Raw genomic sequence first — 96110 nt, 5'->3', positions numbered from 1 at the left:
TTCTCCTCACCATTCGCTCAGGGCTTGCCGTGCCTAGCGGATCCTTCGGTTGTTGAGTCACCATGCGTGCGAGATTCGCCGGCCGGTGATGCCGCACAGACTTGGGCAGTCAGCAATACTTCGTCTAGGCTGCGGGCCGCCAGCTTTAGTCGCCCAATGACCTGTGAATCTCCTGACCGTGCATTATCGGCGCAAGCCCGCGCAGCTCCAGATGAACAGGTTCGTGATTCGATGACTATTTTTGGACCAACTGCGCATCTCGCCACGCGGACATGAGTGAGAACATTGCGTTTCTCCTCACCATTCGCTCAGGGCTTGCCGTGCCTAGTGGATCCGTCGGTCATTGAATCACCAAGTGTGCGAGATTCTCGCACAGGCTGCGGGCCGCCAGCATCATTCGCCCATTGCTTTAGCTTCTCGCAGCAGTTTTGGGCCTACTTGCAAGACAAAACTGCCACTGGCAATTCGTAGACGTACGAGGGCCAGTGTTGCCCGCCCGGTTCATGACAAGGGAGCGCGGGACTTGGACGCAGAATCATGACCTGACGTTCAAGCGCAAGCTAAGGTAAACAAATAACCCGTACCGGCATTAATAATTGCTAGTGCGGGTTATTTGGCGTAGGCTGACGAACCGATTTGGCGGAAGCTACGCCGTCACTCGGCAAACTCACCGGTCAGCACGATTTTCCCCACGGTGTGGCCAGATTTAACGAGCTCACTGGCTCGGGCCAGGTTCTCGCTGGTGATGGCGGTAAATGTTTCGCTGACCCCGGGATCCAGTTGGCCGGCCGCCACCAAGGCCACCAGGCGAGCCAGAATTTCACCCTGACTCGCCATGGCTACCCCAAAATCAGACTTCGTAAACATATACTCCTGGGCGAAGCTCGCCGACTTGGGCTTGAGTGGCGCCAAGTCGAGGGGCTCACTCGGGGTCACAATCGATGCAATGTGACCCAGCGGCGCAATCAACGCACTGGCGGTTGCCAGATAGGCTTCCGGTGCGTACAAAATCGCCACGGCGTTCACGGCGGCGTGCCCGGACGCCGTCACTGCTGCCACCAAGTCTTGATGATAATCGAGTGGATAGGTGACGCCGTGCTGACGCAACCACGCGTGGTGCGTCGGACTCGCCGTGGCGAAGACGGTGATCCCCGCCCATTGAGCCAGTTGCGCGAGCGTGGTGCCGACGCCGCCAGCGCCGTTGATAATCAGCAGCGAGGTGCCAGGGTTGGCATTCGCTGCCGGCGTGAAGCCGAGTTTTTCAAATAATAATTCCCAGGCGGTGAGGCCGACCAGCGGCAAGGCGGCCAAGGTGGCGGTCGGCAAGTCGGCTGGGGCTAAGGCGGCGAGGTGCGCATCGACTAATTGGAATTGTTGATTGCTGCCGGGCCGTTTGGTCGTGCCGGCGTAAATGACGCGGTCGCCGGGGTAAAAATCGGTGACCGCGGCCCCGGTGCTGACCACCTTGCCCACGGCGTCGAAGCCCAAAACGGTGGGTTGCAGCAACCCGGCGCGTAACTTTAAGTCGATGGGATTGACCGCAATTCCGGCGACTGCCACCAATAGGTCGTGCGGTTCTGGGTTCGGCACGTCGCCGCGCGTGGTGGTGAAGCCGGCTGGGGTGGCGAAAAATTGTAAGTTTTCCATCAGGTGCCTCCTGTGATGCGATTAGTTATCGTCAAGTGTGCACTTTTTCGGTATAATGGTCAAAACTAGCAAAGGAGCCGGCCATGTCACACGTCAAGAAACCACAGTTACATTGGGGAATGCTGATTGTCCTGATTATTTCGTTTGCCATCTTTACTTGGTTTGGCTGGTTCGTGTTGCATCCAACCACCGTCGTGGCAATCATCAGCACCTTGAGCTTCGGGCTCGGCCTCACGTTAGGCATTTATTGGTTGGCGTATGCAGACGGCCGCGCCCGCACGCGCTTGAGCCGGTTCGGCATCGATTTAGGCATCGGCTGGCTGCTGATGGCGTTCATCTACTTGTACATGCTCGGCTTTGTCTTTGAACCGTTTTTCATCATGGCCGGTGCAGCCGTGGTGCTCGTCTTGGCCGCACTGTTCGCCTTACGCAAGCATCCGCAATACCAGCGCATTTCCCGCTAAAAAAGCTCGCAAATTTGCGAGCTTTTTTGATGCTATTGAACTTTTTGAATAGTAATCGTAATTGCTTCTGGGACGCGCGGCCGGAGAATGGTGAGTAATTCTTCGAGGCCGGCGCTGAAGGTCATACGCACGAAGCGGTGTGGCCCGAGGCTGAACACGGCGACAATCACGGAGCGACCGTTGGGCAGCGAGAGCGGGGTCAGGGTGACGCCGACGAGTTTCGTGTAGGGGATCACCCGGGAAAACATGCCGGTGGCGATGACCCGCGTCGGCGTTAAGCCGCTGGCGCCACCCATGATGGCCAGCGTCATAAAGGCGGCAACAAACACGATATACGGAAAATTTGTGATCCCGGTGGTGATGAACCAGAACCCGAAGATCGCCGCGAACAGGATCTGGAAGGTGCTGTAACCGGCACGGACATCGATTTGGCCGTGCCAGTAAATGAAGAAGGCGCCTAACCCGAGTAACCCGGCGTCGAGGGCAATTAAAAATGCGTTCATAACTTGGACTCCTTTGGCTCGTCGTAAAGTCCCGACACCTGCCGGTACCAGGCAAACAGCCGCGTCACGATAATTTTAATGACGGCGAATCCCGGAATGCCGAGAATCACGCCGACCAACCCAAACAGGTTGCCTGCGGTTAATAATACCACCACAATCGTGATGGGGTGTAATTCGAGCTTGCTGCCCATGACTAGCGGCGAAATGACCTGGGTCTCCAGCAGCCATTCGATGAAGAAGACGATGATCACGCCGATCAACATTTTCGGGCTGGTCATCGCGCCCATCACGAGGCTTGGCACCATCGCCAAGGCCGAACCAAAGTAGGGAATCAGGTTCAGCGGGGTGGCAATTAAGCCGAGAATCAAGGCGTACTTCAAGCCAATGATGCTGTAGCCAGTCATGAACATGATGCCGACCGCAATGGCCACCGTGATTTGGCCTTGCACATAGGAGCCAACCTTGTCGTTCATCTCGGTGAGCATTTCGCGCAAGTCTTGGCGCATGCGCACCGGAAACAGGTTGACGAAGAGTTGCGGGAACCGGGCGCCGTCCTTCAGCATGAAGAACAGGATGATCGGGGCGGTGGCGATGGTGATCACGACGTTGCCGACGATGCCGACCAGATTTTGCAGCTGGCTCACCGTGCCCGTCAGCAGCGAGCCTTTTTTCCCGGCGACCAGGCTGACGAGTTCGTTGCCGAGTTTATTCAAGTCGGCTTGCGAAATCAGCGTCTGGTGTTCATTCAAGCGCATCAGCCAGTTCGTGAATTGGCGCCAAATCGTCGGCCAGCCGGTGACGATGCTGGTGACCTGTGCTTCCACCGCCGGGACGAACCGCGCGATGCCGAAAATCAGTAGCGCCAGCAACCCGAGCAGTAACCCAATTGTGGCGGCCAGGCGCGGGACGTGGTGACGTTCCAGCCAATTGACGATGGGCACCAATAAGTAATAAAGGATGCCGGCGAAAATAAACGGCGGCGCCACGATGCCGAGAAAGGCCCACACCGGCTGGAAGACCCAGGCGATTTTGGTGAAGACAAAAATGGCCAGCAGGACCAACAACAAATCAAACATGATCACCGCAAAGTGGTTATCTAAAAAACGGCGATAAAACCAATTTTGTTTCATGGGCCAGCTCCTTTCGCGTTTACCTTCATGATACCGAATTCACGGCGGGCAAGCGACCTTTAGTCCCTAGAAATGTAAAGATGCGACTTTAGGCTGACGGGCATATCGCGGCGAAGCCCGGCAGCACGGCCTCATTTGTAAAAGTTATGTAAAAGTGGCCTTTACAAACGCGCGAAATTCTGTATACTTAAGCACAGATATTTGCAAAGGAGGCCAGCACATGCGAGAAACGAAAGTGATGCAGTGGGCACTGCGCGTCATGGTCATCGTGACCGCCGGGTTGCTGGTGACGAATTTTGCCGCAATCGGCATCGGCTTGATGGCCGTCGACGTGGTGCTCGGCGTGATTTACGAAATGCGCAAGACGGCGTGCGATCGCCGGCAGATGCACCATATCCCAGTCACACATCGCCTGTAACGGCGATGTGTTTTTATTTTGCCCGACGCGCACCAAATTATTTTGCAAACATGCGTTCGGCTTGGTACAATAAAGCTAAACTTAGTAGAGGCGGTGTGAAAATGGCAATGCAAGCGAACCAAGAACGGTGGCGCCAGATTTTGCAAACCATTTATGATCACATTTCAGACCGAGGCTTTCCGCCTACGGTCCGCGAAATTGGCAAAGCAGTGGGCTTATCGAGTTCAAGCACCGTGGCGGCGTATCTGGATCGGCTGCAGTCGGAAGGCCTGATCGCCAAGGACCCCGCCAAGCCGCGGACGCTGGAGATCACGCCAGCGGGTCGCGACTTCATCGGCGTGGGTCAAGGCGGCATTCCGATTGTCGGCACGGTCGCAGCCGGCGTTCCGATTACCGCGATTGAGAATATTGACGATTACTTCCCGTTGCCCGACGACGTGCCGTATAAAACCGACGAGCTCTTTATGTTGCGCGTGCAAGGGAATTCGATGATTAAGATTGGCATCTTGAATGGGGACGAGATCATCGTCCACAAGCAGTCAGATGCTGAAAATGGCGCGGTCGTGGTGGCGATGACCGAAGACGATGAAGCCACCGTCAAGCGCTTCTACCGGGAACAAAACGGGGTGCGCCTGCATCCCGAAAACGACGATATGGCGGATATGTATTTTGATAGTGTCGTCATCCTCGGCGAGGTCGTGTCTTTGTACCGGCCGTCGCTGGCCTAACGCAAAAGCGTCGGTGAACAAGTCATTGTTCACCGGCGCTTTTTAGTGCAAGCCTTGGCCGATCACCATGATGATCGGGATGACAATCATGCTGAACAACGTGGTGGCGGCGACGGTAATCGCGGCGTTACCAGCGTCGGCCCCATATAGCTTGGCGACCACCGGCGCGTTGGTCATGACCGGCATCGCCGACTGCAGGAAGAAGACCTGCTTCATGATGGCCGGTACCGGCGCGGCGAAGACCAAGAGCCACATCACAATCGGGCCAAATAAGAAGCGGCCGCTGAAGATTCCAAGCATTTCGCGATCGACGTGCAGGTGCGCCAGGCCCGCCTGGTGCATGGCGATGCCGATGAAAAACATCGACCCGGGAATCGTCAGGTCGCCGACATAGGTTAGGTCGCTGAGCAGGAAGTTCGGCAACTTAATGCGCAATAAGACGAGAATGACCCCGACGATGAAACCGAGCAGCGGCGGCGAGAAGATTTTTCCTAACGTTTGCCGCAGGTTAAACTTCGCCGCGCGTGGGCCGTCGTTTTGAATCAGGTAGACGCCGATGGTCCAGAAAACCGTCGTGTTGGCCATGTAATACACCAAGACATACGGCAGGCTCTTGGGGCCGAACAAGGCCATGTTCACCGGCAGGCCGATGAACACCGTATTGGAGTTGAAAAACATCGACTTGAACAAGCCACGCCGGCCCTTGGGCACTTGTAAGGCCGCGCACATGGCAAACGAAATGGCGAACAGAATCACCATCAACAGCAAGGGAAAGCGCAGGTCCGGCAAGAGCGTCAACAGCTGCTTGGCGGTGAACTTTTCGCCGATGGTGACAATCATGTAGGCGGGCAAGGCGACTTGCGTGACCACCTTGGCGATGATTTTGCTGGAGCGGTCGGTAAACCAGCCGCGGGCGGTGAGCCAATAGCCAATGGCAATGAGAATCAAGATTTCGGTGACGCCGGCGACACTAGAGGTAAACGCAGTGAACAAAAGTAGGCTTCTTTCTAACAGAAAACCTGCCGCCTCAGCAGCAGGTTCACATCATTTATGGTTAGTGTAGCGCAAGTTTGGGCTTGGCTCCAAGCAATTTTCAGAAAATCAGCTGGCCAATCAGCATATCGTGCTTGAACACGGGCCACTGCGCCGTGGCAAAAGTCATCACCGGCGGCACCAAGGCCACGGTGGGGCCGGGGTAGTGAGCCAAGAAGCGGTCGTAATACCCGCCGCCAAACCCGACGCGGGCGCCGGTATCTTGGGCAAAGGCCAGCCCGGGCACGATGATGAGATCCGGCACTGGCACCACGGCACTAGCCACATATGGCGGCTCCGGAATCCCGAAGGCGCTGATTTCGCGGTGTGTGGGGCCCGGGTCGGGGAGAAACGCCAGCCGATGCTCAGGCATGGTGCGCGGCAACAGCACTGTTTTCCCGGCGGCGTGAGCGGCGGCCATCAGCGCCGCCGTTGGCACCTCGCCGGGGCCGCTGACGGTTGTGGCCACGGTGTGCGCGGCTTGCCAAACTGCGGTGGCTTGCAAGCGGGCAATTAACGCCGGGGCCGCCGCGGTAGTGGCGGCTGCGGCAGCTTTCACACGGCTGAGCTGGGCGCGGCGGAAGGCGGCTTTTGTCATGCGTTCACCTTAGCAGCCAAATACGGCGCGAGAATCACGGCGTTGTTGTGGGTTTCATCTTTGGCGCCATACAGCACCAAGACGCGTGCCGGAGCCGCCTGGCGGAGCTCGGTGACGACCGTCGCCACCGCCGGATTGGCGTCAAGTTCAGCCAAGTAGCGCTGCTGAAACTCGGTAAACTTTGCCGGATCATGGCCGAACCATTTGCGTAATTCGGTGGTTGGCGCCAGCGCCTTGGCCCAGTCATCTAACGCGGCGTGTTCCTTGCTGATGCCGCGCGGCCACACGCGGTCGACCAACAGGCGATAGCCGCTTGGGGCGTCATGCGCATAAATACGAACAGGCAGAAATTCCATGAGATCACCTCCAAGTGATAGGCCTATTGTAAGGCTTGCGGGTTGGTCATGGCTAGCGGATCGACCCACTTGGCGAAGTCGGCGGCACTGACCCACCCAGACGCTAACGCCGTTTCTTTCAGGCTGGCGCCGCTGGCCTGGGCTTGTTGCGCCAGCTGCGCGGCTTTTTCGTAGCCGATGTGTGGCGCTAGCGCCGTCACCAGCATCAACGAATTGGCGACGACAGCTTGCATGTGGTCAACGTTGGCGGTGAAGCCGGCGACCAACAGCTGCGTGAATTGCGTGATGCCGCTGGCGAGTAGCGTACACGAGTCGAGAAAGGCGCTGATGATGATGGGCTTGTAGACATTGAGCTCGAAGTTGCCTTGGCTGTTTGCAAACCCGATGGTGGCATCGTTGCCGATGACGCGCGCGCCAATCATGGTGAGGGCCTCGGCTTGCGTGGGATTCACCTTGCCCGGCATGATCGAGCTGCCGGGTTCGTTCGCGGGAATCGTCAGCTCGCCATAGCCGCCCCGCGGTCCGCTGGCCAAAAAGCGCAGGTCGTTGGCGATTTTAATTAAGTCCGTGGCCAAGGTGCGCACGGCGCCGTGCACCGTGGTGAGCTCGCTGTGCGCGGTGAGGCCGTGGAACTTGTTGGGCATTTCGACATATGGGGTGCCAGTGATGGCGGCGATGTTGGCGATGATGGTCGCCGTGCGGGCCGGCGTGGTGTTCAAGCCGGTGCCCACGGCCGTGCCGCCCAGCGGTAACGCCAACAATTGTGACTGCAAACTGGTGAGGGTGGCGGCGTCACCGGCCAGCGTGGCCTGCCAGCCACTGATTTCTTGGCCAAGCGTGAGCGGGGTGGCGTCTTGCAGATGGGTCCGCCCCAGCTTCACCACCTGCGCGTAGTCGGCAGCTTTTTGGGCCAGCGTGGCGGTGAGCCGGGTGACCGCCGTGATCAGCGCGGAGACGGCGGGGTAGGCGGCGAGGTTCATCGCGGTGGGGAAGTCGTCGTTGGAGCTCTGGCCGGCGTTGACGTCGTCGTTGGGGTGCACCGCCACGCCCGCCAGTTGACTGGCGCGGTGGGCGATGACCTCGTTGACGTTCATGTTGGTTTGCGTGCCGGACCCGGTTTGGTACACGTGCAAGGGAAAATGCTGGGCCAGCTCGGCGTCGGGACTCTCGAGTAAGGCCTGCGCCGCCGCCACGATGGCGTCGCGCTTGGGCGCAGCCGGGGCGGCTTGGGCAGCGGCAAGCTTAATGGTAATTAAGCCACGCACTACCGCCAGCGGCATCCGCGGGCCAACCGGAAAATGGTGGCGGGAGCGTTCGGTTTGGGCGCCCCAGTCCACGTCATCGGGGACCGAAACTGCCCCGAGTGCATCATGTTCAGTATGCATACAGCACCTCCTGCTGCATTCAGTTTAGCCGATTTTCAGAAAAAAGTGAACGCAAAATGTTGACACGGTGTCACCCTGGCGGTATGCTAACCGCATGCTTAATTTTGGTGACACCGTGTCACCCACCTGAAGGAGATCTCATCATGGTCCTGCCGACATTTGAACACTTACCCGAAGCCAAGCAGGCGCGGGTGACGGCCGCGTTATTGGCCGAGTTTAGCCACTACCCCTTGGCCCAGGCGCAAGTCGCCCGCATCGTCACGGCCGCCGACATCGCGCGCGGCGCGTTTTATAAGTATTTTCAAGACCTGACCGATGCGTATCAATACGTGTTTCAGCAGGCCATGCGCGAGATCCACAGCCAGTTGCCGCAGCGCCCCACCCCCCACAACACCGCGGTGTACATCGATGCGATTCGGCAATTTGTCGGCGCCGCCGATGCTTGCGGCTACCAGGCGCTGATTGTGATGCACTACCGCTATAACGAAGGGTTCCTCGGCGTGCAGCCGTCGCGCATCGCGGCGCCGAAGACCTGGGCGTTCACGACGCTGTATCACCAAACCTTGCGGGACGTGTTGTTGGCGCCGGACACCTTGGACGCGCGCCTCGCGCAGCTTGAAGCCGCCTTAGCGGAGTAGGAGGGCACCATGTTTTTAGCCTTAAAAGAAATTAAGAAAGAAAAATTACGCTCGGGGTTAATCATCGCCATGATTGCCTTGATTGGCTACCTGATTTTTATTCTGACCGGGTTGGCCCTCGGGCTCGCCCATGAAAACACCGACGCCATTAACTCCTGGCACGTGCAGCGCATCACGTTGAACGCGACGGCAAATACGGACATGCGGCAATCCACGCTGACCAGCGCCCAAATCGCGGACTTAACCAGCAAAGAGGCCGCGCTGAATGAGGTGTCGGTGGTGGCCAAGGCCAGCGGGAAGAAGCAGCAGTCCGCCGTCTTCATCGGCATCCGCAAAGGGGAGTTTATCTACCAGAACCTCAAGCTCACCAGCGGCCGGCGTGCGCAGGCGGCCCACGAGGTGGTGGCCGATATGGCGTTTCAGCAGGGCGGCTACAAGCTGGGCAGCACCGTGAAGCTCGGCAGTGCCAAGCAGGCCTACACCATCGTCGGCTTCACCGACCACGCCAAGTTAAACATCGCGCCGGTGCTGTACGGCCAGTTCGCCACCGCCCAACAGATTCGCGGCGCGGTGGGCACGGTGGCCAGCGCCGTGGTGTCTAAGCGCGCCGGCTACACCAACCCGGCTAGCGGTACCAAGACCTACGACACCCAGCAAGTGATCGAGAAATTGCCGGGATACTCCGCGCAAAACCTGACGTTTGGCATGATGATCGGCTTTTTGATGGTGATTTCACTGGTGATCATCGCCGTGTTCTTGTATATTCTCACCATGCAAAAGCTGCCGAATTACGCCGTGTTGCGCGCACAAGGCATTCCCAGCGGCGTCTTGGTGCGCGCCACCATTGGCCAATCGTTGTTGCTAGTGGTGGCCGGGTTGGTGATTGCGGCGCTCTTCACCATCGGTACTGCCGCCATTTTACCTGCCGCCGTGCCGATGGCGTTTGACCTGCCGCTGCTGACCGCCGTGGCGGCCGGGCTGCTGGTGATGGCGTTGTTAGGTAGTTTGATTCCGGTGCGGGCCGTCTTACACGTCGATCCCGTTTCAGTCATAGGAGGTTAACCATGAGTGCATTTGAAATTGAACACGTCAATCAGGTGTTTGGCACGGGCACCGCGCGCGTCCAGGTGCTTCACGATGTCAACTTCGCGGCCGAACCCGGCACGTTGAGCCTGATCATGGGTCCCTCTGGTTCCGGCAAAAGCACGTTCTTGACGATTGCCGGCGGCTTGTTGACGCCAACCAGCGGCACCGTGACCGTCGGGGGCAAAAGTTACGCGCAGCGCACCGCCAAGCAACGTGATGCCTTGCGCCTCGACGCCATCGGGTTTGTCTTGCAGGCGTACCATTTGTTGCCGTATCTAACGGTGGCCGATCAGTTTAAGCTGGTCGACCGGGTCAAGCGCGGCGGCAACCTGCCGCCGGAGACCTTGCATGAGGTCCTGACGCAACTGGGCATCGCGGACTTGCTGGACAAGTATCCGGCGGAATTATCCGGCGGCCAACAACAACGCGTGGCCATTGCCCGTGCGTTGTACCCGGACCCGACGATCATCCTCGCCGACGAACCCACCGCGGCGTTAGACAGCGACCGGGTCAAAATCGTCGGCCAGCTGTTCAAGGACTTGGCCACGACGCATGACAAAGCCGTGGTGATTGTCACCCATGACGCGCGCCTCACCGCCTTTGCCGATGAGCTGTACCGCATGGAAGACGGCGTGCTGACCAAGCAAAGTGCTTAACACAAAATACCGGCACTCGCAATTTGCGGGTGCCGGTATTTTGCTAGTGAAGCAATTTATTTTTCTGTTGGGTGAGCTCTTGCTTACTGATCACACCGGCTTGGCGCAGCTGCTCGTACTTGAGCAGTTCGTCGGCGGGGGTGGTGACCGTCGGCGGCGTGGCGGTGAAGTAGGCCGTGATGGAACTGGTCAACGTACCAATCAACCCAATCCCAGTGAACATCAAGACGACGGCGACGGTGCGGCCCAGCAAGGTGTGCGGGGCGATGTCGCCGTAGCCCACGGTGGTCGCCGTGACGATGGCCCACCACAAGCCGTTAGCAAAATCGGTGTGCTCGGCATAGGCATAAATGGCCGACGCGATGAGAATCAACGTGGCCGACAGCCCCAAGTAATAAATTAACCCGCCGCCACGCAAAAAGCGCATCAAGCGACCGCGAAACTTTGCCGTGGCGTGGTGCCACCGCGCGTGTAGCCGGCGCTGCTGGGCGCGCACGTCACGCCAGATGCCGCGGACGTGCTCGGGGGAAATCACGCTATCGGTTGGCACCAGCGCCGATAAGCGGAAGGTGTTGGTTGCCAGCATCCGCGCCTTGCCATGCGCCATGATCAGGCGCATCAGGTAGTCGGCGGCGAACACCACCAGGAGAATGGAAACCATCAGTCGGCCGACTAATGTGTTGAGGCTAATCAGGTTCAGCCAATCGAGGCCGACCGTCACGATGGCCAGCACCGAGACGATAGTTAACACTAGGTTGTAATACCGGAAAAACCGTTCTAGTTTCGGGTTCATTGCCCACACCTCACCATTGCTGCCTTTAATTTAGTCCAATTGGGCCCAGCAGCGGCAGTTTTGCCGGTGCCTTAACGAAAAAGAAAAAAGGCCGCGCAGGCGGCCAATTCGTTAGTCCTCGTCGACGCCGTGTGGTTGGTGGGCCTCAAGGTAGGCCAAGGCACTGGCGTAATCCGGTTCATCGGTTTGCTCGAGAATCAATTCGCGGTAAACGATTTTGCCGGTCGGCGACAGGATCCAGACGCTACGGGCGTCGGTGTTGTTATCGGCGACAAACAAGCCCATGGCCGTGCCGAACTGACCGTCGGGGTCGGCGAGCAACTGCATGTGGGTCACGCCTTCTGCGGCGCACCAGTCTTGTTGCTGGGCAATCGTGTTGGTCGAAATGGTATAGAAGTTGATGCCTTGGAATTGATCCATGGCTTGGTTAAACGTCTTGGTGGACAGGCTGCACACCCGGGTGTTGATGTCTGGGACCACGCTGATGAGCGTGAGTTTGCCAGTCATTTGCGCCGGCGTCAGTTGGCTGCCAGAGGCGGTCAAAACGGTGAAGTCCGGCAGGGAATGCTCGAGCTTTGGCGGCTCGCCATTCGTGTGCAAAACCGTGCCGTGTCGTGTGATTTCCATCTGAAAGACCTCCCTTTCGCGTGTAGGTTTAGTTTACCACATCGCCGCGTGCCAAGCTTGAGTCCGCCGTTGCCGCCTTGCTACAATTGAGTTAGGACTAGAAAGGCGGGAGCAAAATGGCAGATGCCGTCGTGGTATATACGTCGCAAACGGGCTTCACGCAGCGCTTTGCCATGCAAATCGCCAAGCGCATGCATTGCCCAGTGTTGGATATTAAATTCGTGACGCCAAGGGATCTCACCGAGGCGCAGCTAGTGGTGTACGGCGGGCACATGTGGGCCGGCCGCGTCGGCGGGTTTCGCGCGTTTTATCGCCAGTTTAAGGCCGTCTTGCCCAGCCGGTTATTGGTGTTTGGCACCGGGGTGGAGGCCAGTGGCCAAATCGATTACAACGCGGTGCGCCGCCGCTGCTTCGTGGATTGCCAAGGCAAGCCGCAGTTCTTTTATTTTCACGGGCACATCGATCCGCGGACGCTGCCGCTGCGGCTGAAGCTCGTCGCCGCCTGGCAAAGTCGCCGCAACCACCAGCCGGCTTGCTCGGAAACCGGCGAAATTGCGCCGCTGCTGGCCGCGGTGCGGATGTATGTGGACGAAGCCGACATGGCCTAGCCCAGTGGCGTGAACCACCCGAGCTGGGTGCCGATGGCCGCGGTTAGTAGGCAGGCGACCAGCCACCCCAAGGCGAGCCAATCCAGCCGTTCGAGGCGAATCAGCACCGGCGTTGGGGTCCAGTACAAATCCGTGGGCGTTTCGCCGGCGGTTTGGTTCGCGGCGATTAAGGTGCGGGTGCGCCAGCCCACCAGATAGGCTTGAATCAAGGCGGCGGGCAGGCCGGTGACCACAGCCCCCCACCAGCCAATTGATGCCGCATCGGCGCTGCCGGTGCCAAAGGTCAGAGGAAGCAACCCGCTGGTTTGATTGGCCTGTTCCAGAAGCCCCATGGCCCCGTAAAACGCCAGCAAACCGGCCAAGACCCACAAGGCCATGGCCGCATAGCGCCAGTGGTTGACCCGCGGCGTTTGGCGGTACAAGCCGCGCACGTAAACGCGGCGCGCCCCGCGAATCTGCACGGGCAACATCATTTTATGCGTGGCCAATTGGGCGTGAATTTGGTGTTGGTCGAGCCACCAGCGCACGCCGCAGGTGATGAGTAAGGCAAGCAACAATAGCGTTAACGTGAGCATGTCACAACCTCCAGTTTAGCGTGATTCTCGCATAAATTTACCTTGGGCGCAAGCAAACCGGGCACTGCCTCGCAGTGCCCGGTTGGTGGGTTATTGAATTGCCGCGCTGAGTGCCTCGATTTGCTGCTCGGTGTCAGCGAGAAACGCGATCATTTGCTTCAATGCGGCGTCGGTGGTGATGTCCACGCCGGCCACGGCGGCGGATTCGATTGGCGGCAGGCTGTCGCCCAGCGCCAGGAACTTCTGCCAGTCGGCGATGGCGGGTTGGCCCTCATCACGCACGCGCAGGTAGGCGCCGGTAGACACGACCATCGAGGCCGAATACGTGTAGGAATACAGGCCCATGTAGTAGTGGCTTTGGCGCATCCAGGTCAATTCCGGCCGGCCGTCGTCGAGGTCGACGGCATCGCCCCAGAACTTGTGCAAGACGCCGCGCTTGAGTTCGTTGAGCTTGGCGGCGTCAAAGGACTCCCCGGCGTCAATCAGCGTGTACACCTCCCGCTGAAACGCGGCTTCCAGCAGGTGGGTCACACAGTTGTGGAAGTAGGTGTCAGACAGCAGGCGGCTTAAGGCGAAGCGCTGCAGACGCTTGGAATCGGCGGTTTCGATCAGGCTGTGAGTCAACAACAGCTCGTGGAACGTGGACGGACCTTCGACGATGTAAGTCGACGGTTCGTTGGCGAGAATCGAGTGGTGCTCGTTAGCGATACTCATTTGGCCGGTGTGCCCCAGCTCGTGCACCAAGGTGTAAATCGCCGGCAAGGTGTTGCTCCAGCTCATCATGACATAGGGGTGCGTGCCGTAAGGACAATCGGCATAGGCGCCGGAGTCCTTCCCGGCGTTGGCGGCAAAATCGACCCACCGCTCAGGAAAGGCGCGCATGATGCGGTCGTGGTAGGCCTGACCCATCGGCGCAATGGCGCGGCTGATGTATTCTGAAGCCTGATCCAAGGTGACCTTAGGCGAAAATTCGGGATCCAAATCGATTTGCAAGTCGGTGTAGCCGATGTGATCCAGCCCCCACAGGTTTTTGATGTGGGTGACGTAGCGGCGCATCACTGGCGCCAGCTCGTTCATGATCAAATCGATTTGCCGGTTGAACAAGGTGCGGTTAGATTCTTGCGGGGCCAACAGGTAGTCGATGACGGAATCATACCCACGCATCGTCGCCATGGTTTTTTCTTTGGCAACTTGGTTATAGTACCCGGCGGCCATGGTTTCTTGGTACTTGGCCAAGGTGTCGCAGAACTGGTGGTAAGCGGCGCGACGAATCTCGGTGTCCGGGTGCTTCTGGTATTCCTCTTCGTACAACACGAAGGACAAGGGGTATTCCTTGCCATGTGCGGTGAAGGTGCCGAAGTCCATGTCGCCGAAAATGGTGTGGTCGCGGATGTTACTTGGGGCATCGAGCGCCGGGCCGAGCTCGGCGATGGCTTTTTCTGCGGCCAGCGGCAAGGCCTGCGCCTTGCGCGCCTTCACGTGGCGAATGTAGGCCGCGTGGTCGGCGTCAGTCGCCGCGACCGCCGCCAAGGTCTCATCGCTGCAAGCCTGCAACTCCGCGTCGACGAAGCTCAGCTGCGCATCGGTTTTGGCCAACACGGTCGACACGGTGTTCAGCTGCGCGGTGCTGGCGGTGTCGGTGGTGTCAACCGAATAGCTGAAGTAGGCGTAGCTCGAGAGGTGATTGGCCCGAGTGAGGATATTCTCCAAGTCGCTTAAGGCGTCGAGAATCACCGGCACCTCATGCAGGCGGCCGGTGTACATGCGGGCAAAATCGCGCGTGAGGTCGGCCACCTCCGTTTGGTCGCGCCGAAAGTCGGCGGGAGTGGGATAAATGGCGGTCAGGTCCCAGGTGGTGGCGGGATCAACCGTTGACCGTGGTGGTAAGGCAGTTGGCATGGCAAAATCCTCTTTTCTTTCTCATGATGGGCTCATTGTACCATGCCAGGCCAAGCCGGCGAGCGGAAAATGTGGCCAGCGGGTGAGGGGCGGCCGACCGGGGCTGGAATCGGTTTCCGGCAAAGGTTAAAATAGAGCTTGTACCCTAACAATTTGCATGGAGGTGCATGATGAAAACAACTCAAATCGGAACCAGTGCGTTTGTGGGCAGTCAAATCGCCCTGGGCATTATGCGTGCTGATTCGCATCCGGTCAGTGAAATTGCCAAGCTGTTGCAGTTTGCGGTTGACCGAGGCATTAACTTTTTTGATAACGCCGATATTTATGGCGGCGGCAAGTGCGAAGAAATCTTCGGCGCCGCGCTGCGCGAAGCCGGCATTGCGCGGGACAAGGTGATTGTCCAAACCAAGGTTGGCATTCGCAACGACGAAGAGAATCATCGCTATGACTTTTCCAAGGCGCACCTGATTGCGGCCGTGGACGCCAGCCTCAAGCGCCTGGACATGGATTACGCGGATATCGTGCTGGTGCACCGGCCGGATCCGCTGATGGACGCAGCAGAGGTCGGTGACGCGTTCAACACGCTGCGCGCTGCTGGCAAGGTGCGCGAGTTCGGGGTGTCCAACTTTAACCCGCTGCAAGTCGAGCTGGTGCAACAGGCATACGGCGCACCGCTGGTCGCGAACCAGTTGCAACTGGGCTTGATGCACACGGGGATGATCGACCGCGGCATTCACGTCAACATGACCGACCCCGCCAGCGTCAGCCACGACGGCGGTATCTATGAATATTCGCAGCTACACCACATGACGATTCAAGCTTGGAGTCCATACCAAGCCGGGTTCTTCGAAGGCGTCTTCCTCGACAACCCGAAGTATCCAGAAGTTAACGCCAAGTTGCAGGAAATGGCCGACAAGTACCACACCAGCAAGAGTGCCATCGCGGCGGCGTGGATTTTGCGGTTGCCGGTCAGCACCCAGGTGATTGCGGGGACGATGAATCAGGCTCACTTGCAGGAAACCATCGACGGCGCCGACATCGACCTGGCTGCGCAGGATTGGTACGATTTGTACTATTCTGCCGGTCACGACCTGCCTTGATGCAAAGGAGACACGATTGAAATATAGAACGTTTGGCAATACTGGCTACACCATTTCTGAAGTGTCGCTGGGCACTTGGCAGCTCGGGGGCAAGTGGGGCGCGCCTTATGACCCCGCCACCGCCCGCGAGACGCTGGCCGAAGCTTACGACCAAGGCGTGAACTTCTTTGACACCGCCGATGGTTACCAAAACGGCGCCAGCGAACGCGCGGTGGGGGAATTCGTGAAGGCCCACCCCGACGTGCACTTCACCACGAAAATTGGCCGCAAGGAACCCGAGCTGTCGGCTGAACACTTCAACCCGGCGCACCTGCGGCGGTACGTCGACGAGTCGCTGGCCAACATGGGCGTGGACGCCTTGGATTGCGTGTTGCTGCACTGCCCACCGATGGCCACCTATTATCAGCCCGAAATGTTTTGGACGCTGGACGAACTGAAAAAAGCCGGCAAGATTCGCCATTACGGCGTGTCGGTGGAGCGTGTGGAAGAGGCGATTAAGGCGCTGGATTACGACATCAGCGCTGTGGAAATCATCTTCAACATGTTCCGGTTGCGTCCGGCCGAGCTATTTTTCCCGTTAGCCAAGCAGCGCAACGTTGGCATCTTGGCCCGCGTGCCGCTGGCCAGTGGGTTGTTAACCGGGAAGTTCACGGCGGACACCACCTTTGCCCCAACGGATCAGCGCAGCAACAACCGCCACGGCGAGCTGTTCGACAAAGGCGAAACCTTCTCCGGCGTCGATTACCTCACCGGCGTTAAAGCCGCGCAGGCGTTGACCAAGCGCCTGGGCACTAGCGACTTAGCCGGCTTGGCGCTGCGCTACATTCTGATGTACGACGCGGTGTCGGCGGTGATTCCCGGCGCCAGCAACCCGCAACAAATCGCGCGCAACACCCGCGCCAGCGACTTGCCGCCGCTGAGCCAGGCGCAGATGCAGATTGTGCAAAATGTCTACGATGAACAGATTAAAAATCCAGTGCACTATCTCTGGTAGCAAAAACTCCCGACGTTAACGCGTCGGGAGTTTTTCAGTTGGGGCCGGCAGGTGCAAGAGGCGGCGAAAGAGCCAGGCGATGCCGACACCGAGCAACACCAGTAAGACGAAGGCCAACTGGCTGCCGGCGGCCACATTTTGCGCGGCGGTGGCTCCTGGGGTGTGGATCATGTTCATCATTAACGCCAATACGGTGGTGCCCACCGCACCGGCGACTTGCTGGCCGGTGTTGTACAAGGCGTTAGCGTCTTGTTGGTAGCTCGCAGGCAACAGCTTTAACCCATACGCCACCGTGTTGCCAAAGGCCATCGAGCGGCCGATGGCAAACACGAGGTACACCACCGTGACGCCGACCACCCCGAGCCGATTACCGAAGCCGGCCAGCACCAGCACGGCAACAGTGAACAGCAAGTCGCCGAGGTACAAGGGCAGGCGGCCCCCAAACTTGTCGAGTAGCCAGCCGTACACCGGCTGGCCGAAGCCGTTGAACAGGCTGCCTGGCAAGAGGATCAACCCGCCGGCCAGACTCGAGGCGGCAAATACCGTTTGCACATAATTCGGCAACAGAAAGTTGATGCCAACGTTGGCGAATTGCAGCATGATGTACGGCAGGAAGCTCAGCAAAAACGCCGGCTGGCGAAACACGGCCAAAGAAAACAGGTGCCGCGTCGCGTGACGCGACAGCCACACGAAGCTGACCAGGCCGATTACCGTGACGACGAGAAGGCCAAGAATCAGGCCCCAGTGACCGCTACTCAACGTGTTCAAGCCGACGATGAAGGCAATCAGGCTGGCGGCCAGCACGCCGTAGCGCAACCAGTCAAAGGCGTATGGCGTGGTGGGGGTATATTGGCGAATCGTGGTGGCGCCGAGCACCAGCAACACCACCGCCACCGGCAGCGTCGACCAGAAAATCATCCGCCAGCTGGCCACCGCCACCACCGCGCCGCCGAAAGTCGGGCCAAGCGCCGGGGCAATCATCACGATCATGTTGGCGATGCCGATGTAAAAGCCGAGTTTCGCCCGCGGCACGACATCCAAGATGATGTTCACCATCAGCGGCGTGCACAGGCCCACGCACCCGGCTTGAATCAAGCGCCCAATCAGCAACTGGGGAAAACTCAGCGCCGTGGCGCAAACGACGTCGCCGAGGATGAATAAGGCCGCGCCGCTCATGAATAGGGCGCGGTTGGTGAAGCGATGTTTCATATAAGCGCTGGTCAGCATCACCAAGGCGGCGGCCAGCAAGTACCCGGCGGTCACCCATTGGATGGTGCTCATGCTGACGTGAAAGGTACGCATTAACGTGGGAAAGGTGACGTTCATCGAGGTTTCGGTGGTGACGCCGAGAAAGGACATGAGCCCGACGGTGGCGACGACCAGCATGGGGTTGGATTTGGTTTTGGACAAACGAGCGACCTGCTTTCACGAATCATTTTACCAATTAAACACGGTAATTCTATGTTAGTTGCTGGCCGGGTCAGGGTCAAATCGAAATTGACGGTTGACTTTACTGAAAATATCCTGGTATACTAACACACGTTGCAATAAATTCGATCGCCTAGCGTCGCGCCAACCAGCGCTAGGCTGAACTCTCACCGGCCAGTGTGCCGGTGTTTTTTTTTGCTAAGAAATGGAGGAATAACATGGAATTATCACAATCAATGCCAAAAGCGCGGGTGCAAATCGCGCACCCCGCCTTGGCCATCTTGGGACTCATGATCGGCAGCTTCGTCGGCATGTTCTCCGAAACCGCGCTGAACATCGCGCTGCCAAGCTTAATGGGGAGCCTCGGCGTCACCCAAGGCACTGTGCAGTGGCTGGTTACCGGCTACATGTTGGTGATCGGTATCTGCATGCCGCTGTCGAGCCTGTTGACGCGCCGCTTCACCACCAAGCCCATCGTTTTGTTCGCCTTGGGGGCCTTCATGGTCGGCGCCATCATTTCTGCCGTCGGGACCGTCTTTCCAGTCGTCTTGATCGGCCGGATGATTCAGGGCATCGGCACCGGGCTCGTTTTGCCGTTAATGTTTTCCGTTGCCATGCAGATTTTCCCGCCGTATCAACTCGGGACCGTCATGGGGATGGCGGCCTTGGTCATCATGTTTGCCCCTGCCATCGGCCCGACGTTAACTGGGCTCGTGCTGGCGGTATCCACGTGGCACACCATTTTCTGGATGTTCGTGCCGGTGTTGGCCATCGCCTTTGTGCTGACGGCGATCGCCATGGAAAACATTTATCCGCAAACCGGTCAGAAGATTGACTGGTTATCGATTCTCGAATCGACCGTGGGCTTTGGCGGCATCGTCATCGGGACCTCGATGGCCTCCGATGCCGGCTGGTTGGCCTTACCTGTCTTGTTCGCCTTGATCGTTGGGATCATCGGCTTGGTGGCTTACGCCTTGCGTCAGCTGCACACCGAAACGCCGATGCTCAACCTGCGCGTGTTCAATAATCGCGCCTTTACCACCGGGACCTTGCTGGTCATGCTGGACTTCGGCGTCATTTTGGCGGCGATGTACCTGTTGCCAAGTTATCTGCAACGCACCATGGGGCTGCCGGTGGCGATGACTGGGCTAATCATGTTGCCCGGCGGCGTCGTGAATGCGGCCGTCTCCGCCATCGCCGGTCGCTCGTATGACCGTTACGGCGCCAAATGGCTGACGCGCATTGGCTTCATCATTGCCATGGTCGGCGTCGTGTTGCTGTTGGCCACCAATGCGCACAGCTCTTTGGTCCAAGTCATCGCCGGCCACGTCATCTTGATGATTGGTGCGCCGCTGGCCATGTCGCCAGCCCAGACTTACGCGTTGAATAGCCTCAGTGGGGCCGAAAGCGCGGATGGGTCCGCGATTTTGAACACTTTGCAACAAATCGTCGGGGCCGTGGCGACTGCCATTGCCACCAGCATGGTCGCCGTTGGTACCGCGCAGCAAAGCGGCGTGGCTGGCCAGACGCTGGGTTCCCACTTCGGGTTCGCCTTCGTGCTCATCCTTGCCTTAGTTGCGTTTGGCATTAGCTGGGCGGTTCAAGGCAAAGTCGTCAGTCGTGACGAACAGCTTTAACTAAAAAAAGGCCGCTTGATGTGAACCCCCAGGATTGGACAACAATCTTGGGGGTTCACATCAGCTTGGCCTTTTTTTATCGCGTCACGAGGGTGAGGCCCGCGCCATGCGGACCGGCTGGGCGCAACGTAAAGCCCAGCGACTGGTAGAAGCCTTCCTTGCCCGCGGCGCTAAAGACGTCAATCGCCAGCCCCCAACTCGGGGCCTTGGCGGCGCGCGCCGCATCAATCAGCTGCTGACACATGTGCTTGCCGATGCCTTGGCCTTGGTAATCCGGCCGGGTGATGACATCGACGAGTTCGTAACAAAACGCGCCATCGCCAATCAAGCGCGCCATGCCCACGGCCCCGGCACCGGCGCGCACCGTGATGGCGTAAGCCGTGTGCGCCAAGGCGTGGGCCACTTGCGCCTCGGGTAAGCGGCCCCAGCCGACGGCCGCATACAAATCGTTGAATTCCGCCACGGTTGGTGCAGTTAAGGAATATTTCATTTTGACCCCTCGCCAGATTTGACATTGGCCTCAGCATACCACACTCAGATTCAGACTAAAGCTTGAGGCAAGTGCCGCCAATTTGCGGCATGATGAAGCCATGAGGAGGCGGTGTAATGAAACAATTGGTGAAGTGGGGACTGGCCGTGCTCGGCGCGGCATTGATCGGCATCGGGTTGGCGTGGCTCGCCGGTGGACAGCCCGTGGCCGCGGCGTGCTGGGCGAACCAGGCGCATTCAGTCGTTGTTGGCCGCCCGACTCGCGTGGCATTTTCGCAACTGCCCGCGCCGGTGCAACAGGCGTTAACCACAAAACAGCCAACTGTTGGCCAGACCGATGTGACTCGGTGATGGCGACAGTTGGCTGTTTTTAGTGCGGGTGGCGCATGATGAAGCGGGTGCCGGCCACCATCGCCTGGTGGTACAAGGTGGGGTGGGCGCGAGCAACGTGCGTCAGGAATTGATCCAGCGGTGAGTGGTAGTACCGCCGGCGGGGATGCGGGGCGGTGGCGGCGCGATAAAAAACCGTCGCCAAGTCGGCGCTGGTCGCGCCGCTGACGCGCTCGCCGGTGGTTAACACGCCTTGCATCGCCGTCAACAAGCCGCGGTACGGCGAATCGGTGGTGAGATTGGCGGCGGCGTGCTGCAAGGCGATGGCCGACCAGCTCGAGGCGGTATCGCCAGGGGCGACCACCACCGAGCGCAGGCCGAATTGGCGAAGCTCGACGTCAAGTGTGTCTGACCACACGTTTAAGGCGTGCTTGGAGACGTAATACCAGCCGCCTAGCGGAGTGTAAATATCCCCGGCAATCGACGAGATGTTGACGATGCGCCCGCTGCGCTGCCGGCGCATGATGGGGATGACCAGCTGCGTCAAATCGGCGGCCCCGAGCAGGTTGGTCGCCAGCTGTTGGTGAACGGCGCTGAGCGGTACCTCTTCCAGGGGCCCGAACTCGCCGTAGCCGGCATTATTGATCAACACATCGATGCGCGGCTGGTCGGTCATCACCTGGCTGACGAAGCGCACGTTGTCGCTGTGCACCGTCACGTCGAGGTGCAGCGCCGTGATGTTAGGCGCGGTGGGAATCAGCGTTTCGCGGCGCGCGCCGCCGTACACGCGCCACCCGCGGGCGGCAAACAGGCGCGCGGCCGCCGCACCCATGCCACTAGAAGCACCAGTAATCAAAACGGTTCGTTGGGTCATGGCAATTCCTCCTTTTGGCCTCAGTGTAGCACAGAAAAACCCTCGCCGGCTGGGCGAGGGTTAAGTTACGCGGTAAAGGTGCCGGCGGCCAAAAAGCGCCGGATGCGGTCGGTCGGCTGGGCGAAGAATGTGTGCGGATCGCCGTCGTAGCCGATGGTGCCGTCTTCGACAAAGACGATGTGATCGGCGACGCTTTCGGCAAACGCCATGTTGTGCGTGACGATAATCAGCGAATTATGCGCCGTGGCCAGCTGCTGAATCACGCGCAGCACCTCGACTTCCAACTCGGGGTCTAGCGCGCTGGTGGGCTCGTCGAACAGCATGTACTCCGGCTGCATCGCCATCATGCGCGCGATGGCGATGCGCTGTTGCTGGCCGCCGGAGAGTTCATCCGGATAGGCGCTTGCCTTGTCGGCCAAGCCGACTTGTGCGAGCAACGTGGTGGCCTGAGTGACAGCCTCTGCCTTGGCCATGTGGCGCACGTGCACCGGGCCTTCGATAATGTTGCCCAGCACCGTGAGATGCGGGAACAGGTTATAGCTTTGAAACACGATGCCAAGCTTTTGCCGGGCGGCCAAGACCTCTTGTTTGGTGAGCGGCTGGCTCAAGTCGTAGTCCAAGTCGTCGAACCGGTAGCGGCCGGCGTCGGCGGTTTCGAGAAAATCGAGGTGGCGCAGCAGCGTCGTTTTCCCGGAGCCGCTGGGGCCGACGATCACCGTGGTTTGTTCGGCAGGAAACTGCACCGACACGTCATGCAGGCCGCGGCCGTTGCCGAAGTCTTTGGTTAAATGGTCAACAGATAACATCGCGGCCTCCTTAGAATTGCTGCCCGACCCGGACGTAGCGACTGGTGCGCCGCTCCAGGTAGGACTGTAACACGGTCAACAGCGTCGAGAGCATCAGGTACAAGAACGCCACTAGGCTGTAGCTCACCAGTGGGTTGTAATACAGCGCGGCGAATTGCTGACTGACCTGAAACATCTCGATGATCGTGATGCCACTGGCCAGGCTGGTGTCCTTCACCAAGCTGATGAAGCTGTTGGACAGCGGCGGCAGTGAGACGCGGGCAGCTTGCGGCAAGATGATGCGCCACAGCACCTTCGGCCGGGTCATGCCCAGCGCGTACGCGGCTTCCCACTGCGGTTGCGGAATCGATTGAATCGACGCGCGAATCGTTTCGGAGGCATACGCGCCGGTGTTCAGCGAAAAGGTCAAGATGCCGGCGGTCCAGGCGTTGAGTTCAATCAAGGCGTGGCCGTTGACCTTTAAGGCAGGCAGGCCGAAGAACACAATGAATAACTGGACCAACAGCGGGGTGCCGCGGAAGATCCACACGTAAAACCAGGCCAGCCCCTTCAGTCCGCGCATCAGCGGGTTGTGACTCTCCGAGATGCGGATCAAGGCGACCAGCACAGCCAGAATCAGCCCGAGCGCAAACGAAATCAGCGTTAACGGAATGGTGTATTTCAGCATCGCCACCAGCAGGCTCGGTAGCGACTTTTCGATGATGGTCCAAGTACTCAAGATATCCTCCTCGTGCGGGCGAACCGCGGTGGTGTATGATGACCAATTATACAGCAAAAGAGTCCGGCCGCAGCCGCACTCTTCCGGTTATTTGGTGACGTCGCCGCCGAAGAACTGCTTGGACAACTTCGATAGCGTACCATCGGCGCGCAACTTGGCCAGCGCCTTGTCGACACCTTGTTGCAAGGCCGTGTCGTCTTTGCGCAGCAGGCCGCGGGCCGGGGTTGGCGTGATGGCGTTGCCCACCGCGATGAGCTTGATTGGCGCGTCGGGTTTTTGTTGCAGGTAGCTGTAAAACGACGCCGCATCGTTGACGGTGCCATCCGCGCGTCCTTGCTCGATGAGCGAAATCGACTGGGCGAAGCCGTCGACCGGAACGATGGTGCCGCCGAGCTTTTTCACGTTGGCGGCGTTGTTCGAGGTTACGGATTGGGCCATTTTCTTGCCCTTGATGTCCTTGATCGACTTGATGGTCTTGTTGGTTTTCAACACGGCCAGCTGAGACTTGCCCGAGGTGTAGGCGGTGGTGAAGCGATACTTCGCGGCGCGCTCCGGGGTCTTGGCGACGTTGTTCAAGATCACGTCGTATTTGTTGACGTCGATGCCGGCAATCAGGGAATCCCATTTCGTCTCGACAAACTTCGGCTTCAACTTCATTTCCTTAGCGATGGCGCGGCCGAGTTCGACCTCGTAGCCGGTCAGCTTGCCGTCGTTGTGGTAGCTGTACGGCTGGTACGTGCCTTCCAGGCCAATCGTCAGCGTGCCCTTGGTGGACAGCTCGCTATTGATGGAATCGGTTTTGCTCGTTTTGCTGGACTGCCCGCAAGCCGCGAGGACCCCGACGAGTACAAGTGAAACAAACGCAATGGCAAATTTTTTCATGTGAATCCTCCTTGGGGCGTAGCTCGGGAGTCCCGGCAAAAAACGTCCGAGTTCAATTATACACAACTTACTTTTGGTGTGCGAGTTTTTTTCACGGGCACATGGTACAATTGTCCAAACACCAACAAGGAGGCACTTCATGGGGATCAACAACAATCAATTGGTGACGCGGTATTACGACCTGCAAGCCAAGAACAACAAGTACTTTAAGGCCGTCGAAGCCTATGTTTACGGGCGGGTGGACGACTTATACGCGCAACTGAAAACCACCTTCGTCGACAGCGTCACGTTTGCGCTAGACGACGCGATGGCCGCCGGGGCCGCCTCGGGGGTCACCCTCGACCCGGCCGAAGCAGAAGTCGCCACGTTAAACTACGTGCTGAAAACCATCGACTCGCTAGGCTTGTGGATCCAACCGCTCGAAGAAAGCGACCCGAACACCGTCGTCGCCCGGTTGAACTTCCATAACCACAGCCGGTACTACTAAGCCAATAACTGCCGAGCAACCTTGCTCGGCAGTTTTTTTGGCTCGAAAGTTCCGGCAGGAAGGCGGCACGGCAGGTTAGGTCCGCCAGCGAATCCGCGCCAAGATGCGTTTGCCCAGAAATTCCTGCAAGAACGCGTAGACCACCGGCGTGGAGGCGACCAGCGGCCCGTACACCAACAGTAGCGGCCAGCGCCACAGGTTGGCCAGCGAAAACGGTCGGCCGACCAGGAAGAACAGGTAGAATACGGCCCCCAAAAGCGCCACCAGCATGGCGAGTTTGTAGCGGTTGAACGGCCGCGCCACGATGAACAGCACGTGCCATTCGATGACGGCAATCAGCAACACCACCATCGTCGACGTCACGGCAAACGACCAGTGGAACACCGCCTCAAACGCGGTCAGCACCATCGTGTAACCAATGATGGCCACCGCCGCCGGGGCGGCGATCGTCATGACTTTTTGCAAGAAGCGCCCGGTCACCCGCTGGAAGTTTGGCTCCAGCGTCAACAGAAACCCCGGCACGGCCACCATCAAGGCCGACACCGGCGTGAGGTTAATCGGCACGATGGGGTAATCGAAGGGCAAGAAGACAAAAATCGCGGTTAAGACGACGGAGAAAATCGTTTTGACTAGAAACAGCGAGGCCACGCGTTCGATGTTGTTGATGACGCGGCGCCCTTCGTTTAACACGCCGGTCATCGCGGCGAAGTTGCTGTCGAGCAAGACAAAGTCCGAAATCGACTTCGCCGCCTCGCTGCCGGTGGCCATCGCGATGCTGCAGTCGGATTGGCGGAGCGCCAACACGTCGTTGACGCCGTCGCCGGTCATCGCCACGGTATGGTCACGGGCTTGGAGCCCGCTGATCAGCTGTTTTTTTTGGGCCGGGGTGACGCGGCCGAAGACGGTGTAACGTTCCGCCAAGGCGGCGAAATCGGCATCCGGGGCGACCGTGGTCATGTCGATGGCGCGCTCAGCCCCGGGCAGGCCGGCTTGCTTGGCCACGTTGGCGACGGTGATGGGATTGTCCCCAGAAATCACCTTCAGCGCGACGTCTTGCGTGCCGAAGAAGGCAAAGGTGGCCTTGGCTGTCGGCCGTACCGTATCGGCAATCAGAATTAGACCCAGCATGGTCAAGTCGTGCAGCGGTAGGGCCAGACTCGGCGCGGTGCCCACGGCCAAGACGCGGTAGCCGGCGCCGGTGGCTTGCGCAATGGTTTGTTGTTGCGCCGCGGTCAATTGTGCTCCGAAGGTGAATTCCGGCGCCCCCATGATGTAAGTTTGGCCGTTGCCGAAGCTCGCCCCGGACCATTTACGCGCCGAGGAAAACGGCATCGTGGCGGTGGCCACCAAGCTCGGCGGCGTTGAGCCATGCGCCTTGATGGCCCGGGCGGTTTCGTTGTCGTCATTTAACGCGGCCACCACTGCCGCGGCGGCCTGGGTGACTGCGGCTTCAGTATGGCCTGGTTCGGGTTGGACGGCCGCCACGCGCAGTTCGCCGCTGGTGATCGTCCCGGTTTTATCCAGACATATGACATCGACGCGGGCCAACGCCTCGATGGCCGGCAACGCCCGCACCAAGACTTTCTTTGCGGCGAGGTGGCGGGCTGATACGGCTAAGGCCACGTTGGTCAGCAACACCAGGCCCTCGGGAATCATGCCAATCACCGCGGCACTGGTGGTGAGAATGGCGCGATTGTAATTGCCGCGGCGCACCATCGACACGGTGAACAAGGCGAGGCCCAAGGGAATCAGCACCCAAGTCAGCACCTGAATGATCCGATTAATCGTGTTGAGCAGCTGCGACGGCGCCGCTTTTTCCGCCTTGGCCTCGAGGGCGAGGCCGGCGGCGAAGGTTTCGCTGCCGATTTTCGTCACGTGCACGCTGGCGCTGCCGGCGACGATGAAGCTACCGGACAACACGGTGCTGCCAATCGGCTTGGCAATCGCGTTGGCCTCGCCGGTGAGCGGGCTTTCATCGGCTTCTAGGCCGGGGCCGGCGACGACTTCACCGTCGACGGGCACTTGGTCGCCGCGCCGCAACTGCAAGATATCATCGCGAACGATGCCTTCTTGGGGAATCTGCTGGTCGGACCCGGCACGGCGTACCGTCACCGGCGTGGCCGCCAGAATGCTGAGGTGATCGATTTGGCGTTTGGCCCGGATTTCTTGGAAGGTGCCGATGGCGGTATTGACGATGGCCACGCCGAGAAACAGGAGATTGCGGTAGGAACCGGTGGTGAAAATCAACGCGCCAAGCGCCAAGTTGACGGCGTTAAACAGCGTGAAGGTATTGCCCGCAATAATCTGGCCGATGCTGCGCGTCAGCGGCTTAAGTGGTTCGTTATGTTCGCCGGCGGCAATTTTTGCCGCGACGTCGGCCTGCGATAGGCCAGTGGTGGGATCGGGTTGTGCCACACGCATGCCCTCCTTTGCTGCATTTAGTCATATTATACGAGAAAACTGCCGAGAATGGCTCAGGCTAGGGGTGGACTTAGTAAATTTGTCAGGGTTTGGGGTTTGTCGCATAATAGACGAAAATGGAGGGCGACTCATATGGCAAAAACGGCACCAAATGGCACACATTTTATCACCTTGAAGAATGGCTATCACCTGTGGACTCAAACGGTCGGCGACGGCCCGATTCAACTGTTGACCTTACACGGTGGCCCCGGCGGCACCAACGAGGTGTTTGAAAACTTCGCGGCGCGCTTGGCCCCGTACCACGTGCAGGTGGCGCGTTACGACCAGCTGGGTTCGTGGTATTCCGACCAACCGGACTTCACCGATCCGCAAAATCGCGAGCGGTTTTTGACCATTGACTACTACGTCAGCGAAGTTGAAGAGGTGCGGCAGCAACTCGGCTTGGACCACTTCTATTTACTGGGGCAGTCCTGGGGCGGCGTGTTGGCGATTGAATACGCGTTGCGCTACCCGGAGCACCTAGCCGGCGTCGTGTTATCCAGCATGATCGACAACTTGGCCGAATACATCACCAACATCAACGCGATTCGCGAGTCGATGTTCACGCCGGCAGAAGTCGCGTACATGAAAGACGTTGAGGCGCGACACGACTTTCGTGATGCACATTACCAGGCCTTGGTCGCCGAGCTTGGTGAACACTACCTGCATCACCAAAGCGATCCACAGGTGCGACACTTGATCAACACGATGGCGACGCCGGTATACAACTATTTCCAAGGGGACAACGAGTTTGTCATGGTCGGCGCGTTGAAGGACTGGGACCGCCGCGCCGACATCGGCAAGATTCAGGTGCCGACTTATCTGACCTTCGGCGCCCACGAAACGATGCCGCTCACGGCGGCCAAGCGCATGGCGGCCACGATTCCAGACGCAACGCTACACATCACCCCAGGCGCCGGCCATGGCCAGATGCTCGATAACCCGGCGGATTACTTCGCCGCGCTGGGCGAGTGGCTGACGCAGCAAGCGGCGCGCTAGCTTTAATAGAAGAAACCGGTTACACTTAACGTGATGCGTGGTCGTGTGCGGCGACTGCGACTGGAAAGGAAGGGTCGGCAATGTTCAAAGATGTGAAAACAATTGTGAATAAGGTGGTCGATACCGCCGCTGGACCGATTGAAACCTTTGATCAGTCCCTGCGTGAACACCCCGAAGAGCTCATCCCGTTGGCGGTGATTCACCTGATCCCCGTGGCCTTAACGATTGTCGGCACCGTGGTCGTGATTCGCGGTGGCCAGCAGGTGCGCATTGAAAAAGAGCGCACCAAGCAAGCCAAGTTGCGGGCGGCTCACGGCTGCCATCACGGGCACCATGGCCCGCGCGGCCCGCATGGTCACCACCCTAAGTTTGTGCATCACGATGAATTGCCACTGGCGTAAGCGGGCGGCGCTTGGCGACAGATTGCGACAACCAGGTTGTCGCAATCTTTTTTTCTGGTCGGGTCGAGAGGATTGAGTTTTTGCCCATTTTGCGGCAAGATAGACGCAATACATTTTTTGTCGGAGGCAAGGTATGACCAAGATTTTTGTACGACCAGGACAAATGGCGGACGTGCCCGCGATTATGGAAATTATCGAAGCGGCCCGCGCGTTTCTCGGTGCCCAGCACATCGACCAGTGGCAAGGGACCTACCCGGATCAAGCGGCAGTGGAGGCCGATATCAAGGCTGGCACCAATCGCCTGTTAATTGTCGACGGCCAAGTGGCGGGCAACGCCAACCTCTTGCCTGGCCCGGATCCGTTTTACCACCGGATCGACGGCGCCGGTTGGATCGGGGAGCGGCCGTATGTGGCGATTCATCGCTTTGCCATGAGTGCTACGGTGCGCGGCCACGGGTTAACCCGGGTGTTTTTGAGTAATCTATTTAGTGAGGTTTACGCGCAAGGCTACCGCGACGTGCGCATCGATACGCACGCCGAGAACAAGATCATGCAGCACGTGGCCGAAAGCAATGGCTTCACGTACCGGGGCATCGTCTACCTCGACGAACCGGTGCCGGAACGAATGGCGTATCAACTGCTACTCGACTAAGGAGGGCGCGATGGGATACTTGGGGACGCTGGCGTTAATTCTTGTGACCACGTTACTGCTCAGCCACTTTAGCCAGCAGCTGGGGATCCCCGCGGTGATTGGGCAACTGCTGGCCGGGGTGTTGCTCGGACCGACCTTGTTGAACTGGGTGCAGCCGACGCATATGATCAGCGAATTCGCCGAAATTGGCGTCATCGCCTTGATGTTTATCGCCGGCTTGGAAAGCGACTTGGTGATGCTTAAGCGCTATTTTCGCCCCGGCGTGTTGGTGGCTGTCATCGGGGTCATCGTGCCGGTGGTGACGATTTGGGCCTTTGCCACTTGGTGGGGCTTCAACTTTACCGCGGCCAGTTTTCTGGGCATCACCTTTGCGGCGACGTCCGTGTCGATTTCAGTCGAGGTGCTCAAGGAACTCGACGCGCTGGACACCAGCGGCGGCGCCACGATTCTCGGCGCCGCGGTGGTGGATGATATTCTGACGGTGATCATCTTAAGCGTGGCAGTGGGAATGTTTGGCACCGGGGAAGCGGCGGGCAATCTCCCGTTGTGGCTGACGCTGGTGGAACAAGTCGCCTACTTTGTCGTCATCTACCTGGTGGTGCGGTTTGCCGCGCCTTACTTGATGCACCTAGCCGAGCGGCTGTACCCGGCCAGTGCCGTGACCATCATGTCGCTGCTTGTCTGCTTGGGCATGGCGTATTTGGCCGATGTGCTGGGACTGTCGGCGGTGATCGGCGCGTTTTTCGCCGGCGTCGCCATTGCCCAGACGCCGTATCGCCGCGAGGTCGATGCGAGCCTCGAGGCGATCGGTTATGCCGTATTCATTCCGGTGTTCTTCGTGAGCATCGGGTTAAACATGCGCTTTACCGGCTTGTTGCAGGACTTTTGGTTTATCGTCATTATGACGGTGCTGGCCTTGGCCACCAAGTGGATCGGCTGTGGCGGTGGGGCGATGTTGGCCGGATTATCGCGCCACGAAGGCAACGTGGTCGGCGCAGGTATGGTGTCTCGCGGCGAAATGGCGCTGATTGTTGCCCAAATCGGGTTTGACGCGCACCTGTTGCACCGCGACTTCTACTCGTCGGTCATCGTGGTCATCATCTTGACCACCTTGATTGCCCCATTCATGTTAAAAGCGGCCCTACGCACAACGACACAACCAACGGAGACGGATGCATGACCAAAACGATTTTCTTTGATTTCGATGGCACCTTGGCAGACTCGGCCGCCGGCATTATTGGTGGCTTACACGTGGCGGCCAAGAAGATGGGATTACCCGACCTTGGCGATGCGGTGTACCGCCGCTTTATCGGCCCGGTGATGACCACGAGCCTGCATGAGTATTACCCGACACTGTCGGCTGCGGCGGTGCAACAAACCGTGCTGGCGTTTCAAGATTACTACGGCCGCGAAGGGTGGCAGCACACGACGATTTATCCCGGGATTCCGGCGGCCTTGGCGCAACTGCAAGCGGCGGGGTATTCGCTGAACGTCGCCTCGGCCAAGCCGGAGGTGATGCTGCACAAGTTGCTGCCGCATTTTCAGCTGGATCAGTACTTTTCGGGCGTGTACGGCGCGACGCTAGATGAATCGATTCGCAGCAGTAAGACCCAGGTGCTGGCTTATGGGTTGACGCAAAGCCAAGCCGACCCGGCACAAAGCGTGATGGTCGGCGACCGCGCCAGCGACATGGTTGGCGGCAGCGCCAATCACGTTACGACGCTGGGCGTATTGTATGGCTTCGGCGATCGTGCCGAGCTCGCCGCCGCTCACGCCGATGCCATCGTGGCGACGCCCAAGGAGCTCATGGCCGGCATCCAGCAATTGCTGGGCTAACAAAAGCGCCTCTAGTCAACCCAGTAGGTTGACCAGAGGCGCTTGCCTGTTTCATTCGTCGGCTTCGACTTTGGCCTGTTGGCGTAATTCGCCCACTTGGCGGAGCAAGTCCAACAGGTTGGTGAACGAGGCGTGGCCCAGGGCCGTCGCCCAGTGCTCCAACTCTGTGCCTAATGCCTCAGTGGCGGCACGCTCGGTTTGTTTGCCGAGTGGCGTCAGCAACAAAATGTGGCGGCGCTTGTCTGCCTGCACGGTTTTCTGGCTGACGTAGCCGAGTTGGCGCAAGACGGCAAGCTGCCGTGAAATTGCCGGTTTGGACACCCCGCGCGCCTCCATGATGCCGGTGAGCGTGACCTCAGGGAGCGCGCAATGTCATAAAGAATTTGATATTGGGCAAATGATAGGCGATAAATTGTTAGCGGTTTCGTAATCACTGCGTCAATGTTGCGAATCGCGGCAAAGTAAACGTCGATAAACGCCGGTAATAAGCGGTTTTCAGGCATACCCAACGCCTCCTCCAGGCTTTCTAACCTCATTTTAGGCTAATTGGCTGGACGCGACAAGTAAAATATGGGATGATGTTCTGACATTGTTAAGGGGGTAACATAAATGCAAAAAAAGCGGTCGCACCGGCGCCTGTGGAGAGCCTTGGTGATTATTGGGGGGCTCCTGATCGTTAGCTTACTCGGGATTAGCCTTTATTTTTATCAATACGCCTTCGTTCCAAGTAAAAAAACATTCTTAAGTAGTCACGAGCCACAGGTGCAGCAACGCGCCCGGCAGTGGCTCAGCACCGTCCCTAAAGAAACCTGGCACGAAACGGCGGCTGGCGCCAAGCTGCGCCTGGTGGCGGATTATGTCCCGGCCGCCAAGCCGACCACCCGCACCGTGGTGATTGCCCATGGTTACATGAACACCAAAGAGTCGCAGGCTGACAAGATTCGTCTGTTCCACCAACTGGGCTACAACGTGTTGGCGCCAGACGACCGCGGCCATGGCCAGTCGCAAGGCAACTACATCGGCTACGGCTGGCCGGATCGACTCGACTACGTGAAGTGGATTAAGCAACTACTGAAGCGCGAAGGCAGCCATCAGCAAATCGCGTTGTACGGTGTGTCGATGGGTGGGGCCACCGTGATGTACATGAGTGGGGAGCGCCTCCCCAAGCAGGTCCGGGCCATCATCGAAGACTGCGGCTACACGAATATTGTGGACGAGTTAGCCTACCAGGCCAAGGCCCAGTTCGGCATTCCGAAGTATCCGTTGGTGCCGGTGGTGGCCGCCGTGGCCACGGTCCGCACGGGATATAACGTGTTTGCCGCCAGCGCCCCGAAGCAACTGGCCAAGAACCACCTGCCGATTCTCTTCATCCACGGCGCCAAGGACAAGTTCGTGCCGACCAAGATGGCCTATGAGAACTACCGGGCCACGTCGGCACCAAAAAAGCTTTGGATCGTGCCGAATGCCGGCCACGCCCAAAGCTATGAGAAAAATCAGGTCAAATATACGAAACTGGTCAAGGCTTGGCTGAAGCGTTACTTGTAGCGGCCAACAACAGGCCGTAGATGCGCTCGGCGTCGCGGGCCGTGCCGCGTAACTCGTAATCGCCGAGAAACGGCGCGTTGAATTCCTTGGCGTAGCGCTTGGCCGTCAAACAGTACTGTTCATTGAAGTTGCGGTTGCCGCTGCCGATAATGCCGCGACAGAGCTCGGCGTTGCCGGGTTCGGCGAGGTAGTCTCCCATGGCGTTAGTCATCAGCTCCTTGACCCCGTTATCGATGCCGTTGCCTCCGTCGAGATAAGTTGGCACCATGACGAAAAACGGCGCGGTTTCGCCAGTATCAAGGCTGGCGTCGCTGATTTCCTTCAAGGTGATCAGTGGCTTGGTGGGATCCTGCGCCTGCGCCGCGGCGGCATAGGCCTGCAGGCGCTTGGCAAACGCGCGCGTATTGCCAGAAATCGAGATGAATAAGACATTGATGGGAGCCATGGTGAGCCTTCTTTCGCTTGAATGAGTCTAATGTACCACGAAGCGACCACCAGCGGTAGTGGTTGGTCGGCGTGGCCCTACGAGATAGGCGATTGCGGTATACTACAGTTATGGAAAAACAAACACAAGCATCACGCCCCAGCCACGGCTGGTTGGCATTTTTCAGTTTAATCTACGTTGTGTTGTTGGTGATGTTCGCCAGTGCCTTGGGACTCACGTTAACCGTGGGCACCCCCAACCGCGTGGCCGAAACCGCTACGACACCTGCCAATCTGAAGCGCATCACTGCGGCGGCAAACCGGACCGTGCTCGTGACGGCTAATCGCGCCGGGATTGTGTACGCGCCGACCACCTCACTGGTGCCACCAGCCGCGGTGAAGCAGCTGGTGACTACCGGCGTGAAGGCCGCCGGTGACTTTCAGCACCAACTCGACGTGGCGCCGTTGCAACGTGCGGTGACCCACTGGCTAACCCAGGCCAATGCGGCCCAACACGTCAGTGCCGATGCCACCGTGCGCGCGGCAGTGGCCCAAGCGGTGCGCCAGCGCCTAGCCCGCAGCGTGAACACCGAATTGATGCGCGACGGCTGGGGTGCCGCTTACCCGATGATTGTCTTGGTCTTACAAACGGCGACCATTGTCAGCGGGATTCTCGGTCTACTGGTGGTGGTATTGATGCGCCTAAGCAGTCACAGCTGGCGGCGGTGGCTACGGGTCACCGGGCGGCTGACTTATGCCTGCGGCTTCCTCGGCGGTATCGCGGCCATTGTCCTCGGCCAGCCTAGCATTTTGCGCGGGTTTCACATTGGCGGGTTACCGCCAGCCGTGTTCGTGTCGGTGCTGCAACAATTTTCGCCGACTTGGCAACGCGTTGCCGGGATCACGGTGGTGGTGGGCTTGGTGTTGGCGTTAGTAGCGGATGTTCTGCGGCCGCCAGCCCTGCCCACGCGACCCGAAGCGCCATCAACTTCAGCCGAGCATGATCAAGCGTGAGGTGACTCACGCTTTTTTTGTGTGGCACAACATGGTTTTTTCACAGTTTCACCCAGTTTTCACCATTTGGCGACAGCAAAATAGACATGCTTTTTCATTAATCTAATTTTAACCAATTATGGTGAATCTCTTATGGATGGATGTGATCCACGTGAACTTTATCAAACGCGCCGGATTGACCTTGGTGGCGAAAAAGGGGCGCACCGCATTACTGGTCTTGGTGACGACTGCCATTATGTTATTCGTACTCGCCGGGCTCTTGATTCGCAATGCGGCGAATACGGCCACCGCCACAGCAAAGGCGAATGTTGGGGCCACCTTGACCCTGAGCCAGAACCGCGCCGCTGCATTTAAAACCATGCGTAGCAGCAGTCAGTCTGGCAGCAAGCCGACGTTGACGCAGACCCCGGTGAAACTAAGTCTGGCCAAGCAAATTGCGCGCATTCAGCACGTCGCTAGCTACGCGGTGACGGTCACCACTAGCGCCAATGCGAGTGGTTTTGACGCCATCACCACCAGAGGCACCACCGGCGGCTTCGGTGGCCGGGGCCCGGCCACGACCAGCGGTGACATCACCATCAGCGGCGTCACCAGCACCGCCAGTGCCACCGCGTTTAACCAAAAAACGGCCTCGATCACACAGGGCCGCGGCTTGACGAAAGCCGATGCCAACTCGCACAACGTCGTCATCGAAAGCGAACTGGCCAAGCAGAATTCGCTGAGCGTCGGCGACACCATCAAGCTGAAGGCCACGACGGGCAGCAAAGCCACCACGACCTTGACCATCGTGGGGATTTACAAGGCAAAATCGACCAGTACTGGCATGCCGGGGGAAAGTGATCCGGCAAACACGGTGTACACCGGATATGGCCTGGCCAATCAGGTTAAGGGCAGCAAGTACGTCAACACTGCCGATAACGTCACGTTCACGGTGAGCGCGCCGAGTCAGGTGGCTGCCGTGAAAAAAGCGGCCAAGCAGTTGATTAACACGAGCAAGTACAGCATCACCAGCGACGACCAGAATTATCAGCTGGTGAAATCCTCGATGGCCACCGTCAGCGGTTTTGCCAACAAAATCGTGTGGTTAGTCGCGATTGCCGGGACGATTATCTTGGCGTTAATCGTCATTTTGATGATTCGCGAGCGGCGGCATGAAATCGGCGTCTTGTTAGCCTTAGGTGAAGCCCGGTGGAAAATTATCGGCCAGTTCTTGACAGAATTATTCGTGGTGTTGCTGGTGGGCATTGGCCTCGCTGCTGCCGGCGGCAAGGTCGTCGGGGATCAGCTGGCCCAGCAGGTGGTGGCGACCCAAACGACGCAGTCGGCGACGACTGGTCAATTCGGCCGGCCAGGTGGCCCAAGCGGTCAAGGCAAGCAGTTGCCTGGCGGTGGACAGCAAACCGCCAAGACTAACCAGGCGGCTAAGCAAACGAAACTGGCGACGCACGTCACCGTGCAGGCCTTAGCCTTACTCTTTGCGTTAGGCCTAGGCATTATCCTAGTGGCGATTCTCATTGCCGCGGCGGGCATTTTGCGCTTGCAACCGAAGAACGTACTCATCGAATAGGAGGAACGCCATGTTAACCACGAAGGGACTCGGGTATTGGTACGCCAATCCCGAAGACTATTTGTTCAAGGATGTGAACTTGCACTTTGATGCCGGCGTCATGACCGCCATTGTTGGCCAAAGCGGCGCGGGAAAAACCACCATGCTGTCCCTGTTGGCCGGGTTGGATAAGCCGCGCGCCGGGACCATCGCGTTTCGGGACGAAGATATTGCCAAGCTGGGGCTGACCAATTTTCGACGCCACCACGTGTCCACCATTTTCCAGGCGTATAACTTGTTCACCTACATGTCGGCCAGGCAGAATCTCCTCACCGCCATGGCGATCACGCAAAGTGCGCACCGCGGCGACGCGGACTACGCCAACCAGATGCTGGGTAAGCTGGGGCTTACTGCCGCGCAGATGCGCCAAACTGTTGCCCGCCTGTCAGGGGGTCAGCAGCAACGCGTCGCCATTGCGCGAAGCATGGTGTGTGATGCCGAGCTTGTGGTGGCAGACGAACCCACCGGCAATCTCGATGAAGCCAACACGCAAGCGGTCGTCGACTTGTTCCGCCAGTTGGCCCAAGACCTTGGCAAAGCGGTCATCATCGTCACCCACGAAGAGGCGGTAGCCGCCCAGTGCGATGCCGTCTTGCGCTTGGCTAGCCGCACCGTCAGCTGGGAACGCCAACCCAGCCGTTAATCGAGCACTGAATGTGCCTGCTCACGGTGAGCAGGCGCTTTTTGTGCGCTTGGCTGGTATCGCATTCACAATTCTGGGGATTTCCCGTATACTGGACTGCAGACGATAAGGAGGTGGGTCTGTGACCCCGCAATTACTCGACATTCACCACGGCTTTAATTTTCGTGACCTCGGCGGCTACCCAACCATGGCTGGCAAAACGGTGCGCTCACACCGCGTGCTGCGTTCCGGGCGCATGAACGACCTGTCCGAGCGCGACCAGGATTATTTGGCGCGCTATGGGCTGCGGCTTGATCTCGATTTTCGCTCGCAAGCCGAAACCGTCACCGCGCCAGACCGGCTGCCCGCTGGCGTGACCTATGATCACACCCCGGTGTTTGTGGACGATGAAACCAAGATCAGCGCCAACATCGTCGAGCTGCGCAAGCACTACTCGACCGATCCGCTCGCCGGGTTTAAGAATATGATCAACACGTATCACAACCTCGTGCAGGAACCCACCGCCCAGCAGGCGTACCGCCATTTCTTCGACCAGCTGTTGGCTAACGAAACCGGCGCCTTGTTGTTTCACTGCGCCGCCGGCAAGGATCGCACGGGCATGGGGGCGGTGTACCTGCTGACGGTGCTTGGGGTGGATCCGGTCACGATTCGCCAAGACTACCTGGCCTCGAATAACTACCTCACCGGCGAGATCTTACGGATGACCAACGAAGCCAAGGCCGCCGGCGGCACGCCGGAGCTCGTGGCGACGACGCGGTCGCTGTGCAGTGTGACCAACGAATACCTCGACGCGGCGATGTTGTTGATCAACCACGACTACGGGTCACTGCCGCATTATTTGGCCACGGTGATTGGGGTGACGCCGGCGCAACAACGCGACTTGCAGGCGTTATACCTCGAGTAAGATTCGTCACGCGTCGATAACGGCGGTATAATGGAGTTAAGCTCACAAGAGGAAGTGAAGAAGATGAAGCTCTACCAAGGATTGACCCAAGTGCAAGTCGACGATGAAATGGCCGACGATACGACGTTTACGATTACGACGGAGCTGAGCAAGCCACTGAACTTCAGCCCTTCCGATTTGTATCGGTACGTCGATAGCGTGTTGAAGCCTGGTTCGCGCCACGACCAGAATAACTTGAAATTCGTGACCGACCCGGCGTTTATCGGCGAGAATTACGATTACACCAGCACACCGCTGACGGCCAAACTCACCGATTTTGAACAGAAAATGAACTTTGCCCGGGCGGTGGTGGCGGACTTGAACCGGCACGTGTCGGTGAATATCGATACGGCGCACCACGAGTTCCAACTGTTGTTTGTTGACTAGAAAGGATGCCCCATGGACGAACCTTATCCCACAATGAAACCAGACACCGCCCACCCGTTGCCGACCAATACCGGCAACCGCCAGCCGCTGTGGCAAGCCATCGCAAAAAAAGCCCCGGAGCTGCGCGGCAAGCGGGTGCTTGCCTTGCGGGCCGGGGATGGGTGGTTTTGTCGCTACGCGGTGAATCATGGTGCCGTGGCGGTGCTCGGCGTCGATGCCGATGGTGAAGCCGTCAGTGCCGCCCGCGCCACGGCCAGCTCCGATCGCCTGCGCTACCGCATCATGCCGGATAATCAGCTGAAGCTGCTGACGGGGCCGTATGATGTGATTGCCGCTACCTTCGACACTAACGCCGACGATGTGGCCGGCATTGTGTCGCTCTTGGGCAAACGGTTGCGGCCAGGCGGCACGTTGTTAGCCACCTTGAGTTCGCCGGTGGTGCCGGCTAGCGCCGACACGCACCTGGCCTTCACGCAACTCATTCCCGCTGCGCTGACGCTGCAGGCCCTGGATCAAATCGCCGATCCGCGCTTGCCAAGCCAATCGGTGCACTTTTTCCTCAGTGCCACCGCGGGCGAACCGAGCAAACCCCGCCGTCGCCACTGACTTACCGTCAGCTGGCGGCTTTTTTTATAAAATCGTGGCCGTGAGGAGCTGATTCAATAGCGCGGCGGCTGCTTCGGTTTCGGCGGCACTTAACGCGGCCGTGCCTGGGCGCGTGGCGGCTAGTGCCGCCTGGTCGGCTCGGGACCACTCCAAGTGAAACTGGAGGCCAAGGGTGCGCTTGTGGTAGGTGAAGCCTTGGTTGGCTTGCGCGGCGTTGTGGAATAAAGGCGTGCTGCCGGGCAGGCTGGCCATGCCTTCGCCGTGCCACTGGAAGACTGGGATTGAGTTGCCGGCTTCATCTGCGACCAAGGTCCGCCCGTATTCACCGGCAGCCAGCGGGGTGACCGCGGCGCCCAGCGCGCGGACGATTTGTTGGGCGCCGAGGCAAATTCCCACCACTGGCCGGCCCAGTTTGATCAGGCTGCGAATGATGATGCGCTCCGCGGCCAGCCAGGCGTCATCATCATTGACGCTTTGCGGGCCGCCGAGAACGATGACGCCGTCTAAGTCGGCGGGGTTCAGGAGCTGAATTCGAGCGCCAAGGTCGGGGCGATGCAGGCGCAAGGTCACGTCATTGGCCTCGGCCCAGGCGGTGATGCTACCGGGGCCTTCTGAATCTGCGTGTTGAAATACGTCAAGGGTGAGCATGGTGTGCCTCCTGAAAACCAGCGGTGAGCCCTGCCTGAAATGGCGGCAAGGTTTCGCCACGAGGGTCATAAACAGCGAAGATAATTGTGGTAAAGGCGCCGGCAAACTCAGGCGCCGCGATTGCCTGGCCAAACAACCGGCCGACTGGTTGCGGTGGGTTTTTGAAGACCCCGGTGCCGAATGCCCCGAGTACGAGGTGGCGGCAGGCATGAGCCTTAAAGGCGCGCAATGTCTGGCTGATCTTGGCTTGAATGTCGGCGAGGGCCACGCTATCGGTGATGGTGCCGCGCGTGCGGTTCGGCGCTGCCACCGTGACAATGTCTAAGTACCGGTTCGCCAGGCGCTCTTGGTGTTCGTCGAAGAGCTGCCGCACATGAGCGGAATAGATCAAGCGGCGCGAGTACAGGCCGTGGTTGGGGTTGGCGCGATTCGGCTGGTAATAACTAGCCTCGAACTCGCGCAGTGCCGGGACCAGGTAGGTGCCCTTGGCAATGCTTTCTTCTTGGGCTTTGATCCCCGCTTCGACGCTGCCGCCTGGCACCACTGGGCTGGCAAAATTCATGACGCCTACGGGTAGCGGTAGGTGGCTCATGGCAGCGACGACATCGATGTTTTCGACCCGCCAGGCCGGGGGTTGCTGGCCGACTGGTGGCGTGGCCGGTAACGGGTGGTTCAGTAACTCGCTGACTGGCGGTTCGGGGTGGGCAGCATATGCCGCCATCGTTGCGGCGAAGAGTTGAGATTGCGTGAGCATGGTTGGACCTTTCGTGATTGCTGACCGGGTTGCGGGGTGAACTGTTATTCACCTGGTGATAATGATAAACTAGTTCATATCTCAATAGTTGTGAAATGGGGAATAAAATATGAATAGTGGCCAAGTCGCCGGCAATCTTTTGGTGATGGTCATCACGTTTTTGTTTGCTGCCTTCTTTGTGGCCAGCGAATTTGCGCTGGTGCAAAGCCGGCCGAGTGCGCTTGAGGAGCTCCTCAAGCAAAGCACCGGCAAGCAAGTGAAGTTGAAGCGCGCCTTGAAAATGGTGCATAACCTGAATGAATACCTGTCGACCACCCAGGTTGGCGTGTCCGTCGCGGGGATCGTCTTAGGCTGGATTGGGGAAGAAACGGTCGAGTTTCTGCTGGTCGATTTGCTCAAGCTGACCCACCTGCAACTAGCTGGCGGCGGTTTGCACATCGTCGGTGCCATTGCCGGGGTGATTTTGCTGACTTACCTGGAAGTGGTCCTCACCGAAATCGTCCCGAAGAATATCGCCATCGATTTTCCCGTGAAGGTGCTGATGTTCGTCGTCACGCCGCTACATTATTTCCACATCGTCTTCTTCCCGTTCGTGTGGTTGCTGAACCACTCGGCCACTGGTCTGGTGCGCCTGATGGGGATGAAGCCGGCCGATGAAGGCAACGAGGCCTTCACCCAAGCCGAGATCTTGAACCTCAGCAAGGCCGCCATTACCACCGGCGAAATGGACCAAAACGATGTCACCTACATGCAGCGCGCCTTTGACCTCAACGACAAGACGGCGCACGACATCATGGTCGACCGCACCAGCCTGGTGGTGGTCGATATCACTGCCACCGTTAAGGAAGTCATTCGCGATTACCTGCAAGAAGGTTACAGCCGCTTCCCGGTGGTGGCCGATGGGGACAAGGACAAGATTCTCGGCTACGTCTACATCTATGACTTGGTCCGCCAGTCTCGCATCGATGATTCCGTGCGGGTGTCCAAGCTGTTGCGCGCGATGATCACCGTGCCGGAAGTGACGCCGATTCATACAATTCTACAACGCATGATCCAAAAACAAACCCCAATCGTCACCGTCGTCGATGAATACGGCGGGACGAGTGGGATCGTCACCGATAAAGATATTTATGAGGAACTCTTCGGGACCGTCAAGGATGAAATCGACGACGTGTCCGACGAGTACATCATCAAAACCCATGACCCGAAAGTCTTCAAGGTCAGCGGCAAGACGACGCTGTATGATTTCGAGCGGTTCTTCCGCACCAAGTTGGCCGAGTTTCAGGAGTCCGATATTGTCACGATTGCCGGCTTCTTGATGGAAGACCACCCGGACCTACAAAAAGGTGACAGCGTCAGTTTGGAGCGGTACAAGTTTACCGTCACCGACTTTGAGCGGGGCTTTCCCACTTGGTTCGAGGTGACAGTCGGCGAAAAGCCGGCGGCGCCGACTGAAGCAGAGGCTGAGGCCTAGCCAATAGCGGCAAACATCTGGCGGTTGCACGCAACGTGTGACCGTTTTTGTGTTGGGCGGATTTACAATTCAAGTGCAACACTTTATGAATACGAAGAAACCCATGACGAGTACAATGTTTAACGACCAAGAAAAACATTAAGGCGTACTCGTCATGAGCCATCACGATCTTACCCTAGCTGAACGAGAAAGTATCTTAGTTTTGCACAGGTGAATACAAAGCCTGTGAAGCACAAGCCGATTATTAAGCTGCGAGGTTGCGTTCACACAAGCCTAGTATTCTTTCGAATGCACCGGCCTTGCGAACTAAAATGGTCAACTTAATCATTGAGCATCATTGGTCGCCAGAACAAATCGTTGCTCGTTTGAAAAGTGAGCATATTGCGAATATCAGCTTCAATACCATCTATCGAGATATTGAGCACAATAACTTAGGCTTGCCGTTTACATCTAAAGGAGATACGGGTATTAGGCGCTCCTCGCGACGCAAGGGACACAAGAAGTATCCCAAAGGGGTTCGTAAACATGCGACGCCACAAGTTCCTTATATTCCAACATCTGAGCGACCCAATTTCATTAATAATCGCTCACGAATTGGAGATTGGGCACTAGATACGGTTTTAGGTAAGGTCAATGAGGAAGTACTTGTAACCCTGGTAGAACGCAAAACCAGGTATTCATTGATTGCGGAAGCTAAGCACAAAGACGCGGAGTCAATCAATACTACCGTATTAATACTCCTACGTTCGATGCCAAAAGTATTTGTGCATTCCATTACACCAGATCACGGAGTCGAATTTCTTTATTTTGAGGAAGTCGCAGATGAGTTGGCGATCACAGTTTATTGGCCAAAACCGTATTCACCACACGAACGCGACACCAACGAGAATACAAATGGACTAATTCGAGATTATTTTCCGCGAAATATATTGATACGAGGCCATTCCGATGAAGAAGTCCACAAGTGTCAAGTTGATCTAAATCGACGTCCTAGAAGGGTTTTAGACTATCAAACCCCGTCCGAGGTGTTCTTTGATAAAGTGTTGCACTTAGTTTGACAGTCCGCCAAACATGAAAAGGCCGATGACAGTATCTGTCATCGGCCCTTTCATGTGTAATCAAGTTAGTTGAAATCAGTGAGCGTTGAGGTTAATTGCTTTGCTTGCTGCGCAGGAATAACCCGGCGGTAAAGGCGGCAATCAACTGCTTGCGATCATCTGGCAAGGCATGACCGTCATAGGTGAGGACGGTGTCTGAGCTGAAGAGGTCTTCGGCCCGAATCAGCGTCTTGCCGGCCATACTGAGCTGCTCAGTGGGGGTCGCGTACTTCGTGGGATACGCGAGGGCCAACAAGCTGGTTGGCGCCATGTCATAATAATCGGCGAGCTTGCGAATGCTGCGTTCACTCGGGACGGTTTGGTCGTTTTCCCACTTCGTAAAGCTGGCTGGGGAGGTATGGGTCGCCTTGGCGACGGCCACGATTGATTCGCCACGCCCCTTGCGAATGTGGCGCAGGGCACTACCAACTGTTTCTGTCATTAATATTCACCACGTTTCTCTGGATTCTCACTATTGTATGAGTTTACAACTAGACTTATGTCTAACTAATAATCTAGCGTTTTAATGCGATAATTGCAACATGATTCAACAAATATATTAGAACTTAATATCTTTTTAGGCGGGGACACCCGTTCAAAATTAATGAACAAATTCTAGACGTTTACGAATATTAATCATAAGAGATGTGTCGAGCCTTTGACCAAGACCAATCGGGTTCAGACTTGTTTTCACCGGTGGAATGGCTTACGCTTAAGGTACTTAGAAAAGGATGTGATCAACATGGATCAAGAGTATAACCAACTCCTTGTGCCAGTGGATGGTTCGGATGAAGCAGAGCTTGCGTTTCAAAAGGCGGTCAAGGTGGCCGGGGCCAACCACGCGCACCTCGACATCCTGAATGTGCTGGATACCAAACAATTTATTGGTGGCTACGGTGGCATGATTTCTGGTGATGCTGTGTACCAATTGACCCAAGACGCTGAGGAATATTTGAATGGCTTGGCGGACCGGGCGAAGGCAGCCGGCTTGACCGACGTGGACATTCACGTGCGGTTCGGTAACCCAAAGACGGTCATCGCCACCGATTTTCCGCATGATCACCACACCGACTTGATTATGATTGGCGCGACGGGCTTGAACGCCATGGAGCGCATGCTGGTGGGGTCAGTGACCGAATACGTCAACCGCACGGCACCTTGCGACGTGTTGATCGTCAAGACGAAGTAACCACTCGTGAGAATTGTTTGGACACGATGCCGATCGTGTCCATTTTTTTGGGCTCCCGACCGCACTTGGCGTAATCTAGTGAGGAAAGAAGGGATAGTCATGACTGAATGGTGGCAAAGCGATCCGTTGTTACAGGCGTATCATGATCACGAGTGGGGCCGACCGCAGCACGCCGACCAGCAGTTGTTCGAGCTGTTAAGTCTGGAAACCTTGCAGGCGGGGCTGAGCTGGGTGACGGTGTTGAAAAAACGCGCGGCGTTTCGCGCGCAGTTTGCCGATTTTGCCATCGACGTGGTGGCGGCAATGCCGGACCCGGCCCTCGAAGCGGCGATGCAAAATCCCGCCATCATCCGCAACCGCCGCAAGTTATGGGCGATTCGCAATAACGCCCAGGCGGTGCAGCGCGTCCAAGCGGCAATCGGCTCGTTTGATGCGTACATCTGGGGGTTCACGGGCGGCCGGCAAATCGTAACCCGGCCGCGCACCAGCGCCGAGATTCCCGCGCAAAGCGACTTGTCGCAGCGCGTGGCCAAGGACATGAAGACACGCGGGTTTCAATTTGTCGGCCCGACGACGATTTATAGTTTCTTGCAAGGCGCAGGCATCATCGACGATCACTTAGCCGGCTGGCAACAGCCGGAGGCATAACGGAGGCAACATGCAAGGCAAGCGCATGGCAGGCATCGCAATGGCGATCCTAGGATCATTATTATGGGGGATTTCGGGTCCGGCGAGTGATTACCTCTTCGGCCTCGGGGTGACGGTGTCGTGGCTAATTAGCTCGAAGATGCTGATTGCCGGGGTCGTCACGCTGGCCATTGCGCTGGTGACGCAACGGCGCGCGGTGCTGGCGCCTTGGCGGCAGGCCCACAGCGCGGGGCAGATGATTGCCTTCATCTTATTTGGCATGATTGCCATGCAGTACATCTACTTCAAGGCCGTGGCGGTGGCCGGCGCGCCGACTGCGACCATCTTGCAATACTTGTCGCCGGTGCTGGTCTTGGTGTGGCTTGCCTTCCGCGCTCGGGAATTGCCGCGTCGGCTCGACGTGGTCATCATCGCCTTGGCCATGGTGGGGACGGCAATGGTGGTCACCAAGGGGCATTTTACCCAGCTGGCGATTACCCCTCAGGCCTTGCTGTGGGGCATTCTCGCCGCTGTGGCCGCGGCCGTGTACACGCTGTTGCCGGCCAGCCTGCTGGCGGTGTACTCGCCGCTAGTCGTGACCGGCTGGGCGCAGTTATTAGGCGGCTTGGTGATGACGGTGGTGCACCCGTTTTGGGTGGGCGTCCCGCACCTCCCCGCGTCAGGCTGGGCGGCATATGCTTTTGTCGTGATTTTCGGCACAATCGTCGCGTACCTGGTGTATCTCGCCAGTTTGCAGTACATCTCGCCGACCGCGGCGAGCCTGCTGGATGCCTTCGAGCCGCTGGGGGCAACCGTGACCTCGGTGGTGTTCTTGGGCTTTGCCGTCAGCGGGGCCGAGCTGGCCGGTGGGGCGCTGATCATCGCCTGCGTGGGCTTAATGGCGCTAGCCGGCCCGCAGGCACCGGAGTAACAAAGGGGAGTGCGAGATTCGTCGCACTCCCTGCTTGATTTTTAAATGTTCCAGTCAGGTGCCGGTTCGCTTGCTCAGCGCCTGATTCCACGGCGCTGACTACGCCGAACGGTTCAACGTCAACAAATTCGGTAAGCGGTATTGCTCCTGATTGGGCCGCAAGACAAGAATATAGCCGTTTTTTACGCGCAACTTGTACGTGACTTGCGGTTGTAATGTTGTGACCCGGCCAAAAGCGTCAACCATTGGTAGTGTCTGTGCCATATTCTCCCTCCTTTTCATCATGAGCAGCGGGGAAAGTAAGCTCTTACTTTTTCCCTACTCTTATTATAAGGCGGGTTCGGTTACGGTGACGTTACAGTTGAGTGTCCACTGTGTTAAAGCCACCAGCGGCACGGCCAGGGGAAAAATGATACAATAGCCAGGTACTGCGACAATTGTTGACGGAGGATATCATGGATCAATTTGAAATCAGTGAACTGGCCGACTGGCTTGAAGCGAATCACGATGCATTGTTAGCCAAAACGACCCTGCTCCCAGAAGCCAAGGTCGCCGCTGCGGTTGATTACCTCAAGGTGTTGGCGCACCCGGCGGCAGATTATCTGAACATGTTACAAGGCAACTACTTCCGCGAAGAATCGGACCACAAGTTGAACCTGTTGGATGACAAGGCACCGGTGGCCAAGCTGGAAGACCGCATCATGGTCAACCACGTGGACGGCTCGATTACCGAAGACAAGCTGAACTTCACGTATAATCACGAGCCTGTGTTTGACGGGGAGTACGCTGCGGCCGTCGACTTGAACATCGTCAAGTATGGCCTGGAAGTCATTGGCGCCGTGGCCACCACCGGGCACCTGCAAACGGTGACGGCGGCGTTGTCGCCGGACGCCGTGCTGACGTTACTGGTGGCGGCGCACACCTTTGCGCAATGGCAAAAGGCTTAACCTAGCCGTAACTGCGGCGCTGGCGTTTGCACGGCCAGCCAGTCGCTGTCGAGCAGCTGGTGCAGGCGTTTGGACACCGGTACCCATAATTTCGCTTTCAAAATCGCACTGACGGACGCCCAAAAGGCGGGGTCAGTGCGTTGTTTTTCGTTGGTTTCAATGGTCAACGGCGCGCCGGTTTCGGTGCGGGCCGTGATGTTGGGGTAAGCAATCATTTCCAGTTGCGCGGTGAAGACGGCTTGATCGTTCATCATAGGGGTCATCCTTTCTGAATGATTCAAGCATAATCGGCGCCGGTGATGAGACCGTGCGGAATGTGTGATGATTTTGTGCCATTTAGACGAGTGGCCAGCCGGTTACACGTATGGCGCGTACTCCGTGGCCAGTCGCTGCACCAGCGCGGCTTGGTCGGCCTGGCTGATGAAGGCGGCGCGCGCGGCATCTTGATTGAAGGTTAAGAAGTCGGCCGCGGTGACGCCAAACGCGCGGACGAATTCGCCGTACTCGTGGGTCAAATCGACGTTAGAAACGGTGCGGTTGTCCGTGTTGATGGTCAGCTTGGCCCCGGCTGCGCGTAACTGCGCGTAGGGGTACTCGCTGAGGTCTGCGGCGGCGCGGGTTTGCAGGTTGCTGGTGAGGCACAGCTCAGCCGTGGCGCCAGCGGTGACGAATTGCTGGATTAAGTCGGGGTGGTTTTGGATCGCGGTGGCGTGGCCAATCCGGGTGACGCCGGCCGCCAAGGTTTCGGCGATGTTTTGCGCGCAGTGGCACTCCCCGGCGTGCAACGTCAGCGGCACGTGCCGTGACTGCGCGTAAGCAATGGTGGCCGTGAACGTACTCGGCGGGAAGTCGGCTTCGTTGCCGGCAAAGTCGCCGCCAACCACCCCGCGACCAAGCAATGGCACCGCGGCGGCGAAGACCTGCTGGTTCATGGCGCCGGCGCTTTGCCGCATGGCGCACACCAAGACGTTGGCGGTCAGGTCAAAATCGGCTTGCGCCTGGGCCAAGCCGTCCACGACGGCTTCAATCGCCTGCGTTGCCGTCAACCCCCGGTCCATGGAGAATTCCGGGGCAAACCGAAGCTCGATGTAGCGCACGTTTTCCGCGGCGGCTTGAGCGGCGACGTCGTGGGCCGCCATGGCTAACGCATCATGGTCTTGCAACAACGGGCGAATGAAGTCGAAGGGGCGCAGGTAATCCATCAGGTTCGTGGCGGTTGCCGGGGCCTGCACGAGCTTGGCCAAATCGGCGTCGGCGGCCGGCAGGGGCTGGCCAATGCGCGCGGCGAGCCGGCGAATCATGGGCAGTGACAGCGAGCCATCGAGGTGGCAGTGCAGTTCGACTTTGGCGAGGTGGTGCAGCAACGTAGCGTTCACAATTGGCCTCCTGAGGTGAGTTTGATTCGTAGTATAGCACGCTGCGCGAAGCCGCCGTGTTAAAATGAGATTAATCTTGAGAAAGTAGGCGACGACGATGCGCATGGTGGATCTGCTGACGAAAAAACGGGACAACCAGGAACTGACGCCAGCCGAGCTCGACTGGCTGATTCAGGCCTATGTGGCAGGCGACGTCCCCGATTACCAAATGAGCGCGTGGCTGATGGCGACTTATTTCACCGGCATGACCGCCGCGGAGCAATCCGCCTTGGCCATGGCGATGCTGCATTCCGGCGACGTGTTGGACCTCAGCGACATTCCCGGCATCAAGGTCGATAAGCACTCGACCGGCGGGGTGGGGGATAAGGTCAGCTTGCCCCTAGCGCCGCTGGTGGCTAGCCTGGGTGTGCCGGTGCCGATGATTTCCGGCCGCGGGCTCGGCCACACCGGCGGCACCTTGGACAAACTCGAAAGTATCCCAGGGTTTCGCGTCGACCTTAGCGAGGCCGAGTTCCGTGCCCAGGTGAAGGAGATTCACCAGGCCATTGTCAGCGCTAGTGGCGACTTGGCGCCGGCGGACCGTAAGTTATACGCCTTGCGCGACGTCACCGGTACCGTCGAGTCGATTCCCTTGATTGCCAGCTCCATCATGAGTAAAAAACTGGCTAGCGGCACCAACGCCTTGGTGTTTGACGTCAAGGTGGGCAATGGGGCCTTTATGCAGACGCAGGCGCAAGCCAGCAAGTTGGCCCAGGCGTTACTGGCAATCAGCCAGGCGGCCGGGGTGCGGGCCGTGGCCTTGTTGACCGGTATGGATCAGCCGCTGGGCATTACCATCGGCAACAGCCTCGAGGTCGCCGAAGCTATTGCCATTTTGCACAACCGCGGGCCGCAAGACGTGCGCCAGCTGACCATTGCCGAAGCCGCGCACATGCTGGTGTTAGGCGGCAAAACCAATTCGTTGGAAGTGGCCACCGGCATGGCGGAAGACGCCTTGCGCGATGGCCGCGCTTGGCGCGCCTTTAAGCAACTGGTCGCCGCTCAAGGGGGCGACGTGCGGGTGCTGGACGCGCCACAAACCTTACCCAAAGCCGCATACCAGATTCCGGTGCGCGCCAAGTCGGCCGGCGTGGTCACGGCCATCGATACCCGCGCGCTGGGTGTCGCCGTGATGCAACTCGGCGGCGGGCGCGCCAAGCAAGGCGATGCCCTTGATCACGCGGTGGGCCTGGTGATGCACAAGAAGCTTGGCACCCCGGTGGCGGTGGGGGACACCTTAGCCACGTTGCACGCGAATCAACCCGATCCGGCGGCACAGGTGGCGCAGGTAGCAGCCGCGTTCACCATCGGTGCCACGGCCCCAACGCCGCAACCGCTGATTCGACAGGTGTTACGGCAAGATTAATAGTGAGGCGAAGGGGTGACCCTTCGCCTTTTTTGCGCGTGACTTACCGGCGACGGGGTGCGTAACCAGCCCAATCGTTGAGAAAATCTATCAGTTTATAATGTTTCTATTCTAGATGGGGCTCAGTTGCGCTATAATGAAAGCGTATCAATGGATGAGGAGGGAAAAGCTATGGCTTTACTGCAAGGGTTTGACGTCTTGTCACTCGCGCGGTTCCAATTCGCCATGACCACCGTGTTCCATTTCTTCTTCGTGCCGTTTTCTATCGGCATGGCGCTGGTCACCGCAATTATGGAAACTTGTTACGTGCGGACGCACAAAGACGTGTACAAACGGATGACGAAGTTCTGGGGAAAAATCTTCCTGCTGAGCTTCGCCGTCGGGGTCGTCACCGGTATTATTCAGGAATTCCAATTTGGGATGAACTGGTCTAATTATTCTCGCTTCATGGGTGACATTTTCGGCGCGCCGCTGGCCGTCGAAGCCTTACTGGCATTTTTCATGGAGTCCACGTTCATCGGCCTGTGGATGTTTACCTGGAATCGCTTCAAGCCGGCGCTGCACGCGGCCATGATTTGGCTGGTGTGGCTTGGCACGACGCTGTCGGCGATTTGGATCTTAAGCGCCAATTCCTTCATGCAGCACCCGACTGGTTTCGCCATTAACCAGGCGACTGGCCGCGTGAAGTTGGTCGACTTCGCCCAGGTCATCACCAACCCGCAACTTTGGGTCGAGTTTCCGCATGTCGTTTTCGGCGCCTTTACCACCGCCGGGTTCGCCGTGGCGGGGATGGCGGCGTGGCAGCTGTGGAAGCACCGCGAGCCGGAGTTCTTTAAGAAGTCGCTGCGCATCGGCTTATTAGTCGGCACGATTTCTGTCGTCGGGGCGATTTTCGTCGGCGACTTGCAGACGCGCTACATCATCAATGAACAACCGATGAAGTTTGCTGCGACTGAAGGGATTTACAAGGACACCAAGGACCCGGCGCCATGGACGTTGGTCGAATTGATCAACACCAAGGACCACACCGTGTCCGGCAACATCGAGATTCCGTACTTGCTGAGTATCATGTCCTTCCACCAAACCCACGGGGCGGTCAAAGGCATGGATACCGTCAACAAGGAGATGGAAGCCAAGTACGGCAAAGACAAGAACTATTACGTGCCGGTGAAGACCTTGTTCTGGTCGTTCCGGATCATGTCCGGCGGCGGGGTCTTCTTAGCCTTGCTGGGAATTCTCGGCTTGTGGTTCTCCCGGGCCAAGCACGATACGATTGAAAACAAACGTTGGTTGTTGTGGCTGTTGGGGCTGTGCCTATGGCTGCCATTCATCCTCAACACTGCCGGCTGGTTCGTCACCGAACTGGGCCGCTACCCATGGGTCGTTTACGGCTTGTACACTATCGCCGATGCCGTGTCGCCAACCACGACGGCGGGGCAGTTGCTGTTTACCAACATCGCTTACTTCTTGATCTTCACGCTGCTGGGTGGCGTCATGGTTTACTACTCACACCGGGTGCTCAAGAAGGGACCAGTCGACTTAGACCAAAGCAATTACGGCCTGGCCGGCGATCCGTTTGCGAAGGAGGCGTTTAAGTCATGAGTTTCCTGCAAATTCTTTGGTTCTTACTGTTAGCCGTGTTGTTCATCGGCTTCTTCTTCCTGGAAGGCTTCGACTTCGGCGTCGGCATGGCCACGCGCCTGCTCGCTCATAACGAGGACGAACGCGACCAGCTGGTGGCCACGATTGGCCCGCACTGGGATGCCAATGAAGTCTGGTTGATCACCGCCGGCGGGGCGATGTTCGCCTCTTACCCACTGTGGTATGCCAGCCTGTTTTCCGGGTTCTACATCATGTTCTTCATCGTGTTGATGGGCCTGATTCTGCGCGGCGTGTCGTTTGAGTTTGCGGCGCATGCCGAGACGCCAGGCGGCCGCAGCATTTGGCGCTGGGCCCTGTTTATCGGCAGCGTCTTGCCGCCATTCGTGCTGGGGATGATTTTTACCGCAATCATTCAGCCGCTGCCAATCGATAAAAACATGGATATCTACGCGACGCTAGGCGACCAAATCAACCTGCTGACGATTGTGGGTGGGGTGGCCGTGACCTTGATGTGCTTCATGCACGGGCTGAACTTCATTCGGCTCAAGACGGTGGGCCCGCTGCGCGAACGGGCGCGGCAATGGAATGCCATTTTGTCCTGGGTGTTGTATGCTGGTGAAGTAGTCTTTGCCATCTTGGTCTTCGTCTACACCGACTTCTTCAAGGAACGCCCGGTGTCAACGACGCTGATTATCGCACTGATTGTTTGCGCCGCCGTGATCAACCAGGTAGGCACGTTGAAGAACAACGAGCTGATGTCGTTTATCGGCAGCGGGCTCGGGTTGACCTTAGTGGTGGCCTTGATCTTCAATGGCTTGTTCCCGCGGGTATTGATTGCCGACAATCCGGCGCATTCGCTGCTGATCAAGACGGCCTCGGCCAGCCCGCTGACCTTGACTATCATGACCGTGGTCGCCTGCATTCTGTTGCCGATTGCGTTGGCCTACTTCATCTGGTCCTACACGGTATTCCACAAGCGGATTCCGGCCAAGGCTTAGGAATCTGCAAGTTTCCGCCTCTAATTCGAGGCAATTGAGGAGAGAGTTCGTATGATCGATAAACGCTTAATGCGTTTACCCGGAATGAACCGCGTCTTGACAATGCTTGCCGGGCTGGCGCTCGTGCAAGCATTTGTTATTTTGTTCCAGGGTAAATTTCTGGCCCAAGCCATCGTCCACGCCTGGGCGCGCAAACCGATGGCCGGGTTGTGGCCATTCATCTGGGCCTTCGCGGCGGCTTTCGCGTTGCGCCAAGCGATTACTTGGCTGCGCAACGCCATGGCTGAGCACGCCGCGCGACGCACTGCCGGCGACATGCAGCAACAATTGTTGCAGCATCTATTTGCGTTAGGGCCGGCGACCGTCGCCGATGAAGGCACCGGCAACCTCGTCACCATGGCGCTGGACGGCATTCCTGAGACGCAAAACTATATCGAGCTGATCCTCAACAAGATTTTGAACATGGCCATCATTCCCTGGGTGTTGCTGATCTACATTGCCATGCAGCACTGGTTGGCCGGCTTGATGTTGCTGCTGATGTTCCCGGTCATCATCTTGTTCATGATCATCTTGGGGTACGCGGCACGCGATCAGTCCGAGCAGCAATACGCCGGCTTCCAGCTGATGAGCAACCACTTCATCGACTCGTTGCGCGGCTTGAAAACCCTGCAGTTAATGGGCGTGTCCAAGCAATACGCCGATAACGTCTATGCCGTCTCGGAGAACTACCGCAAGCAAACCATGAGCGTCTTGCGCATCGCGATGTTGTCGAGTTTTGCCATGGACTTCTTTGCGACGTTGTCGATTGCCGTCGTCGCCGTGTTCTTGGGCATCGACTTGCTCAACGGCAAGGTGCCGCTGTACCCGGCGATGGTCAGTTTGATCTTGGCGCCGGAATACTTCATGCCCATTCGTGAATTCGGCAGCGACTACCACGCTACCTTGAACGGGAAAAATGCGTTAAGCGCGATTTTGGCCGTGTTGGCCAAGCCGGTGGCGCAGCCGAGTCAAACCGGGTTGACGGTGGGGCCGTGGACGGCGGAGAGTACGCTGAGCGTTAACCAGTTGGACTTTCGCTACGGCGACCGCCAAGCCATCAGTGACGTGAGCTTGACGCTGCATGGTCCGCAGAAAGTGGCGATCATTGGCGCCAGCGGGTCCGGTAAGTCGACGTTGTTAAACCTGCTGGGGGGCTTTCTGCAGCCTGAGGCCGGCACGCCGTTTACGCTTAATGGGACGGCGTTGCCGCACCTGGCGGAGCCGGCGTGGCAGGCGCACCTAAGTTACATTCCGCAGACGCCGTACATCTTTGCGGCCAGCATTGATGCCAACGTGCGTTTCTATCAGCCGACAGCATCGGCGGCAGCCGTTACGCGCGCCGTGGCCGCGGCGGGCTTAGCCGATTGGGTGGCGGAGCTGCCGGACGGCTTGGCCACGCGCATTGGTGAAGGCGGGCGCGGCATCAGTGGCGGCCAGGCCCAGCGGATTGCGCTGGCCCGGACGCTATTGGATGAAAAGCGCGACGTTTGGTTATTCGACGAGCCGACTGCCCACCTGGACATCGAAACCGAGGCGGCGTTGAAGGAAACGCTGGTACCGCTGTTTGCCAACCGGCTGGTGTTGTTTGCCACCCACCGGCTGCATTGGCTCAACGAAATGGACTGGGTGATCGTCGTGCAAGCCGGGCGCATCGTGGCGCAAGGCACGCCAACCGACCTGGCGGCCAATTCGGCGGCCTACCAGGAACTGGTTCACAAAATGCGAGGTGAATTCGATGAAGTGGCGGAATGAACAATGGTTACGTCCCGACCTCAAGCGCTATAAGGGCCTGCTGTTTTGGTCACTGGTGTTGGGGATGTTGACGTTCATCTGCGCCGGCGCGTTGATGTTCACCTCAGGGTATCTGATCGACTTTTCGGCCACGCAGCCGCTGTTTGCCGCGATTTATGTGCCGGTGGTGCTGACGCGGGCCTTCGGGATCGGCCGGCCGGTGTTCCAATACCTGGAACGCCTGACCAGCCACAACTGGGTGCTGCGCATCACGAGTCACATGCGGCGCAAGCTGTACCGGGTGCTTGAAAGCGACGCCGCGTTTGTCTCGGAACATCACCAAACCGGCGACGTGCTGGGCATGTTGGCCGACGATATTGGCCACATTCAAAACCTGTACCTGCGCACCATTTTTCCTACGGTGGTGGCCGGGGGCTTGACCCTCATTGCCACGTTACTGTTGGGGTGGTTCGACTGGGGCTTTGCCTTGTGGCTATGCGTGTTGTTGCTGGCGCAAATCGTGTTGGTGCCGGCCTGGAGCCTGGTGGTCGACAAGCGGCGCAAGTTGCAGCAAAAGCAACTTAACCAAACCGCCTATGTCGACCTCACCGACAGCGTCTTGGGGTTAAGCGACTGGGTGATCACCCACCGCGAAGCCGACTTTGTGGCGCAGGCCACTGCCGCGCCGCACGCGCTAAGCCAGTCGCTGCACGCCTCTGCCCGGTTTGAATGGGTGCGAAACTTCGTCGCCCAGCTCCTGTTCGGCTTGATTCCCGTCAGCCTGATGGTGTGGGTGGGGCAGTACTGGACGCAAACGGCCGGCATGGCCAATTGGGTTGGCGCCTTCGTCCTGGTGATTTTCCCGTTAGACATGGCGTTTTCCGGGGTGGCGCAAGGCATCGGCGAGTGGCCGACGTACAAAGGCGCCGTCATGCGCTTGAATCAGCTGCAACCAACGACGCGGACGCTGCCCAAGCAGCTGCCGACGCCGCAGGAGTTTCAGACGTTGACGCTGGATCACGTGAGCTTTGCCTATTCGGCGAGCGCGCCGGAATTGATTCACGACACCAGCCTGACGCTACACCGCGGCGACAAGGTGGCGCTGTTGGGGCCCAGCGGCATGGGCAAAACCACGTTGCTGCAGCTGGTGCTGGGTGACTTGACGCCAACCACCGGTCAGGTCCTGGTGGATGACACGCCGGTGCTGGCGTATCAGGAGCAGCGCAACAATCTCTTCGCCGTGCTGGACCAAAGCCCATTTCTATTCAACACGTCGGTGAAAAACAATGTGCGGCTGGGGAACGAAGCGGCCAGCGACGCCGCGGTGGCCAAGGCCATTGACGCCGTGCAGCTGACCGATTTAATTGCCCAGCTGCCGCAAGGGCTCGACACGCCGGTGGCCGAAGCTGGCTTCGATTTTTCCGGCGGCGAGCGCCAACGCCTGGCGCTGGCCCGGGTGCTGTTGCAAGATGCGCCCATCGTGCTGCTCGATGAACCAACCGTTGGCCTCGATCCCATTACCGAAGCCGCGCTAATCAATACGATGTTCACCGTGCTGGCGGATAAAACCGTGCTGTGGGTCACGCATCACCTGCAAGGCGTGCACCGCACCGACCGCGTCTTGTTCCTCGAAGCCGGCCGGTTGACGATGGATGGCGCGCCGCAGGAATTGGCTAAAACCGACGCCCGCTATCGGCGGCTCTATGCGCTGGATGCCGGGATGAAGGGTTAGATACAACCAAAAAAATCCCGCTCGAGTGAGCGGGATTTTGCGTCAATTATTGGTGGCGATTCAAAAGCGCGTGCGTCAGGTGCACCAAGTCGGCGCGCTCCGGGCTGGCCGGAAACGCCTGCAACGCCGCTTCGGCCTTTTGGGTGTAGCGCGTGGCCAGCTGTAAGGCCTGCGGGACGCCTAGTGCGCGAATCTCGCGGGCGGCCGTGGCTTTGGCCGCGGGGTCATGTTGCGCCGCGGCGAAGGTGGTGGCCAATGCCGGCTTGGCCTGCAACGCATACAGCACCGGCAGGGTGTAGATGCCATTTTCGAGGTCCTCGAGGCGCGGCTTGGCCAGGCGGTGATCGCCGGTGAAGTCCAACAAGTCGTCTTGGAGCTGAAAGGCCATGCCCAACAGGCGACCATAGCGGTAGCTGGCGACCAGCTCGGCTTCGGTGCCATCAGCCAGCCGCATGCCTTGATATGTGGCCAAGGCGAAGAGCGCCGCGGTTTTGCCGGCGATTTGCCGCAGGTATTGGTGAATCGTTAACGCCGCGCCGCGCGGGGCTGAGTTTTGGTCGAGCTCGCCGAGAAAAATCCGGCGCATGGCGCGGGCGTTGACGCCGACGTCGGCGACATCCGGCGCGGCATCGGCCAAGAGGTCGAAGTACACCGAAAAGAGAAAGTCGCCGGCATAGATGGCGCTGCGGTTGCCGGCACTCGGGTGCACCGTCGCTTGGCCCCGCCGCGTGGCCGCGCCGTCGAGCACGTCGTCGTGCACCAAGGTCGCCAAATGCAGCGCCTCGATGGCCGCCGCGGCGTGGATCAACTGGCGATTGTCAACGTGATGCAAACGCGCTAGCATGAACATAAGGCCGCTGCGCAGCATCTTACCACCGGCGGTGACTTGCGCCTGCACCAAGGCGTTGATTTGCGGATCACGCAACTGGGTGCGCGCCTGCAACAAGGCCTGGGTGGCCTCGAGCTGGCGGTGCACGTCTGGATAGCGTTGCCATAACGGATGAATCATGCCGATGCCCTCACTTTCCCACTCAACCAACCTTACTTGAATGAAAAACGCGTGTCAACGCGCAGGAGATGAACTTTCGTGAAGCCCTCAGTGTTTTTTGAACTCGTCGAAATCAAAGCCAAAACCGCATCCGTGTTTCCTTTTCTCATGGGGACCTTGTATGCGTGGTATCATTGGCATCAGCTGCACTGGCTGGAGCTGGTGGTGTTTTTTGTGGCGATGCTGCTGTTCAACATGGCCGTCGACGCCAACGATAACTACCAAGACTACCGGCGCGCCACGCGCACCACGGCGCTGCAGTTTCGCGAGCAAACCAACATCATCGGGCGCGAGCACCTGAACCCCAGCCTGATTGGGTGGCTCATCGTGGGGATGATGACGGTCAGTGGCGCCTTGGGGCTGTGGATGGTCAGTCGCACCGGCTGGCCGTTGCTGGTGATGGGGCTGTTCAGCTTTGCTGTCGGGTATTGTTACGCCGGTGGGCCGCGGCCGATTTCCACGACGCCGGTGGGAGAGTTCTTCTCGGGCTTCACGATGGGCTTTGTGATTTGGCTGATTGCCGTTTACGTCAACGTCTTTGACGTCGCCGCCTTCGACTGGGCGCTAGTGGGCCGCGTGTTTGTCGCCAGCGGCCTGGCTCAAGGCGCCATCGCGGCGTTACTCTTGGCCAACAACATCGCCGATGAGGCAGAAGACAAGCAACTCAAGCGGCGCACAATTGTTTACTACCTGGGCCGCCAGCGGTCGTTGCGCTTCTTCGCCGCGCTGTACACCGTTGGCTTCCTCGCGTTGATTGTGGCGGCGGTGGTGGGCTGGTTGCCGCGCCTGAGCCTGTTGACGCTGGTGACGGTGCCGCTGGTGTGGCGCAACGTGCGCGGCTTTGCGGCTAAGCCGGTGAAGCGGCTGACGTTTAAACTCGCCATTCAGAATCTGTTCGTCACGACCTTGGCGCAAGTGGTATTCATGGCGCTCGGCGTCGCACTTCATGTTTGATCCCGTGGTGGGAGAAGGGAAAAACGATGACACGACATTCGCGTAACATCACGATTCGGCGGTTTGCCAAGCAGGATTTGGGCCGCTTTGCCGCTTGGGTGCGGCCGCAAATCGTCGCCGCCGACTTGAACCTGGCGGTGATCACCGACACCCACGACCGTACGCAATGGTCCCGGACCTTTTACGGGCCAAACGGGTTGTGGCACACTCAAGAGCAGCACTGGCTGGCCGGCGAGTTGCCCATCGATTGGCGCGTCCACCTCGGCGATTTAGTCGACGGCTCGGAGCCCAATTTCTTGACGATGTGGCGGCTGCGCAACCTGGTCAACGACTATGTGGCGGACAGCGTGCCGTTTGTCATCGCCAAGGGGAACCACGACGACAACGACAAGTTTGCCGAGCGCAACGCGCGCTTTTCCGGCAGTTTTCACCCTTGGGTGTTTAACGACCTCGTGTATCAGCCCGTGGCGGCGCAGCCGGCCGGGCCGCACATCACGCGCCACGGCTTGCAGTGGTTCGACACGCCAACTGTGCGGGTCATCACGCTCAACACTAGCGACGTGCCGGTGCGCTGGCAGCATGGCCGCAAGAATTACGACGTGAAAAAAACGCTGGCCGTCACCGCCGGTCAGCTGCAAGAACTGGCCGATATTTTGGCGACGGCGGCGACGCGCGAGGTCTTGATCATGGCGCACGCCCCGGCGATGGTGCATCAAAATCGCAGCGGGTTGCGCTTTAATGGCCAGCAGCTCCACGAGTTGCTGCGGGCGTTTAATGCCCACACCGCCGGGACGTTGACTGCGGCAGGCGGTACGGATTTTGGTGGCTTGGTGCAGTTTGATTTTACTGCGGCGCAAGGCGGCATTATCGCGTATTTGGCCGGCCACTGGCACGAAGAGGTCAACTACCGCGTCAACGGCATCTTGTACGCCATGCTGAATTGCTCGGCGCTCATGGGCCGGTACCACGCGCTGACCAGTAATTACAACCGGCGGCAGGACCGCCTGTTGAACACGCCGAGCGAATACGCGGGTTACATCGTTAGCATTGACGCGCAGCGGCGGCGGTTGCACCTGTTTGGTTACGGCGCCGCCAGTCGGCATCGGCAGTTCGAATATTAAGAAATGTTTAAGGCTGGCGCGGGGAGTCGATTGAGGCGAGAAATCGCCTTTTTTTGTATGCGTAGCACCGCAATAGAATAACAAATGCGGTTTAAATTTTGTTATTTAGTAAGCGCTTGCAAAACTGGGGAGGCCATGCTATACTTTAATCAAAGTTAAGGAAGCGCTACTCGGTGAGAACAAAGCAACACGCACCACGATTCAAGATCAACCCGCTCGAAAGTGCATGTGAGTTCAACACATTTGGTACCCGCAGAAACGACTAGAGACCGGTGACAGCAGTATCAATACTGTGCCACCACAGCATCACAGAGTAAGCAACCTAGATGAACAACTGGAGGTATGAGTCTAATAACAAGACTTCAGCATCCAAACGGGACAATGAGTTTCGAATAGATGTTTATCGGGTGAGATTACCACCACACAACGCCAAGTTATCTGGCAACATCAATGTAACCAACACTCGTTGAACCCGTACAAGTGAATAAAGTAGTAGAGGTGTCGCAGTATTACCAACAAACAATTAGTAGTAAACGCAACACCGAGTGCTACCTTAACTTAGGGATTCGCCGCGGAACATAACCGGCGGGTCCTGTTTTTTTGCGGCCGCAGTGGCTGTGGTATAATGGCTCCAGTGCTTTGCCCGGCTTGCGGGCAATGGTAGAGGAGAGTTAATTGATGACAGCAATACCTGACTTTAAACCAATCGTTTTGGGGAGCGATATCAACGCGTACGGCATGGCCCGCTCGTTTCATGAGCTGACTGGTGGCGTCGTTGATCTATACGCCCGGGCTCCGCTGGCACCGACCCGGTTTTCGAAAATTGTCAACGTACATTTGATTCCTGATTTTGATTCCGACCCGGCATTTATCAACGGCATGAACCAGGTGGCCGAGGCCAACCGCGATTATCCCGGCAAGTTGTTGATCATCGCCTGCGGGGACACCTACGCCGAGCTGGTGTCCAAGCACAAGCCGGAGTTATCCGCGCATTTCATCTGTCCCTATGTCGATTACGACTTGTTGCGGCGCTTGAACAACAAGGAAAGCTTCTATCAGGTCTGCGACGAGTATGACTTGCCGTACCCGGCGACCAAGATTGTCACCAAGGCGATGTATGAAAGTGGCGTGGCGATTTCTGCGCCGTTTGAATTTCCAATTGCCTTGAAGCCGACGAACTCCGTCGAGTGGCTGAACATTCACTTCGAAGGTCGCAAGAAGGCCTTCACGATTCACTCGCAGGTGGAACTCAACGACGTCATCGGCAAGATTTACGATAATGGCTACACCAGCGACATTATCTTGCAGGACTTCATTCCCGGCGACGACAGCAACATGCGCGTGCTCAACGCCTATGTTGACCAGCATCACCACGTCAAGATGATGTGCCTGGGTCACCCCTTACTGGAAGACCCGACGCCGGCGGCCATCGGCAACTATGTGGCGATTTTGCCAGAGTATAACGCCGGGTTGTACCAACGCATGCAAAAGTTCCTGGAGGACATCAAGTTCACCGGGTTTGCCAACTTCGACATGAAATACGACCGGCGCGACGATACCTTCAAGCTGTTTGAAATCAACATTCGCCAGGGCCGCAGCAGCTTCTTCGTCACCTTGAACGGCTACAACCTGGCGCAGTGGCCGATGCGCGACTACATCGTCGGCGACTTGGCCGACGCTGAGCCGGTGTATGGCAACAAAGACGACAGCCAGCACAAGTTGTGGCTCGGCGTCCCGAAGCGTGTGTTCAAGCAATACGCCCGCGAAAACGCCGAGAAGCAAACGGCTTTGGAGCTGATTCGCCAGCACCGTACCGGCACCACCGTGTTTTACGACCAGGACATGAACCTCAAGCGCTGGGCGCTGATGCAATACGCGTTCTTCGGCTACATTGGGCGCTACAAGCAGTACTTCGCAGAGAACAAAGGCGACACCGAAAACTAGGAGGCAGCCATCATGGTGACAGAAAACGACTTTGAAGTTGAATCCATGCATTACAACCGCCTGTTGTTGGCGGTCGATGACGATGACGACGAATCATCCCAAAAAGCGTTTAACTACGCGACGACCTTGGCCAAGGTGTACGGCATCCCGCTGGGCATCGTGTCCGTGTTGGAAACCGGGGACCTCAACATCTATCAATCCTTATCGCCGGATCTATTGAGCACGCGTCGCGCCCAGATGTCCGAGCACCTCAACACCTATGTCGACAAGGCGGAGGCGTTTGGCGCCACCGACGTCCAGCCGTTGATCGGCGAAGGTAAGCCGGCGCGGGTGATTCTCGAAGATATCGCGCCAGAGTTTCGGCCGGATCTCATCATCATTGGCTCCCACACGAAACACGGGCGCAATCGGCTGGGCCACGTCGCCGCGGAAATTGTCCGCGAGGCGGAGTGCTCGGTGATTGTCGTCAGGTAGGCAGCAAAGGGCGGGAACGCCCTTTTTCTTTTGGAGGCAGACATGGATTATGGTCAGTGCGAAATCGGTTCGGTCGTGGCGCGCGTCAGTCGCTTCACGGTGACCGTGTTGCGGCAAGACGGCACCGCGGTCGCCGCTCACCTCAGCAACACCGGGCGGAACAAGGAGTTGTTGGTGGCGGGCAACCCCATTAGTATTCGTCGGGCGGCCAACCCCGAGCGGAAGACGCCTTTCGATGTGCTAGCGGTGCAACGCGACGGCCGCTGGATCAATATCGATAGTCTGGCGCCGAACCGCGTCGTGCGGGCGGCGCTTCAAGACGGCAGCCTGCAGTTGCCGGGCTGCCGCGAACCGTATGTCGTGCATCCGGAAACGACCTATGGCGATTCGCGGCTGGATTTTGCCGGCAGCGACGCCGGGGGCACCAAGTGGTTTGCCGAAACCAAAGGCGTGACCTTGGCCAACGGGACGCTGGCGGCGTTTCCTGACGCGCCGACCACCCGCGGGCTCAAGCATGTGCACACGCTGACGCTCGCGCAGCAGGCGGGCTATCAGGCCTATCTGTTATTTATCGTGCAACTGCCAGGCATCACCCGCATGACCATTTATCATGAGCGCTTTCCGGAATTGGCTCCGGCGATCACCCAGGCCAAAGCGGCCGGGGTGCGGGTGTTGGCGCTAGGCTGTGCCACCGGTCCCGACTTTATCGACTTAGCGGCGCCATTGGGGTTTGATGAGACCCTGCCGTTCACCGAGGTAGACGTGGTATAATCGACAAAACAGGTATGGAGGTAAGACATGGCGAAGCAAAAGGGCACCAAGTCACCGCATCGCGGGCGCGTCTGGGCCTGGCGGATTTTTCTCACGCTGGGGTTATTAATTGGCCTAGCGCTGGTGTTCAACGAGCCCATCAAGCTGTGGGTTGTCGATTTATTAGGTAATCGCGCCAGCCAACACCTCGATGCGGACACCATTAAGCAAAACGAAAAGGTCAAGGGTAGCTTCGACTTCGATGCCGTCAACGCCTTGGACCTGACCACCGTGGGCAAGGCCGCCGGGGCTAACCTGAAGCCCATCGGCATGATTGCCGTGCCCAGCGTCAAGATGAAGCTGCCGATTTTCAAGGGCTTGGCCAACAGCAATCTGTCTGCCGGCGCCGGGACGATGAAGCCGGATCAGAAAATGGGTGAAGGCAACTACGCGCTGGCCGGGCACTACATGACCAACAAGGGGATTCTCTTTTCCCCGCTGAAAGGCGTCACGCGCGGCGATAACGTCTACATCACCGACTTGACCAAGGTGTACACATACAAGGTCACCAGTAAGGCCGTGATTTACGAAAGTCACGTCGAGGTCATCGACGACGTGCCAGGCAAAAAGCTGATTACGCTGATCACCTGCGCGTCGGCTACCGAGGGCGAAACCAATCGCATCTTCATCCGCGGTGCGCTGACTAGCGCCAAGCCGATTACGGCGCAAACGGAGAAGCTGTTCAAGTAACCGGATTGGGCAACAGGCAAACGAAACAGGGCGCGATTTAAAATCGCGCCCTTTTCTTGGGCAACGGGCCGCAACCGTTGTCATGTGTTAAAATAACTCCGAAGTCCGCGGAGGAGGAAACCATGTCTCGTTACGAAAAATTTGTCGCCAATGTGCCCATTCGCCGCTGGTGCGTGTTGGCCAGCGTGGTGCTGGTGTTATGGCTGGCGCGCAGCATCATGAGCTCAATTCTGTTGACCTTCATCTTTGCGTTTTTGGTGACGCGGGTCATCAAACTGGTGCGTCGGCATTTTCACGTCCCGGCTGTCGCGGTGGTTGCGCCGCTGTATTTGTTAGTGTTGTTGGGCATGTTCTACGTGGTCGTCCATTACGTGCCGGCCATCGTCAAGGGCACCACCAACCTGTTCAACTCGGTATTGCGGTTCTATAACAGCCAGGAATTCGCGCACAACCAAATCATGCAGTGGGCGCTCACCCAGTTCAACCAGATGAACCTCAAGGAGCAGATTCAAAGCGGCGTGTCGACCATCCTCGCCTATGCGGGGAGCATCGGGGCCATGGGCGTCACGCTGGTCATTTCGCTGATTCTCAGCTTCTTCTTCTCGCTGGAAATCGATTCGCTGAAAACCTTCGGCCAAAGCTTCCTTGATTCGCCGTTTGGCTGGTACTTCGCCGACCTCAAATACTTCGCCGATAAATTCATCAATACTTTTGGGGTGGTCATCGAGGCGCAGATCTTCATCGCCTTAGTCAACACGGCCATCACGACCATTACCTTGATCATCTTGAAGATGCCGAACCTGCCGTCACTGGCGGTTATGGTGTTCATCCTGTCGCTCATTCCGGTGGCTGGCGCCATCATTTCCGTGGTGCCGTTGACCCTGATCGGGTATACCGTCGGCGGCTGGCAAAACGTGGCGGTGTTGATCATCATGATTATCGTCATTCATATTCTTGAGGCGTATGTCCTGAACCCCAAGTTTATGAGCAGCCGCACCCAGCTGCCCGTGTTCTTCACCTTTGTGGTGTTGATGCTGAGCGAGGAGCTGTTTGGGATTTGGGGGCTGATCGTCGGGATCCCGATTTTTACGTTCCTGTTGGATGTGCTGGGTGTGAAAAAGATTGCCAAGCCGAAGGACTAATGCACGACGGCACCGCTTCCGGTGCCGTTTTTGTTTGGCCAGCATTCGCGGGCTATCCCCGCGGGTGCCGAATCCGGTCGATGAGGTGCAGAATTAGCGCCAAGGCGCCGCCGAATAGCACGAGATCCATGATGCCGTGCACGATCGACCAAGCACCAGAGCCGTTGACGGTGGCGCGCAGGGCCGGGGAGTTGGCGTAAATCAGAAAATAGGCGATGCTGGCAAGCCACAGCACCGTGATGGTGGGCCAAATTTTTTTCATGGGGGTCCTCTTTTCCGCTTTGCGTCCATTATAACGAAGTGGCTGAAAGCAGTCGCGTTTTTTCTGAAAGTATAGTAGACTGAGGAGTTGTAAAAACTGTCACTAGCTGGCAAATTATAAAAGTGAGGTAATTCTCGAATGGCAAAATTAGTGCTGATCCGTCACGGTCAAAGTGAATGGAACTTGTCCAACCAGTTCACTGGTTGGGTGGATGTCGACCTGAGCGAAAAAGGGGTTGAAGAGGCCAAGGCGGCTGGGCGCAAGCTCAAAGAAGCCGGTTTGGAATTCGACCAGGCATACACTTCCGTTTTGACCCGCGCGATCAAGACGCTGCACTACGCGCTTGAAGAATCCGGCCAGCTCTGGATTCCTGAAACGAAGACTTGGCGCCTGAACGAACGCCACTATGGCGCATTGCAGGGCCAAAACAAGGCTGAAGCAGCGAAGAAGTGGGGCGACGAACAGGTGCACATCTGGCGTCGGTCTTACGACACGTTGCCACCCCTTTTGGACGCTAACGACGAAGGCTCTGCGGCCCAAGATCGGCGTTACGCCAACCTGGACCCACGCATCGTGCCAGGTGGTGAAAACCTCAAGGTCACCTTGGAACGGGTTATCCCATTCTGGGAAGACCACATTGCCCCAGACCTGCTGGCCGGCAAGAACGTCATCATCGCGGCGCATGGTAACTCTCTGCGCGCCTTGACGAAGTACATCGAGAACATTTCCGACGAAGACATCATCAACTTGGAAATGGCGACCGGCGAACCTGTCGTTTACACGTTTGACGACAAGCTGGCAGTCACGGACAAGACTAAGCTGGGCAAGTAATTGCCTGCAGACACCAACCGCTGACCGGTTGGTGTTTTTTTGTGCCGGTTTTTGGCCGGGGTAGCGTATACTAACATCACAGGGGGAGTGATGACATGACTGATAACGACGTGGCCTTGATTGGGGATGTCTTGACGCGCATTTGTGGGCAACTCAAGATTCATTCGAGTTCGCTGGCGTTTTTGAACCACCAATTCACTGCGGCAGAAATCGATCAGATTAATCAGTTCATGATGCGGCAAATGCTGGCGGATACCGCGGTGTCCCCGGCCACCTTGGCGCGCCTGTTGCAGGCCGTGCACCCGCAGCTGCCCGACGCGGATTCGGAGAATATGGCGGCGGAGCTCATTCAGTCGTGGCTGGATGAAGGCACATTTAAGGGCATCCTCGCTTAAGCGAACCACCGGAGACGGTGGCTTTTTTTCTGCGCGATTTTGCCGCAACCGCTTACTTTAACTGCTTGTTTGCGTTATACTCACATTAGAATGAATATCAAACCGTCATTATTCTAATCTGGAGGATAAGCCAATGAAAGTGGTTATTTTTTCCACCTGCGTGGTCGACCTCGTCTTTCCAAACGTTGGCAAGGCGATGGTAGAGGTGTTGGAGCGCTTCGGCTGCGACACCGAATTGCCCAGCCGGCAGATTTGTTGTAGCCAAATTACCAATAATTCCGGCTACGTGCGCGAAAGCCAGAAGGTCATGCGCAACGAAGTCGATTCGCTGCTCAGCATCGACGCCGATTATATCGTCGGGCCGGCCGGCTCCTGCGTCAACATGTTGAAGGAATACGTGGTGCGCCTGAGAGACGACCCGGTGTACCTGGAAAAGGCCAAGGTGCTGGCGGCCAAGACCTACGAGTTCTCCCAGTTTCTCTATTATGTGCTGGGCGTCTCCAATGCCGGCGCTGAGCTCGACGCGACGGCGACGTATCACCGCTCCTGCCACATGACGCGCCTGTTGGGTGAGCGCCACAGCCCGTATGCCTTGTTGGCGCGGGTGAAGGGCCTGAAGCTTTTGCCGTTGCCGAATCTGGAGAATTGTTGCGGCTTCGGCGGCATGTTTTCGATGAAGGAGCCCGAGATTTCTAAGCAAATGGTCGACGAAAAAGTCGATTCCGTCTTGGCCACCAACGCGCAGGTCCTGATTTCCTGCGATCCGGCGTGCCTGATGAACATCGGCGGGCGCTTCAACCGGCGCGGCGAAAAGATCACCATCATGCATCTGGCCGAGGTGTTGAACCACAACGTTGACATGAGCCGTGTGACCTACGTCAAAGACGACCCGCTGACGCTTGCCGAGTGGCCGCATGACGCGGGGATGACCGCAGAATTGATCAAGGAGGCGTAACATGGCAATCGCATATTCCGATAAACCGTTCAAGGTGCGCCTCGCCGAATCCGAACAGGACACCTTCATGCAAAAAGCGGTGGCCAAGGCCCAAGACGCGCAGTGGACGAAACGGACCGCCTCGCGCAACGAGCTTGGCCACTGGGAGCAGTGGCGTGAGCTCGGCCAGCAGATTCGCCAACACGTGGTGCGCTACTTGCCCGATTACCTCGAAGAATTCGCCGACAACGCGGAAAAGCGCGGCGCGCATGTCTATTTTGCCCGCACCGACAAAGAAGCCGCGGCCTACATTCGCGAGTTGGCCGAGCGCAAGCACGTGCAGCATGTCGTCAAAAGCAAGTCGATGGTCACCACCGAAATCGACCTCGACCAGGAATTGCTGAAGATTCCGGGGCTGTCGCTGCTGGAAACCGACCTCGCCGAGTTCATCCTGCAAGAAGACGACTGGGACGAGCCGACGCACATCGTGTTCCCGACCTTGCACAAGAACCGCGACCAGATTCACGAGATTTTCGCCAAGATTGGCTACAAAGGCGATAATGATCCGCAACACATGGCCCGGTTTGCCCGGGAATATCTGCGCGCGTCGTTCCTCAAGGCCGACATGGGCATCACCGGCTGCAACTTCGCCGTCGCCGACACTGGCATGGTGAACCTCGTGACCAACGAAGGCAACGGCGATTTGACGATGGCCATTCCGCCGACGCAGGTGGTGGTCATGGGGATGGAACGCCTCGTGCCTAGCCTGAAAGAGGCCGAGGTGCTCGACAACATGCTGGCGCGCTCGGCGGTGGGCCAAAAACTCACCAGTTATTGCTCGTTTAGTAGCGTGGCCGCGACGGGGGAAAGCGACGGGCCGACGGAGTATCACATCGTCATCGTCGACAACGGGCGCATGAACGCGCTCGGCGGGCCATTCGAGGAAGTCCTGCAGTGCATTCGCTGCGGTGCCTGCCTCAATGTCTGCCCGGTGTATCGCCACATCGGCGGCCATGGCTACGGTTCGATTTATCCAGGGCCAATCGGGGCGGTGCTGTCGCCGGTGCTGCGGGGCTACAAGCAATTCGGCGACTTGCCGTTTGCTTCTAGCCTGTGTGGTGCCTGCACGGAAACCTGTCCGGTGAAAATCCCGCTTCATTCGCTGTTGATCAAACACCGCGAAGTGATGATGAATGAGCTGCACATGGACACCGGGCTGAACAAGGTGACCTACAAGGCGCTCGGGCTGGCGACGGGGACGCCGGCGATTTTCCACATGGGCATCAGCGTCGACCACAGCATGACCGCGCTGTTGAGCCACCATCAGGAGCCAACCGCGCAGAATTACTTCATGGGCGACGGCATCATGTCCAAGCTGCCGTTTATTCTCGGTGGCTGGACGGTGATTCGCGACATGCCGCGGCCGCCGCGGGCCAAGGATAACTTCCGCAGCTGGTTCAAGCAGCACAAGCAATTGCAGGAGGCGGGCCGATGAATGACAATCGAGAGGCGTTTTTAAACGCCATTGCCGAAAAATCTGGGCGGCCGCGGCACCAGTTGCAGGACCACCCGTTTCAGCCGTTAAATGATTTGCCGGAAACCACGCTGGCGGGGAAGTCGCCGGCGGAGCTCTTGGCGTTGGCCAAGCAAAACAGCGAAGCCGTGCACGTGACGTTTCTCACCAGTGCGCAGGCGGACTTACCGGCGGCGCTGTCTGCCTACTTAGCCAATCAACAGCCCAAGACCTTATTGTTACCCACCGATGAGCGGCTGGCGCAATACGGCTTAAGCGACTGGGTGAAACAGGTGACGCCTACGCCGCAATACTGGGTGCCAGGGGCGAGCCGCGAGGATAATCTCAACGCCGCGGCAACGGCGGATGTGGCGATCGGCTGCGCCGATATGTTGCTGGCGGAATCCGGGACGATCACCGTTGCCACCACGCCGGGGCAGGGCCGGGCGTTTCACTTCCTGCCGACGCATTACCTGGCGCTGGTGCCGGCCAGTCGCATCGTGCCGCGGTCGCGCCAGGCGATGGATTATTACGACGCCGAGCTCAAGGCCGGCCGGTTGACCACGTCGAACATCAACTTCATCACCGGGCCGTCGAATTCCGGTGATATCGAAATGGTGCTGGTCGTCGGCGTGCACGGGCCGTTAGACATGACATATCTGGTGGTCACCGACGCGTAAGCGCGGTGCCCTACCGACAAACGGGATTGGCCTGCGGCCAGTCCCGTTTGTTTGTCCGCCTTTTTCCGCCGGCTGTTTCGTGTATACTAGGATGCAGAAACGGAGGACATCATGACGACTTTTTACTTTGTGCGACACGGGCAAACACTGGTGAATGTGAATAATGGCTTTAATGGTGGCATCATCGATAAGCCCTTGACGGCGCTGGGGGTCAGCGGCGCCAAGGCGGTGGGTCACGCGTTAAGCCAGGTGCGCTTTACGCAGGTCTTAACCAGCAACATGCCGCGGACGTTGACCACGACGGCGCTCATCATGCAGGAGAATCACTATGCAACGCAGACGCCGGTGCAACCGGTCAACGCCCTGCGGGAAATGGTGCTCGGCAGCTGGGAAGGCAAAACCGCCGAGGAAAACAACGATCCGGCCGGGTTAGACCTGTTCTTCAATGATTTTCCGCGATTTGATGCCGAGGTCGCGCCGCGCATCGGGGCCGAACCTTTCCAACACGTCGCCGAGCGGACGCTACCGGTAATCCAAACGGCGGTGGCGGCGCATCCCACCGGGACGATTCTCGTGGTCGCCCACGGCTTGGTGTTCCGCATGTTGCTCAACGCCTTGCAAGGCCGCACTTGGCCCGAGGCGAAGGTCGGGGACATCATGCGCAACGCGACGATTACCACCTTCACCACGCGCGACGGTCAGCATTTTGCCAAGGGAGCCTGGGATGTCGACCCAGCGGACTTCACCGTGCCCGCTGCGAAATAATTTGAAATTAAGCTTGACATGAGAAAACACTAACGGTATTCTCATCACATACCAGTTCAACTGGTCAGTGCAAACAAAAGGAGTGTTGACGATGTTACGATTCCGCCAAACCCATTTGAATAACGCCTATTACTACGGCTATTACGGATAGCTGGTTTGCTTGGATGCAAACCAGCGCAGGTTTGCATCCATGATAGGCGTAGCACTTTAAGCTGACATTAACCGCCACATGGATGAACGTAGATTCCTCCATGTGGCGTTTTTCTTTTCCGGAAAAGAAATTGCCGGCCACTGGAGCAATCTAGTGGCCGGCTTTTGTTTTGGGGCAACCGCGGACGGCCAACCGCGCAAGCCGAAACCAACGACAACCAATCATCGCGCAATCGCGCAACCACCAGGAGGGTATTACCATGAAAATGAAAAAATTGAGCACTTTGTTAATCGCTACTGCCGCCGTTTTAAGCCTCGCCGCCTGCGGTAAGAAAACCGCCGCCAAGTCCGACACCGTTAAGGTCGGCATCCTGCAACTCATCGACCAAAGCGCCTTGAAAGACGCCAAGAACGGCTTCATGAGCGAACTTAAGGCAGAAGGGTACACCGGCAAGAAAATTAAGATTGATTTTCTCAATGCCAACGGCGACCAAAGTAACCTCAAGTCGATGAGCGACCGCCTCAAGTCGGACAAAAACGACTTGAACCTGGCCATCGCCACCCCGGCCGCCCAGGCGCTGCAAAACGCGGACAAGGACACGCCGATGGTCTTCACCGCCATCACCGACCCGAAGTCGGCCGGCCTCACCAGCAACGTCACCAAGCCGGATAAAAATGCCACCGGGGTCACCGACATGGTCGACGTCAAAGGCCAAATCGACTTCACCCACAAGCTGTTCCCCAAGGCCAAGACGATTGGGCTCTTGTACAACGCTGCCGAAGCCAACTCTGTGTTCCAAATCAAGATTGCGAAGGCCGAAATCAAGAAGCTGGGCCTGAAGGTGGTTGAAAAGACTGCCGCCACCACCAACGACGTGCAACAAGCAACCGAAGCCTTAGCCGCCAAGAGTGACGCCATTTACATCCCAACCGATAACACCGCGGCCGCGGCGATGGCCACAGTCGGCAAGGTCTCCGAGAAAACCAAGACGCCGGTTGTGAACGCCGACGCCACGATGATCAAACTCGCCGGTGTCGCCACCGTCGGCATCAACTACCACGACCTCGGCAAGCAAACCGCCAAGATGGCCGTCAAGATTCTCAAGGGCAAGAAGGTCAGCAGCATGGCTATCGAGAAGCCAGCCAAGACTCGCCTGGTCACCGACGCTTCCCGGATGAAATTATTTGGCCTGACCCAAGCCCAAGTGGAAGCCGCAGCAAAGGCGGTGCAATAGGCTTTTAGTGCTCCCAGAAGTGAAGAATCGCCGGTCGTGCGACCAAGTTTTCTCAAACTGTGCTTGACATGAGAAATAGGTGAGTGTAATCTCAGAGACAATCAGAACCGCTTAGTTTGTCGAAGGAGTGTTGAACATGAATCGAACTCAGCCAACACAACTAAATCGCACCTTTTTCGCCGGCTTTTTCTTCGGATAGCGGTTCGCATCATGGATGTGGACCGCGGGTCTACATCCATGATGGCCGGCACCACTTAACGTGCAATCACGCCACATGGACAGGGATTTTCTCCATGTGGCTTTTCTTTTCCCGGGAATTGACAAGCCAGTCACGTGGAGGCATCCAGTGACTGGCTTTTCTGTTGGCCATTGATTAGACAATTTCTGGGAGTAAAAAAATGAAACTATCTCGTGTACTTGTTGCCGTCGCCGCCGTTGCCGCCTTGGGGCTGGCCGGCTGTGCCAAGCAGGCCGCCGCCAAAGACGATACCGTCAAGGTCGGCATTCTGCAGTTGATCAACCAAACCGCGCTGGATGATGCGCGCAAGGGCTTCACCCAAGAACTGGCGCGCCAAGGCTACAAGGGCAACAAGATCAAAATCGATTACGTGAATGCCAACGGGGATCAGGCCAACTTAAGCACCATGGCCCAGCGCCTTGCCAAAGACGACAACGATGTCAACTTAGCCATCGCGACGCCGGCGGCTCAGGCCATGCAAAAGGCTGACGCCAAGACGCCACTGGTCTTTACCGCCGTCACCGATCCGGTGGCCGCCGGCGTCGTCAAGTCCATGAGCCACACCCGCACCAATGCCACCGGCGTCGTCGATCTGGTCAACATCGCTAAGCAAGTCAAGTACATGCACCGCGTTTTCCCCAAGGCCAAGACCATCGGCATGGTGTATAACGCCTCCGAGCAAAACTCCATCGTGCAAATCAAGGACGCCAAGAAAGCCTGCAAGCAACTTGGGCTCAAGGTCGTGACGCGCACGGTGAGCTCGACCAACGACGTCGAGCAAGCCACGCTGTCGGTCGCGCGGGCAAGCGACGCGATTTACCTGCCGACGGATAACACCATGGCCGCGGCGATGAGCACCGTCGGCAAGGTGTCTAAGCAAACCAAGGTGCCAGTCGTGGCCGGCGCCGGCACGATGGTCGAAGCCGGCGGGGTCGTCACCCAAGGGATTAACTACAAGGACCTCGGGGTGCAAACCGCCAAGCTGGCCATCAAGATTCTCAAAGGTAAAAAGGTCAGCAACCTGCCGGTCGAAACCCCGGCCAAGGTCACGGTGATCAAGAACGAAAAAATGATGCAGTTGTTTGGGCTCTCTGACGCAGACGTCGAGTAACCCGCAAACCAATAGTTGGAGGACATGATGAGTATTATCACCTCGAGTGTGTCACAAGGATTCTTATGGTCAATCATGGCGATTGGCGTGTACCTGACGTTTCGGATTTTGGACATCGCCGACATGACGGCTGAAGGGAGTTTTCCTCTCGGCGCTGCGGTGACGGCCCGCGCCTTAACCACCGGTCACGGCCCGATTGCCGCCACGCTTTACGGCTTTATCGCCGGGGCGCTGGCGGGGTTAGTCTCCGGGTTGTTGCACACCAAGCTGAAAATTCCAGATCTGTTAACTGGGATTTTGACCATGACCGGGTTATATTCCATTAACCTCTGGGTCATGGGCCTGACGTCGAACCTGTCGTTGACCACCGACCCGAAGCTCAAGACGATTTTCTCGCGCTTCCCAGTGGGGGATGACACCACGACGGTGATCGTCATCGGCGCCATCATTGTGGTGATCGTCATCGCCTTGCTGGTCATGTTCTTCAACACCGAAATGGGGCTGGCCGCTCGCGCCGTCGGCAACAACCAGGCGATGAGCGCCGCCAACGGCATCAACAACGACAACATGAAAATCATCGTCTACATGGTGTCGAACGGCTTGATTGCCTTGGCCGGCAGCCTCATGGCCCAGTCCAATGGCTACGCCGACGTCAGCATGGGGATCGGCACCTTGGTCATCGCCTTGTCTGCCATCATCATCGCCGAAATCTTCCTGCACAACTTGAGCTTCGGGATGCGCCTCGTCACCATTATCGGCGGCGCGATTATTTACCGCCTGATCATCGCGCTGGTGCTGGAACTGGGAGTCGACCCGAACTACCTGCGCCTGTTCTACGCGTTGATGCTCGTGTTGTTCCTGGCTATTCCAACCGTGCAGAATCGCTTCCGCCAGTGGGAACAGCGCCAGGCCAATCGCAAACGGATGTCGGAGGATTAACATGCCAGCCTTAGAAATCAAAGCACTGCATCAGTATTTTGAACAAGGAACCGTCAACGAAAACCACGCGCTGCAAGGCATCGACCTGACGCTTGAGCCCGGCGAATTCCTGACCATCATCGGTGGGAACGGCGCCGGCAAGTCGACGCTGCTTAACAGCATCGCCGGGTCGCTGCCGGTGACCCACGGCCAAATCAAAATCGCCGACCACGACGTCACCTACCAAACCGTCGCCAAGCGCGCCAAGCTAATTTCCCGGGTGTTCCAGGATCCCAAATCCGGCACCGCCCCGTTGCTGACGGTAGAAGAAAATCTGAGTCTCGCGCTGCGGCGCGGGGCTTGGCGCAACTTCTGGCGGCCCGGCGTGAAGAAAAGCGACCGCGCCTTGTTCAAGGAAAAACTCGCCAGCCTCAACCTCGGTTTGGAAGACCGGTTGAGCGCGGAAATCGGCCTCTTGTCCGGCGGCCAGCGCCAAGCCATTACCCTCCTGATGGCGACGCTACAAATGCCCGAATTATTGCTGCTGGACGAACATACCGCGGCGCTTGACCCGCAAACCAGTGCCACGGTGATGCAGCTGACCGACCAACTGGTGCGTGCGCAGTCCATCACCACGCTGATGATTACCCACAACATGCAAGACGCGATCAAGTACGGCACCCGGCTGATCATGCTGGACCACGGCCGCATCGTCGTCGACGTCGGCGGGGCCGAGAAGCAAGGCCTCACCGTACCGGATCTGATGCGGATGTTTAAGGAACAAAGTGGCAGCGAGCTGACCGATGATGCGGTGCTGCTGAGTTAAACGATAAATGAGGTGAGCCAACGCGAAGTTGGCTCACCTCATTTTTTGATTAGTGAAAAATGCGCTGAGCGCAGGCGATGAATTGCTTCAGCACCGGATCGTCGATGGGCTTCAACACCGCCATGCCATAGGTGTAAGGGCGCCAACCTGGGTAATCCAGCGGAATCACACGAAAGTCCGGCGCATCGGCGCGGCTGGCGGCCGTCACCATGATGGCGATGCCTAAGCCGCCTTTCACCAGCGTATGATCCAACATGATGGAGTCCGAGTACAGATAGTTGGCGTTAGGGCAGGCTTTTTGCAGGAGTTGCTGAATGGCAAACTGGCGTGGCGGGCATTGGTTGGCGTTGAGAAAAATCAGTGTCTGGTCAGCCAGTTCAGTGATGTCGATGGTGGTGTGGTTGGCCAGGGGATTGCTGGTGGGCACGATGCAGGCAAACCGGCCGGTAATCAAGGGGATGAAGGCAATATTTTGGTCGTCTTGAATGCTGTCCTGCATCGGAAAAGTCACATCGCACTCCTGATTAAGCAGATGTTGCCGCAATAAATTGTGATCAAAGTTCTCGAGGTACACATGCGAAGCAGGATGCAACTTATTGAATTCCTTGATAAGTTTAGGAAATTGCTGCAACTCGTAATAGGTCTCCGTGTAGCCGATGGATAAGGTGGCGACGTCACGCTCCTGGGCGACCCGCGCGGTTTCCACGGCGGTGGTAAACTTGATCAGCAATGGCTGAACGTTGGTGTAGAGGACGTGGCCACCTTTCGTCAGGGAGACTTGGCGTTTCGTGCGTTTAAAGAGTTTGAACCCGACTTCTTGCTCCAGTGAGTTGATGGCTTGGGTGACGGCCGGTTGGGTGAGGTGCAAGTTCTTGGCGGTTTGCGAAAAATTCAGTGTCTCCGCCAAATTCGTGAAGAGTTTCAAATGATCCATGTTCATCGTGAACGCCTTCTTCTCATAAGCTTCCGTTATTAATCATAACATTATTCAATTATATTGAAAGCGGTTTATGTGCTACGCTGTTCATAGATTCACAGGTACCCCATACCTGTTCAGTATAGGAGGAAAACTTTATGGCTAATTTGAAGTCTGGTACGTATCACGTTGTGGCGCAAGGCTACGAGAACAATTCGACCAAGTTACGTGTCGACATTGATCATAACCGCATTGAAAAAATTACAGCGGAAAAAGAGATTGTGCCGAATACGCTAGAAGACGCCGTGTTCACGCAGATTCCCGAGAAGATTATCAAGGACCAAACGTTAGATATCGATGCGCTGACTGGCGCGTCATATTCCAGCAAGGGCCTCTTGAACGCGGTTGGTGAGGCGGTTAAACAAGCCGGCGGAAATGTTGCGGACTATCATCAGCGGACCGCAGCGCCGAAGACGGCATCGACCACCACGACCGTAGCAGCGACTGCTAACGATGATTATCAAAATTGGCGGCAGGCTCCGGCGAAAGTCGACAAGGTCATCGACACTGAATTTTTGATTATCGGTGCTGGTATCGCCGGGTTAGCCGCTGCCGTGCAGGCGGCACAAGATGGCGTCAAAGTTACCGTCCTCGAGAAGAACGCCTTTGTTGCCGGGAATGGCGGCGGTGTTGAAGGCATCTTCGGGATTAATACCGACATGCAAAAAGCGGCCGGCATCCACGCCGAAAAAGAAGACATTATCTCTCGGGAAATGGAACTAGGCCAATACCGGGCTGATGGCTCATTTTGGGTCGACCTGGTCAACAACTCGGCTGAAAACATCGACTGGCTGGTTAAGCAGGGCGTACAACTGACGCATGTGGATCGTTATCACGACACCTGCATGTTCCCAACGTTCCACTGGTTCAAGGGTGGCTTTGCCTCTATCGGCTACGTGCCTTATATGAAGGCGCGCGCTGATGAACTTGGGGTCAAATTTATCCTCGACACCAGTGCTACGAGCATTATTCGCGACGGCGAGCGTGTCGCTGGCGTTTACGCCGATAGTCCAGATGGAACGCTGCAGATTAACGCTAAGGCGACGTTGCTGGCCACTGGTGGGGTCGGCCACAATGCTGAACTGATTGCCAAGCAAGGCTGGCAAACTAAGAACCTGCATTACTGCTCGATGCCAAGTAATACTGGCGATGGCTATCAAATGGCCATGTCGTTAGGGGCCAAGGATATGTTGCTGGAATCGCCAGAGTTCATGATGAACTACATTCAGGCCTTGCCGCATGAAGGCGTGCACCTGTACATCGATCCGATTAATGGCTTCATGTCATTGCCAAGCGGTGGCCCAGTGGTCTTCGTCAACCAGGACGGCGCGCGGTTCGTCAATGAAAACGTCAAGAAGGACAACTTGTTGTATCAGCGGATGGCGATCAAGTCGACCAAAGTCACCTATGAAATCTTCAGCCAGAAGATTTATGACCAAATCACGGCTGGGGTCGATGGGGCCGATGAGGTCCTGGCCAAGGCGGTCGAAACTAACGAAGGCAACTCGCTGTTCAAGGCGGATAACTTTGCGGACCTCGCCAAGGCAGTCGATTTACCAGTTGATGCCGTGGTCGACACCTTGAAGCAATACAACCGGTTTGCCGCCAACGGGAAAGATGAGGAATTCAACAAGGATGCCGATATGCTGGTGGCCTTGGATGAAGGCCCATTCTACATTGCACGGTTGGATCCGTCGAACCTGATTGGCATCGGCGGGGTCGGCTCTAACCGGAAGTTTGAAGTCATCACTGACGACTTCGAGAAAATTCCTGGTTTGTATGTCGCTGGTATGGACAGCACCATGCAGTATCGTGACGTTTATACCATCACGCTTGGTGGTTCTGCCTGTGCGCATGACGTCAACTCTGGCCGGCACGCCGCAATGAACGCCAAGGCGTATATTGCGAGTCAAGCGGTAACGGCTTAACCGGGCTAAGTCGTACATTTTGTTATATAAGGTGATCGCAGAATGCGATCACTTTTTTTGAATTCGATCAGATTGTACTTTAGCAGTTTAATAGTTTTCGTTAATTTGATGAGGTGGCCATGGATCATTATAAAAAAGCCAGAAAGAACTCTAATCATGAGTTCTTTCTGGTTAGTCTATGTTGTGATGATAGGTTTCTGTATTGGGTATATCTGAGCAGTTGGTTACTGAATACTTTAAACTGCAGTTTCGCCGTTCAACAGCTGTTTACCTAAAGCACCTCCAGGGTGAAATCCTGCAAAGTCTCGTCGAGTAAAGCCTTCTTGGCGAGCTATTGTTAAGGCGATTGCATCTCCAAGAACCAGTGCTTCAGTTGAGCTACTCGTTGGCGCCAAACCGAGATCATCTGCTTCATCAGTGACGGGAAGCACGATTGCGATATCGCTTAATTTTGCAAGGCTAGAGTTTGATGAGCGTGATATGGAAACGATTGTCGCGCCAATCCGGCGGATACTGGGAATAGGTGCCAGTGACTCTTTCGTTTCGCCAGAATTACTGATCAAAATTACAACGTCTTCTCGTTTAATCATTCCCATGTCGCCATGCATTGCTTCTGTTGCGTGTACGAAGAAGGCAGGAGTGCCAAGGCTTGCAAAAGTTGCAGCTAATTTAGCCCCTATATGACCAGTTTTGCCGACACCTGAGAAGATTACTCTACCCTGGCACTGTTCAATTACTTTAACAACTTCTTCAACGTTCGGATCCACATTTTCTACGGCGTATTTGACAGCAGAAAGTTCACGGGTCATGAATTCTTGAACGTCATCCCGAGTTGATGTATGTGCTTCTTTCATATTATTTCGCCCGGAATGCGTCAATCTTTGCTCGGATCTCAGACGCACTCTTTGCAATGTCCTCAGGGGTCCCCTTCGAAAGAGCACCGCCAATGCCGACAACCTCAACACCTGCTTCGAACCAAGCTGTGATATTGCTGGCATTAACGCCGCCCGACTCCAGCATTGGCAAATCAGGAATTGGAGTTTTAATTGTTTTAATAATTTCTGGACCGAGAAGCCCACCATATGGGAAGTACTTAATAAATGTAGCACCAGCACGAAGCGCATGCATTGCCTCAGTTACTGTACTGCATCCGGGTGCGTACGGAATCTGGTATTCGTTAGCAAGCGACATAACATCTTGATCAAAAATTGGCGAATAGATAAATCCAGCGCCATGGGAAATTGCATCCTTAGCTGTAGCTCCATTATTCACAGTACCAGCACCGACCAGCAATTTGTCTCCAAATTTTTGATGTACAGCATCAATCGCCATAGGTGCGTCAGAGTTAGTATAGCTAATTTCCATTACTGGGACGCCGCCCTTTAGGATGCCTTCTGCAATTTCTAGTACTCGTTCAGGTTTTGCCCTGACAACTGCCAATGCTCCACTATCAAGAATACGTTTTGTGTTTTCAAATTTTTTCATACTACTTTCACCTCCACTAGTATCATCCCACCTGCGCATTTTTGCCACCATGGTCATTTGGAACAAAAGATAAGCAGATTATTGTATGTTTGAATACAGCGCTTACACAGATGGACATTCCGTTTAGTATTCTTTCAAAAATTTTCTGAACTTTACAACGGATTTTGGGCCTTATGCCTGATGCGACAAGTGTTTCACATGTGCAAAATCCTGGGGATATTATGAAATGAAAAAGTGATAATTTGCTCAATACTTCAAACCGTACAAATTTGGAAGCGCTTTTTGTTCTCTTGTACTATGGCTAAAAAATGAAAGCGATGTCAGAATGAAGTCGTTGTTGAAAGCAGAAAGGGGAGATACATATGTCAATTGAATTAACACGTGTCGACTTTCGACTAATCCACGGTCAGGTTATCACGCGTTGGGTTAAACAGTGTGACATCAATGAAATCGTGACGATTGATGATGTTACAGCGAAGGATGAATTCATGGTCGATGTCTTTAAGATGGCAGCACCTAAAGGTGTTAAAATCAAAATTTTAACTGTTGAGCAAGGAATCGCCGCTCAGAAAAATGGAGACTTCGATAAGGCTCACGTAATGTTACTGTTCAAGAGTGTGGAGCAGATTCATAAAGCTGTGATGGGTGGTCTTTCGTTGCAGGAAGTACAAATTGGTGGATTGGGAGGTGGACCAGGTCGCAAGGCGGTTAACAATGCAATTACGCTTGACAGAAAGGATGCAGATGATCTTTTGGAAATTGAATCCAAAGGAATAAAAGTCTATCTGCAGACTACTCCTGATTATCCATCTGAGTCGTTGGCAAATGCTGTTGCAAAGTTAGATTAATAATTGGAGGATGAGCCATGCTATTCAAAGCATTTTTAGTCGGCATCATTTATTGGTTGTCGATGGGTCGGACTGCGTATTTCGTTTCTTTCGCGTTCCGTAAGCCTGTTGTTCTAGGGGTGTTCATCGGATTGGTGTTTGGGGATGTACAAAAAGGGCTGCTTTACGGAGCGACAATCCAGTTGCTATATATGGGCGGGATTGAAGCCGGGGGGAATATTCCAAGTGACCAAGGATTGGCTGCCTGTATTGCGATTCCCGCTGCGTTAATGAGCAATTTGAATCCCTCTGCAGCTGTTGCATTAGCTGTTCCATTCGGTGTATTGGGCGTCATGCTGAATAATGTACGTCGCACATTTAATTCTTTCTATACAACGTATTCGGACAAGTTGGTAAAGGAACATAAATATCGCACTTTATCGTATTTCTCATTCCTTATTCCTTGGGCAACGAACTTCGTACTTTATTTTACGCCTGTTTTCGTCGCAACCTACTTCGGTTCCGGATTAGTTAAGGCATTCATTAATGCGATCCCGACCTGGGCGATGGATGGTCTGGCAAACGCTGGTAATATGTTGCCAGCGTTAGGGTTTGCTCTCACACTTGTAGTCATGGGGAAAAAGCAGTACATTCCGTTCTTCGCACTTGGCTTCTACATGTATGCAGTAATGGGCTTCTCAATGCTGACTGGGGCGGTGTTCGCTGTCTGCTTCGCAATGATTTCGTCGCTGTTTAAGCAACATGATGATGATGAGGAGGATTACGCATGAGTGAAGAAGTAATGACACCAGAAACGTCACAAAAGGTAACGAAGGCTCCAACTAAAAAGGTGACCAAGCGTGACTTGTTCTGGGCATGGTTGAAATGGACAACTGCCGTTGAAGTTCCCGTTAGTTTTGATCGGATGCAAGCGCTTGCTTTTAGCTTTTCATTGAATAAGATTCTACGCAAGGTTTATAAGGATCAGCCAGAAGAACTTGAAGCTGCCATGGCGCGTCATGTGCAAATGTTTAACACCAATTGCGACTGGGGGAGTATCATCCACGGTATTACTATTTCGTTGGAAGAGCAACGGGCTATGGGTAATGAGGAGGTAACTCCTGAGATTATTAATTCCTTAAAGATTGGCCTTATGGGACCGTTGGCCGGTATTGGTGACAGTGTCGATCAAGGTATTGTTGCTACGATTCCTCTCGCAATTTTTGTGCCAATGGCACTGAAGGGATCGATTCTCGCAGCTTTCATTCCAGGCTTAATCTATATTGCTTGGTCGTATGGATGGTCATGGTTCCTTTTCAATAAAGGATACTCACTCGGGAAAAGTTCCGTTTTAAGTATTCTGCATTCTGGTGCGATTAAAAAGGTTATCGATATTGCCAGCATTGTTGGATTGTATATGATTGGGTGTCTGTCAGCTGCTTATGTGAAATTTCCAATTGCATTACAGTTCAAGAATAGCAATAGTACCGTAAATGTTCAGAAGATTTTAGATGGAATGTTACCTGACTTATTACCGTTCGCCTTAGTATTAGGAATGTATTTCTTTATCGTTAAGAAGGGTCCTCATTATCTTGGGATCATCATCGCAACGATGGTATTGGCGATTGCGCTGACATTCTTGGGAATTATGTAAAGGAGAATTATGTTGAAAGTATTAATTACCCCTCGAGGGTTTGCTAATAATGGATTGAATCAGGTTGCCAAAATGAAGGCTGCTGGTTTGACCGTTGACTATAATGATACCGGGTTGCCATACAGTCCTGAAGTATTTTTGGAGAAAGCTAAGGATGCCTCCGCCATTATTGTTGGTGTAGATAAGGTTGACAAGGCCCTGATTGATCAGTGTCCTAAGTTAAAAGTCGTATGCAAGTTTGGCGTTGGAACGGATAACATTGACGTTGAATATGCTAACCAGAAGAACATTTACGTTGGCCGTACAGTTGGATCGAACTCGTTGGCAGTAGCTGAACACGTAATGGCATTCATGTATGCCACAGCCAAGAATCTATACGCTACTATTAAGGAAGTAAAAGAAGGCCGTTGGGATAAACCGACAGGTTCTGAATTATTTGGGAAAACTTTAGGGATTATTGGTTTTGGCGCTATTGGGAAGCATCTGGCACGTCAGGCTGTCGGTGTAGGTATGACTGTCAAGGTGAACGATGTGTTCGATATTCCTCAAGATATACTAAATGAATATCATGTTACGAGTACTACTCCTGATGATATCTACCAGACGGCGGACTATGTTTCACTTCATCTTCCTCTCCTGGAGAGCACACGCAATACCGTGGGGAAAAAACAGTTAGAAGAAATGAAGGAAAGTGCAGTTTTGATTAATGCCGCTCGAGGTGGCATTGTGGATGAAGGCGCATTGTATGAAGCTTTGAAGAACCATGAGATAAGTGCGGCATGCTTCGACGTGTTTACAACCGAGCCCCCTGCCGCTAATGAGCCTTTACTTCAGTTAGATAATTTCTTCCTGACGTCACATACTGCTGCACGGACAGTCGAATCTGACGTTCGTACATGTGAGATTTCTACTGGCATTGTGCTCAAACAGTTAGGATTGGCTTAGGGGGTAAAGTATGTCGACAGTAAATATTGTGGTTGCAACACATGGACACTTCGGGGTTGAGCTTGTGAAATCAGCTGAGATGATTGTTGGAAAGACGGAAAATGTATACAACTTATCTCTAATACCCGGAGAATCGTTTGAACAGTTTACTAAAGAAGCTACTGATCTGCTAAGCAGCTTGAAGGGACAGACCTTAGTTTTTGTCGATCTTTTTGGTGGTACGCCATCCAATGTGATGACCGCACTGACGCGAAAATATGATCATAAAGTAATCACTGGATTAAACTTACCAGCTTTCATTGACTTGTATCTTAAAGTCTCGATGGATTCGGATTCAGATATTGACGAGTTGGTTCCTCATGTCATTGAAACCGTGAAAGAAAGTGCAGTGTTTACTAACGACAAGCTGGACGGAGAGTAATGCATTACAAGGAGGTAAATAATAGTGTTTACAGGGATTATTACACCAATCGTGACACCGTTTCATCGAGATAATGCGCAGACCATTAACCTGAATGCCATGCATCTTCTAGTTGATCATTTAATTACACATGGTGTTTCTGGTATTTTCCCTCTTGGCAGCAATGGAGAGTTCCATGTTGTGTCTGATGATGAACGAATTGCATTTGCAAGCGCTGTGATTCAATATGTTGATCATCGGGTGCCTGTTTATGTCGGAACAGGTGCATGTTCAACCGGGGCAGCAGTGTCCATGTCACAACGAGCAGAAGCTGCCGGAGCGGATGCGCTTTCTGTCATCACGCCATACTTTATTAAGCCAACGGATGATGAGCTTGTTGATTATTTCAGTACTGTTGCCGCGAGTGTCCACATTCCAATTATTCTCTACAATATTCCGAAGAGCACCGGGTGTAATATTCCTGCGACGGTTGTCGAGAAGCTTGCAAGGATCGACAATATTCAGGGAATAAAGGATAGCAGCGGTAATCTTGAGAATCTTCAAAGCTATATTGACGTGGCTGAAGCTACAGGCCTTCACGTTCTTATTGGGTCTGATTCGAAGATTTCACAGGCATATGAAATGGGCGCAAGTGGAGCCATCGCCGGTACGAGTAATTTGATAACTGACGTCGTTGTTGGGTTGGATCATGCTTTACGTTCTGGTGATAAAGAGCGCGCAAAGGAACTACAGGCTGAGTTAGAGCCGCTACGTGCAGCATTGAAGCTAGGCACAGTGCCTTCTATTCTGAAGCGGGCAATTGAGTTATCAGGAATTGCTCCCGTAGGCCCTGCACGGTTACCCGCTCATCAGCCAGATGCTGACACAGATAAACAGATTCTGATGATGCTCAAACATTACGGGCTGAAATAACAATAGTAAGATTGGTCGTAATGAGCATAAAACTGGTAAACTGGTCTTTGAGTAGTACTGCAGAGTCTCGGTACGGACTGGGGTGTTAGTATGCGATTAGACCAGATTTTTAATGAATTTGTGCATGTGGTAGAAGAGAATCCAGATTACGTTATTGGACTACTTGATGCGGGAAAAATAATCATATCTTCTAATGACAAATCAATGATTGGGAAACCTGTTGGCGATGATGCTGATGCTAAGAGCAGTCGTGTATATCCGCTGCAAGTGAATGGTAAATTACGGGGTTATCTGTGGGTTAAAAGCGCTGACTCCAGTATTGATATGGTTAGTAAACTGCTTTACGATTCCTTGTCAACGAGAATTCAATATGAAGTTAATCAAGAAAGTGCCCTGGAGCGGTTATCTCGTGATGATCAGTTAATCAAGGAGCTCACTAAGCAAGGCCCAAGTGATGTAAATTATATTCAGGATTTAGTGAAACAATTAAAGCTCGATTCCGAATTACCAAGGGTTGCAGTGTACTTGTTTAGTAATGATGGATTTGATCGTACAGAGGTTACCAACCTTAAGTATAAAATTAACGATCGGAACACATTCTATTCTTTGGTTGATGATCAATCTCTTCTGATTTATAAAAACATCAAGCCAATATTAAAAGAGGAATCCTTTCATTCGGGTGTCTCAGCCTTTATATCCGAACTCGTAGACTGGGGTATTACTAATACCTATTATGCGGTGGGGACCCCGCAGTCTGACCTTAAGTTATATGGTGAAAGTTACTCGAGTTGCTTATGGCTGATGCGAAATGTTGAAATGAAAAAAGACCGGCCTTACTTCTTCACGGATTACTTAGTTAGTTATTATCGGACGAAGTTATCTCGGGAAGACATCAATAATTTGTTTGACTTTTACTTAAAGCGAATGGACAAGATTGACCCCGACGAAATGTCGGAAATTGCAAACGCATTCTTCGCCAATAATTTCAACTTAAAACAAACGGCAGATCACTTGTTTCTTCATAAAAATACGCTATTGTATAAGCTGAAGCGTTATGAGACAAATTTTGGTCTCGATATCCGTGGAAGTTCTCAGGGGAAGTTGATGTTCTATCTCATCGCGGATTTATTTAGCCGTACACTAGCAGAGAAGCGGCAGGTGAAGGATAAATGAGTGTAAAGATTAGGCTTGTGCGAGTGGATAGCAGACTGTTACATGCTACAGTAGCGCTAAATTGGAACAGCTTTGTAAATGCAAACTTTATTGCGGTAGTAGATCCTGCCCACACAGATGATCCGTTTTTTACCAAAGTGATGAAATTAAGTTTCCCTGATAATCACCGTGTTGAGTTTTTCTCGGTGGAAGATCTTATTGAGTTTATCAATACACCCAGAGAGGAGGAGACGCTGAATCTTATGATCGTGTTTGAAAATGTTCATGCATTGCGCCAAGCGATAGATTTGGGATTGAAGGTGAAAGAAGTCCAGTTTCCTTATCCCGCTAGTAGATATCTACTTAAAAGGCTCGATGATTACTTCTCACCTACAGAAGTGCAAGACATTCGCGCGATTCAAAAGAAAAAAGTAAAATTATACTTTCAAACAGCACCCTATGACACTAAAGAATATAGTGTGTTTAAGTAGCATTAGTTGACTAAGTTGTACAATTCATTAATCGCAATCCTTGTGTGGTTGCGATTTTTATTTTGTACTTTAAAATCAATTTGATTCAGGAGCAGCGACTTTCATTAACGTGAGAGCTTGTTGGACAACTTAATATGACGAAGTACATTTCATCACGTATTAGCACTCTACTTGAAATAGTGCTAATAAACGTGGTATAATACATTATGTAAACAAGGAAAGGGCGGTGAGGCACAGCAATGCGGTGCCTTTTTTAGCGCCCATCTGGTTTACAGATGAGGAAGCATTAATACGGAGGAACTTTAACGCAAGACAAAAGAGAATGATGGTTTAGGTTAGACGATAATCGTGCTCGTAAAGGCAGCGGGCTGCACGTAGGTCCACCTGGCACTCGAAAGGCAAAAAGCGCCTTTCAAGCACCAGGCGGCGCCTACGCTCCGCCTGCTAAGCGCCTTTGCTCACAACTTAATCGTGTTCGTGAGCCCAAGGTGCTGCACACAAGTCCACCTGGTCGCCGGGTCGCAAAGTGCGCGACTCAACACCCAGGCGGCGCTTGTGCTCCGCACCTTAAGCGGGCTCGCTCACAACTTACAATAGGAGGGAATGCTGATGGCACAATTTAATGATCCATTCTTCAGTTCCAATATGGATGACTTTTTCTCGCAGCTCATGCGCCGCATGGGCAGTGACGGGTCGACGCGGTATGTGGTCAACGGCCACGAACTGACGCCGGAACAAGTCGCGCAGCTGCAACAATCTGGGCGGCTGGAGGCGTCGAACGCCCGTGAGATTCCGATCGACGGCGAACAGACTCAGCCACAACCAAAAACCGGCGGCATTCTCGCCAAGTTGGGGCGGAATTTAACGGCCGCGGCTGAAAAAGGCGAGCTCGATCCGGTCATCGGCCGCGACGCCGAGATTCAACAAACTGCCGAAATCTTGAGTCGGCGCACGAAGAACAACCCGATTCTCGTCGGGGATGCCGGCGTTGGTAAAACGGCGGTGGTCGAAGGCTTGGCCCAAGCCATTGTCGCTGGTAACGTCCCGGCGGCGGTGAAGGATAAGCAGATTATTTCCATCGACTTGTCCAGCCTGGAAGCCGGCACGCAATACCGCGGCTCCTTTGAACAGAACATTCAGCAACTAGTCGCCGAAGTCAAAAAGGCCGGCAATGTCATCCTGTTCTTCGACGAAATCCAGCAGATTCTCGGCACCGGCAGCACCGGTGGCGAAGACGGCGGCAAGGGCTTAGCCGACATCATCAAGCCGGCGCTGTCGCGTGGTGAAATCACCGTCATCGGCGCCACGACCCAAGATGAATATCGCAATACCATCATGAAGGATGGCGCCTTGGCGCGGCGGTTTAACGATGTCACCGTCAACGAGCCAAGCCCGGAAACGACACTGGAGATTTTGAAGGGCGTGCGCAAGCTGTACGAAGAGCACCATCACGTCACCTTGCCGGACAACGTGTTGAAGGCCGCGGTGGATTACGCGATGCAGTACATTCCGCAGCGCCGGTTGCCAGATAAGGCCATCGACTTGCTGGACATGACCGCGGCGCACTTGGCCGCGCAACATCCAGTGGCCGATAAGGTGGCCTTGGAGAAGCGGCAACAAGCGCTGACGCACGAAAAAGACGAAGCGGCCAAAACCGAAGACTTCGAGCGCGCCGCCAAGTTAAAGGCGGAGCTGGCCAAGGTCGAAGATGATTTGGCGCACGCCGATGATACGCCAGAGGCCAAGCCGGTGGTGGCGACGCCGGATGACGTCGCGCAAGCCGTCGAGCGGCTCACCGGGATTCCGGTGGCCAAACTCGGCGCCAACGATATCGAGCGCCTGCGCGATATCGGTAAGCGCCTGAAGGGCAAGGTAATCGGCCAGGATGAAGCCGTCGACATGGTTGCCCGGGCGATTCGCCGGAACCGCGCCGGCTTTGATGAAGGCAACCGCCCAATTGGCAGCTTCCTATTCGTCGGGCCAACCGGCGTCGGCAAGACGGAGCTGGCTAAGCAGCTGGCGCTGGATCTATTTGGCAGCAAGGACGCGATTATTCGCCTGGATATGTCCGAATACGCCGACCGCACCGCGGTGTCTAAGCTGATTGGCACCAGCGCCGGCTACGTGGGCTATGGCGACAACGGCAACACGCTCACCGAGCAGGTGCGTCGCAATCCGTATGCCATCGTGTTGCTGGATGAAATTGAAAAAGCCGACCCGCAAGTGCTCACGCTGCTGTTGCAGGTGATGGACGACGGGCGGCTGACGGATGGCCAAGGCAACGTGGTTGACTTCAAGAATACCGTGATCATCGCTACCAGTAACGCGGGCTTTGGCAACGAGGCGCTCACCGGCGATTCGGCCAAGGATCACGACTTGATGAGTCGGCTGGCGCCATACTTCCGGCCGGAATTTCTCAACCGGTTCAACGGCATTGTTGAGTTCAGCCATTTGACCAAGGCAGACCTCGGCAAAATCGTCGACTTGATGCTGACGGATGTCAACGCGACGCTGGCCAAGAAGGGCTTGACGCTCACCGTCACCCCTGAGGCCAAGCAGTGGCTGATCACGCAAGGCTTTGACGAGGCGATGGGCGCGCGGCCGTTGCGTCGCGTGATTGAAACCAATATCCGCGACGAGGTGACGGATTACTATCTGGAACACCTCGACGCAAAGCACCTGCAGGCCACCGTTGAAGATGGGCAAATCAAGATTAGCGCGGCGCCGGTTGTCGTCGGGGCGGCCGACTAATCTGCTTAACCACTCGAGTCATTGACTCGGGTGGCTTTTTTGTGTCTGGAAAACTGGTATAGACGTAAATCGAATCATTGGCGTCGCGGGCATCCCTGTGCTACCATGGACGCATGCAACAATTTTACCAAAATTGGTCTATGGGGGATTATCATGGCAGACCCAACAGCAAAGTTTCAAACGATTCCGGCGATTACCACCGAATTGATCAATCTGAATGCGATTATGCACCTGCCCAAGCCCACCGAGGCGTTCATGAGCGACATCCACGGCGAGTACGACGCGTTCCAGCACGTGCTACGCAACGGCAGCGGCAATGTGAAGCAGAAAATCCGCGACTGTTTTGCCGGCGAACTTAACGAGGCGACGCTCCAGCGCTTCGCGTTTCTCGTGTATTACCCAGAGGAGCGATTGGCCTACTTGCATCAGCACGAAACCGGGGACGAGTTGCAGCAGTGGTACCTCGATAACGTCCAGCGGCTTGTGCGGCTATTGGCCTTCACCGCGACGAAGTATTCGCGTTCCAAGGTCCGCAAGGCGATGGCGCCAAATTTTGCCTATATCACCGAAGAATTGCTGTATAACGATGACCGCACTGCCGACAAACAAGCCTATTACTGGGCGATTATTCAGCACTTAATCGGCTTGCGCCAAGTCGACGCCTGGATTGCCGCCACCTGCGACACCATTCAGCGCCTCACCGTCGATCGAATTCACATCGTCGGCGATATTTACGACCGTGGTCCCGCGCCGGATAAAGTCGTCGAGGCGTTGATGGCCCGCGGCGGCGTGGATATCCAGTGGGGCAACCACGACATTCTCTGGCTCGGGGGCGCCGCCGGGTCGGCGTTGTGCATCGCCAACCTCGTACGGATTTCTGCCCGCTATAATAATCTCGATATCCTCGAAGACACTTATGGCATCAACCTGCGCCACCTCGCCCAGCTGGCCGCGCGGTATTACGGTGATAATCCGGCGTTTCGGCCTAAGGTGGCCACTGGGGATGAGCTGGCGGCTGATGAAGCGTTAGACATCACCCGGATTCATCAGGCCATCGCCATCATTCAGTTCAAGCTGGAAGGCCCGGTGATCAAGCGCCGGCCGGAATTTGGCATGGCTCACCGGCTGTTGCTCGACAAGCTGGACGCCGCGCAAACCCACATTACCTTAAATGGCCACACCTATCCGATTCACGATGGCTGTTTTGCCACGGTTGACCCGACCGACCCCTACGCGTTAAACGATGAGGAGCAGGCGGTCATCAGCCAGCTCGTGACCGCGTTCACGCATTCCGAGCGGCTGCACCGGCACATGGATTTTCTCGTCAGTCACGGCAGCATGTATCGCCGGTATAATCACAATCTGCTGATTCACGGCTGCGTGCCAGTGGATACGGCAGGCGAGTTCGTCGGCCTGACCCTGCAGGGCAAAACCTATCGCGGGCCAGCGCTGTTCGACTTGTTGGAGGAAAATCTGCGGACGGCCTACGCGCATCCTGAGCAGCGCGCGGATCTGGCCACCGACCTGTTGTGGTACCTGTGGACCGGCCCGAACTCGCCCTTGTTTGGTAAGCACGACATGACCACCTTCGAGCGCTACTTTATTGATGCACCCGAGACGCACGACGAGCACCCGAATCCGTATTATCAGCTGCGGCACTCGGCGGATTTTGTGCGGCAGTTGTTGACGGCGTTTGGCATGGACCCGGCGACCGATCACGTTATCAATGGCCACACCCCGGTGAAAAAAGGCAAGTCGCCGATTCTCGCCGATGGCAAAATGTTCGTCATCGACGGCGGCTTCTCCCGCCCGTACCAGGCGACCACCGGCATCGGCGGCTACACCTTGTTGGATAATTCCAATGGCATGCAGCTGGTGACGCACCAACCCTTTACCTCCAAGGCGGACGCGCTGGCCCACCTGACAGATATCGTCTCGACGAAGCGCGTGGTGGAAACCGAGGCCAAGCGGCGCACGGTGGCCGAAACGGATGTTGGTAGGCAGCTGGCCGGGCAGATTGCCACGCTGGAGAAGCGGTTGGCGCGGTTGCAAGGGGAATAACCCGCGTCAAGGAGGGGACATTTAAGCGATCGGGTGAGTCGTTGCGAGCTCTCCAAGAGGTATTTATACATTCTGATATGTGATTATTTACTTTTAAAATAAAGGGAGTCGCAAGTTTGTTAAAAAATTATTGATCACATCCCCAATACTCGGTTATAATTCTTTCCACGATGGAGGTGTGGAATGAATAGTAAACATGATGATAGAAATATTCTGGAGCCAATAATTCAAGCAAGTTCCATAGATGGCCAGGAAATAATGCGTGTGTGCCCTCACTGTGGTGAAGAGAAACCAATGTTCGAATTTGGTTATCGTGATATGGGAAATAATGAGTGGCGAAATCAGTCATGGTGCAGAAAGTGTCGATGATGAGGGCATTCTACTCTGAAGATTTTTGTGCCTCCTACTTTCTTCATATCAAGGCGCTAAGTAGACTCTTCGATGAAGGGATTCAATTTAATTAGGCAAAAACACGGCGCAACCGGAGTGAATTACTTCAGGTTGCGCCGTGTTTTGGGCTGTTTCACTCATCAATCAGATTGAAAATCCATCTTACCCAGCTTAGGATTGTGCTAGCCCGCCTCTGACTGGTGACTTCGTTAAGCGGAACTGCTTTATTTGCGTGGTAAACAATTTTCGCAATTTCAGATGACTCTACATTCCCGGCGGTTTTCAGGTAATAGTTTGCAACCTTGTTAATAACTTCGTGTGTAAACATTACCTTCATAATTGCCAAATATCTGAGCTGTAAATTTGGCTCGTTATCAATGCCGATCCCGTATTTGGTGAGCTGATACTTTCGATCGCTAGATCTTTCTGCAATTCCTAAATATTCCAATGATTTAAAATAGTAATCAGATTGACGAATCGCGAATCCATAATGCTCAGCAATATCAAATTTGGTTTGCGGCGTTGCCAGGAGATGAATCATGTCTAACGAACGAGCGAGGGTATCCGCCTGAGGGATTGTAACCTTATCAGGTTTGATTTCCGCATTGTGCAATAAACGCTGAATATCATCAACTGTGATCGTTAGGCGTTCATTCAAAATAAAATCTAGTTGTTTTACTTCGTGAATGGACGAATAGTTATTAGGATCTTTGAACTCATATACGTGGAAAGAAAATAACCCATTAATTATCGTAAAGTAAATAGGAATCAGAGGCTTAGTTATCCCTCTCGCTAAGAAAGCACGGTACGGGTAGTAAAGCTGACGGACCATAAACTGTTCTGGTACATGTCGCTTTGCTTCGATAATCGCTATGTTTTCAGCGCTTTCGTACGTGGCGTCAATTTCAATCTGAGCAGCATTTATAGCCAGTGGTTTTTCAAGACCATCGATTCGAAATTTGAAATTGTCTGACGACATTCGACCAGTTAACGTTGAATAAATCGGGCCACTTTCCCCGAGCACTTGATTAATCATGCCGCTGGCTTCGGCAATATTTAACGCAACTGATTCTGAACTAATATTTCCGGTATCGAAGCTCTGAATGAAGTTTGGAATTGTGGCTGTAATTGGTTTGGGCTTTGCTATTTTTAAAGAACTGTATGGATTGAATGTTCCAAGAATATAAGTACCGCGATTAATTGGCAGAATGGAGATTCCATTTTGTATTAAGATATCCGGACGGCTGTCTGGCCAATCAAACTTTGTCATCAGGCGCGCCTCTCGATGACTAATTTTGTTAATTTGTTCAGCCGTTAATACAAAATATTGGTCTCTCTCTATTGCGGTTAGAATATCTAACTTATCAAATAGAGATTCCCATGCAACCTGATTTTTTGTTTCATTTGCGTTATTTTTTTTACCCATTTCATTCTCCATCACTAGGGTAGGTGCATATAATAACTTCACCAACTTTTCCACGCCCAGCGGCGTTGGCGTTGATGTTCCGGGATGCTTGGACAGAATGAATTCCTGAGGCAAAATCACTATAAAGGTCCCGAATAAAAGGCACGTCAGAATTCGAGACCATGACGTATGCTCCTAGTTTAGCCAAACGTACAACCACATCGTGAAGACGAACTTGTGAGTCTTCATTAAAACCGTTAAGTGTGTAGCTAACAAAGCTCTCGCTATCACTCGTAATGGGAGCATAGGGCGGATCAAAGTAAACAAAATCGTGGCGTTTGACATCCCTTACCGCGTCTTCAAAATCTCCACTTAGAATTTTTATATTTGCCCAATTCAGGTAACTGGAGTCTGCATTAATGACGCTTTCGTTAACAATCGCGGGATGTTTGTAAAACCCATAAGGAACGTTTATCTGATTCTTTGAATTAACTCGAAAGAGTCCGTTAAATCCAGTTTTGTTTAGGTAGATCATTCTAGCTGCGAGTTGGGTCGAAGAAAGGTGATCAATCGTGCCATCTCGGTCATAGGCGCGAACTTCGTAATAGTGCTCCTTGGAGTTCTGTTGTTCATGAAGTGAGAGCTCTGCTAGGAGTTGTTCGGGATTGTTCATGACAGCATTATATGTATTAATCAACTGAGTATTAAAATCGTTAATTACAGCGTGCTTGGGTTTTATGCTAAATAAAACTGCTCCTCCACCAACAAACGGCTCGTAATATGTATTGAAGTGAGCTGGCATTTGCTTTTGAATTTCGCCGATTAACTGGCGTTTGCCGCCAGCCCATTTAACGAACGGACGGATAAACGCATTATTTTTGTTGAACATGACCTCACTCCATTCCTCACGACATTATAGCAAATATTTCTTTGAGCCGTTGCGTTGCGATGAAATGATTTTCGTTCCGTTTGAGGACGTGAAAACGGGGTAATGTATCGCCTCGAAGAACGTCCGGGTAAGTTTGAGGAGATACTGCGAAATCTGTTTTGACATGCTAAAGGAGTGAGAAAGATGAACAGGGAAGATTCTCAGTACATCACTGGAAAAGGGTTTCAGACTTCTATTGTCTCGTACCCGCAACGGGGGCATTGGGGGAGAGCTGATTATCCCGGGAATACTTCTGGATACTTGATATACGATTTCATCAGTCAATATTACCCAGTGGCACCCCCAAACTTGTTTGTGGAACTTTTTTCAGGTGGCGGGACTGGAAGGGATGTTGCTCGTGAGATGGGTATCGTTACGTCAGTGCACTTAGATATAAACAACGGCTGGGATGCACTTAATGATGAAGTTCCTCAAGGTGCGGATTTAGTGTTTGCACACCCGCCGTATTGGAACATGATAGATTACGCCAAATTTCGAGGAAAGAAGTACGTTCATGACATCTCCTCCATTGGCGACTATGACGCCTATGTCTCAGTAATGTCCTCGTTGTTTACGAGAGTATATGAATCGATCGCTGCCGGTGGGCGATATGGTGTTTTGTTGGGACTTATCAGACGAAGAGGAAAATTGTATGATCCTGCACGTGATATTCAATTTCATGGCACTCTTGTCGATGAGGTGATTAAAGTTCAGCATAATACCAGCTCCGGTAGGCAGGATCTGTCCGGAAAGTACGGCAATAGCCGGTTTACTCGAATTGTACATGAGAAATTGCTTATCTACCAAAAGCAGGGATATATTGAACGTTCCGGTTGAATGATGTTCTATATCTTTCATTGTTGTAGGCGGAGTTTTGGCTACACAAAAGTTGTCTTTTATCGCTATATGACAGCTAGATGTAATTATGTCATGAGAAGAAATGGATTAGAGGCCTCGGAATAAGAAAACAGTCATTATTGGAATCTATGCCGCCATGAACCAGCTTTGTATTATTCTTCCTAAGATTCATTAAACCCAACCAAAGTGGATCCCGTTTACGTGGAAGAATTAACACAATGTCTTCATATTGGGAAACTGATCTACTTGACTTCGACATACGAGTTGAAGATGAGATGGTGCTCCTTTCTGAGTAAAAGAATCCACCCAGCTAAGAATTATGGTCTGGGTGATATTGCCGTACAGTCTGCGAGAATCATTTCTCTTCTGCACCATCGCTCTTACCAACTCGGCAACGGCAAGCTTGTCGTTGCGGAAATTTAGTTTTGAGCAAGATACTAGTCAGAAAGGCGTGGCGGTTACACAGATTTTTGCTTGCTTGAATGGCTGCCAGTAAAAGCTGTTCAGTCGGTGTGAAAAAAGCTTCTCATTCAAGTGAGCGTTGATGCTCACCGTGATGGGGGATTGGTTATTTCTTCTGGCAATTCGGAGTTAAGAAGCAGTTTTCAGCATCAATCATGCATGTCCATACTGTTTGTGACCATCTGAACAAAAACTGGCACCAATCCAGCTTGAGTTGCCATCATGAACCGCATACATTAGAACTATAAGCTGGTGTTGGCTTAATTGGAACAGTATGATTTGTGTAGTTGGTTAACGAATTGTTTAATAGAATGGCAAAGCAAGCTATCGTCGTTACGTTAAGCAATCAAACTGAAAGGAAGCAGTGCATTCATGACGCCATTTTCAGGAATATTAGTCGCTATGGTCACGCCGTTTGATGACGATGAAAATGTCAGTTTACCGCGGACTAAACAATTAATTGAGTACTTGCTACAGTTCGATATTGCTGGGTTGTTCATTCTCGGTACCAATGGTGAAGCATATACCATGACGGAAGAAGAGAAGTTTCGCTTTGCCGAATCTGTGATCCAGGTGGTTGCTGGGCGGACCAAGGTGATTGTCGGGACCGGGTTGAACAGTACCAAAGAGACGATAACTTTCTCGCAGCGGATTGCCCAGTTGCAACCGGATGCGATTTCACTGGTTTCGCCGTCGTTTGTCGCACCGAGTCAAACTGAATTAATCGCGCATTATCAGGCCATTGCCGATGTGGTAAGCGTTCCATGCGTCCTGTATAACATGCCGGCAAAAACCGGGATCAATATTGACCCATCGTCAATCAAAATATTGTCACAACATCCAAACATCATTGGAATCAAAGATTCTTCGGGTAGCTGGGATAACTTTGATGGTTATTTGGCTAATCGTAAGGATGACGACTTTACGGTGATTATGGGATCAGATGGGAAAATACTTGAAGCCCTTCAGCACGGCGGGGATGCCGCAATTACTGGGACGGGAAACTTGTTGACGGCTTCGGCAGTCAATATTTACCATGCATTTAAAGCAGGTGATCTTGAAGCTGCAAAGAAGTATCAGGGGCAAGTCGAACCGTTACGTGACGTCTTGCATGAAGCAACCATCCCAGTATCGTTGAAGGCTGCGTTGACAGCCGCCGGTGTAGCTGTTGGTCCGGCGCGGCGGCCTGCGTTAATGCCAGAAGAGGGTTCAAAGTTGGCAGCAGACATTGGTCAGGTGGTCGCGGACTACCGGGCCCAGGGTATAATCTGATTATGTTAGCATGGAAGGAATGGTAAGGCTTCATGGATATTTGGATTGCAAGCGCAAATCAAAAGGTGTTGACTGCGGCGCATGCTTACCCCTTATCGGGTATCATCACTAATCCGACTGTTATCGCTCAGGAACAGCAACCATGGGAAGAAACTTTCAGTACCTTTGCTGCTTATCCGAACGACCGAGTGCACCTCCAGGTGGTTACTACCGATGAAAAGAAGATTTATCAAGAAGTTGCTTGGTTTGAGCAGTACGTTGATAAATCTCGTTTGATTGTCAAAATTCCAATGTCACTGGGAGGCCTCAAAGCAATTCCGCGGTTGAAGGCAGAAGGATTTGCCATTAACGTCACCGCTGTGTGCAACATGCAACAAGCAGTGTTGGCGCTGGAAGCTGGTATCCAATTCGTTTCAATCTACGTGGCGCGACTGAACGACCATGGTCGCGACGGGCTGGGTTTTCTCAAGAAGGTGCTACAGTACATTAAGGACAATGGGCTAGAAACGCAGGTCATGGCGGCAAGTGTTCGCAACTCTGATCAGCTTAACGCGGTGATTGATTTGGGCGTCGATGCAATTGCCATGCCTTATGATTTGTTGACGGGGATGATGGCTGATCAGATCACCACGGACAGCATCGAAAAATTTGCTACTGACTGGGCGAAGGTTAACTAACCTAGACGCAAAGCGGGGTAGTAAATTGATGTGGTAACATGAATTAGTTTTTGGCCACACAAATAGCTTCATTCCCATTTGGAATGAAGCTATTTTGGTATATCACGATTTGTTTAAGCGTGATACTGGTGCTGGCAGCATGATGCACAAATCAGTTTAATGTGCACCAAGATTATTCGCTTAGTGCGTACAATTGCGTTATTCTTTTACCAATCATAGATAACATGAATTTTTGATATGCTGATGAGCTTCCAATCGCACGCCAAGCTATCCTAAGTCACCGCTCAATAGCTAATTGCGGGAAGCTTCGTGCCGTTAAGGTTGGATAAGAGAAATACGCTAGGCAAAAAATACGAATGTCTTCACGTTGTCAGTGTGAAGAAGTTGTATCATTTGTTATTAGTCCTGCGAACTCATTCACGAGGGCAATGCCACAAGCACGCTAGGCTCAAATTGAGTCATCGTGGTGGAGACTGTCAGTAAATTAAAAGTCCAATCATTTACCGCAACTACTGAGTTGCAGGGGAGAGACAATGAAAGAAGAAATGAACAATCGTTATTATGCTGCTCGCGGATTCCGTGCCATTAAGGGCTTTTTCGCCAACTATTTTAATTTTACAGGTCGAAGTACGCGCAGTGAGTATTGGTGGTGGCAGATTATTCCCGGCGTCTGCGGCATCGTGATGAGCATGACAATGGCCTATCGCTCCGCGTTTAACACGGTACGCCTGGTCAACCAAGGTTTGACTCAAGCTGAAATTATTCAACGCACGGCCCACCAAGACATCTTGACGATGTTTTTTGGTGATAGCTTATGGCTCAAAATTCTTGCGGTCGCCATTTTTATCCTGTTGTTAGTGCCAACAGCCAGTCTGAATGTGCGACGCTTCGCTGATGTTGGGATTCACTGGGGCTGGTATGCCGGACTGTTCATCATTAGCTGGGCCGATTATCTGATCCCGCCTCAGTTGCATTCGCTTCGGTTGCTGGTGAGTGGCATTGTGAGCATTTCAATTCTAGTGATTGCGCTGTTGCCCAGTCAGTCAACAAGGCCTGCAGTCCATTAAGGTGATATGGCGATGGTAACCCCATTCAAGCTGGAGTTACTCGTAGCGGGCAGGCTTCGACTCGGTAGGTGATCTGCAACGGGCATGCGCTGAAGTGAATCAGCAATCCGCGTGGCATGTGCTGCACCTCCTTTCGGAATTTGTTAGGGCAACTACCCTACACAGATAAATGTCATTGAGAATCCAAAATGTTAAGTTTTTGGCCAATTAGCCCCGGTGTAACAGCATTTCTATTTTGGCAATATTTTGAATTTCGGCTTTTATCCATTTAAACGGAAAAATGGCGGTCGATTTAATGAGAAGGTACCGTTACAGGGAAAATGAGGAAACTCTCATCAAAATAAGTGCCTGTAACCCTTGGTACAATAGTCTTTTGAAATTTCTTGAATTTGCGACCTTAACATTTGGCGATCTCAATGACATTTATAGGTGTAAGGGTCATCACCGGCCGGCA

100 protein-coding genes and 2 pseudogenes are annotated in these 96110 nt (G+C 55.4%); 69 read left to right on the top strand and 33 right to left on the bottom strand.

Features of this window, described 5'->3' with window-relative positions; genetic code table 11:
- Window positions 1-654: 654 nt before the first annotated feature.
- Window positions 655-1647, bottom strand: a complete 993-nt coding sequence (locus tag FD02_RS08220; protein ID WP_056951633.1) for a zinc-binding alcohol dehydrogenase family protein — start codon at window positions 1645-1647, stop codon at window positions 655-657.
- A gap of 83 nt (window positions 1648-1730) precedes the next feature.
- Here FD02_RS08220 and FD02_RS08215 point away from each other — a divergent pair, with 83 nt between their 5' ends.
- The gene (locus FD02_RS08215) at window positions 1731-2111 is read left to right on the top strand and encodes a hypothetical protein (protein ID WP_054723366.1); all 381 of its coding nucleotides are present in this window, start codon (window positions 1731-1733) and stop codon (window positions 2109-2111) included.
- A 32-nt stretch (window positions 2112-2143) separates the two neighbouring features.
- Here the strand turns inward: FD02_RS08215 and FD02_RS08210 are convergent, their stop codons facing one another.
- Window positions 2144-2614 carry a hypothetical protein gene (locus tag FD02_RS08210; RefSeq protein ID WP_054723365.1) on the bottom strand — a complete coding sequence of 157 codons (471 nt, stop codon included), beginning with the start codon at window positions 2612-2614 and terminating at the stop codon, window positions 2144-2146.
- Entirely contained in the window at window positions 2611-3744 is a 1134-nt protein-coding gene (locus tag FD02_RS08205) for an AI-2E family transporter (protein WP_056951631.1), read from the bottom strand. Before FD02_RS08205 ends, FD02_RS08210 begins: the two co-directional genes overlap by 4 nt.
- Window positions 3745-3964: 220 nt before the next feature.
- Here FD02_RS08205 and FD02_RS08200 point away from each other — a divergent pair, with 220 nt between their 5' ends.
- Both FD02_RS08200 and lexA read left to right on the top strand, forming a co-directional pair.
- The gene (locus FD02_RS08200) at window positions 3965-4162 is read left to right on the top strand and encodes a hypothetical protein (RefSeq protein WP_054723364.1); all 198 of its coding nucleotides are present in this window, start codon (window positions 3965-3967) and stop codon (window positions 4160-4162) included.
- A 101-nt stretch (window positions 4163-4263) separates the two neighbouring features.
- Window positions 4264-4890, top strand: a complete 627-nt coding sequence (gene lexA, locus FD02_RS08195; RefSeq protein WP_056951628.1) for a transcriptional repressor LexA — start codon at window positions 4264-4266, stop codon at window positions 4888-4890.
- Window positions 4891-4932: 42 nt separating this feature from the next.
- Here lexA and FD02_RS08190 read toward each other — a convergent pair whose 3' ends face one another.
- The 4 genes from FD02_RS08190 to FD02_RS08175 all read right to left on the bottom strand — a co-directional run bounded on the left by FD02_RS08190 (window position 4933) and on the right by FD02_RS08175 (window position 8261).
- Window positions 4933-5883 (bottom strand): AEC family transporter, encoded by a 951-nt coding sequence (locus tag FD02_RS08190; protein WP_054723363.1) that lies wholly within the window; start codon window positions 5881-5883, stop codon window positions 4933-4935.
- Window positions 5884-5983: 100 nt separating this feature from the next.
- Entirely contained in the window at window positions 5984-6520 is a 537-nt protein-coding gene (locus FD02_RS08185; RefSeq protein ID WP_056951626.1) for a 5-formyltetrahydrofolate cyclo-ligase, read from the bottom strand.
- Window positions 6517-6876, bottom strand: coding sequence for a DUF488 domain-containing protein (locus FD02_RS08180; protein ID WP_054723299.1), 360 nt, complete (start codon window positions 6874-6876; stop codon window positions 6517-6519). The genes FD02_RS08185 and FD02_RS08180 overlap by 4 nt, the downstream gene beginning before the upstream one ends.
- 23 nt (window positions 6877-6899) lie before the next feature.
- Complete coding sequence (locus FD02_RS08175) at window positions 6900-8261, bottom strand: class II fumarate hydratase (protein ID WP_054723300.1); 1362 nt, start codon at window positions 8259-8261, stop codon at window positions 6900-6902.
- Between the two features lie 143 nt (window positions 8262-8404).
- Here FD02_RS08175 and FD02_RS08170 point away from each other — a divergent pair, with 143 nt between their 5' ends.
- From FD02_RS08170 to FD02_RS08160, 3 genes are read left to right on the top strand one after another with little or no spacing between them, the layout of a single operon-like run.
- On the top strand, window positions 8405-8899 hold the full coding sequence (locus tag FD02_RS08170; RefSeq protein ID WP_054723301.1) for a TetR/AcrR family transcriptional regulator: 495 nt from the start codon (window positions 8405-8407) through the stop codon (window positions 8897-8899).
- A 9-nt stretch (window positions 8900-8908) separates the two neighbouring features.
- Window positions 8909-9961: an ABC transporter permease gene (locus tag FD02_RS08165; RefSeq protein WP_056951623.1), complete on the top strand. Its 1053-nt coding sequence runs from the start codon at window positions 8909-8911 to the stop codon at window positions 9959-9961.
- A gap of 2 nt (window positions 9962-9963) precedes the next feature.
- A complete protein-coding gene (locus FD02_RS08160; RefSeq protein WP_054723302.1) occupies window positions 9964-10641 on the top strand; it encodes an ABC transporter ATP-binding protein in 678 nt (225 codons plus the stop codon).
- Between the two features lie 43 nt (window positions 10642-10684).
- On the opposite strand, the gene FD02_RS08155 is transcribed toward FD02_RS08160, so the two are convergent.
- Window positions 10685-11434: an ion channel gene (locus FD02_RS08155; RefSeq protein WP_054723303.1), complete on the bottom strand. Its 750-nt coding sequence runs from the start codon at window positions 11432-11434 to the stop codon at window positions 10685-10687.
- Between the two features lie 111 nt (window positions 11435-11545).
- Entirely contained in the window at window positions 11546-12061 is a 516-nt protein-coding gene (locus FD02_RS08150) for a thiol peroxidase (protein WP_054723304.1), read from the bottom strand.
- 116 nt (window positions 12062-12177) lie between these two features.
- On the opposite strand from FD02_RS08150, the gene FD02_RS08145 reads away from it, so the two are divergent.
- Entirely contained in the window at window positions 12178-12669 is a 492-nt protein-coding gene (locus tag FD02_RS08145; RefSeq protein ID WP_056951621.1) for a flavodoxin domain-containing protein, read from the top strand.
- Here FD02_RS08145 and FD02_RS08140 read toward each other — a convergent pair.
- Together FD02_RS08140 and FD02_RS08135 are read right to left on the bottom strand one after the other, a co-directional pair.
- Window positions 12666-13244: a hypothetical protein gene (locus tag FD02_RS08140; protein ID WP_054723306.1), complete on the bottom strand. Its 579-nt coding sequence runs from the start codon at window positions 13242-13244 to the stop codon at window positions 12666-12668. The genes FD02_RS08145 and FD02_RS08140 overlap by 4 nt on opposite strands.
- A 90-nt stretch (window positions 13245-13334) precedes the next feature.
- Complete coding sequence (locus FD02_RS08135; protein ID WP_056951619.1) at window positions 13335-15143, bottom strand: M3 family oligoendopeptidase; 1809 nt, start codon at window positions 15141-15143, stop codon at window positions 13335-13337.
- A gap of 170 nt (window positions 15144-15313) precedes the next feature.
- Here FD02_RS08135 and FD02_RS08130 point away from each other — a divergent pair, with 170 nt between their 5' ends.
- Window positions 15314-16243 carry an aldo/keto reductase gene (locus FD02_RS08130; RefSeq protein ID WP_054723307.1) on the top strand — a complete coding sequence of 310 codons (930 nt, stop codon included), beginning with the start codon at window positions 15314-15316 and terminating at the stop codon, window positions 16241-16243.
- A 16-nt stretch (window positions 16244-16259) separates the two neighbouring features.
- A complete protein-coding gene (locus FD02_RS08125; RefSeq protein ID WP_082603359.1) occupies window positions 16260-17237 on the top strand; it encodes an aldo/keto reductase in 978 nt (325 codons plus the stop codon).
- Window positions 17238-17252: 15 nt separating this feature from the next.
- On the opposite strand, the gene FD02_RS08120 is transcribed toward FD02_RS08125, so the two are convergent.
- Window positions 17253-18623, bottom strand: coding sequence for an MFS transporter (locus tag FD02_RS08120; RefSeq protein ID WP_056951899.1), 1371 nt, complete (start codon window positions 18621-18623; stop codon window positions 17253-17255).
- A gap of 260 nt (window positions 18624-18883) precedes the next feature.
- On the opposite strand from FD02_RS08120, the gene FD02_RS08115 reads away from it, so the two are divergent.
- The gene (locus tag FD02_RS08115) at window positions 18884-20302 is read left to right on the top strand and encodes a DHA2 family efflux MFS transporter permease subunit (RefSeq protein ID WP_056951615.1); all 1419 of its coding nucleotides are present in this window, start codon (window positions 18884-18886) and stop codon (window positions 20300-20302) included.
- 76 nt (window positions 20303-20378) lie between these two features.
- Here the strand turns inward: FD02_RS08115 and FD02_RS08110 are convergent, their stop codons facing one another.
- Window positions 20379-20792: a GNAT family N-acetyltransferase gene (locus FD02_RS08110; RefSeq protein WP_056951613.1), complete on the bottom strand. Its 414-nt coding sequence runs from the start codon at window positions 20790-20792 to the stop codon at window positions 20379-20381.
- Between the two features lie 116 nt (window positions 20793-20908).
- Between FD02_RS08110 and FD02_RS08105 the strand changes: the two genes are divergently transcribed.
- Window positions 20909-21142, top strand: a complete 234-nt coding sequence (locus FD02_RS08105) for a hypothetical protein (protein WP_054723773.1) — start codon at window positions 20909-20911, stop codon at window positions 21140-21142.
- A 19-nt stretch (window positions 21143-21161) separates the two neighbouring features.
- Here FD02_RS08105 and FD02_RS08100 read toward each other — a convergent pair whose 3' ends face one another.
- The 4 genes from FD02_RS08100 to FD02_RS08085 all read right to left on the bottom strand — a co-directional run bounded on the left by FD02_RS08100 (window position 21162) and on the right by FD02_RS08085 (window position 24401).
- Window positions 21162-21995, bottom strand: coding sequence for an SDR family NAD(P)-dependent oxidoreductase (locus FD02_RS08100; protein ID WP_056951611.1), 834 nt, complete (start codon window positions 21993-21995; stop codon window positions 21162-21164).
- A gap of 65 nt (window positions 21996-22060) precedes the next feature.
- Entirely contained in the window at window positions 22061-22801 is a 741-nt protein-coding gene (locus FD02_RS08095) for an amino acid ABC transporter ATP-binding protein (RefSeq protein ID WP_054722828.1), read from the bottom strand.
- A gap of 10 nt (window positions 22802-22811) precedes the next feature.
- Window positions 22812-23468: an amino acid ABC transporter permease gene (locus FD02_RS08090; RefSeq protein WP_054722867.1), complete on the bottom strand. Its 657-nt coding sequence runs from the start codon at window positions 23466-23468 to the stop codon at window positions 22812-22814.
- Window positions 23469-23606: 138 nt separating this feature from the next.
- The gene (locus FD02_RS08085; RefSeq protein ID WP_056951609.1) at window positions 23607-24401 is read right to left on the bottom strand and encodes a transporter substrate-binding domain-containing protein; all 795 of its coding nucleotides are present in this window, start codon (window positions 24399-24401) and stop codon (window positions 23607-23609) included.
- Window positions 24402-24540: 139 nt separating this feature from the next.
- Here FD02_RS08085 and FD02_RS08080 point away from each other — a divergent pair, with 139 nt between their 5' ends.
- A complete protein-coding gene (locus FD02_RS08080; protein ID WP_054722832.1) occupies window positions 24541-24888 on the top strand; it encodes a hypothetical protein in 348 nt (115 codons plus the stop codon).
- 75 nt (window positions 24889-24963) lie between these two features.
- On the opposite strand, the gene FD02_RS08075 is transcribed toward FD02_RS08080, so the two are convergent.
- Window positions 24964-27309: a cation-translocating P-type ATPase gene (locus tag FD02_RS08075; RefSeq protein WP_156408280.1), complete on the bottom strand. Its 2346-nt coding sequence runs from the start codon at window positions 27307-27309 to the stop codon at window positions 24964-24966.
- A 132-nt stretch (window positions 27310-27441) separates the two neighbouring features.
- On the opposite strand from FD02_RS08075, the gene FD02_RS08070 reads away from it, so the two are divergent.
- From FD02_RS08070 to FD02_RS08050, 5 genes are all read left to right on the top strand, one after another.
- Complete coding sequence (locus FD02_RS08070; RefSeq protein WP_056951608.1) at window positions 27442-28347, top strand: proline iminopeptidase-family hydrolase; 906 nt, start codon at window positions 27442-27444, stop codon at window positions 28345-28347.
- 80 nt (window positions 28348-28427) lie between these two features.
- A complete protein-coding gene (locus FD02_RS08065; RefSeq protein ID WP_054722836.1) occupies window positions 28428-28748 on the top strand; it encodes a hypothetical protein in 321 nt (106 codons plus the stop codon).
- 133 nt (window positions 28749-28881) lie between these two features.
- A complete protein-coding gene (locus FD02_RS08060) occupies window positions 28882-29400 on the top strand; it encodes a GNAT family N-acetyltransferase (RefSeq protein WP_054722839.1) in 519 nt (172 codons plus the stop codon).
- Window positions 29401-29410: 10 nt separating this feature from the next.
- The gene (locus tag FD02_RS08055) at window positions 29411-30580 is read left to right on the top strand and encodes a cation:proton antiporter (protein ID WP_056951606.1); all 1170 of its coding nucleotides are present in this window, start codon (window positions 29411-29413) and stop codon (window positions 30578-30580) included.
- The gene (locus tag FD02_RS08050; RefSeq protein ID WP_056951604.1) at window positions 30577-31236 is read left to right on the top strand and encodes an HAD hydrolase-like protein; all 660 of its coding nucleotides are present in this window, start codon (window positions 30577-30579) and stop codon (window positions 31234-31236) included. Before FD02_RS08055 ends, FD02_RS08050 begins: the two co-directional genes overlap by 4 nt.
- A gap of 51 nt (window positions 31237-31287) precedes the next feature.
- Here FD02_RS08050 and FD02_RS11090 read toward each other — a convergent pair.
- Window positions 31288-31584, bottom strand: a pseudogene (locus FD02_RS11090) (MarR family transcriptional regulator); the annotation flags it as partial.
- Between the two features lie 261 nt (window positions 31585-31845).
- Here FD02_RS11090 and FD02_RS08040 point away from each other — a divergent pair.
- Window positions 31846-32781: an alpha/beta hydrolase gene (locus tag FD02_RS08040; RefSeq protein ID WP_056951601.1), complete on the top strand. Its 936-nt coding sequence runs from the start codon at window positions 31846-31848 to the stop codon at window positions 32779-32781.
- Here the strand turns inward: FD02_RS08040 and nrdI are convergent.
- Window positions 32753-33226 carry a class Ib ribonucleoside-diphosphate reductase assembly flavoprotein NrdI gene (nrdI, locus tag FD02_RS08035; RefSeq protein WP_054722845.1) on the bottom strand — a complete coding sequence of 158 codons (474 nt, stop codon included), beginning with the start codon at window positions 33224-33226 and terminating at the stop codon, window positions 32753-32755. The two genes, FD02_RS08040 and nrdI, sit on opposite strands and share 29 nt — an antisense overlap.
- Before the next feature lie 110 nt (window positions 33227-33336).
- Here nrdI and FD02_RS08030 point away from each other — a divergent pair, with 110 nt between their 5' ends.
- From FD02_RS08030 to FD02_RS08005, 6 genes are all read left to right on the top strand, one after another.
- Window positions 33337-34218: a hypothetical protein gene (locus FD02_RS08030; protein ID WP_054722847.1), complete on the top strand. Its 882-nt coding sequence runs from the start codon at window positions 33337-33339 to the stop codon at window positions 34216-34218.
- A 151-nt stretch (window positions 34219-34369) separates the two neighbouring features.
- The gene (locus FD02_RS08025; RefSeq protein WP_056951897.1) at window positions 34370-35785 is read left to right on the top strand and encodes an ABC transporter permease; all 1416 of its coding nucleotides are present in this window, start codon (window positions 34370-34372) and stop codon (window positions 35783-35785) included.
- A 10-nt stretch (window positions 35786-35795) separates the two neighbouring features.
- Window positions 35796-36467, top strand: a complete 672-nt coding sequence (locus tag FD02_RS08020) for an ABC transporter ATP-binding protein (RefSeq protein ID WP_054722849.1) — start codon at window positions 35796-35798, stop codon at window positions 36465-36467.
- 121 nt (window positions 36468-36588) lie between these two features.
- A complete protein-coding gene (locus FD02_RS08015) occupies window positions 36589-37371 on the top strand; it encodes a tyrosine-protein phosphatase (protein WP_056951600.1) in 783 nt (260 codons plus the stop codon).
- Window positions 37372-37434: 63 nt separating this feature from the next.
- Window positions 37435-37797 carry a hypothetical protein gene (locus FD02_RS08010; RefSeq protein WP_054722869.1) on the top strand — a complete coding sequence of 121 codons (363 nt, stop codon included), beginning with the start codon at window positions 37435-37437 and terminating at the stop codon, window positions 37795-37797.
- 33 nt (window positions 37798-37830) lie between these two features.
- Entirely contained in the window at window positions 37831-38403 is a 573-nt protein-coding gene (locus tag FD02_RS08005; protein WP_235806703.1) for a class I SAM-dependent methyltransferase, read from the top strand.
- A 24-nt stretch (window positions 38404-38427) separates the two neighbouring features.
- Here the strand turns inward: FD02_RS08005 and FD02_RS08000 are convergent, their stop codons facing one another.
- Together FD02_RS08000 and FD02_RS07995 are read right to left on the bottom strand one after the other, a co-directional pair.
- Window positions 38428-39051: a type 1 glutamine amidotransferase gene (locus tag FD02_RS08000; RefSeq protein ID WP_054722855.1), complete on the bottom strand. Its 624-nt coding sequence runs from the start codon at window positions 39049-39051 to the stop codon at window positions 38428-38430.
- On the bottom strand, window positions 39038-39805 hold the full coding sequence (locus FD02_RS07995; protein ID WP_056951596.1) for a TIGR02452 family protein: 768 nt from the start codon (window positions 39803-39805) through the stop codon (window positions 39038-39040). The genes FD02_RS08000 and FD02_RS07995 overlap by 14 nt, the downstream gene beginning before the upstream one ends.
- A 109-nt stretch (window positions 39806-39914) precedes the next feature.
- On the opposite strand from FD02_RS07995, the gene FD02_RS07990 reads away from it, so the two are divergent.
- Entirely contained in the window at window positions 39915-41279 is a 1365-nt protein-coding gene (locus tag FD02_RS07990) for a hemolysin family protein (protein ID WP_054722857.1), read from the top strand.
- Window positions 41280-41433: 154 nt separating this feature from the next.
- Window positions 41434-42337: pseudogene (locus FD02_RS11085) on the top strand (IS30 family transposase).
- Between the two features lie 91 nt (window positions 42338-42428).
- Here the strand turns inward: FD02_RS11085 and FD02_RS07985 are convergent.
- The gene (locus FD02_RS07985; protein WP_054722859.1) at window positions 42429-42818 is read right to left on the bottom strand and encodes a helix-turn-helix domain-containing protein; all 390 of its coding nucleotides are present in this window, start codon (window positions 42816-42818) and stop codon (window positions 42429-42431) included.
- Window positions 42819-43118: 300 nt separating this feature from the next.
- Between FD02_RS07985 and FD02_RS07980 the strand changes: the two genes are divergently transcribed.
- The 3 genes from FD02_RS07980 to FD02_RS07970 all read left to right on the top strand — a co-directional run bounded on the left by FD02_RS07980 (window position 43119) and on the right by FD02_RS07970 (window position 45123).
- Window positions 43119-43565 (top strand): universal stress protein, encoded by a 447-nt coding sequence (locus FD02_RS07980; protein WP_054722861.1) that lies wholly within the window; start codon window positions 43119-43121, stop codon window positions 43563-43565.
- Between the two features lie 99 nt (window positions 43566-43664).
- Window positions 43665-44213: a DNA-3-methyladenine glycosylase I gene (locus FD02_RS07975; protein WP_082603357.1), complete on the top strand. Its 549-nt coding sequence runs from the start codon at window positions 43665-43667 to the stop codon at window positions 44211-44213.
- 10 nt (window positions 44214-44223) lie between these two features.
- Window positions 44224-45123, top strand: coding sequence for a DMT family transporter (locus tag FD02_RS07970; protein ID WP_056951594.1), 900 nt, complete (start codon window positions 44224-44226; stop codon window positions 45121-45123).
- A gap of 99 nt (window positions 45124-45222) precedes the next feature.
- On the opposite strand, the gene FD02_RS11365 is transcribed toward FD02_RS07970, so the two are convergent.
- The gene (locus FD02_RS11365; RefSeq protein WP_191980325.1) at window positions 45223-45387 is read right to left on the bottom strand and encodes a hypothetical protein; all 165 of its coding nucleotides are present in this window, start codon (window positions 45385-45387) and stop codon (window positions 45223-45225) included.
- 191 nt (window positions 45388-45578) lie between these two features.
- Between FD02_RS11365 and FD02_RS07965 the strand changes: the two genes are divergently transcribed.
- Entirely contained in the window at window positions 45579-46070 is a 492-nt protein-coding gene (locus tag FD02_RS07965) for a hypothetical protein (RefSeq protein WP_056951592.1), read from the top strand.
- On the opposite strand, the gene FD02_RS07960 is transcribed toward FD02_RS07965, so the two are convergent.
- Together FD02_RS07960 and add are read right to left on the bottom strand one after the other, a co-directional pair.
- Complete coding sequence (locus FD02_RS07960) at window positions 46067-46324, bottom strand: hypothetical protein (RefSeq protein WP_054722863.1); 258 nt, start codon at window positions 46322-46324, stop codon at window positions 46067-46069. The genes FD02_RS07965 and FD02_RS07960 overlap by 4 nt on opposite strands.
- Before the next feature lie 102 nt (window positions 46325-46426).
- Window positions 46427-47446, bottom strand: coding sequence for an adenosine deaminase (gene add / locus FD02_RS07955; protein ID WP_056951590.1), 1020 nt, complete (start codon window positions 47444-47446; stop codon window positions 46427-46429).
- A gap of 97 nt (window positions 47447-47543) precedes the next feature.
- Between add and FD02_RS07950 the strand changes: the two genes are divergently transcribed.
- From FD02_RS07950 to cydC, 5 genes are all read left to right on the top strand, one after another.
- On the top strand, window positions 47544-48851 hold the full coding sequence (locus tag FD02_RS07950) for a thymidine phosphorylase (protein WP_056951588.1): 1308 nt from the start codon (window positions 47544-47546) through the stop codon (window positions 48849-48851).
- A 171-nt stretch (window positions 48852-49022) separates the two neighbouring features.
- Window positions 49023-50453 carry a cytochrome ubiquinol oxidase subunit I gene (locus tag FD02_RS07945; RefSeq protein WP_056951586.1) on the top strand — a complete coding sequence of 477 codons (1431 nt, stop codon included), beginning with the start codon at window positions 49023-49025 and terminating at the stop codon, window positions 50451-50453.
- Entirely contained in the window at window positions 50450-51451 is a 1002-nt protein-coding gene (cydB, locus tag FD02_RS07940; RefSeq protein ID WP_054723545.1) for a cytochrome d ubiquinol oxidase subunit II, read from the top strand. Before FD02_RS07945 ends, cydB begins: the two co-directional genes overlap by 4 nt.
- Window positions 51452-51502: 51 nt before the next feature.
- Entirely contained in the window at window positions 51503-53242 is a 1740-nt protein-coding gene (gene cydD / locus FD02_RS07935; RefSeq protein WP_056951584.1) for a thiol reductant ABC exporter subunit CydD, read from the top strand.
- Complete coding sequence (gene cydC / locus FD02_RS07930) at window positions 53226-54953, top strand: thiol reductant ABC exporter subunit CydC (protein ID WP_056951583.1); 1728 nt, start codon at window positions 53226-53228, stop codon at window positions 54951-54953. Before cydD ends, cydC begins: the two co-directional genes overlap by 17 nt.
- A 46-nt stretch (window positions 54954-54999) precedes the next feature.
- Here the strand turns inward: cydC and FD02_RS07925 are convergent, their stop codons facing one another.
- Entirely contained in the window at window positions 55000-55962 is a 963-nt protein-coding gene (locus FD02_RS07925) for a polyprenyl synthetase family protein (protein WP_054721802.1), read from the bottom strand.
- A 78-nt stretch (window positions 55963-56040) separates the two neighbouring features.
- Between FD02_RS07925 and FD02_RS07920 the strand changes: the two genes are divergently transcribed.
- From FD02_RS07920 to FD02_RS07890, 7 genes are all read left to right on the top strand, one after another.
- On the top strand, window positions 56041-56955 hold the full coding sequence (locus FD02_RS07920; protein WP_056951581.1) for a 1,4-dihydroxy-2-naphthoate polyprenyltransferase: 915 nt from the start codon (window positions 56041-56043) through the stop codon (window positions 56953-56955).
- Between the two features lie 26 nt (window positions 56956-56981).
- On the top strand, window positions 56982-58076 hold the full coding sequence (locus FD02_RS07915; protein WP_056951579.1) for a metallophosphoesterase family protein: 1095 nt from the start codon (window positions 56982-56984) through the stop codon (window positions 58074-58076).
- 678 nt (window positions 58077-58754) lie between these two features.
- Window positions 58755-60020: a carboxylate--amine ligase gene (locus FD02_RS07910; protein WP_056951577.1), complete on the top strand. Its 1266-nt coding sequence runs from the start codon at window positions 58755-58757 to the stop codon at window positions 60018-60020.
- 12 nt (window positions 60021-60032) lie between these two features.
- On the top strand, window positions 60033-60494 hold the full coding sequence (locus tag FD02_RS07905) for a universal stress protein (RefSeq protein ID WP_056951574.1): 462 nt from the start codon (window positions 60033-60035) through the stop codon (window positions 60492-60494).
- 42 nt (window positions 60495-60536) lie between these two features.
- The gene (sfsA, locus tag FD02_RS07900) at window positions 60537-61265 is read left to right on the top strand and encodes a DNA/RNA nuclease SfsA (protein ID WP_054721806.1); all 729 of its coding nucleotides are present in this window, start codon (window positions 60537-60539) and stop codon (window positions 61263-61265) included.
- A gap of 27 nt (window positions 61266-61292) precedes the next feature.
- On the top strand, window positions 61293-61994 hold the full coding sequence (locus tag FD02_RS07895; RefSeq protein ID WP_054721808.1) for a class A sortase: 702 nt from the start codon (window positions 61293-61295) through the stop codon (window positions 61992-61994).
- A gap of 122 nt (window positions 61995-62116) precedes the next feature.
- Window positions 62117-63136 carry an AI-2E family transporter gene (locus tag FD02_RS07890; protein ID WP_056951572.1) on the top strand — a complete coding sequence of 340 codons (1020 nt, stop codon included), beginning with the start codon at window positions 62117-62119 and terminating at the stop codon, window positions 63134-63136.
- 52 nt (window positions 63137-63188) lie between these two features.
- Here FD02_RS07890 and FD02_RS07885 read toward each other — a convergent pair whose 3' ends face one another.
- Window positions 63189-63398, bottom strand: a complete 210-nt coding sequence (locus FD02_RS07885; RefSeq protein WP_056951570.1) for a hypothetical protein — start codon at window positions 63396-63398, stop codon at window positions 63189-63191.
- 138 nt (window positions 63399-63536) lie between these two features.
- On the opposite strand from FD02_RS07885, the gene FD02_RS07880 reads away from it, so the two are divergent.
- From FD02_RS07880 to FD02_RS07835, 11 genes are all read left to right on the top strand, one after another.
- Window positions 63537-64229 carry a 2,3-diphosphoglycerate-dependent phosphoglycerate mutase gene (locus tag FD02_RS07880; RefSeq protein ID WP_054721812.1) on the top strand — a complete coding sequence of 231 codons (693 nt, stop codon included), beginning with the start codon at window positions 63537-63539 and terminating at the stop codon, window positions 64227-64229.
- A gap of 95 nt (window positions 64230-64324) precedes the next feature.
- Complete coding sequence (locus tag FD02_RS07875; RefSeq protein WP_056951568.1) at window positions 64325-64624, top strand: hypothetical protein; 300 nt, start codon at window positions 64325-64327, stop codon at window positions 64622-64624.
- Between the two features lie 133 nt (window positions 64625-64757).
- The gene (locus tag FD02_RS07870) at window positions 64758-65579 is read left to right on the top strand and encodes a (Fe-S)-binding protein (protein WP_056951566.1); all 822 of its coding nucleotides are present in this window, start codon (window positions 64758-64760) and stop codon (window positions 65577-65579) included.
- 1 nt (window position 65580) lies between these two features.
- Window positions 65581-67053 (top strand): LutB/LldF family L-lactate oxidation iron-sulfur protein, encoded by a 1473-nt coding sequence (locus FD02_RS07865; RefSeq protein ID WP_056951564.1) that lies wholly within the window; start codon window positions 65581-65583, stop codon window positions 67051-67053.
- Window positions 67050-67751, top strand: coding sequence for a LutC/YkgG family protein (locus tag FD02_RS07860; protein WP_054721818.1), 702 nt, complete (start codon window positions 67050-67052; stop codon window positions 67749-67751). The genes FD02_RS07865 and FD02_RS07860 overlap by 4 nt, the downstream gene beginning before the upstream one ends.
- 111 nt (window positions 67752-67862) lie before the next feature.
- The gene (locus FD02_RS07855; RefSeq protein WP_054721820.1) at window positions 67863-68516 is read left to right on the top strand and encodes a histidine phosphatase family protein; all 654 of its coding nucleotides are present in this window, start codon (window positions 67863-67865) and stop codon (window positions 68514-68516) included.
- Window positions 68517-68745: 229 nt separating this feature from the next.
- Entirely contained in the window at window positions 68746-68997 is a 252-nt protein-coding gene (locus FD02_RS11525) for a hypothetical protein (protein ID WP_235806702.1), read from the top strand.
- Entirely contained in the window at window positions 68927-69901 is a 975-nt protein-coding gene (locus FD02_RS07850) for an ABC transporter substrate-binding protein (protein ID WP_056951562.1), read from the top strand. Before FD02_RS11525 ends, FD02_RS07850 begins: the two co-directional genes overlap by 71 nt.
- Before the next feature lie 398 nt (window positions 69902-70299).
- Complete coding sequence (locus FD02_RS07845) at window positions 70300-71250, top strand: ABC transporter substrate-binding protein (RefSeq protein ID WP_056951559.1); 951 nt, start codon at window positions 70300-70302, stop codon at window positions 71248-71250.
- A 27-nt stretch (window positions 71251-71277) separates the two neighbouring features.
- Window positions 71278-72189, top strand: coding sequence for an ABC transporter permease (locus tag FD02_RS07840; RefSeq protein ID WP_054721827.1), 912 nt, complete (start codon window positions 71278-71280; stop codon window positions 72187-72189).
- A gap of 1 nt (window position 72190) precedes the next feature.
- Window positions 72191-72994 carry an ABC transporter ATP-binding protein gene (locus tag FD02_RS07835; RefSeq protein ID WP_054721830.1) on the top strand — a complete coding sequence of 268 codons (804 nt, stop codon included), beginning with the start codon at window positions 72191-72193 and terminating at the stop codon, window positions 72992-72994.
- A 49-nt stretch (window positions 72995-73043) separates the two neighbouring features.
- On the opposite strand, the gene FD02_RS07830 is transcribed toward FD02_RS07835, so the two are convergent.
- On the bottom strand, window positions 73044-73934 hold the full coding sequence (locus FD02_RS07830; protein WP_054721831.1) for a LysR family transcriptional regulator: 891 nt from the start codon (window positions 73932-73934) through the stop codon (window positions 73044-73046).
- A 134-nt stretch (window positions 73935-74068) separates the two neighbouring features.
- On the opposite strand from FD02_RS07830, the gene FD02_RS07825 reads away from it, so the two are divergent.
- Entirely contained in the window at window positions 74069-75898 is a 1830-nt protein-coding gene (locus FD02_RS07825) for an FAD-dependent oxidoreductase (protein ID WP_056951557.1), read from the top strand.
- 236 nt (window positions 75899-76134) lie between these two features.
- Here the strand turns inward: FD02_RS07825 and FD02_RS07820 are convergent, their stop codons facing one another.
- Window positions 76135-76752, bottom strand: a complete 618-nt coding sequence (locus FD02_RS07820; protein ID WP_054721834.1) for a KpsF/GutQ family sugar-phosphate isomerase — start codon at window positions 76750-76752, stop codon at window positions 76135-76137.
- 1 nt (window position 76753) lies between these two features.
- Complete coding sequence (locus FD02_RS07815; protein ID WP_054721836.1) at window positions 76754-77383, bottom strand: beta/alpha barrel domain-containing protein; 630 nt, start codon at window positions 77381-77383, stop codon at window positions 76754-76756.
- 362 nt (window positions 77384-77745) lie between these two features.
- On the opposite strand from FD02_RS07815, the gene FD02_RS07810 reads away from it, so the two are divergent.
- The 11 genes from FD02_RS07810 (at window position 77746) to FD02_RS11670 (ending at window position 88966) form a co-directional block, all read left to right on the top strand.
- Entirely contained in the window at window positions 77746-78231 is a 486-nt protein-coding gene (locus FD02_RS07810; protein WP_054721838.1) for a PTS sugar transporter subunit IIB, read from the top strand.
- A 17-nt stretch (window positions 78232-78248) separates the two neighbouring features.
- A complete protein-coding gene (locus tag FD02_RS07805) occupies window positions 78249-79001 on the top strand; it encodes a PTS mannose/fructose/sorbose/N-acetylgalactosamine transporter subunit IIC (RefSeq protein ID WP_054721840.1) in 753 nt (250 codons plus the stop codon).
- Window positions 78998-79864, top strand: coding sequence for a PTS system mannose/fructose/sorbose family transporter subunit IID (locus FD02_RS07800; protein ID WP_054721841.1), 867 nt, complete (start codon window positions 78998-79000; stop codon window positions 79862-79864). The genes FD02_RS07805 and FD02_RS07800 overlap by 4 nt, the downstream gene beginning before the upstream one ends.
- 12 nt (window positions 79865-79876) lie before the next feature.
- Window positions 79877-80809 carry a phosphoglycerate dehydrogenase gene (locus tag FD02_RS07795; protein ID WP_054721843.1) on the top strand — a complete coding sequence of 311 codons (933 nt, stop codon included), beginning with the start codon at window positions 79877-79879 and terminating at the stop codon, window positions 80807-80809.
- Window positions 80810-80819: 10 nt separating this feature from the next.
- Entirely contained in the window at window positions 80820-81230 is a 411-nt protein-coding gene (locus FD02_RS07790; RefSeq protein WP_054721845.1) for a PTS sugar transporter subunit IIA, read from the top strand.
- Window positions 81231-81254: 24 nt separating this feature from the next.
- On the top strand, window positions 81255-82142 hold the full coding sequence (locus FD02_RS07785; protein ID WP_054721847.1) for a dihydrodipicolinate synthase family protein: 888 nt from the start codon (window positions 81255-81257) through the stop codon (window positions 82140-82142).
- 90 nt (window positions 82143-82232) lie between these two features.
- Window positions 82233-83315 (top strand): PucR family transcriptional regulator, encoded by a 1083-nt coding sequence (locus FD02_RS07780; protein ID WP_056951555.1) that lies wholly within the window; start codon window positions 82233-82235, stop codon window positions 83313-83315.
- The gene (locus FD02_RS07775) at window positions 83312-83785 is read left to right on the top strand and encodes a PTS sugar transporter subunit IIB (protein WP_056951553.1); all 474 of its coding nucleotides are present in this window, start codon (window positions 83312-83314) and stop codon (window positions 83783-83785) included. Before FD02_RS07780 ends, FD02_RS07775 begins: the two co-directional genes overlap by 4 nt.
- A 609-nt stretch (window positions 83786-84394) precedes the next feature.
- Window positions 84395-86536, top strand: a complete 2142-nt coding sequence (locus tag FD02_RS07770; protein ID WP_056951551.1) for an ATP-dependent Clp protease ATP-binding subunit — start codon at window positions 84395-84397, stop codon at window positions 86534-86536.
- A 153-nt stretch (window positions 86537-86689) separates the two neighbouring features.
- Entirely contained in the window at window positions 86690-88597 is a 1908-nt protein-coding gene (locus tag FD02_RS07765; RefSeq protein ID WP_056951548.1) for a fructose-bisphosphatase class III, read from the top strand.
- A 183-nt stretch (window positions 88598-88780) separates the two neighbouring features.
- The gene (locus FD02_RS11670; RefSeq protein WP_082603354.1) at window positions 88781-88966 is read left to right on the top strand and encodes a hypothetical protein; all 186 of its coding nucleotides are present in this window, start codon (window positions 88781-88783) and stop codon (window positions 88964-88966) included.
- A gap of 154 nt (window positions 88967-89120) precedes the next feature.
- On the opposite strand, the gene FD02_RS07760 is transcribed toward FD02_RS11670, so the two are convergent.
- The gene (locus tag FD02_RS07760; RefSeq protein ID WP_156408279.1) at window positions 89121-90455 is read right to left on the bottom strand and encodes a type II restriction enzyme; all 1335 of its coding nucleotides are present in this window, start codon (window positions 90453-90455) and stop codon (window positions 89121-89123) included.
- Window positions 90415-91281, bottom strand: coding sequence for a DNA adenine methylase (locus FD02_RS07755; protein ID WP_054721854.1), 867 nt, complete (start codon window positions 91279-91281; stop codon window positions 90415-90417). The genes FD02_RS07760 and FD02_RS07755 overlap by 41 nt, the downstream gene beginning before the upstream one ends.
- 183 nt (window positions 91282-91464) lie before the next feature.
- Between FD02_RS07755 and FD02_RS07750 the strand changes: the two genes are divergently transcribed.
- The 4 genes from FD02_RS07750 (at window position 91465) to FD02_RS07735 (ending at window position 95656) form a co-directional block, all read left to right on the top strand.
- Window positions 91465-92157: a hypothetical protein gene (locus FD02_RS07750; RefSeq protein WP_056951543.1), complete on the top strand. Its 693-nt coding sequence runs from the start codon at window positions 91465-91467 to the stop codon at window positions 92155-92157.
- An 855-nt stretch (window positions 92158-93012) separates the two neighbouring features.
- Window positions 93013-93912: a dihydrodipicolinate synthase family protein gene (locus FD02_RS07745; RefSeq protein ID WP_056951541.1), complete on the top strand. Its 900-nt coding sequence runs from the start codon at window positions 93013-93015 to the stop codon at window positions 93910-93912.
- 32 nt (window positions 93913-93944) lie between these two features.
- On the top strand, window positions 93945-94589 hold the full coding sequence (locus FD02_RS07740; protein ID WP_054721858.1) for a transaldolase family protein: 645 nt from the start codon (window positions 93945-93947) through the stop codon (window positions 94587-94589).
- Between the two features lie 533 nt (window positions 94590-95122).
- On the top strand, window positions 95123-95656 hold the full coding sequence (locus tag FD02_RS07735; RefSeq protein ID WP_056951540.1) for a DUF805 domain-containing protein: 534 nt from the start codon (window positions 95123-95125) through the stop codon (window positions 95654-95656).
- The last annotated feature ends 454 nt before the right edge of the window (window positions 95657-96110 follow it).

This window comes from Lacticaseibacillus nasuensis JCM 17158 (assembly GCF_001434705.1).
Lineage (GTDB): Bacteria > Bacillota > Bacilli > Lactobacillales > Lactobacillaceae > Lacticaseibacillus > Lacticaseibacillus nasuensis.
This window is presented reverse-complemented; position numbering and strand designations above follow the sequence as displayed.

What these genes read in the sequence shown, in the direction of transcription:
- FD02_RS08220 (WP_056951633.1), bottom strand. Translation starts at nt 1,647, where the DNA reads ATGGAAAACTTACAATTTTTCGCCACCCCAGCCGGCTTCACCACCACG.
- FD02_RS08215 (WP_054723366.1), top strand. Translation starts at nt 1,731, where the DNA reads ATGTCACACGTCAAGAAACCACAGTTACATTGGGGAATGCTGATTGTC.
- FD02_RS08210 (WP_054723365.1), bottom strand. Translation starts at nt 2,614, where the DNA reads ATGAACGCATTTTTAATTGCCCTCGACGCCGGGTTACTCGGGTTAGGC.
- FD02_RS08205 (WP_056951631.1), bottom strand. Translation starts at nt 3,744, where the DNA reads ATGAAACAAAATTGGTTTTATCGCCGTTTTTTAGATAACCACTTTGCG.
- FD02_RS08200 (WP_054723364.1), top strand. Translation starts at nt 3,965, where the DNA reads ATGCGAGAAACGAAAGTGATGCAGTGGGCACTGCGCGTCATGGTCATC.
- lexA (WP_056951628.1), top strand. Translation starts at nt 4,264, where the DNA reads ATGGCAATGCAAGCGAACCAAGAACGGTGGCGCCAGATTTTGCAAACC.
- FD02_RS08185 (WP_056951626.1), bottom strand. Translation starts at nt 6,520, where the DNA reads ATGACAAAAGCCGCCTTCCGCCGCGCCCAGCTCAGCCGTGTGAAAGCT.
- FD02_RS08180 (WP_054723299.1), bottom strand. Translation starts at nt 6,876, where the DNA reads ATGGAATTTCTGCCTGTTCGTATTTATGCGCATGACGCCCCAAGCGGC.
- FD02_RS08175 (WP_054723300.1), bottom strand. Translation starts at nt 8,261, where the DNA reads ATGCATACTGAACATGATGCACTCGGGGCAGTTTCGGTCCCCGATGAC.
- FD02_RS08170 (WP_054723301.1), top strand. Translation starts at nt 8,405, where the DNA reads ATGGTCCTGCCGACATTTGAACACTTACCCGAAGCCAAGCAGGCGCGG.
- FD02_RS08165 (WP_056951623.1), top strand. Translation starts at nt 8,909, where the DNA reads ATGTTTTTAGCCTTAAAAGAAATTAAGAAAGAAAAATTACGCTCGGGG.
- FD02_RS08160 (WP_054723302.1), top strand. Translation starts at nt 9,964, where the DNA reads ATGAGTGCATTTGAAATTGAACACGTCAATCAGGTGTTTGGCACGGGC.
- FD02_RS08155 (WP_054723303.1), bottom strand. Translation starts at nt 11,434, where the DNA reads ATGAACCCGAAACTAGAACGGTTTTTCCGGTATTACAACCTAGTGTTA.
- FD02_RS08150 (WP_054723304.1), bottom strand. Translation starts at nt 12,061, where the DNA reads ATGGAAATCACACGACACGGCACGGTTTTGCACACGAATGGCGAGCCG.
- FD02_RS08145 (WP_056951621.1), top strand. Translation starts at nt 12,178, where the DNA reads ATGGCAGATGCCGTCGTGGTATATACGTCGCAAACGGGCTTCACGCAG.
- FD02_RS08140 (WP_054723306.1), bottom strand. Translation starts at nt 13,244, where the DNA reads ATGCTCACGTTAACGCTATTGTTGCTTGCCTTACTCATCACCTGCGGC.
- FD02_RS08135 (WP_056951619.1), bottom strand. Translation starts at nt 15,143, where the DNA reads ATGCCAACTGCCTTACCACCACGGTCAACGGTTGATCCCGCCACCACC.
- FD02_RS08130 (WP_054723307.1), top strand. Translation starts at nt 15,314, where the DNA reads ATGAAAACAACTCAAATCGGAACCAGTGCGTTTGTGGGCAGTCAAATC.
- FD02_RS08120 (WP_056951899.1), bottom strand. Translation starts at nt 18,623, where the DNA reads ATGCTGGTCGTCGCCACCGTCGGGCTCATGTCCTTTCTCGGCGTCACC.
- FD02_RS08115 (WP_056951615.1), top strand. Translation starts at nt 18,884, where the DNA reads ATGGAATTATCACAATCAATGCCAAAAGCGCGGGTGCAAATCGCGCAC.
- FD02_RS08110 (WP_056951613.1), bottom strand. Translation starts at nt 20,792, where the DNA reads ATGAAATATTCCTTAACTGCACCAACCGTGGCGGAATTCAACGATTTG.
- FD02_RS08105 (WP_054723773.1), top strand. Translation starts at nt 20,909, where the DNA reads ATGAAACAATTGGTGAAGTGGGGACTGGCCGTGCTCGGCGCGGCATTG.
- FD02_RS08100 (WP_056951611.1), bottom strand. Translation starts at nt 21,995, where the DNA reads ATGACCCAACGAACCGTTTTGATTACTGGTGCTTCTAGTGGCATGGGT.
- FD02_RS08095 (WP_054722828.1), bottom strand. Translation starts at nt 22,801, where the DNA reads ATGTTATCTGTTGACCATTTAACCAAAGACTTCGGCAACGGCCGCGGC.
- FD02_RS08090 (WP_054722867.1), bottom strand. Translation starts at nt 23,468, where the DNA reads ATGCTGAAATACACCATTCCGTTAACGCTGATTTCGTTTGCGCTCGGG.
- FD02_RS08085 (WP_056951609.1), bottom strand. Translation starts at nt 24,401, where the DNA reads ATGAAAAAATTTGCCATTGCGTTTGTTTCACTTGTACTCGTCGGGGTC.
- FD02_RS08080 (WP_054722832.1), top strand. Translation starts at nt 24,541, where the DNA reads ATGGGGATCAACAACAATCAATTGGTGACGCGGTATTACGACCTGCAA.
- FD02_RS08075 (WP_156408280.1), bottom strand. Translation starts at nt 27,309, where the DNA reads ATGCGTGTGGCACAACCCGATCCCACCACTGGCCTATCGCAGGCCGAC.
- FD02_RS08070 (WP_056951608.1), top strand. Translation starts at nt 27,442, where the DNA reads ATGGCAAAAACGGCACCAAATGGCACACATTTTATCACCTTGAAGAAT.
- FD02_RS08065 (WP_054722836.1), top strand. Translation starts at nt 28,428, where the DNA reads ATGTTCAAAGATGTGAAAACAATTGTGAATAAGGTGGTCGATACCGCC.
- FD02_RS08060 (WP_054722839.1), top strand. Translation starts at nt 28,882, where the DNA reads ATGACCAAGATTTTTGTACGACCAGGACAAATGGCGGACGTGCCCGCG.
- FD02_RS08055 (WP_056951606.1), top strand. Translation starts at nt 29,411, where the DNA reads ATGGGATACTTGGGGACGCTGGCGTTAATTCTTGTGACCACGTTACTG.
- FD02_RS08050 (WP_056951604.1), top strand. Translation starts at nt 30,577, where the DNA reads ATGACCAAAACGATTTTCTTTGATTTCGATGGCACCTTGGCAGACTCG.
- FD02_RS08040 (WP_056951601.1), top strand. Translation starts at nt 31,846, where the DNA reads ATGCAAAAAAAGCGGTCGCACCGGCGCCTGTGGAGAGCCTTGGTGATT.
- nrdI (WP_054722845.1), bottom strand. Translation starts at nt 33,226, where the DNA reads ATGGCTCCCATCAATGTCTTATTCATCTCGATTTCTGGCAATACGCGC.
- FD02_RS08030 (WP_054722847.1), top strand. Translation starts at nt 33,337, where the DNA reads ATGGAAAAACAAACACAAGCATCACGCCCCAGCCACGGCTGGTTGGCA.
- FD02_RS08020 (WP_054722849.1), top strand. Translation starts at nt 35,796, where the DNA reads ATGTTAACCACGAAGGGACTCGGGTATTGGTACGCCAATCCCGAAGAC.
- FD02_RS08010 (WP_054722869.1), top strand. Translation starts at nt 37,435, where the DNA reads ATGAAGCTCTACCAAGGATTGACCCAAGTGCAAGTCGACGATGAAATG.
- FD02_RS08005 (WP_235806703.1), top strand. Translation starts at nt 37,831, where the DNA reads ATGAAACCAGACACCGCCCACCCGTTGCCGACCAATACCGGCAACCGC.
- FD02_RS08000 (WP_054722855.1), bottom strand. Translation starts at nt 39,051, where the DNA reads ATGCTCACCCTTGACGTATTTCAACACGCAGATTCAGAAGGCCCCGGT.
- FD02_RS07995 (WP_056951596.1), bottom strand. Translation starts at nt 39,805, where the DNA reads ATGCTCACGCAATCTCAACTCTTCGCCGCAACGATGGCGGCATATGCT.
- FD02_RS07990 (WP_054722857.1), top strand. Translation starts at nt 39,915, where the DNA reads ATGAATAGTGGCCAAGTCGCCGGCAATCTTTTGGTGATGGTCATCACG.
- FD02_RS07985 (WP_054722859.1), bottom strand. Translation starts at nt 42,818, where the DNA reads ATGACAGAAACAGTTGGTAGTGCCCTGCGCCACATTCGCAAGGGGCGT.
- FD02_RS07980 (WP_054722861.1), top strand. Translation starts at nt 43,119, where the DNA reads ATGGATCAAGAGTATAACCAACTCCTTGTGCCAGTGGATGGTTCGGAT.
- FD02_RS07975 (WP_082603357.1), top strand. Translation starts at nt 43,665, where the DNA reads ATGACTGAATGGTGGCAAAGCGATCCGTTGTTACAGGCGTATCATGAT.
- FD02_RS07970 (WP_056951594.1), top strand. Translation starts at nt 44,224, where the DNA reads ATGCAAGGCAAGCGCATGGCAGGCATCGCAATGGCGATCCTAGGATCA.
- FD02_RS11365 (WP_191980325.1), bottom strand. Translation starts at nt 45,387, where the DNA reads ATGGCACAGACACTACCAATGGTTGACGCTTTTGGCCGGGTCACAACA.
- FD02_RS07965 (WP_056951592.1), top strand. Translation starts at nt 45,579, where the DNA reads ATGGATCAATTTGAAATCAGTGAACTGGCCGACTGGCTTGAAGCGAAT.
- FD02_RS07960 (WP_054722863.1), bottom strand. Translation starts at nt 46,324, where the DNA reads ATGATGAACGATCAAGCCGTCTTCACCGCGCAACTGGAAATGATTGCT.
- FD02_RS07950 (WP_056951588.1), top strand. Translation starts at nt 47,544, where the DNA reads ATGCGCATGGTGGATCTGCTGACGAAAAAACGGGACAACCAGGAACTG.
- FD02_RS07945 (WP_056951586.1), top strand. Translation starts at nt 49,023, where the DNA reads ATGGCTTTACTGCAAGGGTTTGACGTCTTGTCACTCGCGCGGTTCCAA.
- cydB (WP_054723545.1), top strand. Translation starts at nt 50,450, where the DNA reads ATGAGTTTCCTGCAAATTCTTTGGTTCTTACTGTTAGCCGTGTTGTTC.
- cydD (WP_056951584.1), top strand. Translation starts at nt 51,503, where the DNA reads ATGATCGATAAACGCTTAATGCGTTTACCCGGAATGAACCGCGTCTTG.
- cydC (WP_056951583.1), top strand. Translation starts at nt 53,226, where the DNA reads ATGAAGTGGCGGAATGAACAATGGTTACGTCCCGACCTCAAGCGCTAT.
- FD02_RS07925 (WP_054721802.1), bottom strand. Translation starts at nt 55,962, where the DNA reads ATGATTCATCCGTTATGGCAACGCTATCCAGACGTGCACCGCCAGCTC.
- FD02_RS07915 (WP_056951579.1), top strand. Translation starts at nt 56,982, where the DNA reads ATGACACGACATTCGCGTAACATCACGATTCGGCGGTTTGCCAAGCAG.
- FD02_RS07910 (WP_056951577.1), top strand. Translation starts at nt 58,755, where the DNA reads ATGACAGCAATACCTGACTTTAAACCAATCGTTTTGGGGAGCGATATC.
- FD02_RS07905 (WP_056951574.1), top strand. Translation starts at nt 60,033, where the DNA reads ATGGTGACAGAAAACGACTTTGAAGTTGAATCCATGCATTACAACCGC.
- sfsA (WP_054721806.1), top strand. Translation starts at nt 60,537, where the DNA reads ATGGATTATGGTCAGTGCGAAATCGGTTCGGTCGTGGCGCGCGTCAGT.
- FD02_RS07895 (WP_054721808.1), top strand. Translation starts at nt 61,293, where the DNA reads ATGGCGAAGCAAAAGGGCACCAAGTCACCGCATCGCGGGCGCGTCTGG.
- FD02_RS07890 (WP_056951572.1), top strand. Translation starts at nt 62,117, where the DNA reads ATGTCTCGTTACGAAAAATTTGTCGCCAATGTGCCCATTCGCCGCTGG.
- FD02_RS07885 (WP_056951570.1), bottom strand. Translation starts at nt 63,398, where the DNA reads ATGAAAAAAATTTGGCCCACCATCACGGTGCTGTGGCTTGCCAGCATC.
- FD02_RS07880 (WP_054721812.1), top strand. Translation starts at nt 63,537, where the DNA reads ATGGCAAAATTAGTGCTGATCCGTCACGGTCAAAGTGAATGGAACTTG.
- FD02_RS07875 (WP_056951568.1), top strand. Translation starts at nt 64,325, where the DNA reads ATGACTGATAACGACGTGGCCTTGATTGGGGATGTCTTGACGCGCATT.
- FD02_RS07870 (WP_056951566.1), top strand. Translation starts at nt 64,758, where the DNA reads ATGAAAGTGGTTATTTTTTCCACCTGCGTGGTCGACCTCGTCTTTCCA.
- FD02_RS07865 (WP_056951564.1), top strand. Translation starts at nt 65,581, where the DNA reads ATGGCAATCGCATATTCCGATAAACCGTTCAAGGTGCGCCTCGCCGAA.
- FD02_RS07860 (WP_054721818.1), top strand. Translation starts at nt 67,050, where the DNA reads ATGAATGACAATCGAGAGGCGTTTTTAAACGCCATTGCCGAAAAATCT.
- FD02_RS07855 (WP_054721820.1), top strand. Translation starts at nt 67,863, where the DNA reads ATGACGACTTTTTACTTTGTGCGACACGGGCAAACACTGGTGAATGTG.
- FD02_RS11525 (WP_235806702.1), top strand. Translation starts at nt 68,746, where the DNA reads ATGGATGAACGTAGATTCCTCCATGTGGCGTTTTTCTTTTCCGGAAAA.
- FD02_RS07850 (WP_056951562.1), top strand. Translation starts at nt 68,927, where the DNA reads ATGAAAATGAAAAAATTGAGCACTTTGTTAATCGCTACTGCCGCCGTT.
- FD02_RS07845 (WP_056951559.1), top strand. Translation starts at nt 70,300, where the DNA reads ATGAAACTATCTCGTGTACTTGTTGCCGTCGCCGCCGTTGCCGCCTTG.
- FD02_RS07840 (WP_054721827.1), top strand. Translation starts at nt 71,278, where the DNA reads ATGAGTATTATCACCTCGAGTGTGTCACAAGGATTCTTATGGTCAATC.
- FD02_RS07835 (WP_054721830.1), top strand. Translation starts at nt 72,191, where the DNA reads ATGCCAGCCTTAGAAATCAAAGCACTGCATCAGTATTTTGAACAAGGA.
- FD02_RS07830 (WP_054721831.1), bottom strand. Translation starts at nt 73,934, where the DNA reads ATGAACATGGATCATTTGAAACTCTTCACGAATTTGGCGGAGACACTG.
- FD02_RS07825 (WP_056951557.1), top strand. Translation starts at nt 74,069, where the DNA reads ATGGCTAATTTGAAGTCTGGTACGTATCACGTTGTGGCGCAAGGCTAC.
- FD02_RS07820 (WP_054721834.1), bottom strand. Translation starts at nt 76,752, where the DNA reads ATGAAAGAAGCACATACATCAACTCGGGATGACGTTCAAGAATTCATG.
- FD02_RS07815 (WP_054721836.1), bottom strand. Translation starts at nt 77,383, where the DNA reads ATGAAAAAATTTGAAAACACAAAACGTATTCTTGATAGTGGAGCATTG.
- FD02_RS07810 (WP_054721838.1), top strand. Translation starts at nt 77,746, where the DNA reads ATGTCAATTGAATTAACACGTGTCGACTTTCGACTAATCCACGGTCAG.
- FD02_RS07805 (WP_054721840.1), top strand. Translation starts at nt 78,249, where the DNA reads ATGCTATTCAAAGCATTTTTAGTCGGCATCATTTATTGGTTGTCGATG.
- FD02_RS07800 (WP_054721841.1), top strand. Translation starts at nt 78,998, where the DNA reads ATGAGTGAAGAAGTAATGACACCAGAAACGTCACAAAAGGTAACGAAG.
- FD02_RS07790 (WP_054721845.1), top strand. Translation starts at nt 80,820, where the DNA reads ATGTCGACAGTAAATATTGTGGTTGCAACACATGGACACTTCGGGGTT.
- FD02_RS07780 (WP_056951555.1), top strand. Translation starts at nt 82,233, where the DNA reads ATGCGATTAGACCAGATTTTTAATGAATTTGTGCATGTGGTAGAAGAG.
- FD02_RS07775 (WP_056951553.1), top strand. Translation starts at nt 83,312, where the DNA reads ATGAGTGTAAAGATTAGGCTTGTGCGAGTGGATAGCAGACTGTTACAT.
- FD02_RS07770 (WP_056951551.1), top strand. Translation starts at nt 84,395, where the DNA reads ATGGCACAATTTAATGATCCATTCTTCAGTTCCAATATGGATGACTTT.
- FD02_RS07765 (WP_056951548.1), top strand. Translation starts at nt 86,690, where the DNA reads ATGGCAGACCCAACAGCAAAGTTTCAAACGATTCCGGCGATTACCACC.
- FD02_RS11670 (WP_082603354.1), top strand. Translation starts at nt 88,781, where the DNA reads ATGAATAGTAAACATGATGATAGAAATATTCTGGAGCCAATAATTCAA.
- FD02_RS07755 (WP_054721854.1), bottom strand. Translation starts at nt 91,281, where the DNA reads ATGTTCAACAAAAATAATGCGTTTATCCGTCCGTTCGTTAAATGGGCT.
- FD02_RS07750 (WP_056951543.1), top strand. Translation starts at nt 91,465, where the DNA reads ATGAACAGGGAAGATTCTCAGTACATCACTGGAAAAGGGTTTCAGACT.
- FD02_RS07745 (WP_056951541.1), top strand. Translation starts at nt 93,013, where the DNA reads ATGACGCCATTTTCAGGAATATTAGTCGCTATGGTCACGCCGTTTGAT.
- FD02_RS07740 (WP_054721858.1), top strand. Translation starts at nt 93,945, where the DNA reads ATGGATATTTGGATTGCAAGCGCAAATCAAAAGGTGTTGACTGCGGCG.
- FD02_RS07735 (WP_056951540.1), top strand. Translation starts at nt 95,123, where the DNA reads ATGAAAGAAGAAATGAACAATCGTTATTATGCTGCTCGCGGATTCCGT.